This is a genomic window from Nostoc cf. commune SO-36 (genome assembly GCF_023734775.1).
GTDB lineage: Bacteria > Cyanobacteriota > Cyanobacteriia > Cyanobacteriales > Nostocaceae > Nostoc > Nostoc commune_A.
Genome location: NZ_AP025732.1, coordinates 4,921,800 through 5,037,142, shown reverse-complemented (window position 1 = coordinate 5,037,142; position 115,343 = coordinate 4,921,800). Strand labels below are relative to the sequence as shown.

Sequence of the window (115,343 nt, the reverse complement as noted above, 5' to 3'; positions counted from 1 at the left end):
ACAGTGGGAACTAGCACAACTTGATGTGGATGCACTACAACAATTGGATGTAAAACAAGCTTTAATTGAGCGTGCATCTGCCGATTTAAATCCGCCTTTGTCGGAGAGTAGCCGCTACATTCGTGAGGAAATGACTGAAGCTGGTTATCGTCACTTGCTAGCGATCGGCTCTTTTGATGGCTTGGTTGAAGCTAGTCATCTTTCGCGCATTTTGGGTGGTGTTGCTAATGAAGTGCAGTGTACCCTGATGCGAGTACTAATTGAAGAATATGGCAATGGTCGTTTATCTCGCAAGCACTCGACATTTTTTGCTCAAATGTTGGCTGAATTTGGCATGAACACTCAACCAGAGGCATATTTCGATTTAGTACCTTGGGAAGTGTTGGCTTCGACAAATTATAATTTTTTGGTGACTGAGCGCAAACGCTATTTCTTGCGTTACGGCGGCGGTTTGACTTATTTTGAAGTGGCTGGCCCTGCGGTTTACAAAAATTATATGGTGGCAGCGCAACGACTTGCACTCTCAGAAGTAGCGGTGGGTTATTGGGAACTGCACATCAGAGAAGATGAACGCCACGGACGTTGGATGTTAGATGATGTGGCTTTGTCATTAGCAGAACAATATCCCAATGATGCATGGGAATTGCTGCTTGGGTACGACCTGCAAAAACGCATGAGCGATCGCGCAGGGACGGCTGTTGTGCGATCGATACGCGAAGCAGAATAAACCCCTTAACTCGCACGATCAATTCCAAAAATTATCAATAGCAGGTTATTTTTAGCCTTTTAATTTGACATTTATAAGTCATTTTATTGCTCATTGACCTGCAAGTAGATTTCTTTAGTAATCCTTTGCTAAAGGAAGAGTTTTTTATTGCCTAAATACAAGGTAATAAATAACCTCCTCTTACATTGATTATACCTTAAAACTGGAAGTGCAATCAAATGAAAGATATCTTTTTTTGTCCTGAAGAATCTAATTTCTACTCAAATTGTTTAGAAAGCTTCGTTTTCAGAAATTGTCAAAATTCCGAATCTATTGTGGAGTTTGGCTCAGGAGATGGCAGCCCTGTAATTAATTCGTTATTGAGAAACAACTTTGATGGTGTCATCCAGGGATTTGAATTAAATACTTCTGCATGGAAAGCCGCGAATTCAACCATTGATGAATACAATCTCACTAATAAATACATCATTCATAATTCATCTTTGTTTAATTCTTCTCAACTGGATGCCGAGTATCTTGTAGCTAATCCACCTTATCTACCCGCACCAGATAATGATATTTATATGCCACTCTTGTTTGGGGGTGTCGATGGAGCCACAGTTACCAACGATCTTTTATCGTTAGATTATGAAAATGTGTTGGTTTTAATATCTAGCTTTTCTAATCCAATAAATACGTTAGATTTAGCAAAAGAAAATGGTTATTCTGTTCAAAACTTTATGGTGTTACCTTTGCAGTTCGGCTACTATAGCTCCGATCCCAAAGTAAAAAATCATATAGAAGAACTCCGAAAAAATCAGATGGCATTTTATTCTGGGGATTATTATTTTTTAGCTGGCGTTTTATTTAAGAAATCTCATGAGTCTGCAATTGATTTATCTAATCAATTAGCTCAGGTGATGACTAGTTTGTGAAATCCCTTGCCTAAAGTAGAGATATGTCTCGAAGCGTGGTATAGAGACATATCTTCAAAGATTGTTATTAAACAGAATTCAGGAGTCAGGAGTCAGAATTCAGAATGAATTCTGTATGACTGGCGGATAGCGCCGGCGCTATCGTCTGCACGGTGTCTACAATTGGTTGGGGTCTGAATCCCCATCCAATTGATTCTGACTCCTGAATTCTGACTCCTGAATTCTGACTTCTGAATTCTTCTTCAAAAATCCATATTCTCAAGTAATTACTTTATCTGCCTGAAGTTATTGCATTAACTTCTTTGTTGTATGGCTGCACTGCTAGAGTAAAGTTTGCGCTTGAGTGCTGCAAATAAAGTTACAACAACACCGAAAGACAAAATCGAAACGCTTGAAGTTGGTTCAGGTACAGAGACAGATGAGACTGGCGTCAAGAGGAAGGCGCGTAATTCACCATTAACTGCACCACGGCCAGCAATTTGTCCATTATTGTTAATCGCATATGCTGCTGTCAAGGTAAAGCCAGCGTCTGAACCAGGAGCAATCAGATCGTTTAAGTCGTATAGAGTGTTATCACTATAAAGAAAAGCCCGCAAACCATTGCCATCTGGTGCAAAAAAGTTATAGTTAGTGCCAGAAAACCCGACTACTTGACCTAAATTATTAATCCCCCCAGCAAAACTGAACAAATCTGTAGGACGTAACCTACCGAGGTCTTGGAGTCCCGTGCTGGAACTGTACAGAAAAGCACGACCATCATCTATTCCAGTGAGTCCCGAATTACCAACTACTTGTCCTGAGTCATTAATATCAAATGCTGCGCTGTACGCATAATTTGGCAGAGTTCCCAAATTAGTAGTCTGACCGTTTTCGTACAGAAAAGCTGTGCTTGAATTGAGAACACCCACTATTTGTCCCAAGTTATTTAAACTGTAGGCAACACTATCAAGAGATCCTATGCTGGTTACTGCACCATTACTGTATAAAAAAGCGCCAAGTTCGCCTGCTCCCCCTACTATTTGGGTGCGATCGTTAATTGCATAAGGAATAGCATTTTGAATTGGGAGGGGTTGGGTGATGCCATTGCTGTATAGGAAAGGGTTATTTGTAGTAAAGTTATTACTATTAGCCGAATTACCAACTACTTGCCCCAAGTTATTGATACTACTCACTGCAAGTTGATTATCACCAGGCAGGGGACTAATTTCTTGAAGTGAACCATTACTGTATAAAAAAGACCTACTCAAAGAATTAATGGCTACTTCACCTGAGTCATTGATGCCTGTAGCGTAACTGTAAGCTTCTCCTGTAAGACTGCCTAAGTCAGTAACTGAATATAGAGATATTGCCAACGCCGACTTGGATGCGGTAAGACTGATTGCGGTCAAGGTTATTGCTGTTATACAAGATTTCCACTTAAGTAAATGCATGTGACTTTTCCGTGATTTTTTATTCTTCTACTAAATTACCACTTAATAGTAGGGTAGTTGCTGTATCTGGGTAGTCACTAAATACGCCATCAACACCTAAGCTGAAAAATAGTTCATATTCACCTTGGGGATTTCCTTGAAAATCCAGTGGCAAAAAGCAGTCTTCATTGCGGAAAGTCCAGACATGAACCAGCAAACCAGCTGCATGAGCATCTATGACTAAAGATGTAGGCGATATCTGGCGACAAGCCGCTCCTCGTCTACGCAATTTACCATTGCTGTCTCTAGGAACTAGTAAATTTTTATGAATTCCAATCGCTTGTGCATATTTAGCAATTTCTGCTAAACCTGATGGTGTGACTAAATCTGCATAGTTGCGATTGCAGCCATTAACGATAAAATCATAAGGTTTACCAGTGTCATTCAGCAATTGCACCAAAGGTAAATCAGTCTTTGTAGATAAATCTTGTAAATTACCCACTTCAAAAGACTGAATGAAAACAGGTGCGTTAGCTCCCTGATAACCGTTGGCTGTTAAAGTTGCAAGTAGGGGTGGTTCTAGAGCTAACCCAATAGATTGAAAGTAAGTTGGGTGCTTAGTTTCTGGGTAAATGCCAATCTCTCGATTAATTTTGCCACTTTTAACCTTGACTAAATCGATGATTTCTTGCAGCGTGGGAATTTCTAAGAGTCCATCATAAGCGGTATTTTGCGATCGCACTTGGGGAATTCGCTCTTTGGCTCGTAGTGTTTTTATTTCTCTGAGGGTAAAGTCTTCAGTAAACCAGCCAGTTTTTGATTCACCATCAATTATTTTGGTAGTTTGCAGGTGGCTAAACTCTGCATGGCTTGCAACATCAGTAGTTTCAGAAATCTCATTTTCGTGACGAGCAATTAAAACACCGTCTTTGGTAGAGACTAAATCAGGTTCAATATAATCAGCGCCTAGTGCGATTGCTAACTCATAAGCAGCTAAAGTATGTTCTGGACGATAGCCGCTAGCGCCTCGGTGTGCAATGATAATTGGAAATGCATTTTGCATTGTAGTTACATTCACGAGTATCAAAGGTGGATAAACCTAGCTCGAAGACTCGTTAATGAGTATCAAAGGTGGATGAACGGAGATAAAAGACTCGTTAACGAGTATAAAAGGTGGATGAATGGAGCTAAAAGACTCGTTAACGAGTATAAAAGGTGGATGAACGGAGCTAAAAGACTCGTTAATGAGTATAAAAGGTGGATGAATGGAGATAAAAGACTCGTTAATGAGTATAAAAGGTGGATGAATGGAGATAAAAGCCTCATTCACGAGTATTAATTTTTCAAGAGCCGGAAGCTTTTGCAGCTCTGCCTTTACTAATAGCCTTAAAGCGATCGCTCAACAGTTCTGCTACAGTTTTTAAGCCTGGAGTTTTTTTCGCTGCTGTCTTGACGTAATCATAAACTGTCAAACTCCCCAGCATCGCTTCGCTACCGACTGCCAACAGGGTATCATCTATTTGTTCAGTGAGTTGCCGGATTGAGATTAAAAGTTCGCTGAGTGTGGTAGCTAGTTGATAACCCTGGATAAATTTGTCAATATCAAAGCTGGCTGGGAGAATATCACGGTTAGACTGAACAGCGTTGACGCTATTTTTCACAAAAGCTAGGCTTTTATCGCCCATTTTGAATAACTTGCGGCGTTCTTGTGCAGTTAAAGCAATGAGAAAGGGCATCTTTTGTTCAATTATTTGTAGCGCTGCTTTAATTTCTTGGATATCTTCTGGGGAAAGAGCGCCTGTGATATTGCGATCGTCCATCGTATAATTACCTGGGGATGCTAGAGAGTCAGTAGCAAGGATTGCCAAGTATATGATTCCCAAAGTAAATGTGATGTCAACGACGGGCGTAGCTGCGACACATCTTCTGAGAAGATTATCGAACAGATTATGCTGTTGGTTAAACCAACAAACTATAACTTAGGATTATTTGGGTAGATGCCAAAAGAGCGCTTTTTTGGAGTTTTGCTAATTTTTACGACTGTTCTAGTGTTTTTGGCTTGGGTAACAGTTCACCATCTGTATCTGCTCAGGATGATTCATTCAATATATCTAAAAGTTCTTGAGCGATTTTGAGAGATTGCTGTTGTCGCAGATTTGATCAAGGAAATTCGCAAGCTCACCTTGAAGTGTATACTAACGTTTGACGATAGTAACGCAAAGCGATAGGATTGTGATTGTTAGTTTTAAATCTGAAGAGACAAAGCTTATCTTTGACGGCTTTATATCTTCTCAGTATCCGCCCAATATCCAGAAAACTGCTTTACGAAAATTGCTTATTATTGACGCTGCAACATCAATTAACGATTTACGTGTTCCACCGGGTAATCGTTTAGAAAAGCTACTTGGCAATAGGAAAGGGCAGTACAGTATTCGTATTAACGAGCAATGGCGAATCTGCTTTGTGTGGACGGATGAGAACAATGTTTCGGAAGTTGAAATAGTAGATTATCACTGATGCCTGGAAATAATCATGAACAATAACCGTCTGCCAAATATCTACCCTGGAGAAATCCTACAACTAGAATTTTTGGAGCCACTAAATATCACTCCTTATCGATTAAGCAAAGATATAGGTGTAACTCAGACAAGAATCAGTGAAATTTTATCTGGAAAACGTACTATTACAGCAGATACAGCTTTGCGTTTATCTCGCTATTTTGGTAACAGCGCTCAGTTTTGGTTGAATTTACAAACGCAATACGATATACGTCAAGCTCTTGAAGAAAATGCAGAAGTTTATAATCAAATACCTACACTTTCATTTAATGATGTAACCTAATACTTAATTACGTTAGCGAGTCTGCGTACTCATGCAAAGAAGCAAGCTACGCGCAGTGTCTGTCTGCGACACGCTGCGCGAACGTAGAGAGCGTCATTACGAATTACGAAATTATTTTAACGATTTTTCTAGTGTTTTTGGCTCTGGTAGAGGTTGTCCGTCAGCCAAAGATGATTCAATCAGCATTTCTAAAACTTCTTGAGCATTTTTGAAAGCTTCTTCGTAAGTATCTCCGTGAGTATGACAAAACTCTCCCCATTCGGGAAAACTCACAACAAAACACTCATCTTCATCAGACCACTGAATAATTATTGTGTAGTGAGAATTCATTCTTGTTCTTCCTCTTGAGCCTTTTTAATTTCTTTTAGCCTTTGGAGTGCATTATTAACGTCTTTCTCCTGATAAGCTTTAGCATCATTCCCGTCTTTACCTGATATAGTAACTCTTCCAGATAGCAAGGGATGATACCAATTAGTGTGGCTACCTTTCCCACGACGGTATGTAAACCCTGCTTGTAGCAACAAGCTTTTGAGTTCTCTGATTTTCTTGGGCATATACTCAGCCTACATTTACTCTCCCCACTGCTTTAACTTCTGTTGAGCAAAGTTTCGCACTTGTTCATCTGGGTCATTCTCTGCTTTGTCGCGCAACAGTGGTAAAGTCTGGGGATGCTGAGGAAATTGCTTGATAATTACCTCCAGTGCAATGCGCCGAGGGTTGGGGTGCGACCAGGGATCATGGCTACCTTCAAAGGAATCATTGACAGCGCAGTTGTAGTAAATCTCAAACAACTCAGGCTGATTCCTGAAGTGTTTGGCTAATGTTTGGATGGCTGCACGTCGCACATCCCCATCATCATCAGCAGTGGCGCGTTCTTTAAGAAACGAGTGGGTGTCCGGCTCATCTTTGAAATTGCTGGCTAATGTTTGGATGGCTGCACGTCGCACATTCCCAGATTTATCAGCAGTGGCCAGGTCTTTGAGAATTGAGCAGGTGTCCGGCTCATCTTTGAAATTGCTAGCTAATGCTTGGATAGCTGCACGTCGCACATCCCCAGATTTATCAGCAGTGGCCAGGTCTTTGAAAATTGAGCAAATACCCGGCTCATCTTTGAAATTGCTGGCTAATGCTTGGATAGCTGCACGTCGCACATTCCTATCATTATCAATAGTGGCGCAGTCTTTGAGAATTGAGCAGGTGTCCGGCTCATCTTTGAAATTGCTGGCTAATGCTTCGATGGCTGCACATCGCACATCCCTAGATTTATCAGCAGTGGCGCGGTCTTTGAGAATTGAGCAGGTGTCCGGCTCATCTTTGAAATTGCTGGCTAATGCTTCGATGGCTGCACCTCGCACATCTCCAGATTTATCAGTAGTGGCCAGGTCTTTGAGAATCGAGCGGGTGTCTGGCTCATCTTTAAAATTGCTGGCTAATGCTTGGATAGCTGCACATCGCACATTCCTATCATTATCAATAGTGGCCAGGTCTTTGAAAATTGAGCAAATATCCGGCTCATCTTTGAAATTGCTGGCTAATGCTTGGATAGCTGCACATCGCACATTCCTATCATTATCAATAGTGGCGCAGTCTTTGAGAATCGAGCGGGTGTCTGGCTCATCTTTAAAATTACTGGCTAATGCTTGGATGGCTGCACCTCGCACATCCCCAGAATTATCAGCAGTGGCGCGGTTTTTGAGAAACGAGCGGGTGTCAGGGTCATCTTTGAAATTACTGGCTAATGCTTCGATGGCTGCACATCGCACATACCATTGATTATCAGCACTGGCGCGGTCTTTGAGAATCGAGCGGATGTCTGGGTCATCTTTAAAATTGTTGGCTAATGCTTGGATAGCTGCACCTCTCACGCTCCATGAATTATCGGCAGTGAGGCGGTTTTTGAGAAACGAGCAGGTGTCCGATTCATCTGGGAAATTACTGGCTAATGCTTCGATGGCTGCACATCGCACATACCATTGATTATCAGCATTGGCGAGGTCTTTAAGCCAGTGTAACGTATCGCTGTTTTCTTTCCAAATTGCAGCAATTATTGCTACTGCTTGAGTGCAAACTTCGTGAACTAGCTTAATTTCTTCGTTATCAGAGAGGGAGTAATAGTACCAGAGGTCATATTTAGTTAAGTCTTTTAGCTCATTAAGTAATTTATTATCGACTAACGTAATCACCGAGCGATTTCTCACTTCTGCAAAACACTTAGCTGCTAAAAACAAGTTGATAAACTTTTCCTTTTCCCCATCTTGCGCCATCAAGTAATCAAGAATTTCACCAACAAATTTCGCATCAATCATTCCGGCAATTAACAGCAACACCTCATGCCAAGTTTCATCTTGCCAGTGTTTGCCAAATACTTCTGTTTTGAGAAACTCAATTGTAATACTGCGTTCCTTCTCAAACTGCCAGACAAACTCCCAAGCACAGAAATATTCTAAAAAAGTCCGATGCACAAAGGCATAGTAATCTGCGCCCAAGAAACATAAAATAAAGTTGCGATCGCGCAGTTGTTTCATCAACCGTCTGGCTTTATCTCTAGCATCACCCACTGGTATGCTTTGCAGATATTTAGTGAAGATTGCTTCTAAATCATCCGCATAGATAATGTTGCCAGCTAAACCTTTTTCACTGGTTTGCATAAGATAAGCAACTTGACGCAACATTGCCTGTTTATCTTTATAATCAATAATATCCAGACGTTCATCGGGCTTTAAATTGCGTCCGTCGTCCCAATTATGCAACAGAACCTCTGAAGCATCTTTATACAGTTCACTTCTATCTCTGGGTAATTCTCGCTTGAGGTTGAGAATTGCCATCATAGTTAACAGCAGAGGATTTTGTGCGAGTTCTGCAATTGCTTTTGATTCATTAATTACTCTTTGTAGCCGCTCTCGTTTGATATTTTTATCTCTTTCTTCCGCTTGACTAAAAGTTTTATCATGCCAACGCTCAATAAAATCTTTAATTTGTGCTGGTTCTAAATCTTGCAACATAAAGTGGCGAAACTCTGCATCTCGCAATTGTTGCTGCTTATAGCCGATGATCCGAGAAGTGACAATAACCTGCACATCGGGATATTCATTAGTGAAGCGATGAATACAGGTAATTACTTCTTCCCGCTTAGTCGGTTCAAAGATTTCATCCAAACCATCAAACATGACTAAAGCGTTACCAGCCTTTAGCTGCTTATGCAATTTATGCTGATTGAGGTGATAAAAACAATTGGGACTATTATGGTAAAATTGGAGAAAATCATTACAATTACCTGTGTTGCGATCGCGCTGATAATTGCGTAATTCAATCAGCAAAGGGATTGGCAGATTAAAATCATTTTGTTCGAGAGTTTTTTCTACCCAATCCAACGCTAGGTATTGCAACAAAGTAGACTTACCGGAACCAGGATCGCCTAAAATAACTAGATAATTTTTGCGTTGCTTATCTCGAATAACATCTAATACTGAACGGATTGGCTGCTCAAAATAATTGCGTTGATAACGTTCTGTTTCTTCTTGAAGTTTTTCTATTTCAAATTCCGCATCTAATTGCTTACTTTCTTGTAGCCTGCGGAGATGTTCTTTAGGCAGTTCGGGTAAAACCTGATAAACTTGCCGCACATTTTGCGGGATAAACATTTGCCACAAGTTTACCGGATGTTCGCGGGATGTAGTTTCTAAACTATCTAACTTCAGATTGCCGTAGCGTTCACGAATAGTTTCTAAATATTGCGGTAAATTAAAATCCTTGAGAATGTCAGCGTTTTCTTTTAAAGTCTTATCAATACTAGATAATTTATGAAGTTCCAGAATATAGCGTAACTCTTCTGAATCAGAAAGAATATCTTGAACTTGGATGAGATACTGTTCTGTAATTGTTTGCCAGTTAAATTTAGGTGGTAGAGGTTGGAGTTGAAGTCTTTTCCAACTATCTGCGAGTGTTTTAAAATCTAGAGAATCACATTGAATATAAAAAGCCTGACCGAGAATTCTTTAACAGACTTATCACAGGATAAATTTATTGATATCTTCAGCGTAATTTTTAATTTCAGCTTCATCAAGTTTGCAACGAACCTTTAACTGCTGCTGCATCGCTTGCAAAAATTCTAGTCAGCGCCATAATTACAGCTTTCTGAAGCGGTTCTTGCTTAAAGGGCGCAGTTACAGCATTATTAAAGATATTTTTGAAAAAATCTTTAGCGTAGTCCTTGACTAAATCTTTGAAAAATTCTTCGCTGATAATAGTTTTGACAAGAAATCCAACCGTTTTTTGACCTATCCAGAGAGTGAACCACTCAACTATCATACTCACGCCTGCTAAGTGCTTGACTACGAGTATATACACCTGTCAGAGAAAACTTTCCAGATTTCTGGGTTTTTAACTTAAGAGCGATGCTAGCTGAAGATTTGTTAAAAATAACTAATATACTATGCATGGATATTAGGAATAATTTTATGGTTCTACAAGTTAACCCCATCCAAAAAGAACCAATTGTTACTTGGGAAGCACTTCCAGCCGACTTCATTTTACCAGACGATCCAGTGGAAAATATTCAACAACCTGCGATCGCTGCTGCGCTTACCGATGCTTTGGGAAGCACAGCACGCATCCAACCTCAAATGCTGATTGGCTCTAATTTTGGTCTTGTAGCCACAGTCAACAAAAAAATCGTTGTCAAAGCCCCAGACTGGTTTTACGTACCTCAAGTGCAGCCTGTGGGAACAAATGTAGTTCGTCGCAGCTATACCCCCAATTTAGAAGGCGCTGCTGTGGCTGTAGTGATGGAATTTCTCTCAGATACAGAAGGGGGAGAACTATCCGTCCGCTCAACTCCACCCTACGGTAAACTCTATTATTACGAAAAGATTCTCCAAGTTCCCACCTACATCACCTACGACCTCTACGAACCAAGCATAGAACTACGATGCTTGCAAAATGGACAATATAATTTGCAGCAAGCAGATGCCAATGGTCGTTACTGGATTCCTGAGTTAGAGTTATTTCTCGGAATTTGGCAAGGTGAAAGATTATGTCAAACCATGAATTGGCTGCGCTGGTGGGATATAGAAGGAAATTTGCTGTTGTGGAGTAGCGAACAAGCCCAACAAGAACGCCAACGTGCTGAACAAGAACGCCAACGTGCTGATATACTAGCAGCTAAGTTACGTGAGCTAGGTATTGACCCTGATGCATAGGCATAGGGGAGCATCCCATTTTTGTATCCGTCATTGCGAACGCGAGTGCGTCTCGTAGAGAGGAGGAAAGACGAAGCAATCGCAAGGCTGGGATTGCTTCGTCGTTCCTCCTCGCAATGACATATTAAATTTTATTATCTCATCGAATAATAAAAACTGGGATACACACTAGGCGTAGCCCGCAACTCAACTTGGCTCAGTAACCATCGTAGACATCGCATAAACTCAAGGGATGCTGGGAATAATAATTTTGGGACATCTGCACCAAAATTCTATGAAACAGCAAAAAAATCAGTTCAGCCATCTTACTGCGATCGAAAGAAATTATCTATCATTCCCTGCACAGCTTTTATTAAATCAAAACCTTCTCCAAGGTAAAATACTAGACTTTGGTTGTGGCTTTGGTAATGATGTTAAAATACTGCGCCAAAAAGGTTTAGATATTACAGCCTATGACCCCTATTATTTTCCAGAATACCCTGATAATAAATTTGATACAATAATTTGCTTTTATGTTTTAAATGTTTTATTTCCTGAAGGGCAAGCTAATGTTCTTATGGAAATATCCCATTTATTAAAGCCGGGAGGTAAAGCTTATTACGCTGTCAGAAGGGATATCAAAAAAGAAGGTTTTAGAGAGCATTATGTCCATAAAAAACCAACATATCAATGTATCGTCAAACTTCCGTTTCCTTCAATTTGCTTAGATGAGCATCGGGAAATATATGAATATATTCACTATAACTATCAGCGAAATACATCTAATTATTGTATATTCTGTAATCCTCGTAAAAATCTAAAATTATTAACTGAATCAGCAACGGCTTACGCTATCTTTGATGGCTATCCTCTAAGTAAAGGACATATTTTAGTTATTCCTAAACGTCATGTTAGCAATTATTTTGAACTACCATTTAAAGAGCAATCTGCTTGCTGGTTTATGGTGAACAAAGTACAAGAAATTCTCAAAGCAGAATTTGAACCTGATGGTTTTAATATAGGAATGAATATCAATCGAGCCGCAGGTCAAAATATTATGCACTCTAGTATTCATATCATCCCTCGTTACAAAGGTGATACTTTCTCTACTAAAAGTGGAATCAGGAACGTTATTCCTAAAAAACAATAGTTTTTCTGTAAAAATTAATAATTCATAATTTTGCTGTAACTTCTTCTTCGGTAACAGCCGCGCAGGGTGGAATGTAGTCACGACAGGCAATGAGAACGCCGCTCGTAATTTCGGGCTTGAGCATCACCCGGAACATAGCCAACGTTGGAGACTCATTCAATATAAATTACAGCGTAATCATAGCATCTACCTTTCTGATTCTCGCTGTCCGAAAAGTAGAGTCTCTTTATAAAATAAACTTGTTGAGTTCCTGCACTAATAAATGCACCGTTGTTGATGGATTGTCTTTGGCTGGAATGTGAGGATTATATTGTCTAAGAAGATTTTCAGCGTTTTTAATAGCAATAACTTGTTTTTCAAATAGATCATCATAAATTGTTTCGCTATTCTTCTGATATGTTCGACCAAATAAATAAGTTAACTTCTTCAGATAATCACTTCGAGGAATACCAGTATTGAGAAATTCAAAATGGAGAACATACCATAATTCAAACGCTTTATTAGAATAAGCTACTTTAAAACCGTGATCCTTAGCATTTTTAATAGCATTATTAAAATCTTCTATCGTCCAAGAATCACGATCGAAAACACACCAAACCTGATCGTACTCTCCTTGCTTTTTCAGTTCCTTTGCACTTTGCACAAGTTTGCTTGGATTTTCTCCTAAACCCTGCACGTCTATTTGAACGACATTCTTAGGAACACGAAAACTTCTAAAGTAGTTAGGTTCAGTTTTCGCTCCTTCACATACAATTAAGAATCTCTGCTTGACTTCCCTAGTATTAACTTTTCTCGGTGAATATCCACCAGAGTTTGCTTTTGTTCTAGCCATGAGAGTCGATCAGATGATTCAAATTACCAATATATGGAATTGCGCCATATCTACCTTGAATATAATCACTTTCAAATGACGCATCGTCAGGTATCTTGTATTCTGCTAAAGAGTATAAATCTGTTGCACCATATCTATTCTTTTCAGTAAACCAAATCTGATCTCTACGAAAAAATTTATTGTTAAGCAAATTGGTATCGTGAGTCATAAATATTAACTGAGCATTATTTGGATTCGTTTCATTAGAATTAAATAATTCCACAATTGCACGGCTGATTAAAGGATGAATTCTAGCATCGAATTCATCTATGATGAGAGCATTACCATTTTTCAGTGTATCAACAAGAAGGCCTGCTAAAGAAAAGACTTTTTGAGTTCCTTCAGACTCTTGCTCATCTAAATCAAACATCTCTGTAGATACAGGATTTCCTTTGTCATCAAATTTTTGGTGCATAGTTTGAACTGATATTACTTTTCTGCTACCATTTTTTATGATGAAGTTCTTTATTTCATCTGGCAATTCTCTAGGAAAAGAATCAGCCGTAATTTCACTTTCTTCTACTTTTACATCGGCAAATCCCAAATCTAATTTTTTGAGCAACTGAAAAATTTCATCTTTATTTTTATTATTCGTTAAACAATTAACTGTGTATCCTTGATAGCCACTATCATCTAAGCCAGAAACAAGTTTGACTCTGTTTGCCAGCCAATCTAAGATTTTCTCTGCAATCTGGACATTAAATTGAGCAGATACAGACAAAAACAGAGCATTGTGTCTTGTCTTCTGCTGAATACCATCACCTTTATATGTTTTAGAAACACTAATTTTGTCCAGTTTGCGCTCAAAAAGTTTAGTTTCTTTTGATTTAGGGATGTAAAATAACCATTCAGAAACAACTTTATCAATAGTTGCCTCGAACCCATATCTATATCTTTTGCCATTCATTAAAAATACAATTTCAAAAAAAGATGGTTGTTCTTCGGTTTCAGTGCTGAGTTTAAATCGCTCAACACCTATTTTTTCCGTGCTTTGAGTCTCTTTAGAAGAATTAATCATGAACCATCTCATGAAACCTAAAGCTGTAGCCAAATTACTTTTACCACTAGCATTTGCACCGTATATTGCGGCGCTTTTAAGTAGTTTTAATTCTTTATCTATTTCAAAAACGTTGTTTTCGTCGAGCTTTTTGTATTTTGCGATAAGGTTTGCTGCCACCATACTAAAGGTAACTTGCTCTTTAAACGATCTGTAGTTAGCGACACTAAATTCAATAAGCATAGGATGAAGTTTAGGCTTCAGACAGAAAATTGTGAATAAATAGTAATTTACTGCTTTAAGAGTAGCAATAATTAGTTGAAGATGCTAAATTAAAGGATTGTTTTTACCGTGTACAAATGTACTGTTATTAATGTATGCAGCATAATCAAGGCCTGCACCAGACGATAGCGGTTTTGTTGCAAAAGCTGACGCTAGACACTTAGAAGTGAAGTAAAGGTTTAAGTGCAAAAAAATTACTTCAGAGTTCAGCAATTGCTAAAGCTTTTTGGTACAGTATTCTAGAAAATCCATATCACGAGAATAGGCGATCGCGCTAATTGCAATTGCCAGTTTATTGCTCAAAATGTAGAACGCAGTTGCTATGATCAAACGCCTGCTTGTGGTAGAGTCCCCCGGAAAAATCAAAAAACTCAGTCAAATTCTGGGTTCGGATTGGAAAGTTCTCGCTAGTTGTGGTCACATCCGAGAACTCAGCAATGAAGGGGATGATTCCTTGGGCTTTATCATGGATGGTAGTAATGTCCGATGCAATTACGTTCCACGTGACCAACGAGCGAAGGAAACAATTCAGAAACTCAAGTCTGCGGTGAGGCAGGTTGATGAAGTTGTCTTAGCAACTGACCCAGACCGGGAAGGTGAAACAATCGCTTGGCATCTCAAAGAAACGCTGGGTTTAAAGGAACCGAAACGAGTAATTTATACTGAGATTACAGCATCGGCGGTGCAGAGTGCGATCGCAAACCCCAGAAAGCTAGACCAAATTTAATCGGTGCTGGGCTGTGCCGAGATTGCCTAGATAAGTTGGTAGGTTATAAAGGTAGCCCTTTAGTTTGGGCATTAAATAATGGCGCTAAGAGTGTTGGCAGAGTTCAAAGCGCCACGTTGCACTTGATTTGTCAGCGAGAAAACGAAATTCTGGCTTTTTGTCCCCCAAGATTACTGGAGTGTCTGGGTAGATTATGCGGAAGGATTCCGAGCTTTTTACAAAGGGACGGTCGATTCTGCAAAAGATGCAGCAGACCAAGAAACTGAAACTAACGATGATGCAAAGGTCGGTAATAGTCCAGAAACACCGGAATCTAAACGCGTTCTTTCCGAAGCAGAGGCTACACGTTTAGTAGAAGAAGCAAAGCGACATCCTCATCAAGTGATTCATTTTGAAGGAAAAATCGTTAACCGTCAGCCACCGCCACCATTTACAACTTCCAGCCTTCAGCAAGCAGCCGGTTCAAAGCTGAGGTTTGCTCCCGACAAAACCATGATTGTGGCCCAAAAGCTCTATGAGGCAGGGCTGATAACATATATGCGAACAGATTCAGTAATGCTGAGTCCAGAATTTTGTGCCAGCGCCCGTAAATGGTTGGAGCAAAATGATCCGCAGAATGTACCGTCGCAAGTCGCCAAGCATCGCAGTAGCAAATCGGCTCAAGAAGCACATGAAGCGATTCGTCCCACGGATGTATTTCGTCCATCAGTTCAATTGCGTTTAGAACTTCCTGATGATGAGTTTAATCTGTATGTGATGATCTGGAAACGGTCAATTGCCTCTCAGTGTCGTGCTGCCCAATTGCGTAAAACTTTGGTGATTACTCAGTCTGGTTCCTTACTGTGGTCAGCTAGAGGGCAAGTAATAGAATTTTACGGTTATGCCCGGTACTGGAACAATCTCAGCAAAGATAGTATTTTACCTTCATTAGAACAGGGACAAGCATTGAAACTGGAGAATGCTGGACATGAAAAGAAGCAGACTCAGCCACCACCCCGTTATAGTGAACCCAAATTGGTGCAACTAATGGAACGTAAAGGTATTGGTCGCCCAAGTACTTATGCTCCTACTGTTGCTACCTTAAAAAAACGAAATTATGTCGAATTGAAAAAAGATCATCTGCAACCAACAGCGTTAGGGTTAGAAGTTGATGCGTTTTTGCTCAAAGCACTGCCTGATTTACTAGAGGCGGAATTCACAGCAAAAATGGAAGATGCTCTTGATGCCATTTCCGAAGGAAAGAATTCTTGGCAGCATTATTTAACTAGTTGGAATCAGAATTACTTTGTACCAGCGCTCTCCAAAGCTAAAACTGTAGTTGCGAGTTCCCCAACAGGTAAAGCTAATGTGATAACTGAGCGCAAATATGAAACTTCCAGGACGCGATGCCCTGAATGCAAAAATTTTCTCGCCAAAATTCCGAGTAGTAAAGTTAAAAAGAAATATTTCCTCAAATGTACAAAAGGCTGTGAAAATGTCGTGCTGTTTTGGAGCGACTTTAACAAAACTTGGCAGCCACCACAAGCTAAAACAGTCCAAGCTGAAAATCAACAAAAGCCTCCCGTGAAGGTAACGACATATCCCTGCCCTGTATGTAAGAAGCCTTTAGAAGAGTACAGTTACATCAAAGAGGGGCAGAGTAAGACAATGTTGCGGTGTTGTGACCCACAAGCCCGTAAGGATACCAAACATAAAGATGTAGCTTATTTCAATACCCAAAAAGGGTGGTGGAGTCCTAAGTTTGGAGAGTTAAATTGTTAGGTTTCACTATTGATACTTTGACCGCCAATAATAACAAAAAATTATTTAATTTTGTAAGTTGTAAGATGTGTTACCGCGATATAAGGTGTTTGCTTCTTCCTTCGTAAACATAAATAATTGACAAACAAGCACTCAAAGTACTTAAAATCATCAAGAATTAATTACAAATTAATTAGTCCTAACTTTTATCGTTATAAACCTTGTTACGATGTCCAACTTCTACAACATTGACCACTAGAATATCATCGAAAATATCGTATATAATTCGATACTCACCTAGTCTAATCCTATAAACATTTTCTTTACCTTTTAGCTTTTTTACCCCGTTTGGACGGGGTTCTATGGCTAAATCATCAATTTTAACTTGTATGCGTTCTTGAAGTTCTGGCGATAATTTTTTAAGTTGTTTTAATGCTCCCTTTAAGATTTCAACTTTATAACTCACCCAACTTCCTTTTTTATTTCTCGTTTTAGTTCTTTTTTAGCTTCTTCCCATGACACTGAGCCATCAATATCAGCAGATTTTTTTGCAAGCTCATAGGCTTTTAAATCTTCCTCTTCTTCTTCCTCTTCGATTTTTTGAAGTAATGCGTAAATCTCATCTAGAGTACTGTCATAAGCTTGGTTTAGTAGTACGTTGATATCTTTAATTAATTGTTCGCGATCGCGTGCTGATTTCATTTTTAATTATCCGAGGGTGATTTTACTTTTTCTGCCACCATCTCTAATTTTGCCTAAAGTTCGGTCGGTTTTCAACTATTTGACAAGCGATCGCTAAAATCTAAAAAGTGACCAATACTTTACAAAAATTGTATATTAAGAAATCTGGTCGAGCATGAGTGGCTGTGAAATTAACTTTGTGTATATATTTATCAACACGGTTGATTTACCTTAGCCGCAAGTTCTGCGATGTTCATCTGCTCATAGTGTTCAAAGGGTTGATGAATCCAAGGGTTGTCAGGCAGATAATCAACATAATAATTGGGTGCTATAACTGAACAAGCTTTATACCAAAGAACGGCGGTGCGAATTTCCTCAATGGGCAAATCAGTATGTTGCTTCAGCCAAGGTATAGTTTGTTCCAGTGTGATGCCAGAGTCTACTAAGTCATCGACTAAAAGAATGCGCGAACCTAATTTTTCAGCAGTCATTGTCAAATGCTGGGAGACAATTAAATTACTTCTTTCTTGTTGACCAGCGCCACTGTAAGATGAGGTTGCTAAAATTGCCAGTGGTTGCTGGTATATACGAGAGAGAATATCTCCGATTCGTAGTCCTCCTCTGGCAAGACAGATAATCTGGTTAAATTCCCAACCGGATTCATAAATCTGAATAGCCAGTTGTTCAATTTTTTGGTGATAATCTGACCAAGAAACATAAAGGTCTGGCATAAGTCTAACGGGAGTGGTAGATAGCTAGTATTGAAGGCAATCGCAAACTTTTTATTTTAGTATGAGTGCAAGTTATTATGAATAATTCTGGTGCTGATGGCGATGCCCAACAAGATCCTCTCAGTAAAAAACTGGACTTAAAAACAAAATTAGCTTACGGTGCAGGAGATTTAGGGCCAGCAGTTACTGCAAATATATCAGTATTTTATCTGCTAATTTTCTTTACCAATGTCGCTGGTATCCCTGCGGGTTTAGCTGGCACTATTTTGATGATTGGCAAAATCTGGGATGGGGTAAATGATCCGCTTGTCGGGTTCCTGACTGATAAAACGAAATCTCGGCGTTGGGGCCGTCGTCTTCCTTGGATGTTTTATGGAGCAATCCCCTTTGGGATTTTCTTCTTCTTGCAGTGGACTGTACCACAATTTAGTGCAAATCAGAGTGAGAATATTTGGCCGTTGTTTTGGTATTACGTAGCAATTGGGATTATATCTCAGTCGTTTTACACGGTTGTGAATTTGCCTTATACGGCGATGACTCCAGAACTAACTCAAGATTATGACGAACGCACCAGCCTTAACAGCTATCGCTTTACATTTTCTATTGGTGGCAGCATTCTGTCATTGATTTTAGCGCTAATTATTTTTATCAAAATTAGCGATCGCCAACAAGCATATCTACTTTTAGCAGCAGTTTGTACTGTAATTTCCATTTTAGGATTATATTGGTGCGTTTTTGGAGTCCGCGATCGCATCTTGGCTTTTGAGGCTAAACGCATCCAAACCGAGGAACCTGAATCTCTGCCCTTCTTTGAACAGTTAAAAATTGTCTTTAGCAACCGACCTTTTTTATTTGTTATTGGTATATATCTTTTTTCTTGGCTAGGTGTGCAGATTACAGCCAGCATTATTCCCTATTTTGTAGTCAATTGTATGGCTCTTAAAGAATCAGATGTACCCACAGTGCTAATTGCAGTCCAAGCAACTGCCCTGCTGATGCTATTTGTCTGGGGTGAGTTGAGTAAAAAAGTCGGCAAAAAAGTTGTTTATTTTCTGGGAATGAGTTTGTGGATAATAGCCGCCGCCGGACTATTTTTCTTACAGCCTGGTCAAATCGTTTTGATGTATGTGATGGCTGTCATGGCTGGTATTGGTGTCTCCACAGCTTATCTAATTCCCTGGTCGATGATGCCAGATGTGATTGAATTGGATGAACTGCAAACGGGACAACGTAGAGAAGGCATTTTTTATGGCTTCATGGTTTTGTTACAAAAATTTGGTTTAGCTTTCGGGCTGTTTTTGGTGGGAAATACTTTGCAAATATCCGGTTTCAAAGAATCTGTAGCCGGAAGCGCACTACCCATCCAACCTGAATCTGCACTGTTTGCGATTCGCATTGCTGTTGGGCCTATACCTACAGTTTGTTTGCTTTGTGGCTTAGTTTTAACGTATTTTTACCCAATTACCCGCGAGATGCACGCAGAGATCATGCTGAAACTCAAAGAACGGCAAGAGAAGAGGGGGAGTTAAGGGAGTGGGCGAGGCTCAACCATACTCTCTGTCTTAGTTTTTGCGATCGCACTTAATTATACTTTGGCGAGAGTGACAAAAGAGGGTTAAAGCACTCATTACTGTTGCTTGAGGATATTCTGTGGTTTGTTGTTGGATATTGGGTACTGGGGGAGAGTATTATTTCCAGAATTAAATTTAATTGCTCAACAGATTTTTTCAGCGATTTATTAACGGTTAATATTTTCATAGGGGATGTGGGTAAACTGAAGACTCTTACATAAGGCAATCTCTTAAAGCTTTTTCTACTTCATCTAGTCAAACTCTTTACCGATACGATTTTTTCGGCTTCATTTACCCTAATCTGTGCCAACCCAAATTGTTCAATTACGGCTGCATTCGTCGTCAAATGTCTACTCACCTCAGCTACCCGGTAATAACTTTCTTGCGAAGCTAAAGCAGCTGGTAATAATAACTGATCTGCTAAATGTTCATCCACTGCTGCGCCAGTATGATGGAACTCAAGCAGTTGCTGACAAGCAATTTCTGCAACTGTCTCCGCCGACAACCGCAAACGCCCAAATCCACCAAAGCCAGTTAAGCTGTTCTCATACTCAGCAGTTAAAAAAATACCCGCCCCAGGTGCTATACCTCTTTCTCGCAAGGCGTGTATAGCAACTTTCAAATGGGCTTCCCGTAACAAATTTTCCGCCCGATTCGCCATCCGTTGGGGAATGTGGGAAGGCAATTCTGTCACCACTGCTAGCCCCCGCACCTGTTGTAAATCTCCCCGTTCCAACAAGTCGATTCCATTGAGTTTACCACCGCCATGCACCTGTAACTCAACCTCTCCCCCACCTTGGGGAAACCACCCCCAAGCACCTAACTTGACTTGCGCCTCTACACCCATGCGTTGCAATATCGGTAGATAAACTTGCTCAATGTACGTCACTGTTGGGCTAAAGTTTACATGAGTTCCACCTTTTAGCGTTATCTGGGAATTGCCAGATGCTAGTGCCAAAGGTAAGAGAATTGTCTGTAAAACTAGAGCGATCGCACCCGCAGAACCACCAACTTGTGCTTTACTAACATCAAAGGTATAAATTCCAGCTTGCACAGCACTACCTGGGATGAATTCCAGCAGCATTGAACCCAAAGCATCACCTTGCAGTTGGGCATTACAAATCCTCGCCGCAGCCCGAACTGCGGTTAAGTGTTGTGCCGCTAATCCTGGCTTTTTACGTCCAGCGCGAATGCCTGAAATTCGTATGGGTTCGCCAGTGATGGCGGCTAGACTTAAGGAAGTGCGAAGAACTTGTCCGCCTCCCTCTCCGTAGGAACCGTCAATTTCAATCATGGGCGATTTTGGAATGGTGGATTTTGGGTTATCCCCATCGGCTCTTAAAATCAAACCACAAATTATAAACGCCTAACAGCTAGCTTTTTGAAGCGAAGTTACACAAATATACAGAGAAAGTTCTGATATTTGTTTCTGTAGTTCGCTAATTTGGAACTGGGAATTCCAGAACCTTGCTTTTACCGGGATTCATCACCCGCATTTCTCACAAGCTCAAGGCGTTTGATGGAGCAGAAGAGAAGTAATGAGTAATGAGTAATGAGTAAAAACTTCTTACTTACAGCAAATTGCAATCAAACGTGCCACAGATAAAAGTACTGAAAGCACTACTGGGATTTGTTTTAGGATTCATTTTGTGGTGGGTTTGATCGAAAACTGCTGTATTACTTCTCCCCGGCACTTGCACAGGCTTTAAGAGGTGTGGTGATGAGAAATCCGGGATCAACCAATATGGATCAACTATTTCTTTAAATTTTAACTGCTCAGGATCACTTCAGGGCTTGACGAATCTCACAATCAATCGCTTCAATACGCAAATGGCTCGACCCTCCACCGAAGTCAAGCCAATAGATTTGAATTCCCAAGTCCAAATTCTAAATGTCTTCGTCTCGCCTCATTTTCCCCTGCCTCCCTTTGTCCTTAGTATGAATTTCCTGAAACCAGCCATCTTACTGTTGTCGATGAAGAACGTGGTGGGCGAAAAAATCCTTGTTTCTCAAGGTAGGTAAAAACCCCACCCCTTGTGCGTGGCTGAATTAATTGCGAATTGCGAATTGCGAATTGCGAATTGGTTTTATTTGGTAATGATGCTAATGCGATCGCACCCCGTAAAACTCTCCTATCCAGCATGACTCCCACAATTGTTACAGAAAACGGTCATTTCCGCATGGCAGCAGGTGCGCCTGTGGTAGCACCATCATCACCCAGGTTTTGCAACTAATCCTGAATGTGCTGAAATACAACATGGATGTTAGTGCGGCTGTTTCTGTTCCACGCATACATCATCAATGGCTTCCAGATGAGTTGCGGGTGAAATCTTGGGGTTTGGATGCTCTCACTATCCAAGACTTACGCCGTCGGGGGCATAAAATTAAAGAAACTACTCCTTGGGGTAATGGTAACGCGATCGCTGTTACATCTGATGGAACTCTAGAAGGGGCCGCTGATCCTCGCGGTGAAGTTTCCCCCAAAGGTTTGTGAGGGAGTGGGGAAGACGAGAGGAATGAGGGATTATTGATTTTGAATTGTTGACTCTGCGTAGCTGCTGTTACCAAACTCATTTGCCCGTGTGCTAGGAACTAGTGTCCACCCTGCTTTAAGAAGTTTTTGATAAGTTGCCCACCCCTTGGAACCGCCTGGTATTTGATAATCTGGGACTGAAAAATGTCCAAAAGCTGTGTAGGGACGCCAAGGTTGATTGGGTTCTGTCTGCAAATGCAAAATTTTCTCTCCGTCGCCACCAAACTTAGATAACCAGCACATTTGTCGATGCATTGCAAACTCCTTTTTCTTAGTTAATATGCATAGTAGCAAGCTTTTGTCAAGTAATTTATCACCCTTGGGGGTAATTTTTTGTCTAACACTTTAGACAAAATGTAATTAAGTTCTATCCACTACGGGATAATTGCTTAACAACTCATAGCCTGAAAGACAGCTGCTAATGGGACATAAAGATAAACAGCTTTGCCTCACCTTCTTTATTGGGTGAGATTTTTCTAATGTTATCCGCGTTTTTTGCGATCGTGTGTAACAATCACTACTATTTTGACTGGGGTTCGCAATCAAACAATAGGTTAGGATGGCGCTTACTTAAGCTAGATTTAGATCCCCGGCTTTTTCAAGAAGCCAGGGATCTAGGCAGCAAGTTGGGTTATTAGAAGGATGGAGCATACAACTTATCGCCGACAATCTGGCGAATTGTCTCTACTAATTGGGTGTATGCAAAGTTAGATAAAACTGGTTGTGCTGCTTGGAAGTGAATTGGTTGATCTAAATCAATCCATGACTTGCAACCGCCATATTTAGAGTGGTAGGGAATTTCTTGCTCTTGGGAAAGTTTGTAAGTTCGTAAGAGCAGAATGTAAAGCGGCTGGCGTGGTTTCCATTTGAGGCGATCGCTAATAAAATGCTCGTTCCAAATATGGAAAGGAAGCAAGGCATTGACAATCAATTCGTCACTCACTGGCAAAATATCCGTAATTTCAGCCCAACTGCCGATGCGAACTGTTTCAGGATGCCAACCTGATGTTACGGGATAGACGCTATCGGCATACTCAGATTTCAGCATGAAAGCTTGCTGATGTTCATAAGTAGGGTAAAGCAAAACTTGCTTGTGGGCAACTTGGAAATGTCCATTTCGTTCATGGATACCGCCTTTGCGGAGTAGCATAATTGTTTTGCCACTTTCCAAGGCATTTACGGCGACTGCCCATTCTTTGAGAGCATGAGAAGTTGTAATCAATTCCATCAGCATCTACTGTAACTCTGATTTAATTTGAAGTTAAAACCGATAAAGTATGAACCTGTCTAAGGTGATGAATTAGGAAGCAATTATGAGAAAGTGATGTCTACGACGGGCTACGCCTACGCTTGATATTTCTAATGTCAAAATCACACCCATTGCAATGAGAACTTAGCAAGCTGGCAAAAAATGTGGGTAGAAATTGAGTATGCTAACTCGATTAAAAGAATCTGAGCAGCATTTGAAGCTGGTATGACAACAATTGATAGTGCTAAAGTTTATGGTAAAGGACACTCTGAGCGAATTGTCGCTGAAGCTTTATCTAATGTACGCGTAGACGTGTTGCAGTCTTCTCCCTACAGCCCTTCGAGCATCCTACGGCAGGCGCTAGCCTCTCTCTTTGGGAGAAGGGGAGACGCTAAGAGCGAACGAGCGTCTTGCGAACCTCCGAACCCGGAGGGCTGCCAGATATCGCGTGGATTATGCCACAAAAGTTTTCGCTAATCATATTGTACCTTTGCTCAGTTAGCTTTGCATTTGTTGATTGCTCAACTACAAACAAATGCCTAGACTCGTAACAGCTTGTCATCAGACATCCTGAGAGCGCGTTATCCTAAACAAGCACTAGACAAACCTTTCTGCCGTCAAATTGGCAGAAATTAATGCCATTAGACGTATTGTTACTGACTATCTGGATGACAATCAGATTATGTGGAATTGGTGACAATACAGTTTGGTTAGCGATGCTTATCTCTTCAAGATTCCCTCAACTTTCTTAAAAAGAGGCTTGGGGATCAAACTTATAGTTCTAGATTACAAAATCTAACAAAACGTCAACTTTAGTAAACCAAGGGTTGCAACTGACAAACTAAGTGCTAATTTAAATAGTAGGACACCAAAAAAATAAAACCAAACAAAAAGGGTCAATGACTTAGTGTCCCCTTGTCATCAGCCCAAGCGAATTTCAGCATACCAAATATTAGAAAAGTGGCAAAAGACCTGATGTAAAAGGTAAAGCCAAATCCTAAAGCGGAAAAACGCAGTAATGCTGAGTTTGTTAGTTTTTTAGTCCACCTTAGTTATTAATTTTCAACTACGTAATTAGTTTAACAATTTGAAAACTGTGAACTCTATAAAACCTGGTTAACCTTGACCAGGTTTTTGGTATTTTATCAATCAGAATTCAGGAGTCAGGAGTCAGAATTCAGAATGAATTCTGTACGACTGGCGGATAGCATCTTGATTCTGAATTATGAATTCTTGATTCTTCTTCAATGTTATGTAATTATTTTCGGTGTTGGCAGTTAGTACCGCAGTTAACGCTTGAGAAGCTAGTTGTAAGATTAGGATAAACTTAAAATCCTTTAGTTAGGCTAATTCACTTATTTTTTAGCAAAATCAGCCCAGCTATGTTAGCTTGTTTTGTCAAATATCAAATCAAATTAATACCATAGCTAATTTTCCAGCAGGGAATAAAATAAGACAGCAATATATCCTGCGAGGAGAATTTGATGAGAAATTATAATTTTTTAAATAAAATTACTACGGGTATTATTGTAGCAACCCTTTGTTTCTCCTGTAGGTCTTTTGTGAGCAGAAACGCAGAACAGGCAAAAGCAACTGACAAATCGAAGCCACAAGCAAATCTTGTCTATGGCAATTTAATCATTAAGGAACAATCAGATTATCTGATGATTCCTGTTACTCTTGGAGAGCAGAATGAAGATAAAGGAATTGATTTAAAACTTTCCCGTTCTTATGACAGAAATAACCCATTGTATAACATCATCTTTTATCGTAAGCAAGATGGTGAAGCTCATATTTTATTAAAGAAAAAAGCCATTATCACCTCCTTTGATTTATTAGAGGTAAAAGCGGCAGATAAGCCAACCACAAGAGTTTGGTTGTATAGAATCATTGACCAAGACACAAACACAGATAAAAAACTCAACGGCGAAGATGCTACTATTGGCTATCTTTCTGATTTATCAGGTAAGAATCTCCAGCAAATTACTCCAAATAATACTCGAATCATCAGTTGGGTTGTTGTTCCAAGTCAAAATGCACTTTTTCTCAAAATTATCAAAGACTCGGATAATGATAAAAAGTTTACAGAAGAAGACAGAACAAATTTTGTGAGGGTTAACCTCGATAAAATCGGTATGGGAACTGAAATAATTAGTGATCAAATCGAGCAAGAAATTAAATCTTATATTTTTAAATAATTAAAGAAGTGTGTTTTAAACTTGACAAGGCAAATTTTAGTTGATAATCAATGACATCTTCCGAACCAATCGGTTTTGTACTTGGTACAAAAGAAGCTACTCCTTTGGAATTTTGGATAGCAGTGGATGCCAAAAAAGTTTTACGGCTAGATGATGTTGTAGAAGTGCGAACTCAACGTCCAGATGGTGGCGGAATTGTACGTTTTTATGGTGTGTTAGATGATGTCCGCACTCAATACGAACGAGCGCAATTTGATACGGATACTTTTTTAGTTGCTAAAGAAGGTATTTTAATTCTCCGGTTTTAGGTTCTTATAAAGCTAATACAAAAGCGCTGATTTTCAATGTTAAACGTGAGGATTTATTCTTTTTAGACAAACTCAATCAAAGTTATGGCAATTTGGAAAAACAAAAAGATAAAAAACTGCGAGTAGAGACGCGATTGATTGCGTCTCTCAACAGCATTTTCTAATGAGGCATAATATCATTGGGCAAGAGAGAAAACCCAATCGCTTAAAAGTTGGTTTACTTTATCCGGTATTTCATCATGGGGACAATGACCTGCCGTTAAGAAATATTCTGTCAAGTTAGGACAATATTGACGAAACTTTGGAGAACGTTCTCTAGTATTCATCCAAGGATCAGCTTCTCCCCATAACATCAATAAAGGACAAGTTAATTGCTTTAGTAGCACATCAACTTTTTCTCCTTGAGGACTGCTAAAAACTGAAACAAACACATCCAACGCACCGGCATCAAAAGCAGGGCGAGAAATTTCTTCTATCAATTGGTCTGTAACTGCACTTTTATCAAGATATACCTTTTCTAAAGTTTGGCGAATTACCCAACGTTGTCGCACGTATTGAAATAACACAAACTGAGCTAAAGGTTGTTGAAACATCCACTTAACAGAGTTACCCAGTAATTTCTCTAAAGAAGAGGGTTGTTTGGGTGGCTGAATCTCGCTTTGCAAAGCTTCAGGTTCAGACGTAGGCTGACTTTCACTAAAAGGCCCGGCACTATTGAGCAAGACTAAACCAGCCGCACTGTCGGGACGTTGTGCCGCAACACACAAGCAAGCATAGCCACCAAGGGAATTACCTGCTAATACTGCTTTTTGACCAATCACTTCACTAATAAAGTCGTTAAGTTGGTCGCGCCACAAGTCGCCACTGTACTGCAATTTTGGTTTTGCCGATCGCCCGAATCCCAAAAGGTCGATCGCAAATACTTCAAAATCTTGACACAATCCTGTGATATTCTTGCGCCAGTGGTCTGTAGAAGCACCAAATCCATGTACCAAAAGCAAAGGCGGACGTTGGGTTTGTTTCTCTCCCGCACGCACATAGTAAACGTTGTGCCCGCGCCACTGCCAATATTTGCCAGGGATTGGAGTTGTAGAGGAGGCTGTAGTTACCTGCATGATTTAAAGAAATGTTAAGTAGTCTTTTAATAATTGTTATAGGTAGGGAGTGGGGAGTAGGGACAGGAGTATGAGGTATGGTCTATGACAAATAACAAATGACAAATGACAAATAAAATTACAGGCAAAACTAAGCTACTAGGAGTCATTGGACATCCGGTAGAGCATTCACTGTCGCCAGTGATGCATAATGCCGCGTTAGCGCAGCTCGTCGGAGACATCGCTGATTTGGGATTAGATTATGTTTATCTGCCCTTTCCCATAGCACCAGAGAATTTGGAGGTGGCGATCGCAGGTTTCGCGGCTGTTGGTGTTGTCGGCTTTAGTGTGACAATACCTCACAAACAAGCAATCATCCCTCTACTCTCAGAAATTACACCCCTGGCTAAAGCTATCGGCGCAGTAAATACTGTTAGCCGCCAAAAGAACCAATGGGTGGGCACAAATACAGATATAGAAGGATTTATCGCCCCTTTGCAGACAACATATAAACAGGATTGGAGTCAGAAAGTAGCGGTAATTTTAGGCAATGGTGGTGCAGCAAGAGCAGTTGTAGCAGGTTGTATTCAGCTAGGTTTTGCCCAAATTCATGTTGTTGGGCGCAATATGCAGAGATTACAAGAATTTAGCAATAGTTGGAGCAATTCAACCCTAGCTGAAAAATTCCAGGTTCATCAATGGGAAGAATTACCAAAGCTAATTCCTCAAGCAAATCTGCTAGTAAATACAACTCCGATTGGGATGTATCCCAAAGTTGACGAATCGCCATTGAGTGTAGAGGAAATAGCGAATTTACCAACAGGTGCGATCGCTTACGATTTAATCTATATTCCTAAACCAACGCAATTTTTACAGCACGCTCAAAAACAAGGGGCAATTGCGATCGATGGCTTAGAAATGCTAGTTCAACAAGGGGTAGCAGCATTAAAAATCTGGTTGCAGCAGGAAATACCTGTAGAAGTGATGCGTCAAGCTTTACAAAATCACTTGGGTTTGGGGGGATGAGACAGGGGGCAGGAGATTTTGTATGGGCGCAAGGTCTTGCCATTGGTGTCAACTTAACGTGAAACCTACTTGGCGACAACGTTTTGCCCTCACCCCCAGCCCCTCTCCCAACCTGGGAGAGGGGAGGTAAAGGATTAAATTCCCCTTCTCCCAAAATGGGAGAAGGGGTTAGGGGATGAGGGCGATTACTCCCGTCAGCTTTTCGCTTAAGTTGACACAGATGAATGCCTTGCGCCCCTACTGTGGGATGTTTTTTTACTTTTAGTTTCTACCTTTGAAAGAGTCTAGCCATTCTTGAACTTGCTCTCGTGCAATATCGCGCCCTCCAAGACCAAAAGCTAGGGCAATAGCAACTGCGATCGCACCTAATAAAAGTCCAAAGGCTAAATTCACAATATCACTGGCAACTCCAATCTGTTGCAGTGCCATTGCAGAGACTAAGGCAATAATTGCAATCCGCGCTACTTGCCCCAAAATCTGGGCTTGGCGATCGCCGGAACTGGTAATGATGTTAAAAGCCATATTTGCCAAGAATAAGCCAATGGCAAATATTACTAATCCCGCCAAAATCCGCCCAAATATGATGACAATACCAGACACTAATGCTGTCAGGGCTGGAATATTCAAGATATTCACCGCCGCCACCGTTGCAAATAGCATGATACCCACTAAAGCAACAATACCTGCAACTTCCGATGGAGTGCGGTTTGGAGTAAGTTCAACTGTTGGTTCTGTGGAAATTTCGATGCGTCTACTGGGTGTTGTCAGACCCAAAATAGTGAAAATGTTATTAAAGCCTAAATTGGTGAGGATACTTGTAACCAAATCTGCAATAAACCGCCCCAAAAAATAGGCAACAATCAAAATTGCTATGGCTGTAAAGATAGCAGGGAGAGCGTTGAGAACCTGTTGCAGCATTGCGATCGCAGGTACTGATATCGCATCAATTCGTAAAGCATTGAGCGCTGCGATCGCTACAGGAATCAAAATCAAAACATAGACAATTGTGCCGATAATACTCGATAGAGGTTGCACCCCCGCAGCTGAGGATAATCCCAAGCGAGTACCTAAATTGTCTATACCAGTTGTTGCCAGCAAGTTTGTCACAATTCGCCGTACCACGTTAGCTATAAACCAGCCAACTACAGCAATTAATATTGCCGCTAAAATGTTCGGCAGAATTAGCAAAACTTGTGTAATTAGAGCTTGTACTGGTTGTAGAGCCTGCCTGAGTCCGAGAGTATCCAAAACTGGGGCAAGAAACAGTAAAAATATAAACCAATACAGAGCATTGCCAATCGTCTCACTCAGAGATAGTTGATTGAGCCTGGGTGCGCTGTTTTCTGGTTCTGGATTCAAACGCTCATCCAGATTAAATGCCTGTAATGAGCGCACAGTGATAATCTTCACAATGGTCGCTAAAAACCAGGCAGCTGCTAAAAGGATTCCCGCACCAACTAACTTTGGCAAAAAGCCAATCAGTTGCTCGAGAAAATTATTCAGAGGTCGAGAGGCTACCTCCAGATCCAATGTCTGTAAAACAGCTACCGCCGTTAACAGGATAATGCTCCAAAAGACCAAACTGGAGACGATTTTCTCCACCTGGGGAACATCTTGACGACCTGTTACCCCTGCGGCAATGCGGTTATCGATGTTTGTGCGCTTGAGGATTCCTTGCGTTACTGCTGCTGCGATCGCTGCAATTAACCAACCTACTAGCAATATTGCCACTGCCCCTAGTAGACGGGGTGTAAACGCAATCAACTGTTGAACAATACCTTGCACATCAGCGATTCCTTGATTCACTGCTGGTTGCATCGGTTGCAGGCTAGGCGATGATTGTGCCAAAATTGCTGCATCCTTGTGGACAAAGCAACTCCGTAGGCGTAGCCCGTCGTAGACATCACCTCGGTTATTCCTTGCCAAGTTGTGTTCATGGTTTTCGAGAATTATGCTTAAGTATTCGCCGTAAACACTAAGTCAGTGTTTTGCCTATCAATTTACCAGTAAACACATACATATATTTATCGATATCAAGACTAATTATTGACTTTGTTACTCATATTTAAATCTGACTTTTCACGTTATGTAGAAAAGCGACAAGATACCTAACCCCCTAACCCCCTTCCCGATGGGGAAGGGGGAAATTTTAAAATCTCTCTCCTTTTAGGCTACGGTGTACACACAAGTTTCTTGACCTGCACCTTTAATGCATCGACTTGCACCTTTAATGCATTAACTTGCACCTTTAATGCATCGACTTGCACCTTTAATGCATTGACCTGCACCTTTAATGCATTGACCTGCACCTTTAATGCATTGACCTGCACCTTTAATGCATCGACCTGCACCTTTAATGCATTGACTTGCAAAAATTAACCTTCCCTACGTTACGCAACAACTCCAAAAGGCTTCCCCTGCTCCACTCCCTACTTTGCTGAATTTTGCGTTACTCTAATTGCAGCAACAGCACCAAAGATGTAGAATGTCCCAAGTTTTGGAACAATCAATTCAAATTAATGCTACAGCTACGGTGGTAGAGCGCTGTATTAGCGATTTAACTCTCATGCACCGTTGGCTCAACCCCGTACTCCGTTGCGAACCTGTAGGCGAAGCCTGGAGTACTGACATAGGCAGTCAAAGTCGTTTTATTATTCAAATTCCTCTACTAAAACCCACATTGAATAGCGTAGTTGTGGAACGACAACCGGGTTTGGTAATCTGGGAATTTCAGGGATTTTTTCAAGGACGCGATCGCTGGGAATGTCAACCTACAGAAAAGGGAACGCTTCTATTGAACCGCTTTGAGTACGATATCCCTAACCCCTTAGTGAGTTGGGGTTTCAACACCTTTGCTGCATCTTGGACAAAACAAGATATGCAAGCCCAACTGCGCCGCCTCAAACGAGTTGCAGAAGAACAAATTAGTCATTTGTCATTGGTCATTTTGTCATTTGTCATTGGTCATTGTCTTACTAAAACTCTTTCCCAGTCCCCAGTACTTACCCTATCGTTCTTTCCCCAACTCGGTAAGTAGCCGCCGAATCATAGATGCATCTTCGGCATCAGGAATTTTTGTTAAATAATTTTGTAAGTCTTCTACAGCTTGCGGGTAGTAACCGAGTTGATAATAGATTAAACCGCGATCGCGCATTTCTAAAGTTAAACCAGGAAACAGCAACAAAATTCGTTCAACTGCTGCCAGCGTTTTTTCTAACTCTTGCTGTTTGAGGTAAATAAATTTTAAATTTGTCAGCATCCGTGCCAAAAATTGCCGATTGCTGACTACAGCTAAAAATTCTGGTTGCAGCGTTACGGGTTGCTGATAAAGCTGAGACAGCCGTTCTTCGCAATCTTGAGCAAATATTATTTCACCACCATTGAAGGCATCCACAAAAATCTCTATATCTGGAATATCTGGGCGGATTAGGAAATGTCCCGGCATTCCCACACCCACCATCGGAAAATCAATCCGTCGCGCAACCTCTAGGTAAACCAACGCCAAGCTAATAGGAATCCCCAGTCGGCGCTCGATCACATCATTGAAAAAGCTATTGCGCGGGTCGTAATAGTCAATTTTATTACCAGAAAACTTTAAATCTTCGTAGAGATACTGATTAATACTTTGAACTATCCGCAAAGGATATCGTGACTCAGGTAGACGTTCTTGTAACTCACATGCCATTGTATCAAGGGCGTTGAGATATTCCTCTGGGTCTAAGTTGGGATATTCTTCTAGTGCAATATACAAAGCTGCCTTTGCTAAGTCAATTTGCTCGTCAGACTGCTGAATCTCTTGATAAAAATATTGTCGTGCTGACGAGAAATTCATAAGCTGTTGTTCTGTGTAAGTGTGACGATGAATCCGCAGCTACGCCCAAGAAAGGCATCGCGGCTCGGCTAAAAGCAGTTTTTTGTATCTATCTTTATCTTAAACTTTTAGTAAATGCTGTGTTAGTGATGTTTACAACAGGCTGCATCCATGTAAAGCACATGAAGTAATACAAATATGTATTCTCCTATATAAATTACTATAAATTTATACAAGCTTTATATACTTGTTAATTTAGCAACAGATGACAAATCGCTATAAAAGCTTTACATACTGTGACTTTAAGAATTTTTCTATTTTAGAAGAATATAAACTAATATTATAAATTTTTAGTGAATATCAGTAATAATACTTGTTTTTTTAAATCTTTTTACTAATAATGTTCGTAGTTATACGACCTAGCAGAAATCAAGTTAACACTATGCTTCTAGCTTGGTAATTATACAGATGGTGTGTGCGATCGCTCATGCGGCTGTAAAAATTGACACAGAACAATAGCTATACTTAGTGTTTGCCTACGAAGTTGGCAGTATCCCTATTATCAATACATATTTTTGTGGAGAAATGAGTTTTATGGCTACTTCATCTGTGATGAAATTATCAATAGCTACTATCAGCACAGCATTCATAACTCTAGGAACCATCAGTACAGCACAGGCTGCCTTGATTAACTTTGACACAGATGCTAATGGTAATCCGATAAATGCTTCATCTTTGTTCATTGAAAGCACTGCGCTTACTAACTTGTATGCACCCTTGGGCGTAAATTTTAGTGGCCCAGGTCAACTAAGCGGTGGCTCAATATTAGATCAGTTGGGCAATTTTGGAGTTAATGCACTCAGTGGCTCTAATTTTTTGGCGTTCAATCGTGATGCCATCCTATCAAACGGTGGTTTACCAACAGATCCAGAAACAATCAGTTTTGCTGACTCGATAAGTGATTTCTCTATCTTCGCTTCTGCAGGAGAGTCTAGTACTTTCCAGCTACAAGCATTTGATATCAACAACTTGCTACTAGGTACTAACACCATTACTACAGCATTCGGAGAGTGGGGAGAGTTGAGCTTTTCTTCATCTTCAGTTAACATCAGCCAGGTTATCTTGACTGAAATAAGAGGGGAAAATGCATTTGTATATGACAATCTTTCCTTACACCTGCAAGTAAGTCAGTTCCCGAATCTGGATCTGTGTTAGGTTTACTGGCATTAGGTGCTTACAGTGCCACTTCGTTCCTAAAATGTAAACAACAACGTAAAGCCGCATCTCAAGCCTAAAATCGGGTTATACAGGACTAGTTTATGAAGTCCGTGTAAATTGGTACAATGGCGCGACAATTGTGGATAATGTAATATATCACGCTGCTACTGTTCCTGAACCAGTTTGTTTGATTGGCTTGCCTAGTTTAGGTGCTTTTGGTATCACCTCTAAATTAAAACGCAAATAAAATCTTAATTTATCAAGCAAAAGCTAGGTATGAAAATCTAGCTTTTTTGCTGTAATTGCAGATATTTCGATAATTTAACAGAGTGGCATCTTTTGTGACAACGCCTCAGAGACTAGGACGATCGCATTTGAAAAATGAGATTAGGGATAAACTAGAGCCTATCCCGTCAATCTAGTCAGGATGAGGACTACAACCACAGCCGCCAAACTGCTTTTTAAGGAATTACTAAGGGAGTTATGTCCCCGTCCGGTGCTAAAGTGAAAATTGACATTGCTTATTATTATGTCTTCTCCGACCTTATCTGAAATCTAGCTTCAATCATTAGGCGCAGCATGGTCACAACCGCAGAAAAAACAAACATTGGCTACATTACCCAAATCATTGGCCCAGTTGTAGACGTTAAATTTCCCGGCGGGAAATTACCACAAATCTACAACGCTTTGAAAATCAAAGGCACCAACGAAGCTGGGCAGGAAATCAACATCACCGTTGAAGTACAGCAACTGCTGGGCGACAACCAGGTGCGGACTGTTGCGATGAGTTCCACCGAAGGCTTAGTGCGCGGTTTTGAAGTCAGCGATACAGGCGCTTCTATCAGCGTACCAGTTGGTAAAGCCACTTTGGGCCGGATTTTCAACGTCCTTGGCGAACCTGTAGACAACAGGGGGCCTGTAAATGCTGAGACAACTTTACCTATCCACCGCTCTGCTCCCAAATTCACCGACCTGGAAACCAAACCTTCGGTGTTTGAGACTGGGATTAAAGTTGTTGACCTTCTGACTCCCTATCGACGCGGCGGTAAGATTGGTCTGTTCGGCGGTGCTGGTGTTGGTAAGACCGTGATCATGATGGAGTTGATCAACAACATTGCTACTCAGCACGGTGGAGTATCCGTTTTTGCTGGCGTGGGTGAGCGCACCCGTGAAGGCAATGACCTCTACAACGAAATGATTGAATCTGGGGTAATCAATAACGAGAGCCTCAATGATTCTAAAATTGCTCTTGTGTATGGTCAGATGAACGAGCCACCTGGAGCAAGAATGCGGGTTGGTCTGTCAGGATTGACAATCGCGGAATACTTCCGTGACGAAGAAGGCAAGGACGTGCTGCTGTTCGTCGACAACATCTTCCGCTTCACGCAAGCCGGTTCGGAAGTGTCGGCTCTGCTGGGCCGCATCCCCTCGGCCGTGGGCTATCAGCCGACGCTGGCCACCGAGATGGGCAACCTGCAAGAGCGCATCACCTCGACCAAGAAGGGTTCGATCACGTCGGTCCAGGCCATCTACGTGCCCGCCGACGACCTGACCGACCCGGCGCCCGCCGCCTCGTTCGCCCACTTGGACGCAACGACGGTTCTGTCGCGCGGTTTGGCATCGAAGGGAATTTATCCCGCAGTAGACCCACTGAACTCTACTTCCACCATGCTCCAGCCCAACAGTGTGGGTGACGAACACTACAATACTGCTCGGGCGGTGCAATCAACTCTGCAACGTTATAAAGAACTCCAAGACATTATCGCTATTCTTGGTCTAGATGAATTGTCTGAAGATGACCGTCTCATCGTAGCGCGGGCCCGGAAAGTTGAGCGTTTCTTGTCTCAGCCGTTCTTTGTAGCAGAAGTATTCACCGGTTCTCCTGGTAAGTACGTGAAGTTGGAAGATACCATCAAAGGGTTCCAAAAGATTCTGTCTGGTGAGTTGGATGATCTGCCAGAACAGGCTTTCTACTTGGTTGGCGATATTAACGAAGCGATCGCTAAAGCTGCAAAAATCAAAGGTTAGTCATTAGTCATTTGTCATTGGTCATTGGTCATTAGTCATTAGTTCAAGTGCTAATGGCTAGTGGCTAATGGCAAATTGCAAAAGACATAGACTCCCTTTGGGCGGCTTCCCGTAGGGTAGGACAAAGGACAAAGGACGAAGGACAAAAGACAAATGACATTAACCGTTCGTGTAATTTCCCCAGATAAAACAGTCTGGGATGCCCCAGCTGAAGAAGTTGTTTTGCCTAGCACGACTGGTCAACTAGGTATCCTAACTGGACACGCACCACTTTTGACCGCCCTGGATACTGGTGTAATGCGAGTCCGTGCCGCTAAAAATCAGAATTGGGAAGCGATCGCTCTTTTGGGTGGCTTTGCCGAAGTCGAAGAAAATGAAGTGACAATTCTGGTTAACGGCGCTGAACGTGGCGACAAAATTAACCTTGATGAAGCGCGTACTGCTTACAACCAAGCAGAAGCGCGTCTAAGTCAAGTCTCAGCAGACGATCGCCAAGCCCAAATTCAGGCAACTCAAGCCTTCAAACGCGCCCGCACTCGGTTTCAAGCTGCTGGCGGTTCGGTCTAATTTAACTTTGTAGGTTGGGCAATATCCAACCTACACCAAAATATTTATTAATTTAAAAATTAAATTTAAAAATTACGTCAAGTTTAAGAAATTGAACCAAGCCTTGGTGAAGTGTTAACTTAGCTAATTAGTTGCCCATTTGGGCAAAAATTATGAAAAGTTTTTCATCTTTGCTTGGTAAGCGGAAACAAAATAAGGCAGTTCTTTTTGCAGCATCTATCGTCGCAACGTTAGCAATGGCTAGTAGTATTCATTCTGTGGATGCTACTTCTGTAAAAATAACTACTGCAAAAGAAAATTAATTCAGCATCAGTCCAGCTAAATCAAACCACACCAAATATTGCCCAGTTACAAACTGGTAAGACTCAATATCAAACTGCTGGAATCGATCCTGTTGTACTAGTTCCCATTCTACTTGTCGGCGGTTTAGTTATATTCGTCCCCCTATTCTTTGGCGGACTTGTAGTTATTGGGGAACGTGAAGTTGGCATTGTTGTAAGGAAATTTACCCTTTCCGGGCGTGGACTACCTGCCGGCAGTTTGATTGCTCTGAATGGCGAAGCTGGCTTGCAGGCAGATACTTTAGCTCCTGGTTGGCATTGGGGTTACTGGCCTTGGCAGTATTCTGTAAAAAAAGAGTCGGTAATTATCGTTCCCCAAGGGGAAATTGCTTTGGTTGTAGCGGCGGATGGCGCATCCAACCCACCAGAGCGGATTTTGGGTAAAATTGTAAGTTGTGACAACTTCCAAGATGCTCGGAAATTCCTCACCCAAGGCGGGGAAAAAGGGCGGCAAATGAGTTTTCTCACCGCAGGTACTTACCGCATCAACACCGCGCTGTTTAAAGTGATTACAGCTACAAATGCTAGCGCTCATGGCATGAGTCCACAACAGTTGCACATTTATGAAATAGCAGCAGAGAAGGTTGGGATTGTTACTACTTTAGATGGTTCAGCGATCGCAGCAGGTGAAATCGCTGGACGCATCATTAGCGGACATGATAATTTCCAAAATGGTCAAAAATTTATCGACGCTGGGGGACAACGGGGTTTACAAGAACAAGTATTATTATCGGGTTCGTGGAACCTTAACCCTTGGTTAGTAAATATTGAACAAGTCCCGATGACTGAAATCCCTATCGGTTATGTGGGTGTAGTGATTTCTTTCGTAGGCAAAGAACACGAAGATGTGAGCGGAGCATCTTTCACCCACGGAAATTTAGTAAATCAAGGACATAAGGGTGTTTGGGTTGAGCCGTTGTATCCTGGGAAACACCCGCTCAACACCAAGGTGATGAAAATTGAGCTAGTACCAACTACAAATATCGTCTTAAACTTCACTGAAAGGATTAGCGGTAAGCACGGTTATGATACAAACTTGCAGGCGCTAAAACTGCTATCTTTTGATGGTTTTACCTTTGATTTAGAGATATTCCAAATTATCCACATTGGGGCTTCCGATGCGCCGAAAGTGATTTCCCGCTTAGGTTCGATGCAAAACGTCATCGATCAGGTTTTGCGTCCCATTGTGGGGAATTATTTCCGCAACTCGGCTCAAGAGTATACTATCTTGGATTTCTTGACTGCACGAAGCGATCGCCAAGTTGAAGCTTCCGAATACGTTAAATCTGCCTTGCGTGCTTATGATGTGCAAGCGGTGGATTCATTAATTGGTTTGATTACCCCACCAGATGAATTAATGCACACACTGACAGACCGTAAAATTGCTGAAGAAAAACGCAAAACTTACGAAGTTCAGCAGATGGCGCAAACCCAACGGCAACAACTTGTCAGGGAGACAGCACTGGCTGATATCCAAGAAGAAATGGTGCAATCAGAGCAGAGTGTACAGATTGCCGATTTGAAAGCTCAAGCCCAAATTAAACAGGCGAACGGTGAAGCTGAGGGGACAAAACTTCGGGCAATTGCTGAGGCTGAAGGTATTCTGGCCACGGGTAACGCCAAAGCAGAAACTTACCAAGCGGGTGTGGAAGCCTTGGGTTCACAAGGTTATACAGCAATGCAACTGATGCAAATTATAGGCGATCGCAATGTCCGCTTAATACCAGATTGTTTTAGTTAGCGGTAACGGTAGTAATAACGGCTTAGTGGATGGGTTACTATCCCTGATTTTATGGAATCAAGCTGGTAAGGGTGAATTGACATCAACAACTTTGCATCCACAACCAGTAGTTAACAACGGACAACCAACCCCAGAAAACGGTTATCCACCTATAGTTGTGAATTTCCCTGTAGATAAGTCAACTTAACCTTAAAAGGGCGCTTAGAAACCGCGCCTATACAGACAAAACCCACTTCCGTGGGTTTCAAACCCTCAATTTTTCATGATTTCCTCGGAGGCGGACTACCTTGCGGGTTCGCCCTTGGCGTTCTCGAAGAGTAGCCGCAAAGCGTCTATGTTTGTGTAGCCGCGTTCGCGTAGCGTGCCGGAGGCTCTATTCCATTCGCCCTGGCTGCTATGACTCAATACAGTTCAGTTAAGAGCATTTTTTCCTTCTCTCTGTGTTCTCTGCGCCTCTGTGGTAGCCTGCGGCAAGCCAAGCGTCTACGTTAAAAAAATTGATTTCACAAAGGGTTTTAGCCTTAAATGAACCGTATTGTCCTACAACTTTGGCGGAGAAATTTTGCTTTTACAAGAACGTTATCGTTTAATGAAACGGATTGGTAAAGGGGGATTCTGTAAAACCTTCGTCGCTGTAGATGAAGGTCAATTTCCGCCAATTCCTTGCGTCGTTCAAGAATTATCGCTGAAATTTGAAACATCTAAAACTTTTCAGCAAAAGGCGCAAAAGCTAGAAGAATTCGGAAATCATCCGCAAATTCCCGCTTTGTTGGCTTATTTTCAGCAGAACGAGCATTTTTATTTAGTGCAAGAGTTTATTGCAGGCACTAATTTAGCTCAGGTAGTTGAGGAAGAAGGCGCTTTTAATGAAACTCAGATTTGGCAACTTTTAGAAGATTTGTTGCCAGTTTTGCAGTTGATTAGCGATCGCCACATCATCCACCGAGATATCAAACCCCACAATATCATCCGTAGATCCCCAATTACTAAAAACGGGAATTTCGTTATAGTCGATTTTAGCACTGCGAAAATCGTCACAGAAATCGATCGGCTAACATCTGAAACCAGTATTGGCAGTCCAGAATACGCTGCTCCAGAACAAACGAAGGGAAAAGCCGTTTTTGCTAGTGATTTATATAGCTTGGGTGTAACTTGTATTTACTTACTTACCCAGATTCCTCCCTTTGATTTATTTGATATTGCTAACGATTGTTGGGTTTGGCAACAATATCTTACTACCAAGGTTAGCGATGTCTGGCGACAAGACTCAAAAAGTCTACGCTTGGCGCAAATCCTCGACAAGCTGCTGCAAAAGACTGTTAACCACCGCTTTCAATCAGCTGATGAAGTTATGCAAGCAATGGGTATGGAATGTAAAACTCAAAATTTGAAATTACCAAACCCTCCTCAGCCATGCTTGCATACCTTAACTGGGCATTCTGGGACATTGAATAGTGTAAATACCCTTGCTATTAGTCCAGACAGTCAAACTTTAGCCAGTGGTGGTGATGACAAAAACATCAAGTTGTGGGATTTAAATACCAAAAAAGTCCTAGCTAGCTTATCAGGACATTCTCAAGCAATAAAATCAGTCGCCTTCAGTCCTGATGGGAAAATTTTGGCAACTGCTAGCGATGATAAAACGATCAAATTGTGGCAGGTTGAGACATTAAAAGGAATCTGCACCTTATTGGGACACTCACACGCTGTAAAATCAGTTGCTTTTAGTCCAGATGGGCAGATTCTCGCTAGTGGTAGCTGGGATAAGACAATCAAACTCTGGGATGTAAATACTGGCAGAGAAATTTACACCATCGCTGGACACCAATTGCAAGTAAGTTCAGTGGCATTTAGTCCCCAAGGACAGCTTTTAGCCAGTGCTAGCTATGACAGAACAATTCGCCTGTGGCAGATAGAAGGTTCCCAGAGAGAAATTCAAAACCGCCCATGCTATAGCTTGTTAAGCACCCTTTCGGGTCATGCATGGGCGGTTTTGACAGTCGCTTTTAGTCCTGATGGTCAAATTTTGGCGACGGGTAGTGATGATAACACTATTAAATTGTGGGAGGTAAACACTGGTCAGCTAATTTGCACACTTGTAGGCCATTCTTGGTCTGTGGTGGCTGTGGCTTTTACTGCCGATGGCGAAACACTCCTAAGCGCAAGTTGCGACAAAACAGTTAAACTTTGGAGGGTAAGCACAGCAGAAGAGATTGTTACTCTCTCTGGTCATATAGACTCAGTATCTGCTGTAGCTGTGAGCAAAGTTAGACAATTGATTGTAAGTGGCAGCCGGGACAAGACTATCAAACTGTGGCAGCTTGTAGAACAGGACAATAGCTAATATTGTAATATCAGGCGCTACCTGTGAAGGCAACTTCTGGAAATTTCAACTGAGCTTCTGCCATTGGACGGTTTCTGCCTTCCTCTTGCCAGTAGTTAATCACTTCTGTCGCTTTATTAAGCAACTCGACACGATCCACATCAGTAATCCAATGTTTGGACTCTAATTCCTTTTTTAACTCTTCCCAGGCATCATTTCTGGGCCAAAAAAAGTACTTAGTCAAGGGACTTGTGCCTTTGCCGACAATTTGATCGACTGCTAGAGCGACGTTTTCGTCTAACCACAGAATTTTCAAAATAAACTTTGTCAATCACACCTCCGGGAATTTCCGGGCATTACTGAACTAGGATAGCGATCGCTTATTTTAACGCAATACTATATCAAATGACCAAACAGTGATGAGATTGGGCTAGCATAAGGTGTAAGTCGGCGCTAACAAAGATGCTTATGACCGAAACAGACCCATGATACAGAGCAAGTAAATTTGTCTATGGTAATTTTGACTTTTGACTTTTGACTTTTGAATTCGGAGCGAAGCGACGTGACTGCTCAACTGCCCCAATCTCAAACAACATCTGGTTCAGATTTGTACGAGCAAGATTTTTACCTGTGGATTCAAACCACAGCAGAACTACTCAAGCAAGGTCGGCTCACAGAACTGGATTTAGAGAATTTGATTGATGAAATTGAAACGATGGGCAGAAGTGAAAAGAAAGCACTCAGAAACAATTTGGAAGTGGTGCTGATGCATCTATCGAAGTATAAATATCAAGCCGAGAAGCGTGGTAGTTGGCGAGGAACAATTCGGGAGCATCGCAAACGCCTCAGACAAGCTCTAGAAGAAAGTCCTAGCCTCAAACCATATTTTGATGAGGTTTTTGGGCTGTGTTATGACGATGCTAGACTCTTGGCTGCCGATGAAACTGAATTGCATTTGGCTACCTTCCCCGAACAATCTCCCTTCACGCCAGAGCAAGCCCTCGACTCCGATTTTTTACCTGAGCCATGAGCGCATTATGATGATGTAAAACTCTTTTGCTTGCTTACCCCATGACTCAACAAACTTCTGTAAAAGCGATCGCTATTTTCGATATTGATGGCGTTGTGCGCGATGTTAGCGGTTCCTATCGCCGGGCGATCGCAGATACCGTAGAATATTTTACCACCCAAGCATATCGTCCAACACCACTGGATATTGACCAACTAAAGTCTGAAGGTGTATGGAATAACGATTGGGAAGCATCGCAGGAATTAATTTACCGCTACTTTGAAACCCAAGAACAGAGCCGAGAACAACTGCAACTAGATTACACTGCGATCGTTGCTTTTTTCCAATCCCGTTACCGTGGCCCTGACCCAAATAATTTTACTGGGTATATCTGTAATGAACCTTTATTATTACAACCTAGCTATTTAGAGCAACTTACCCAAGCCGGGATTGCTTGGGGATTTTTTAGCGGTGCGACTCGTGCTTCCGCCAACTATGTATTAGAAAAACGCCTCGGTTTGCAATCTCCGGTGTTGATTGCGATGGAAGATGCACCAGGTAAACCAGATCCTACGGGACTTTTCGCTACAGTTCGTGAGTTAGAAAATGGAATTGAGGAAAGATTAGCGATCGTGTATGTGGGAGATACGGTAGCAGATATGTACACCGTTGAGAAAGCGCGGAGTCTAGATTCTACTCGCACTTGGCTTGGTATAGGCGTTTTACCGCCCCATGTGCAGGAAACAGCAGCGCGTAGTGATGCTTATAGTGAGACACTAATAGCAGCAGGAGCAGCAGTAGTTTTGCGTAATGTGCAGGAATTGACTCCAAGACAAATTCAAGAATTGTTGACATCCTCCCACCACTAATTCGGAGTACCGAATATAGTGGGGGATTCCAAAGATCACTCTTTGGGTTTCCTCTTTCCACGAGTTGACTTGCTTGAAAGAGTTGCCTCGCTCAAGTATTGGTCAGTCTCTCCAGAGGCGTTAGTTCCGACGTGACCCGCCGTACTTAGACCTTTTTCTAATATGTTTCGCGCCGCGTTCCAATCCCTATCTTGGGTATGTCCACAATGAGGGCAAATATGGGTTCTAGTGCTAAGAGTCTTTTTGACAACTTGACCACAGTTAGAGCAATTCTGACTGGTGTAGTGGGGTGGAACAGCAACGGTTACAACACCAAACACTTTACCAAAATACTCAACCCATTCACGGAACTGAGTCCATGCCGCATCACTAATCGACTTAGCGAGGTGTCTATTCCTCACCATATTCCGCACCTTCAAATCCTCATACGCCACGAGGTCGTTAGACCTCACCACGCACCTTGCTGTCTTAACAGCAAAGTCTTTACGCTGGCGACTTACTTTGAGATGCTTACGAGCAAGTTTATTTCTAAACTTGACTCTATTGTTAGAACCCTTTTTAGTCTTAGACATCCGGCGTTGCAACCGTTTCAAAGACTTCTCACTTTTACGCAGGTGACGCGGATTGGCAATTGTCTCCCCGTTACTATCGGTATAGAAATGATTCAAGCCAACATCAATACCAATGGTTTTACCCGATGGAACTCGTGTTTCTACTCTGTCTTGGTCAATGCAAAATTGGGCATAATACCCATCGGCACGACGTACAACCCGCACTCTTTTAAACTGTTTGAGTTGGTAGAAATGCAGGTCACGAGTTCCCCAAAGCTTAAAGGTTCCTGCTTTAAATCCATCAGAGAAAGTGATATACCTGCGGTCGTCAGAAAGTTTCCACCCACAGGTTTTGTACTCAACAGAACCGTGGGTTTGTTCCTTCTTGAACTTTGGAAAACCTTTCTTCCCAGGCAAGGCTTTTTTGCAATTATCATTCGCGGAGCGTGTCGTAGACAAGAACCGAGCGATTGCAGACCACGCTCTTTCAGCGCTGGCTTGACGAGCCATCGAATTGAGCTTCCCTGCCCATTCAAATTGTTGAGCAAGAGTCGCGCAGTAGGCAGAAAGCTCATACCTGCCAATACCTTTGTTATCCATCCAGTACCGAAGGCAAGCATTGCGAACGAAACGCGCAGTTCTAATTGCTTCATCAAGCAATTGATACTGCGAGTCTTGTCCATCAAGTTTTGCTTCAAATACCAGCATATTTACGTCACGTGCATTAACGTAAATCATAACAATGGATTTGCGAAAAATGAGGCAGCGCGTTGGGCGGCTCCCCCGACTTGAAGCGACTGCCGTCTCGCCGCCAAATCACAGATTATGGCGGGAGCCTTCTCTCCGAGTTAGGTAAATTCATTTGCTTGATCTGTAGTCTAAGATTAATCAAGCTAGGGGTGCATGAATGGCTGGCTCATAACAATCTTACTTTACTCATTGGGAGATTAATAAAAATGTCTGCACTTAAACTGCCTAACGGCCCTCAAACTCACCCTTGGGTACAGATGTATCAATGGCTTACTAATCCCTTAGAATACATCGAAGACTGTGCCAAACGTTATGGTGATATCTTCACCCTTCAGCTAGGAAAAAATGTTGCTCCTCAAGTTTTTATTAGCAATCCCCAGGCGATTCAACAAATTTTACTACAGATCCAAAACAGTTAGACTCTGGTGAGTCAGCAGGGATTCAAGCGCCTTTATTAGGACGTCAATCACTACTGGCGCTGGAAGGAAAGCCTCATCAGCGACAACGAAAGCTATTGACACCACCATTACATGGGGAACGAATGCTAGCTTATGGTGAATTAATCTGCGATATCACTGAGCAAGTAACTAATCAGTGGCAGGTTGGAGAAAACTTTGCAGTTCTGTCATCAATGCAAGCAATCTCTTTCCAAGTAATTTTGAAGGCTGTATTTGGTCTAGAAGATGGGCCACGTTACGAGAAACTCCATGAATTCCTGATTACAATTCTGAATCCCAAAATCCCTATTTTAAGAACAGTTCTGCTTCTTTTCCCATCACTGCGACAGGATTTAGGAGCGTGGAGTCCTTGGGGGAAATACTTGCGTTTACGGCAGCAAATCGATCAACTTATCTACGCCCAGATTCAAGAACGTAAAGCACAACCCGATCCATCTCGCACTGATATTCTATCTTTGATGATGGCTGCTCGTGATGAGGCGGGAGAGCCGATGACAGACTTGGAATTACGTGATGAACTGATGACTCTATTAGTAGCGGGTCACGAAACTACTGCAACTTCGTTATCATGGGCGCTGTACTGGATTCATCATCAGCCACAGGTGCGGGAAAAACTGCTGCAAGAATTAGATAAGTTAGGTGAACAACCAGATCCAAACGCTATTTTTCGATTGCCTTATTTGAATGCTGTCTGTTCTGAAACGCTACGCCTTTACCCAGTAGCGGTATCGGGACTAAATCGATTGGTCAAATCACCGCTACAAATTGGGGAATACAACTTTGAGCCTGGTACTTTGCTCATTCCCTCTATTTATTTGACCCATCATCGAGAAGATTTATATCCTGAATCGAAGCAATTTAAACCAGAGCGTTTTCTGGAACGGCAATTTTCTCCTTATGAGTATTTACCCTTTGGTGGCGGCAACCGTCGCTGTATTGGAATGGCATTTGCCTTGTTTGAGATGAAACTGGTGTTGGCAACAGTGCTGTCTCGCTGGCAAATGGAATTGTCTAACGGGAAACCTGTAAAGCCAGTGCGTAAAGGTTTGCTATTTAGCCCCGCAGGTGGTGTGCGGATGGTGGTAAAGGGGAAACGTCCTCAAAATCAGTCTGTTTTACAGACAAGTTCTAGTTCAGCTTAAAGATTGACACTGTTCCGCAAAGAGAAAAAATCAAGGTAGATCATGTTCGGTGAATTATTAGGACTGAAGCTGCGTGTTACAAAAAATCCCCATTTTTCCTGTGTAGTAAGCGGCTTTATACCTGATATTTTTGACTAAAGTCAGAACTACGAATTTAAAAGAATAAAGTATACTTCTTTTGAAGTAGTTATCACACAAAAGACAATCTTAAGTATCGTAACCGTGGTAAGCAAAATAAGGTTGTAATTTCTGGCGAATTCGCTCATAATTTCGTTCTACTTCTGGCAATAATTTAAGTTGACGCGCTTGAATCAAAGTGTCATAAGCTAATGTCACTCTCGCCTCTAATCCCAGAAACCCCAAAATCCTGATTATGGTTGCCTCCGGTGCATGGCACAGTTCTTCATAAGTGAGCGAGACATAATCTGTCTTTGGTAAAGCCTCAATATTATTTAAAAAGTAGGTTGTCGATTGTACAGTTTCTTTAGTAACTCGGTGCAATCCCAGGTCGAAGTACGATGAATACAATAACTGGTATAAAAAGCTTTGTACAGGGTTATCGAATATTTGTTTATACTGGTGGGCAATTAGGGCTATGTACTCATTTCTGAATGACAATATTGAGCGTGCAGCTTTTAATTTGGAATTAATTACATGAATTGGATGTCGGTGAATAAAGATAAACTTAGCTTCTGGAAAAGCTGTTTTGACATACACAAAGTGTGGAAAGCACCACGGATTTTTCAGCAGCAGTGGTCTCTCTCGTTTTGACACAAATTGAATCTTTCTACACAACTCTGTAAATTTGAATAGATTATTAGGATTCAAGTAAGAATCGCATCCAGCATTCTTGAGAATAAATCCATACTCTTCTGGTAAATCTGGAGTCACTGCTACGTTGTCAATAACGCGATCCTTCATCCCTAGAGATTTAAATATATCCTCTATTTCTTGGCGTGCTTGTTTCTCAGTGCCATTTACATAGTTAGAAATAAGCTCATCATATTTAACAATGTGATAACTTTTGATAAAGTTAAAACACTCCGTTGCCACCAATGTCTGGTATAATAAAGTCGTACCCGAACGATGGTCTGCCATAATAAAAATGGGACAAAAATCGGCTTTTTCTAGTAAATTTAAGTATGGTTCATCATAAATTTGGTTGATACTAGTAGTTGGCGGTTTCTCGTTTTTTAGCTCTGCCATATTATACTTTTGATTAAATTTGAATAACAAATTTTTAGTGATAGTTCACTGTCCACCAAGCGAATAAAGATATCCGAAATCTGCCAATTTTGCCAAAACCTTACTTGCGCTTTGTTCAACAGTTTCTTTGTCTGTTCTGCATTCTACTTCTGGATTCAGTGGTGGCTCGTATGGATCATCAATACCGGTAAAATATTTAATATCTCCATTTCGCGCTTTTTTGTACAGACCTTTTACATCCCGTTCCTCACAAATCTCCAACGGTGAATTAACGTAAACTTCCACAAAAGTCCCAATGCGTTGCCGTACCTCTTCACGAACTTCGCGATAGGGTGAGATAGCTGAAACAAGAACAATCACATTATTTCTAGTCAAAAGATGAGCCACAAAACCAATGCGGCGGATGTTTTCATCGCGGTCTGCCTTACTGAAGCCTAAACCATTACATAAATTTTGGCGTACTATATCACCATCAAGGACTTCAACCTGATATCCAAGCGATCGCAACTCTCTTTCTACGACTCGGTTAATACTAGTCTTTCCGGCACCACTTAAACCAGTAAACCAAATTGTAAGACCATATTGCTTTAGCTTCACCCAACCTCCAGTGTCGTGCAATGCGATTGATGATGTTAGATATATACCTATGTTTCTGACAATACAGGCTTTCCTGTAGCAACGACCTGTTCCACAATATCAATGGCTCGACTCACACCCCCTGCTTTCTGAATCACCTCTTGTAACCTAACTGCATTTTTTTTATAACAATCTTCCGTTAGCACTTGTTGTATGGCGGTTCGCAACCGGGGAACATTCAATCGACCCAGGGGAATCATTTCACCAGCACCAGCCCAAACTAAACGTGCTGCGACACCTGGTTGATCATTGGTAATTGGTATTGCCACCATCGGCACTCCATTACTCAGAGATTCCAAAGTGGTATTCATACCAGCATGGGTAATGGTGAGAGTAGCTTTTTGCAGCAATTCTAGTTGGGGTGCATAACCAACAACCAAGGGATTTCCGGGTAGCCCTTGTAGAGACTCTGGAGTTGCAGAACCACCTAAAGAAATAACTAATTGAGCATCTAACTCTTTACAAGCTTCGGCAAAAAAATTGAAAATTTTCAATAGGCGATTTTGTACAGTCCCCATCGAAGCGTAAATTAACGGTTGCCCAGTCAACTTTTCAAATGGGAAAGATACAAGTTCCCTAGTAACTGTGTTATGGTATGGCCCTGTGAAATGAAAACTATTGGGTAAATTCTTTCTTGGAAATTCAAATTCAGCAGGCTGTTGGCTGATCTGAGCTAGCTGAGAGTAAGAGTCGTTGGGGCTAAAGTGAGGGGGTAACTTCCATTCTCGGCGATACTCATCTATGACCTCCCTAATTGGTCGCGCAACACGGTTTAACAGCTCATAACCTGCTCTATTGCGTAAAAGTGCCCACCAAGTAGAACTATAGCTCCAAGAGGTGTTAAAAGGTGGAACGCTGACATCCCGATTAATCATCATGGCGTTACACACGGTGACAAACGGGATGCCCAAGAATTCTGCGATTGTTCCTCCTTCAGGTGAAACTTGGTCTACTAGCAGTGCCTCTACCCCAGCTTCTTTAAGCGCTTGTGGAGCTTCCCTAAGAAACATAGCCGCCATTTTCTGTATCCAAGCGATCGTATACCGCAATGCAGCTAATCCACTAAGCTTTCCTAATTGGGCAAACAATTGCGCCATCGATCCACGGGGAAACTCAGACTCGCCAATTGCCCAAAATTCCAATCCAGCAGCTAGTGTCTTAGATTGAGCGTCGAGTATACCGAATAGGGTGACGCGATGGCCACGTTTTTTAAGTTCATATCCCAACGTAGTCATGGGGTTAAGATGACCAGTTGCTGCCGGACAGATCAATCCAAAATGAGTCATAGTTCCTGCTTCTGGTTGATTACAATGATGTATACCAGAAAACAGCTACATAGGCAAAGAAAAGAAATCTTTGTTGAGTTAGAAGTGCCTACTGGATTTTCAAGAACTTATCCAAAGCCGTAACTAGGCTGGGAGGCCAACGCCGAATATTTTTTACCCAGTCGATATCTTTGTAGCGGCTATCAAGTCCATAAGCTGCTACCCAGTTGCTTTCGGCTTCACCTTGTTCTCCATTTACCCAATATGCAGCTGTGAGGGCGGCACGCACATCAGCAAATTTGGAGTATTTACGGGCAATATTTCGCATCTCGCGGATTGCTTGCTCTTTTTGACCAGTTTCATAAAGAGCGAGGGCATAGTTAGCACGGGCGAAGGCAAAATTTGGGGCTATCTCATTAGATTTTTTGTAGTCTACGATCGCATCTTCCCATTTTCCTAAACCTGTTTTGGCATTTCCCCGATTGTTATACGCCATCGCATCTTTAGGATCGAGTTCTAAGACATGATTATAATCTGCGATCGCATCGTCCCATTTTCCTAAACCTTCCAACGCCGCACCCCGATTCAAATATGGATCGGTGACATTTGGTGCTAATTCTATCGCTTTGTTATAATCTGCGATCGCCTCTTGCAACTTGTTCTGACTCACCCGCGAATTTCCCCGATTACTCCACGCCCCCGCATTTGTGGGAAATTGCTCAATAATCTTTGTCCAGTAAGTTTCAGCCGTCGCAAAGTCACCTTGATTCGTCGCTGCAAAGGCTTGATTTGCCCACTCATCACCTTGTTTTAACTGTTCTTGAGTAATAGGCGGTTGAGATTGTGCCATGACTGGAGTACCCCAGCCAAACACAAGTAACAAACTGAGAAAAATACCAATAAGTTTAATCATCTAGGTTTACTTAATTTGTCATTTGTCATTCGTAATTGAGCATGGGGCAGAGGAATGGAGTTCAAAAGCTCTTTAATGAAGTTCAAAGGCTCTTTAATGGAGTTCAAAGGCTCTTTAATGGAGTTCAAAGGCTCTTTAATGGAGTTCAAAGACTCTTTAATGAAGTTCAAAGGCTCTTTAAAGGAGTTCAAAGACTCTTTAATGAAGTTTAAAGGCTCTTTAAAGGAGTTCAAAGACTCTTTAAAGGAGTTCAAAGGCTCATTTACAAATATCAATGCCCAATGCCCCATGCCCAATACCCATAATTACAATAATGACAACTGTTGATTAGGCGGCGTGAATCCCAAATGCTTATATGCTGCCTTAGTCGCCATCCTGCCGCGATGAGTCCGAGTTAAATACCCAATCTGCATGAGGTAAGGTTCATACACCTCTTCAATTGTTTGGGTATCTTCACCCGTTGCTGCTGCCATTGTTTCTAACCCCACTGGGCCGCCGTTAAATTGTTCAATTATTACACTTAGCATCTGGCGATCTGTCCAATCTAAACCGCAAGGATCTACTTGGAATAGTTGCAATGCCTCAGATGCAATGCTTTCATTAATCTCACCAGATACTTTTACTTCCGCATAATCACGGACTCGCTTAAGTAATCTATTAGCAATCCGTGGTGTTCCGCGTGAACGACGGGCAATTTCTGTAGCCCCATCTTCTGTAATCGAGGTTTTGAGTAATTGAGCGGTTCGCAGTACAATTTGAGTTAGTTCGTCAACTTCGTAAAATCGCAGTTTTTGAATTAAACCGAAGCGATCGCGCAGTGGTGAAGTTAAAGCACCCACACGGGTTGTAGCTCCCACTAGAGTAAACTTTGACAGAGGCAAACTTCTAATCCGAGCGCTGGAACCCTTACCAATAGTAATATCTAAGCGATAATCTTCCATCGCCGGGTAGAGAATTTCCTCTGTCATCCGCGAGAGGCGATGAATTTCATCAACAAATAAAATATCTCCTGGTTTCATGTTCACCAGTAGCCCAACAATATCCCGTGGACGTTCTAGGGCTGGCGCACTGGTAATTTTGTAATTTACCCCCATTTCCGATGCTAAAATCATTGCCATTGTGGTTTTGCCCAATCCCGGCGGCCCATACAGCAACAAGTGATCCAGTACCTCACCACGAGACTTGGCCGCTTTGATGGCAATATCTAGCACATCCTTTAAATCTTTTTGCCCAATGTAATCAGCAAATCGGTGTGGCCGAATACCTTCTTCCTGCTGTTCTTGTTCATCAATCGCAGCTTCAGGCTTCAAAATATTTTCTGTGGATGGTGCTTTCGCCGAGTCTCGACGCTGCGTTGGTTCTCCGTTGGGTTCTGGAGGCTGTTTTTTCGAGGAGATTATCGCCATAATTCAGCTATCTACTTTTAAGGGACTAGGGAGTGGGGGAGCAGGGGAGGCAGGAGAGGTAGGGGGAGCAGGGGAGGCAGGGGGAGAAAGAAGAACCAATGCCCCATGCCCCATGCCCCATGCCCAATGCCCAATGCCCATGAAAATTCTAGTTTGAGAATACCCGCGCCAATTTAAAATTTAAATTCGGTCAATTACCCAGAAGTACAAAAGTTATTATGTTATCTAAAAGAATCTTACCGTGCTTAGATGTAAAGGCGGGACGGGTTGTAAAAGGAGTTAACTTTGTTAATCTCCAAGATGCAGGCGATCCGGTAGAGTTGGCCAAGGTTTACAACGAAGCCGGTGCTGATGAGTTAGTATTTCTGGATATTACAGCTACTCATGAAGACCGAGCTACAATTTTAGATGTGGTCTACCGAACTGCTGAACAGGTCTTTATTCCATTGACTGTGGGTGGTGGCATTCAATCCTTAGAAAATGTTAAAGCTTTGTTACGAGCCGGCGCAGATAAGGTTAGTATTAATTCTGCGGCAGTGCGGGAACCAGACTTGATTAATCGGGCCAGCGATCGCTTTGGTAATCAGTGCATAGTTGTTGCTATTGATGCCAGACGCAGAAATAACCCGGAGAATCCAGGTTGGGATGTGTATGTGCGGGGTGGCAGGGAAAATACAGGCTTAGATGCCCTACTTTGGGCACAAGAAGTTGAAAAACGGGGGGCCGGAGAACTGCTAGTAACAAGTATGGATGCTGATGGAACCCAAGCCGGGTATGACATTGAAATAACAAGGGCAATTGCTGATGCTGTGGAAATTCCGGTTATTGCTTCTGGCGGTGCAGGTAATTGTGAACACATCTACACAGCCCTAACCGAAGGCAAAGCTGAAGCAGCATTACTTGCATCTCTGTTACATTACGGACAATTAAGCGTAGCAGAAATTAAAAATTATTTGCGCGATCGCAATGTGCCAGTCAGAACGTTATCTTGATCCACCATTTACGAGTTAATGACATCCATCTTAGGTTAGACACACTTCCCTAAAAGGGTGTTAATATTATTTTACAAGTATTAACAAATATTAAGAAATATGTTGCTTCCTATTTTACTTTTTGATGTAGCTTTAGTGGCGTGGTCGCTGCACTTGATGGAAAGAGCATACGAGAGTAAAGAATTTTCTCTCATGTTGGCTGGAACCTTAGTTGCTCTGGCAGCTGCTGCCATGTTAGTAGTTTACTTTTTGATGGGGCACTGTATGACCTATTTGCTGCAAGTGTCGTTGTGAGTGCTGAGTGCTAAAGCAAATATTTAAAATTTAGTTTCCACAAAAAGCTTGACAAAGTACTAATATTTAAGCGACTATATATAATGGGTTTCAAGGGGTTATAGCGCAGTTGGTAGCGCACCTCAATGGCATTGAGGGGGTCAGCGGTTCGAATCCGCTTAGCTCCATTCTTAAAAGTTATATTAGATAATGTGACACTTGCGACAACAAGCACTAGTTGTCCAAAATGGTCACTTTATGCTTGTTGTTCTCAAAGGACAACTAATGCTTGTCAATTATCGCATAACGGAGAGGAAAGTAAGGAAAAGCCTAGAAGAAATGATTGCTCAGTGGCTCGAAAAAAATTTAAGTTAGCATTTGCCTAATTGGCATTGTATCTCTTGCAATGCTGCACGTACTTCTCTGTATCTTAAGTATCCTGGCATACTCATCTGTTCTGAAACGCGGGCTTCAGACGGATATGCTCCTGATTGTGTAAACTTAGGGCAATTCGTCGAACTTCATCGCAAGACTGCTGGACATTTCTCAGAAGAATCGCTTTTTTCTCGTTGAGGTATTTCGCAGAGATGGCATGACATAAACTCGGAAAATGCCTAAAAATAGTTCTTCTGTCACATTCCAAACGCCTAGCAACCTCTTCCATTGATGGTGATGGGGAATCATTACTCTCAAGCAATGCTTCTAGATTTTGTTGTACTTTGTTAGCATCAAAAGACTTTACGCTTGCCCTAGTCTGGGGTTTTGATTGAAGTGGTAGTAGTCGCACTGCTTGAAAAGAATTTGCAGATTTTACTCCTTGTATTAAGAAATCCAGTAGGGAGATTTTCAGACAGTAACAAATTTGTAAAAGAGCCTTGATTGAAGGTTGATTCTCACCTCTACACCAAACCCATACTGTATTTCTGGGTATCTGAAGCTGGCGAGCAAATGCAGCTACATTTCCCTCAGCAACTTGAGATGCGTAACTGCACAATGCCTTAGCAATGCTATCTTTTAATGGCAAAGGTGTCAAATATGGGGCTTTAGCAAGCAACTCACCTACACTTTGTGCGATCCATATTTCAAACTGTAAATCATGCTCTTCTAAATTTTGGTGAGCGCTTATTTGAGTATCAAATGGCATTCCAAGCCACTTCAAGCATTTAGAGCAATATCCCGGCCGCGATCGCCAAGCCAAAACGTAATTTGTCTGACAGCAATGAGGACACTTTTGACTCAACTTTTGCTGGTGATGCGGGCAAACTTTAACTACATCCAACGACCAAAGTAAATGCTCGAAAACTAATTGACTAGTTGTGCGTCGTTCTTCGTAACAAGTTGGACACCAAGCCCTGATAGAACGAAGCAAATTCCTAGACGGGAGTAGTTCAGACCAAGTTAGCAATGTCAAAAACTGAAGATCATTGCGTAGAGTCAAGATTTGAAGAGCTTGACGCAAGTCAGCAGCCATGACACCCGTGCCATTTAGCGCTCCTGTAAAAGGATATATTTTGTGTAAATTATTACTTCCATATGTCTTATTAAAAACTGAGGTCAGTTCTCTTTTCATCAACACTCCCGGAGGTAAGCAATGAGCCTCAGCCAATCGAGAAACATAGCCTGTCAGGCTTTCTACCAAAGGTGTTCCGATACCGACAGGTTCTACGTGGTACAGATGGCTACGCGGTGGGATCAAAGGTAGCTTCAAATTCCACAACTCGTATTTAGTTAGCACATTTGCTCCTAAACTTTTTCACCTTGAATAAATTACACCTCAGCCACATTGTATTTCAACACATACAGGTTTTATAATGTTGGTAGTTTTCCTATACCTGACTTTTGAGAGTATGCGTAAAAAGTCATGCTGTTTCTTGGCTTTAGGGCTTACCGTGAAAAGTCAGTATTTGTAACTAGTATTTCCCAAAGAATTACCTCATTTTTCCCAGCCGAGTTCGTGCCGTACTTTGCATACTGCTTCAACAACCTCTTTTTGGAGTATCGAACCAGGACTTTTTAAAAAAACTGAAATCCTGCTAGCGGTAGGTTCTACCCCTTCCGAATGAAGCTGAAACGCAACTTTCCAAACTTCCTGACGCAATTTTTCTACTCGTTTTGTTCGGTTTTCTTGGCGATAATTAGCATACTGTGCTGAAATTGTACTGCATAGGTCTGGAAAATGTTTATCTAGGCTATGTACAGATTTTTTACCAAAACGCTTGGCAACCTCCTGCATAGATGGTGGTGGATACTCTTTAGCTGCAAGCAATTCTTCCAATAAACGCTGTAATTTTTCTAGCCTTTGAGCTTTTTCATACTCACTATGTCGCGCCGCTATAATCTTACACAAATCTGAAGAATAATAGTACAAAGTACTAGTTGTTTTATACCCAAACCATTTAGCAATTTCTACTAGGGATGGTGGTGGGCTTTCAGTGAGCGCAGTTTCCAGTGCATATAGTATTTCTGTCGAGGTACTTAATTGGTAATTACTTTCCCTACTTGGTTGATTCTGATTTTGTATGATTATGTTGCTAGAATCTACGTTAATTTCATCTTTAGTAAGGAAATCAAGCAGCGGTATTTCAAGCTGAAAACAAATTTGCAGAAGTGTGTCGATCGCTGGCAAGGTTTTTTCCACACACCATCTATGGGTTTGAGTTCTATTTATCCCTAGCTTTTTTGCAAATGCAGCTATATTGCCATGTGCAAGGACATTGACATAAGCAGAAAGCATTTCGGAAATCTTTTCCTTAGGTGGTGGAGATAAATGTGGTGTAGCGGCTATTAAATTTCCAAGATTATTTGTAACCCATATTTGCCAATTTAGTTCATCTTCTGTCAGTTTTATACTATTTGGTGATTTAACATTTGGAGAAATGCCAAGCCACTCTCTGCATATTGAACAACAACCTGGTCTTGAGTGCCAAGCCAATAGCCTGTTGTCTTTGTGACAGTATGGGCACTCTGTACATAGACGCTGATGATGATGCAGACAAATCGTAACTTCCTTTAGTGACCAAAGGAGTGGTTCATAGACTGTCTGTTCAGTTACACGCCAATTCTCGTAGCAGCTTGGACACCAAGCCCTGATAGAGCGGAGCAAGTTCCTTGGAGGAATTATTTCCACCCAATTGAGCATTGTTAGTGAACGCAAGTCATTACGTAGAGTTAATGATTCAAGGGTTTTAATTAGTTTTAAAGCCCAGCTACCCATTCCATTCAAAGTCTTTGTCTGACTAGTAAAACTTTTGTCTAGCCCTCCATCTTTACTCTTGAAGATGTATCCTTCCTTGAGCAATGGTACAAGCTCGCTCAAGATTAATATTCCTGTAGGTACACAATGCTCTTCAGCTAATCGGACAATGTAGCCTGTTAGGCTTTCTACCTCAGGCGTTCCGATACCAATTGGCTTTAAATTGTAGAGGCGGCTGCGTGGAGGAATAGTTGGTTCTTGTAAATCATATAACTCGATTGCTTGAAGTTCATTGCTGCTCATACTTATTGGCCTCCTAGCCGATCACGTTTAGGATTACGTTGAAATGGTTGTGTATTATTAGATTTAAAATTTCCTTTCTGTTCGATACTTTCCTTATTTGACAATTTATCTTGCTTGTGAGTTTCGGCCTTCTCCAAACCTAAAGTGATACGCAAGTTCTTGCTCCCATCTTCGCTATCTCTAAGCTTTTGTTCACCGTTAATTGCCTCTCTAGCCATCTCACGGCACTCAAAATATTTGTAGGCTGTTTCTTTTAGATGTTCAAGACTTACAGTGTTCGCATTTTCAGAAAGAGCAAGATCATAGGCATCCGTCAGCCAATGGGAGCATCCACTTTTGGAAGATATACAGATTTTAGGAGAAAATAACAGACAGAAAGAAGCGTGAACCAGGAATCATGAACCAGGATAAACAAGAACGGCTCAAAGCGTGCTTACAAGAAGTGGCAACATTGTTGTATGAAGAAGCAGACAAAAGTAAGCTAACAGACCTGGAAGGCATAGAAAAAACAGTTCGCAGTCAAATATTAGAACTAGTTAGCCCAGAAATAGCCCTTTTTTTATCGAACAAAAAACTGGAACAAAAGTAGGTAAAACCAGGAAAATTAAAAGCTTGGTGGGGGAACTGACTCTTAAAGCCAAACAGTTACAGAAACTGGGTTTGAAGCCCAGAAGTCGGTTAAGCCCATTACTTCAAAAGTGTTGTTTGAGGCTGTCAGCTAACGAATCATACCAAAAAGCAGAAATTGAAGTTGAGGCATTGACAGGAGTGAAAGTGGGTCACTCAACGCAACAAAAATTAGTACTGTCACAAGATTTTGAATTACCACTTGCAAAACAAGCAGTTTCAGAAGTCAGTGTAGATGGGGGAAAAGTCCGACTCCGGGGTAAACCGAAAGCCGGGTGTCACTGGCGAGACTATAAAACCGTAAGACTACAAGGAATTTACTATAGTGCGTTTTTTGATGACAACCAATCATTAGTTGATTATGTCAATAGCCAGCGTCTGGTTAACCCATTAGTATGCTTGGGGGATGGTCATGATGGCGTGTGGAATTTAGTCAAAGAGTTTGGTAAAACAGAGCATTTTCAGCGTTGGGAAATATTGGATTGGTATCACCTCAAAGAAAATCTCTACAAAATTGGCGGTTCTTTAAAGCGGCTTAAAGTTGCTGAAACTCTTTTGTGGCAAGGTCAAGTCGAAGAAACTAAAGCTTTATTTCATAATCGTCGAGGCAAACAAGTTAAGAACTTCATCGCTTATCTTGAAAAACATCGCTCTCGCATTGTCAACTACAGCTATTACCAGGCTGAACAACTTTGTTCTATTGGTTCTGGTGCAGTCGAGTCTGCTATTAAACAGATTGGAGCTAGGATGAAAATTTCTGGCGCACAATGGAATGTTGATAGTGTTAATCAAATCCTCTCAGTTCGTTGTGCTTATCTCAATGGTTTACTGGCTATTTGAGTATTTCTGCCAAAACTGGATGCTCCCCAGCCAATCTCTGAGAGTGCCAAAGTTGCCAATACTACGTTCGTAGCAAAACTCCCAGTATTCTTCTTTCAAAAGGGGAGTCTTCAGAAGTGGCATTCGGTATTGGAAATGCTCTAATATCCTTTTGAACTCCTTAATATCTTCATCGGACTCAAGACAATAGCGTGGAAAGTGAATAATTTTGGTACGTCGACTCAATTGTGGACTCAGTTCAAGGAAGTCAAGTAGTTGATAAGTGCCAAACCCAGTCCAAGGAACTTTAGTAATATTTACAGCCGACTTCACACAATCCATATGAGCTTGTAAAAGCTCTACTCCAGCCATCTTGCCAATGTGCTGAAATTCATCTACTGCCAACGTATAAGGTTTACGATGAATTAAAGCATTCTCCATTGCTAAACGGAGTGCATCTTCCGTTGTTCTTCTTGTATTAATGATAAGTTTCCCATCACTATCTCGCCGAATACCATTGTCGTTGTAGCTAATTTTTTGCTGAATTTCGGGTTCATCCACAGCTTTCAAGATAATTTCGTAGAAGCTTTTCCATCTAAAAGTTCCTTTCCCTGGTGCACGTGCTTCAACGCAAACAATAGGAATCCAACCGGGGTTTATTTTCATGTTTGCAATACTCTGTTCAATAATTTTTTTGTAGAGTAAGCGCAGCAGGGTTGACTTCCCAACACCAGAAGGGCCAATCACTAAAATAATTGAGGTTCCCGCAGGTTCAAGAATAATACGGTGAGCTTTGTTAAAGACAGTCAGCAAATTTCGGTGCATAAATGTGACATCAGGGTTTTTGAAAAAGTTCTTCCGCTCCTGGGGTGGTTGGTCAAGTAATTCACGTGGAAATCCATATTGAATAACCATTACCATTCCTCTAAAGGTTTAAAAGTTTCATCCAAATCTACATCATCAACTTCTGGTTTAAAAGTTTCTGTTGCTTGCATTGTTAATGTTTCACTCGCAATAGCAATAGGAGTGTCAATAGTGAGCAAACCATCTTTATCAGACTCAATTAATTGCCCTTCAATCTGTGCATGAACTTGCTTAAGTTCTCTATCCTTCTGCCGCTGAGCTTGTATAGCTTTTTTTGCTTGACGCCACGCTGGAGTAAGGGCAGCCTCTTCCATCTCGATCCGGCTAAAAAACTGAGCCAGCTTTTTGCCCGTAATGTCATTGAACTGCTTATTCTGAAGCTGGTTAAGCTTTTTTAATTCTGCTGCTGCAATCATCAATTCTTTTTCTGAATGACCTTGAAGTTCTCGTAGCACACGCGAATGGCATTTAGTCCACTGACCATTGACATAGGCATAAGCCAGCGTGATGTCAAATGGGTCAAACTTGGCCTCTACTTTAGTGTTTCTAATCCGACTAAAGGAGGGATGCCAGTAGTAGAGGTAGTTAATTTTTATGCCCTCCTGAGTCACTTTTCTGCTGCCTTGTTGATCTTTAGGTGATGGCAGCGCTAAAAGCTTAAACTCCTCTTCTTTTATGAACATATGGTCTCGAATACCGCCACGTGCTATTCCAATATTGAAAGCTTCGCGAGGACTCATCTTCAGAGCTGGGTGGGGGCAAGTGTCATAGACTTCATAACAGTATTCACAGAAGTAGGTATATAGCTTAGTAAGCGTCCAAACGGCATGGTTTTTGGGATTCACCCCTTTTGTGACCTGCCGGACATTTTTCATAATTTGGGTATTACCCATCAGGTTGTGCCAAAACTCCTTATCAGCTACTCCAAAGAAAGACTCAATTACTGAACCATATCTAGGCTTCGCTGCGGGTCTTTGCTTTTTGGTAATGCCGAAGTAAGCAAGGAGAGTTTCAAAGTAAATGCTGTTAAAATCAGCCCCTCTGTCCACCACAATTGTTTGAGGAAGCCGTCCATATTTATGGACACAAATTCTCAAAATCATCATGTCGGAGCGGTAGCTTGGTGGATCAAAGGTTATGTAAATTGCTAATGTTCTTCGGGTATAAGCATCTATTAGCAAAGTCACCCAAGACTTTCCCATATCGGGGATTTGATTGATATAGCTGTAATCAACACCAAGGTTCAACATAATTGAACTGAGGAGTTCAACATCCGCCTCTGTATGGTCTATATGACCAATTTCAAAAGGACGATCGCCGTGGGGAGGTGTTTCTTCTCGATACAGATACCAGTAAAAAGGCTCCTCTTTATAGGCAGCGCGATCGCCCATGCGCTTTTTAATTTGCTCATGAAGAGGACGATTTCTTACTGCTTGGCGATAGGATTCACTACTGGGAGGTTTGTATCCTTTTTCATCACATATTTCTTTGAAAGATTCGTAGGCGTGACGGATGCAGTGCTGCTTGATATTCTCGTAATTTTTTCCAATATGCTCCTCCATCAGCAATCGCACTTCTTCTGGAATACCTTTCCTATACCAGCCCTTATTTTTATGTCTGGGGAATAGTCCAACAAAACCTCTTGTGTATATTTTTTCAGCCTTTCGGTAGCTGGTAAGCCAACGTCTTTGAGTGCGATTAGGTTTTGTAGAGGAACTCCCATTCAAAAATGGCTCAATAGCTTTGTAACGAGTATTGGCTTCTTTGAGGTCTTCTTTACTTGCCTTACTTATTAATTCTTCAACTTCAGAATTGATGGTTGATTCTTCAGATACAAGGAGACCTGTTATCTTTCCTTTATTAACTAATTCCTCAAAAGTTTCATTAAGGAGGTCAATAAACTTTCCATCGTCTTTAAGCAGACCAATGGATTTATCACCTGTGTTAACAATTTGCCAGATAATCCCATCCCAGCAGATAGAGGTTCCAACGGTAATTTTAAGAGTACAAACATTGCTAGCAGACGCTGGAGCAGAAATTTTTGACATCTGCATGTGAGCAAATGCTTCCTCTTGTTCAGGCTGACCTAAGAAAGTAGTATAGAGGTTAACATAGACCCGATCTGTGGCAATTAGGATATTTAAGTCATCAATGCTCGCTTGTTCAATTCGATTAGTTATATTGGCTAAAGTGATTCCTGGCTGGGTTTTTACAAGGGTGAGTACGGCAAAAGTTATTGCTTCATCCACTTCCAGTTGTTTATTTTGGAAATAATCTTCCAGCCAGACAAAATTCCGTACAAATATCGAACTAATTTCAGCCGAGGAACGGACAGCGTAATAAAGACTAAATTGAGAAGCGTACTCTTCACCTGGCGGACAGCGCCATTTGCTCTCATCTTTGCGCTGCCAGCGATTCGGGCTATCTTGTGCTAGTTTTAATAGATCCTTTTCTGTCTTGCACTCTTCCCAGCCCGCAAAGTTTTTTCGGATTACGAAAAAGTCAGGTGTATGACTGTGGTAATTTCGCCGTCCTTTTTTGCTTAGGTAATCCAGAAATATTGGCGGCGGCTGGTCGTAGAATTCAAGTACATCTTCGTCATGCTCCAGTTTGTAAATATGCGCTAACTCATTGCGATGAGACTCAAACTGTATAGTCATTCCCATTTTACGGCTGGGGTAACGACCAGCAACATTCTTTTTTCCTCCACCTACCAGGCGTGAAGGTTCGGATGAGCGAATTTGTTCTATGACCTTTATGGCCGCCTCAGAAAGATTTAGACGACGGCACCAAAGTTCAAACTCATCTTGGGTAAGCATTGAAAACCTTATTAGTTTATTTTTTCAAAATCGTAGTTTTCTTGTCTAGTAAGTTTATATGCATAAACTTACTAACGTATCCACTGGAATTGGGCACATTAAATGAAAAGCCAAAATCCTTGATAAAACTTTGGTAATCATCAGTAAATATGTATTTTCTTCTTGCCAACGCAGGATAAATTATGATTCAAGCTTACCATAGCAAAATTATATATATTTATTTTTAAGAGAAGTTTACATTTAATGTAGTACAAGTGAAATTTTTAAAGGGAGTAATCTATAGAAGAACTGTCAAACTTCTGTAAATAAAAAGCTCTGTGTGTAGTACAGCTTCTCTGTTTTTGTTAAAAGCGACCTATTAATTTGACTTGACATATTTATTTGTGTGGTTATTTATTTTGAATATCCGTTTACGGATATTCAACTTTTATTGATAAAATAATTAGTTTTTAAATATGTGATTATTGAGAGATTAATTTGACTATATCAGCCCAAAATTGTTTGTAAAAATAAATTAATCGCAGAGATGTAGAGAATACAGAGAAAGGAGTCGGAGATTTTCACGACTCATTAAGGATTGCTATATTATTTAAATCCTTAAACAAACAGTAGATAATTTGAACTTCATAAATTTGAAATTACTATATGTACTTATTTAACAATAATTCCGAATTCAGTCTTTTGATACATCGGTTCTGATGTTTACCACCTAAATCCTCAAAAGCCTCAATATATAAGCACTTTCCCATTCCCTTGCCGATTAAATCTAACAACGCCTTTGTCCGTGCTTGGAAAAATCCTTCAAAGTTATCTTGCCGTAGAGTTTCGGGGTCTATGGCATGAGAACGCAATATTTCATCCAGCCTCTGCGGTGATACGCCGGACATCTCAAGCTCTCGGAGATAGACTGAAGGTGGTTTACTACCAATCTTTTTGTTGGTTTTGGCACTTAAAGGGGTGCGGTTAACTAAGCAGTTATATTTTTTGGGGTCGATGCCTTGCTTTCTGCACCAAGCTACGGGAAAGATGTGGTGAGAATCAATTTGTTCTTCAAAGTAAAGTACATCATTGATTTCTTCACCTGTAATGAAATCAATTGCCCCAGAAAGTCGCAGTAGTGCTGATAAGCCTTGATAAACTGCACCATAACGCTTTCTTACGGTCAGCAACCGCTCTGGGAAGAAATTGGCTTCTCGGATTGTGGACGGAAGTGAACCCTCTTGTTGCAGGCACTGTGGTATTTCTAATACGTCTCGTCCTGTACGGGTTTCGTGCCAACCTGTATACATCTCACTGAACAGCCCACACCAAAACCAACGTTCTAGCATTGAACGAGACTTAACGGAACGTGAACGTTCTCCTAAAACAGTCAAAATTGCGGCCAAGGCAACTAGTTGAATCGGATAAGCCAAATCCATTGCGTCAAAAATTTTCTGCCCATGCAGGAATCTGGCTGCTTCCTCAAATCCTGCCGTAACTTTATCAGCCCAACTAGAGTATTCTGGAATGGAAAGTTTTAAAACGTCTCCACGACCGCAGGAGACACCAGGTAGTTTGTCTAAATTGCCGCCTTTGTTTATTGCTTCCATTCTATGCACGTAGCCAGCTACCAAAGTCACCGCTTGTACAAAGTCAGTGTTACGGACTAAACGTAATACTTTAAATTGCTGAAAACGAGCTTCCCGCAGTTTCCAATCATCTCTGAGGCTGAAGTCATTAGCGCAGTAGCTAGAACTCATCAAGTCGAAGTAGTTGAGGTCACAGCCAGAGGTGTTGGTATCCTCAAACACTTGGCAAACTGCTTCCTTGGGTAAGGAGTCCCGTAGTTGGATTACTGGTATTTGATAATGCTCAAATTTTTTGAGTACTTCTAGTTCTAAAGTGTCGATGAGTTCGAGTTTTTGAGCATCATATTGCCAATATTTGGAATATTTACTTCTCCATTCTGAAAAGAAGAAAATTTTTGATAATGGGAATAGTCCTGCTTCATACTCATTTTCTGGGGTGGAACAGTCTATAATTTCTCCACCAAATGTTCGGAGTTGTTTTGATTCCGGGAAAGCGATAATGGCACTGCGGCGGTCGATGTTATGGTCAAGGGATTTGGCAATATCAAGGTAGTACCATTTTTTTATCAGCTTTTGGCTTTTTTGGTCTTTAATGACAACGGGTTGCTCCGACAGCAAAACCATGAATGAAGTGGTTAAGCGTTGCTGACCGTCGAGAATTAACAGGCTGGGATTATCGTACTTTGGCTCTTTGACATTATCGATAAGGCGAGGTTTAAATTGCACTTGCTGGTTACTTTGCTGAAGCATCATCACTGCGCCAATTGGGTATGCAAGTGAGATGCTGGCAAGTAGACGACGCACACGAGCATCATCCCAAACCCAATCTCGTTGAAAATCTGGCAGTTGAATCCGCCCAGTTTTTATATCTTTTAAAATATCGAGTAAAGGATATTTAGTGATGTCAAATGTGCTGATGGAATGCATTTGCTGTTCTGAGGTTATTATTCTTTGCTCACATACTGCTGCTAGCGCAGATAAATTAGATTTTTTTGTGAATTACGAGCAATTTTAGGATGAGATAATGTCACTTGTTTTCACGGTAATGAATACAGATATAAGACACAATAAAGCGCCTCATAACTTGTCAGCAAGAGGTTTTATCGCAAGTTACTCGTAAATCACGAACAGTTAGTTAGTAAGAAAGTTGGGTGGCAAAATTATTTGTTGGCTGATAACTAGTTGTTTAAATTGATTGAGTAAATCAGCCTGTCGCAGCAGGAAAGGAATGTAATGGGGTCGTCTGTCGAAGTTAGTTCCCCAGTCTTTGATGGTGTGAGGACTTAACCCTGTGGCTTGTGCCAGAGCATTGATACAAGCTTTGCGATAACCTCTGGCTGGGTCAATATCTACCCACTTACGACAGTATTCCATTGGCTCCAAAGGCAGCTGACGGATAGCATCAATCCTCTGCTCTTCTGGATTAGGCGAAAGTCTCACAAACATCTGGGGCTGGTAATGGATGGGCAAGTACCAGATGAAGGCTTGAGTAATTTGATTTTGGCTATTGCCTACTGTTAATTTGTTGATTCAAAAGTGAAGGCAACTGCTGTTGTACTCAAGCGGCAGTCTAATACAACAGTCTACAGATTAAGAAATCTCTGCCCACAATACTAGTCTTTTAGTCGGAAAATCCGATTAAATTATTTTTGCGGATAATCAGGGGGTAAGACGATTTTCCTGATCTGGTTCAGCATATCCGCCATTCTGAGGACGTGTAGAACGTGGTCAGGACGCTTTTCAAAATTAGCCCCCAGTCGTTAATCGGGCGTGGACTCAAGGCTGTGGCTTCCGCTAGAGCGGCTACACAGGCTTTCCGATAACCCCGTTCATCAGGTGATACTTCAACCCAACGTTGGCAGTATTCTAAAGGCTCCAAAGGTAGTCTACTGAGTACGTCGATTCTATATTGGGTTGAAAGAGCATCTCTGTCCATGACCTTATATCAGGGGTTATAAATGATTTAGTCGTGATTCACGACTATAATAATTACAGGAATTGCGTTCAAGGGCAACCTTTGTACTATTGATCATTTTGTGGAAGTGCAGCTAGTTTAAACGGTTGAAAAAAAGCAAGGTAAGGTCATAACGATATAGATGATCTCGCTGCCAGCCAGTGATTTCTCAAATAAATCACCGTTCTACAAACTGATCTACTGTTTTGCTGGCTGTAACATAAGCACATTTTGTAAAATAAAATTTGAGTTCGTCTACTATTCCCCTTATCACGCGGTTTAACCCAATCCTGATAAGGTTAGTTGAACGGGTTCGATTTCTTGTTGATTTACTTATTTAAGATGAAAGCGATCGCGTCAAAATTAATTTAGTTTATGGGGCTTGCCGCAAATTGGTTTGTCCTGGGTTCACAATATTCATGATCAATGAAATAAGTCGTTGATCACCCTGCTGGCAATGTGTGTGCAACATTCGGAATACAGCGGCTTTTAAGAACGCGCGATCGCTGATCCCCATTTCCTCATATAAAGTTGCATAACTATTGATCCCATCCAGCAATTCTTGGTCAGAACTAGGCGTTATCTTGGCAGATTTACACCAATGCTTAAAATCATCGAGCCAACTTTTGAATTTCGGGTTTAGCACGTCTCTTTCATATCGTTCTTGGATGTGGAACACCTCGTCCCAAGTGATTACCTCTTCAGTATTCGGCTCAAACTCTATTTGCCATCTTGGTAGTTGACCAGTTTTACCAGCAAAAGGCTGACTTTTGTTGAGAGAGAATCTGATTCCTGTACAGTTGTATGGGTCAAACGACTTGCGACGAGTACCGTTTTTTTGACTGAGAATATCCTCAGCAAGCTTGTAGCGTGAGTTGCATTTATTTCCCATTGGAACGAGGTTACGCAAGTTTGAAGCTGCAAACGGGTATTTACTTTCTGCAAGGTAATGATCTAATGCTTCACGAGGTGCTTCTGGTGCATCAAAGTTCTCACATCCGCAGAAAGGACATGTATGAGATGGAGCCGCATCATAAATAGCCTTGTAGTGCTTATCGCGGATTTCTAGTTTTGTGAGAAGTTCAAACCCAAATTCAAAAAGTTTTTTTACTGGCTCATGAATGGCTTCTGGCAAATCACCGATAGCTTCACAGTTCAATTGGCAAGACAAGAGAAGATCAATCTGATTTTGGTCATGGAATGCTTGAAGAATTCGGTTCTGTTCTGCGGTGGTAAGCTTTTCTAGAGCTGTCTTATAATTATTCAACCTATCTTCCAGCCCTCGGCGTTTTTCCAGCCTTCTTCGGTATCGCGCTGGAATAATTTCAGGCCATGCTGGCAGAGTGGCTGCTGCTTTTAGGCTTGTATGAATTGAACACAGAATCTCGCGTAAGCATTCGTGAAGCCAATTTTCCGCTGTTGCCGAAACGGGATACCCAAACAGCATCCTACACCTCATCCCTATTTGTTAGCTGCAACAGTCGATCAACAAGAAATGCTTTCTCGACAGAATCACCAAGATGCTGCATCCCTGCCCTAATCTCTTCGGGATTTTCACTCTCCATAAGCCTTTTAATCTCATCATGAGGAACTTGTGACATAGGTGGGCGAACGTTAAAGCATTCCTCAATGATTGTGTCGAATGTAGTGCCAAATGTCTCAATATTAGGATTTTGGACTTGAATCTTCCCTTCTTCGTCTTTGCTAAAAATAAAAACTTTGTCTCTATGCATATCTGAGGGGACGAAAGGCGAGTGTGTTGTTAGTAAGCACTCTTGTTCAGTAGCTTTAGCTGATTCTCTGCGATCGCCATGTATAGTCGGCAGATCCAATATGCGTGAAATGAACTTTACCCGCCATAGCGGATTGAAATGCGACTCAGGTTCATCAAGCAAGAAAAGTACGTTAGGAAATGACAACATACAAAACGTTCCAAGAATCTGCCCAAGCTGATGCTCGCCATCGGAAAGCGATACGTAGTCTACCTCTTTACCAGTCCTTTGAGCAGTAAACATAACGCTTTCAAATCGGAAAACTTTATCCTCATCTTGAGGCTCTGGAAGACGTGAAGCAAACCTTCTCGATTTGGTATCTTTCCGAAACCGCTCACGGGTCTTCTTAGGAAGTACCAAGTCGTTTAACATTGCGAACTTGTGGAATGAGGAGTACAGATCAAGCGTGTTGTCCCAAAACAAGCGAAACCCTTCCCTCGTATGGTCATTGATCCAATAGTCAAAGGTATAAGTTTTTGTCCTATCGTCATAACTATAGCAAGTAGCACAGCGCTTGAACTGGTCAAGATAAGTTTTGAGTTCCTCTGTAAGCAGAACTTCTTTTGGCCTGTTATTAGGTTTGCCCTTATTCGTATTCGGATTATTTGGGGCTGCACTGTGTGCAAGTTGGACTACGCAACGAAATGAGTGAAGATTTTGCAGTTTTGCATCCTTTAGCAGAAAATCCCACTGAGAAGCTTCACCCAACAGGAGATTTGCTACAAAAACCTCAAGATGCGTTCCATAGTCAATCAGCATCAGCCGAGTGTCTGGAACGGGTTTTGGCTCCTTTAATGCACTTTCGGTCACATCCTTCGCATACCCACTGCGACTTAAGAGGAAAGGTAAACTGAGCGTTTCATTATCGCCTGATGTGTAGCCAACAATCTTTTGAGGCAAAAGTGTATGGGTCTCAAGAGCGTTCAAGTCACAGTCTATCCAGTCGTATTCATCTTCATCTCTCCGCTCAATTAAAAGTGTTGGACGATTTTTACCACTGGCTTTCTGTGAAATGCGAACACGCACAGGTAGCTGCTCATCTTCTGGGTGAATGAGGTACTCAAGCTCGAATAGCAAGTCGGGATTTCCTTCGACACGTTCTTCATCAGGAATGCACCTGTGAAACACAGACTGAAAAATTTCTGTTAGCACTTGCAAGAATTGAGATTTACCTGCGCCATTTGGCCCAATAAGACATAGAGGAGCAAACCCAGAATAGCCATTAAATGGACTTCGTAACTGTAAGTTCAGTCCATCAAGTAGCCCCCCGCAGGTTTTAGCAGAAATGATGTGAACCCTTAAAAGCTTCATTTGCCTGCCCGAAAAAAACGCATTGCTCGCTCCTCTTGATCAAAAACCTGCGTAAGAATTGGCTCGGCTTCACTGAGGAGTGTAAACAGGATATCCTTTAGGGAGTCATAATCACCAGTGAGGTTTTCACGCAGTTCATCAAATGAAAATTTGTTCTTAGGTAATTGCCGAATTGCTTCCTTCACAGATTCTTTGGTCATTTTGGTCATAATTGGTTTTCTGAGAGCTTGAGTCTTGGGTTTGGAAAGTTTTGCTGCTCGTTCAGTGCGAATCCTCTCCAACAGTACCGATGCTGGTTCATCTTTGGGGTCTTGGGGGACAAGTTCGCCGCACAAAGCTTTAGCCAAGAGTTTGGGTGTTAAAAGCTCAACCTGGGTGTAGGCGGATTGATAGTGAGTTTGGAGGCGATCAGCATAGGCGAAAAGAGCTTCAATACGGCTGACGATTTCGTCCTGTTCGTCTCGTGCGGGAACATCGATTGTTAATGTTCTAAGCCCAGATAATGGTATTGTTAGCTGTGCTGTTCCTGTTGCCACAGATAGGGCTTGCTTCTTTATGTCCTCTGTCTCAAGCGCATAACGAAGGAAGCTGCTAGATATTCGAGACAAATCCGGCTTCAAGATTGCAATATGACGTTGAAATATAAATGGCTCGTTAGTGTCTACAACAGCTGAGATTGCGATTGAGCCTGTTACCGAAAACAAGATATCGTCTATCTCAGGCTTTCGTGAGGCTTTCAGATTCTCAAAGTATACAGATGGAACAAAACGAGTAGCCTTATCTATTCGCAAGCGCCCATCATTGATCGCCGCAATGGTGATAAACGGAATGCCTCGTTCCGTTTGCGGCGGAGCTTGGTGATCGCCATCGGTGATCGAGCGACATATTTCACTTAATGACAACCTTTGCCATTGAGTCGATTCATGAGATGTCCGCCAATCCTCGGTAAGTTGCCCTGATTTTGCAGCAGTAAGAACGGCTTGGCGAAAGCGTTTGAGAATGAAGGGGATAAGATCCAGTTTCTTTCGGCAGGCATCAACCCTTGTAAGCAGGGCATCGAGCTTATCAGCAATGCGTTTTTGTTCATTGAGTGGGGCGAGGGGAAGTTCAATCTCGGCAATATCTTTCTTATTAAATCCATTTTGAGCTGAACGAGAAACTAGACGCAATGGTGCTTGAAATATCTCAGACCTCAATAGATGATATACAAACCGCCTATCTATTGCTTCTGGAATATCTACCTTTGCCATTGCCACATTATAAGCACCAGAAAGCCCTGTTAATATTCGTCCTAAAGATGCGCCATATCTGGCAATGAGAATGTCTTGCTCAGTACATTTTTTTATAGTATGTGTATCGCGAATGTAAGTAGGAACAGGGCGTTCACCAAAGTCCCGAATCTGTAACAGTTGTATGTAACCAGGCTGGGGTTCATATTGGAAGTTACTTTTGGGAGGCTGTGTACCACCCTGAATATCATATACATCCATAAACTTGGTTAGCGTCCAGCCTTCAGGAAGTTCGTTCACGCTTCAACTTCCTCTCCCAACTCTTCCAAAATCCCGCGCAATTCTTCCAGAGCGGCTTCCAGTTCGCCCATTGCTTCTTGTACGAGTTTTGCTGGTTGGAGTAGTGCATTTATGTCACCTTCGTCTTCGTATTTAAGCCAGGAAATATCCAGATTTTCATTGCGCTCACCGATCCAGTCACGAGTAAATTTTCTAAAACGTCCTTGTTCGCCAGTATCTACACGCTTAACAAGACTTACTGAGCTACCAAAAGGGTCATCACCAAAAGCAACTTCAAACTCGGCGAAGTGCTTACGTGTGAGTTGAGTGCGCTTGCCAAATTGCGATATGTTAGCACGCAGATCGTACACCCAAACTTCTTGGGTATTACTCTTTTCTTTTTTACCACGCGTGAAAAACAGCACGTTAGTCTTAACACCGTGAGCGTAAAAAATACCACTTGGTAGACGGAGAATGGTATGTAGATTGCACTTTTCCATTAATTCAGTGCGAATCTGCTTACCCACATTGCTGTCAAACAACACATTGTCTGGAAAAATGGCCGCAGCACGACCACCAGGCTTGAGACCACCATAGATGTGTTGCAGAAAGCAAAATTGTTTGTTGCTGGTAGGAAAAATAAAGTCTTTGCGGGTAGGTAAGCCACCCCCTTTCTTGGAGCCGAAAGGTGGATTTGTAAGGATCAGCGTTGCTTTCGGCAATGCTTCTCCCTCTGGCGAAAGCGTATCGCCGTAGCGGATACCTGCCCCTTGCGGGTCAAACTCTAGCCCATGCAGCATTAGATTCATTAAAGCCAGACGGTGCGTGTCCTGCACATGCTCCATACCGTAGAAGGTATTGCTACGGTACTTGCGTTGCTGTTTTTCTGTCCAGATATCCGGGTCACTGTTTTCGCGTATGTAGCGATTGGCGGCGATTAAAAAACCGCCTGTTCCTGCTGCGGGGTCTTGAATAACGTCCTTCAACGTAGGGCGCATAACATGCACCATACTATCGATCAGCGGACGGGGTGTAAAGTACTGACCAGCACCGGATTTCTTTTCATTGGCATTCTTTTCCAGCAGCCCTTCATACACGTCGCCCAATCCTTCTTGCCGGGCGCTATACCAGTCAAGCTTGTCAATCTCAGTAACTAGTGTAGAAAGTGTATTGGGCTTGTTGATAGAGGAATTGGCGTTGGCAAAAATTTCTTTAACAAGCGTAGAACCGCGACTACCAAGGTGGATCAACAGCAGTTTGTAAAAATCCAGACGTTCATTTGCTGCTTTGCCTTCCAAGTCGTCCCAGCGGTAACCCTCTGGAAGCAGGTTTTCGGTGCGGGTTTCCTTCGCCATCTTCAGAAACAGCAGGTACGTCAGTTCAATGACGTATTGGTGATACGTCACGCCATCATCTTTGAGGACGTTACAAAGATTCCAGAGCTTGGCAATTAGGTCGTAGGTAGTGGTACTCATAAGCGAAAATTTATCTTACCCCAAAGGGGTATCTGCTGCGTCAACTATTTTTCCAGCAGTTTTTGTGATGGCTTTCGATGACACTCAATCTTGGTTACAAATCACTATATTGCCGCTATTTCTCTGAATTTGTAAACAGAGTGAATCTATAATAATTGTTTCTCGTATTACTGATTGACCGTAAATTAGTAGAAAGATTTCGTTGCAAGCCTACCATCCACTGGATACAGAAAGGAAACGTCAAAGCTAACCTCCGCCGCATTGATCTAAGGTAATACTCGACTCGTGCTTGAGCAATAGGAGGGTCACGGCTTTGTCGTTTCGCTTCCACTACAGCAATCATTTCACTGTTAGGCTGATACAAGCAGTAGTCAGTAACCCCATTTCAAGGTTCGGCATCATAGCCATCCACTGGAATTTCAAACCCTACCTGGTTTGGCTCTTTCAGGTTCCATTCTGCTAGTTCTAAAGCTGGGTCTATTAATTCGGTTCTCGTGAAGGCTTCGCTTGAGGACATTACAGTATCTTTTCAGACTGTACTTATCTTAGTGTTCCCAAGTGCGATCGCCAAATGAATAGAGCTATTTAAAAAAACTGGAAGCCTTAGTATTTTTCCTGCTGTATATCTATTCCAGTGCCTTTATTTTTATAGATTTATCTTTCAAACCTTCTTCAACCATCTTTTTGGTCTCTATTGACCACATTTTACCAGACTGGTCTCCCATGAGAGACCAACGAATCCAACCTACAGAAGGTCTCTCAGGGTTGTACCACCCTGGATCGTCCATGTCTGGTTTGAATTTCTCAAAAAAGTCCACCATTGTATTAATATCTTCAAGGGTCAGAGGTTTTTGTTGTGCGATCGCTTCAGCTAAGGTCAAATTTTTACCACCGCCGAACTTTTTATGTAAAGCGACTCCGCGTCGTGCTGCCATACTGACTGCTAGTGGCGGGATGAGTTGAATTTCTTTGACTCCACTTTCGGCGCATAACAAAAATAAATGAAGGAGTGTAGTTTGAGCTTGAAGAAGTAATGTATTCATTTTTACTTACCGAACTTTTGGAGGTTTAAAGGAATAGTTAGATTTTCGGTCTCCAAATTACCAGTGATTATGGAGTATTATTTCATACAGCCACGTTATATTTTAGACTATTGCGATTGGGATGACAATTTTATCAGTCTTTAGAGACGATAGCTGAGGATGTTACTTCTACAAGCCACAAAGAAATAAAGATTACTACTTGTGGTCAACTAATGCCTAGTATTTTCACTCTTGGTCAACTAATGTTTGTGTATAGAACTTTGGCTGCGATCGGATTGATGAAAGAATAAGTATTTCAGAGCGCTTCTTGGACAACTACTGATTGCCACCGTGGTCAACTAATGATTGTTGTCGCATCTGTCATTGAAAGTATGACTTTTGCTTGATTAGAAGTTTATGCTTGCAATTTTTTACACGTGATTTTCCTGCTGTATCAAAGCCTCTTGGGAAAAAGCGGAGACAGCTTTATCATTGAAATTAGATAATGTGACACCCTGCAAGGGTAGATGCAGTAGGGTTATTTAATCTGCGGTTCGACTGAGCGATCGCTAAACCTCTTCCTGTTTACCAACTCCTACCTTCTTCAAATAACTCTTTGCGATATATGTCGTCCATCAAACCCTTGCTTAATCCAACTCAGACATTCATATTCAGACTTGAATAATTTTGGCGCTGCAATATTATTCAATAACTCTGGTGGGTAATGATCGTAAAAATATTTATCAGCTTCTTGGAAGATAATAATCAAATTGTTACGGTAAACATAGCGAGACTTAAAACTATCTCCCCGATGAGCAAACTCTAAATTTTTAGTAATATGTTCTTTAGCGATATCAATGATATTACTAACACAACTTCCATAAATTCCTGCTGGGTTTTCTGCTTTATGAAATTGACTTTTGTGACCAATCTCAGATAGTAATTTATACGAATAAATCTCGTAATTATCCGCCTTGCCAAAAACAAATGGAATGATGAGATATCCTTTATATGAGACTGAGCTTTCATAAATAAGACGACTCATCCAACCTCCTTTGGTGGAACTGCTTTTAAAAAACTAGCTTAAATTACATACCTAATCAAAGTTAATACACTTTTATCCGTTATATTCATGTATCACATATACTCTAATCAAAATTAGTATCAAACTTTAACAGGAAAGTATTACAAAACTAATTATGTACTAAATATGCTCACCATAAACTCAGCTGATTGGGAGGATACTCAAGGTTATTCCAAGGTAGGGGTGGAACTGGTGTACCACTCTGTTCTAATAGCTGTTGCAAGTGACGCGCTGTGCTAGGCGATCGCGCTTCTATTGGACAATGAACAAAGAAATAAATTTGCACTCCCATCTGTAACCACTGCTGAATCTGCTTTACCCACTCTTCCATAAATGGCTGATTCACTGATAAATTTGGATGAGAAATAAACCGAATCAGAGTAAAAGGTGCTGTCAGACTCAATTGCAACGGTAATTTGGGTTTACGCCGTTCCGATTGCAGCTGGGGGTCATCATCTCCAGTATAAATGGGGCGCGAGTCTAACAATACCCGTCCCACACCTAGCCTTTCTAAAAGCGCTGTCAAATTACTAGCATAGGGTTCCCTGAACCAGTCGGGATGTCGGACTTCCAGCGCTAGGGGTGCTTCTGTGAGTGGCCAAGATTCCAAAAAGTTGGTCAAATCATCAAGCAATGTAGGTGCATAACTGGGTGGTAACTGGGCAAATATTGGGCCAAGATGCTTACCTAAAGGGCGCATCCCTTCCAAAAATTTTAAAGCTGCTGGAATATAGGGTTGTAGCAACCCTTGATGGGTAATATCTCGCGGTAACTTCAGGCAAAATTCAAAACCTGCTGGAGTTTCGGCAGCCCAACGGGTTACAGTTTCTTGGTTAGGCACGGCATAAAAAGTGGTGTTACCTTCTACGGTGGTGAAGCGACGACTGTAGAGGTGGAGAAAATCGGCAGTACGAGTGCCTTGGGGATAAAGTTCGCCCACCCAACCTTTATATGCCCAAACAGCACAACCAATAAAAAAGTTCACAGTGCCTAAAAGCCTTGAGGTATCATATTCAATTTTACAGGTAGGTTGTAGGGATCTGGAATACAGATCACTTGTAAGGGCACAGCATTGCTGTGCCACTATCATCTGTTGCATCTAAACAATAACTGCTTGATTGCTTTTTCATAGCGCAACTTCAGCTATTGAAAAATTGAACCATCAGGCATAATTGCCCCTGCTAAGTTAGTACCAACTAGTTTAACTAAAAGGCGCTCACCAGAGCGAATCCGCGCTCCTGTTAAGTCGGCTCCTCGCAAGTCGGCCCCACTGAGATCCGCGCCAATCAAATTAGCGGCGCGTAAATTTGCCTCTCTGAGATCCGCTAAAAGTAGGTTTGCCCGAAATAAATTTGCTTCAGATAAATTCGCTCCTCTAAGGTTGACTTTGTGCATAAAAGTATCGCTGAGATTAGCACCGCTCAAATTGGCATAACTCAGATTTCTGCCAGATAAGTCTTTATTGCTCAAATTTGCCCGACTGTAGTCTTTACCACTCAAGTCTGAGTTTTGCTTTGGTGGTTTTTGGGTTGTTTGAGATGGTTTTTCCTGTTGAGGTGGCGGTGAGTATGGTTTTCCCTGTTGAGGTGGCGGTGAGTGATATGTGGTTTGATGTTTGGTTTTTAGAGAGCGCAACTTTTCACGAGCTTCATTTATGGCTTTCAGCTTGTCTTGTGCTTTCTGCTGTAAACGGAGATTGTCTTTAGGAATGCGATCGGGATGCCAAACAAAGACTAAATCTTTGTAAGCCTGGTTCACTTCGTCAAGTGTTGCTCCAGGCTCTAATTCCAAGACTCTATAGTAGTACTCCAGATCGCTCATACGATATTTTGGTGGACAATCAACTTAATTATCAGTGATGGAGCTATTTATTCGCTGCATCATTTGTTATGGATTATGGGGCATTGCGAAAGAGGGGGCAGGAGGTAGGGGGCAGGAAGTAGAAGTTTTTTATTTTTTATTTTTTATTTTTTAATTGATTTCTCATCTCCCCATCTCCCCGTTTCTCCATCGAGCGATCGCTCTTAAATATGCTGCAACTGGAATCTGATAAATTTCAATCACAATCCAAACAATAATTGATAAATGTGACAAGAAAGTTAATATCGTCCAAATATACGGCGTCCAGGTAATGGGTTCTTTGAGATTAGCAGGAAAATAGTAAGCTACTATGCCAATTAAAGAAGTGGGAAGAATTACAAAAACTGCTGCTGCTAGTCCATAACCCCAACCTAATTCCACACCTTCCAACTGACCTTCAGTCCAACTAAACCCATTCCAACGCCAAATTAAGGGTGGTTGCCTAGAAGGCATCTTGATTTGCTGTAGTTCTGAGTTGACTGTAAAAATCTCTTGACAAAAGTCACAAGCCATAGCTTCCATCATTGGCATGTGAGAAATCTTGCCTATCCGACAGACTGGGCAGGGGTAAACTCCATAATAGTCGAAAGATTGGGCTAAGATTTTGGAACTGGGCATAATCAAACTGAATGATCCTAAAAAGTTGATCTGGTCAATGAGGGCTTGGGTAAGAATAATGGATGGCGATGGTCAATTATCTGCAATAAGCTTTCACAAGGTGAGGTGACAACTCAGGAGAATTATATATTTTAACTTCTGAATCCTGTTTACTAGTCTTGACTCCCACATTTGTACTGAGTCTATCGCTTTTTTCTGGTTTGTGGGGGTCTTGACACCGCTTACTCTTCTTGCTAGTGTTATGCTACATAGGTATAGTTATTAGATTTTCCAGCAAAAACCCCACAAATGCTTAAGACAAATTCCTACTTTTATTTTTGGTTTAGGGTGGTTCACCGGGAGTGAATTGAGTTTCCTAACGGAAACCGCCCGGTGAACCGCAGAGCGAACTCTGCGGTTTTTGTTGTTTTAAGGAGAATTTCATCGTCATGACTTATTTGAATAGCTGGTTTTATGGCTTTTACTTTTGGCCCAGACTAAATTCCGGGTAAGTAGCGTCATGTCGATGAATCAGAACGCGCCCGGAACTCTTCAAAGGTTTCGGGCTTTTTTTTATCGCAAAACAGTGCCCAATACTCAATTTTTAGGAGAACGAAACCATGATTAACGCCAAACTTGCCGCACAATCTCATCCGAACCACCAAACAATCGTTAAAATCTCAAAAAAAGTCGCTTTCGGGGGCAAAGAACTGGTAATTATCGGCGGCCCCTGTACTGTTGAAAGTTTAGAACAAATGGAGATAGTCGCTCAAAAGCTATCTACTGCATCCGTGCAGGGGTTGCGTGGCGGTGTCTACAAACCCCGCACATCTCCCTACGCTTTCCAGGGTATGGGAGAAGAAGGATTGGAAATTTTAGCAAGGGTGCGATCGCATTACAATATGCCGGTTGTCACCGAGGTTATGTCAATTTCTCAAATTGAAGTAGTGGCTGCCCATGCTGATATGCTTCAAGTTGGTAGTCGTAATATGCAAAACTTCGACTTGCTCAAAGCTTTAGGACAAGCTGGTAAACCAATACTGCTCAAACGTGGGTTAGCAGCGACAATTGAAGAATTCGTTATGGCTGCTGAATATATCCTCAGCCACGGGAATCCTGATGTGGTGTTGTGCGAAAGAGGTATCCGCAGTTTTGATGATTACACCCGCAACGTTCTAGATTTAGGGGCAGTGGCAGCACTCAAGCAAATAACTCACTTGCCTGTGATTGTAGATCCTTCCCATGCTGTTGGGAAACGGGAGTTAGTTGCACCTGTGGCTAGGGCTGCGATCGCTTGCGGTGCTGATGGGTTAATTATTGAATGTCATCCAGAACCAGAAAAATCTGTTTCTGATGCCCGTCAAGCGCTTTCTTTAGAAGATATGGTGCATTTAGTCGATAGTTTAAAGCCTGTAGCTACAGCCGTTGGGCGCAGTATATCAGATGTTGGGGCAGGTTTGGAACCTGCCCCGATTTTTTGTGCAGCTTAAATTTCGTCATTAGTCATTAGTCATAGGTACTAAAAATAAGCCTACAGAATTAATTACAGCCATTGCGAGCGTTCGCGGAGCGTCTCGTAGAGAAACGAAGCAATCACAGCCACAAGCGAATTGCTTTATTTCGCTTTGCTGCGATCGCAATGACATTGTGTAATTAATTTTGTTTATCTACTTATTTTCCTGTCAAGACTGTCGTTAGTGACAAAGAAACTTTACTATTCCTCTCTAATCGTTACTTTCTACTCTCCCTTACCCTATTTCTTTTGATTTTTATTTGCTCTAGACTCGACCTTAACGCACCTTTATTAGATCATGAAGAATGCTTAAGAAAAATGAGTATAGACAAACATGATAAAAACGCTAGCTGAAAACTTGATGGGAATTGAGACAAGCTTACAAATTAATTGGGTTTGGCTAAATGCCAGCTTCCAGTTTCTTACTTGGGCACTCTTTTCACTTTTACTCGCCGAGGTCTTGAGAGACAGCTATCATGTTTTGTGTCACCAAGTGAATTGGCTGGCGAAATGGCACAACAAGCACCATAGCGCCTATCGCCGCGATTTATCGATAGTTTCCCTGAAAGTTTACCAAAAATCCCAGTTATATCACGACATTCTAGAGTCGAGTCTACTGCTGGTGGTGTTGGTAGTCATTGCTTTAATTGTCCAGCAAATGGGGTTATGGCTGGGAGCAGCTTATGGTTGCACTTTCTTGTATGGTGCGTCTGTGCGATATTTCCAGGGAAAAATTGATACAGACTACAACCACCGACCCGGCCCTTTAGAGACAATACCATCCCTTTGGTGGGTGAATCGGTCTTACCATTGGCGACATCATTTTGATGATGTCAACGCTTACTACAGTGGTGTCTTTCCCCTAGTGGATAAAATTCTTGGTACAGGACTGTCTCTTAAAGGTAAAACCATCGCTTTAACAGGAGCATCAGGAACTTTGGGACAAGCATTAGCGGCTGAACTTGTAAAGAATAATGCTAAAGTCGTGGCATTAACCACTAATCCAGAAAAATTAGTAGAGCAAGTTGGGGTGAAGGTGGTTCCTTGGCAGTTGGGTAATGAAGCCGAACTGAGAAATAGTTTAGAGAAAGTAGATATTTTAATTATCAACCACGGAATCAATGTCTACGCCAGCCGCACATCGGAGGCTATCAACTCCTCTTATGAAGTGAATACCTTTTCAGCATTGCGGTTGATGGATATATTTTTGACAACTGTAACAGGGCCACAAGCAAAAGCAACCAAGGAAATTTGGGTAAATACTTCTGAGGCTGAGGTTTCTCCAGCGTTGAGTCCGCTTTATGAACTCAGCAAAAGAGCGTTAGGAGATATTGTTACCCTGAAGCGTTTGGACGGGGATTGTGTAATTCGCAAGTTAATTCTTGGCCCGTTTAAGAGTCAACTGAATCCCTATGGTGTGATGTCTGCACAGCAAGTTGCTCGTGCTATCTTATTTTTGGCGCGGCGCGACTTCCGAAATATTATTGTGGCAATAAATCCTCTCATCTATCTGCTGTTTCCCTTAAAGGAAATTAGTACGTCGCTATACTATCGAGTCTTCAGCCGGAAAGCGAAAAGCGAACAGGACTTACGCAAACAATACCCGAAACCCTAATTTTTAGGTAGGGGCAATTCATGAATTGTCCCTACAGGGTGTAGTTTGCGTAGGCGTAGCCCGCCGCAGGCATCGCTCCGAGTAAGTGCTGATTATTTAATGCTAAAAAAAGCATATTCTTATGCACTTTTAAAATGGAAAGGCTATTCTATTCCAGATTTTGAGCAATTAGTAAAGTAATAGCAGTGTCATCTATACCCTAAATCTATTCGCCCGGTTATATTGAGCATTATTATGAAGTTAGAGAACTCCACAGAATAATTGATCCTATGATAAGAGAAAGATAAATTCAGTGTGCAGTCTAGCTCATGTATCCAAAATCTATCATTCAACTCACCGCGCACCTAAAATCTCTGTACATCAAAACAGCGAAAAAACTCAAGGGAAGTGACCGAAGACAATTCATGGCAGAAGTAGTCAAAGGTTTGGGAATAGGTGGACAAACTGTGGCGGAAAGGGAGTTGGGATGGAATAGGCGCACTATCCGTAAAGGGATGCAGGAGTTAGAGAGTGGTCAGCCTTTATTGATGGTTTCAGGCGTAGTGGACGCAAGCGGGCTGAAGCAAAATTATCAAACTTGTTGAGGGATATAAAATCGTTAGTAGACCCACAAAGTCAAACTGACCCCAGTTTTAAAAGTATACGTTTGTATACACGCATGACGGCAAGCGAAGTCCGTCGTCAACTAATTGAACAATTTGGTTACACAGAGGAAGAACTACCTTCATCAGAAACAATTCGACGAAAATTGAATGATTTAGGCTATACCTTAAAAAGAGTTCTGAAAACCAAGCCTATCAAGAAAATTCCCGAAACAGAAGCGATTTTTGAACAAGTTGAACAAATTAATAGTGAAGCTGACAATGACCCTCATACTCTGCGAATTTCCATTGATGCTAAGGTAGCAGTTAAGATTGGAGAATTTGACCGTGGGGGTAAAAATCGAATGCCAACCATCTCAGTAGACCACGACTTCCCGACGGAGATAACTCTGATTCCCTACGGCATTTTTATACCTGAATACAACGAGTTATTTTTATTCTTTGTTTCTTCCAAATTAACCGCTGATTGTATTGTTGATTTGCTTGAAAGCTGGTGGCAAACTGTCAAACACAGATTTGCTCATATTCAAAAACTGGTGATTAATCAGGATAATGGACCTGAAAATAATTCTCGCCGCACTCAATTTATGAAGCGGATTGTAGATTTTGGTACATCATCTCAACTGACGTTACAACTTACTTATTATCCGCCTTATCATAGCAAATATAACCCGATAGAACGTTGTTTTGGCTGGTTAGAACAGCATTGGAATGGTAGTTTACTTGACACTGTTGAGACTGTACTGAATTTCGCCCAAACTCTCACATTTAAGGGTAAAAATCCGGTGGTCACATTGGTAGAAACAGTTTATTCTACAGGAGTTAAACTTACTACCTCCGCTATGGCAGAAATTGAAACACAGATTCACCGCCTCCCCAATCTCAGAAAATGGTTTGTAGAAATTTTTGCTAACCCACATAGCTATTGGATCATTTTTTTTGTGGAGTTCTCTTATCAATATTTTTGAACTCGCGCAAAGACGCAAAAAAGCCTGATGATTTATAATCGCTTGGCGATACTCTTGACATCTAAAGTAGAATCTTAGTACGATATCATATCAATTAGATACTTGAAAGTAACTTCAATGCATTAGGATTAATAAAATGACAAGTCACCAAAATGATATTTTAGAACTCTACCAAATTTGTCTTAGAGAATTCATTAAACAAGATAACCTCGAATTAAGAAAACACATAGAAAATTTTATTGAAAATTTACTAAAAACATCAGTTATTAATTCTTATCAATATAAACACGCAATGATGCAACTAGAAAATCAAATAAATTATATCAATCAGTCAGAAAATATTGAAAAGCTCATATCCAGTAAACACAACCAAATAATATCTAGTAAAAAATTTCTAGATAAATTAGACAGCTTATAATTTATTTTGGATATGGAGATAATATTACGATTGCATTATTTTAAATGTGGGTTGTGTTTTTTTAAGTTTTCTTTAATTTCTTGTAATTTATCTTCCCTATCTTCTGTTTCAATAAATATTCTAAGTAAAAAAACATATTTGTCTTTATAATCTGGATGAGTTCCTTTCGAGCATATTACATTCTTACGTCCTGTAACCTTGCATTTAAGGGAATAAAGTTTATCCCAAACTTCCCAATGAACCCATACTTCTTTACCTACTTGTAAATCTGGAGGTTCAAAATCATATTTGGCTACGGTTATATAATCTGCCTCTGAGTTTTCAGGCAGAACATTAATTAAAAGTTCTATTTGACACTGAAACATAGATAGACTAACTCATTTCTGATTGTATAAATTATACTATTTTTGTTACCAATTACTTAAACATATAATTTAATATTTTTATAGCATCTTCTGTAAAAACTGTTTTATCAAAGTATTGCCATAGTAGCTTTAAACTGCCGCCCTGACATTTTAGCTCACAAATCTTATAAGCAGTATCACAATCAATTCCTACTGCCTCAAAAAGCTCAAATAGAGGATAGTTAAAATGCCAGGCTAATCGTTTCACCACAGCAAAGTCTTCCTCTGAAACAGGATAGTATGTTCTGTTAAATGATTGTAAAATATACTCATAAGATTCTCCACAAGCTATCAACTGTCCAAAATCACCAATTAACCCATCAGGTAAGTTTGTTCTTTCTAAAGTTATACGTATGTAATCGTTAAAATCAGACATGAAGTTTTTTGTTAAATTAATTAATCTAAACAGATGCAAAACCAGTAAACTGCCGGACATAAGGTGATCTAAAACCTAAAACAATATCTGTTGTCGGCACACCTAATTCTACTAATTGATTAGCTATTCCTTCTTCAGTAAAATCGCGCTGAATCCAAATTTTTTCATCTTTAATACTAAGATGAATTGGGCATCCATACACTCGTTCTTCATCATTCCATCCCACATATAATAATAAATAGCGATCGCGTTCTGTATCAAAAACAATTTCAGTATTTTCTAAATCTTCTTTTGGTTGTTCATTTACATATTTATAGATGATTTTTTTCACTAATTCCTGATAATTTAAGTTTTCCATAATACTACCTCCTGTTTTTGGACATGAAAAACTAATAACTTGATTTCATATCGTTCTAATACACTTTGAATAAAAGCATCCAGAAAAAATTCTTGGTAGATATCTTTAGCTATTGCCAAGTATAATACTCGCTCAGAGTCTTTTTGCTCCAAGGCTACTCTGTAGTTCAAAAATTGACCGACAGCTGTATGAAATTCTGAGATTGCTGATATCCCAATAAAACTTTTTACCTCCACTGCTATTTTTTGCTCATCTTTCTCAGCTGAAATTAACTTTTGCGCTCCCATGTCTATTTTAATTCTAATTTGTTCAGTGAGTTGAAAGAACAAGGGATCGTGTGTAATTTTCCAGCCATCTTTTTCTAAGGCTACTTTCACAGTCTTATGAAAAATAATAATCTAAGTTCTAATATTACCTAATCCTTAAGTAAGCTATTGCACTTTGTGTCTACTTTACGGGAATACTTTCAGGGAATGTGGGAACATAAAAAAGGGATAAGCCCAAAAGCCTATCCCTCAAAAAATCAACTAATCAATGTATCAAGTTCCACTTGTCCAAGAATTGATGTACTCAATTTGATCTGCTGTCAAACTATCAATGGTGATACCAATAGCTTGCAACTTCAATCGAGCAATTTCTTGATCGACTTCAACAGGAATTGAGTGCAAACCAGGGGCTAACTTACCCTTATTCTTCACCAGGAATTCACAAGCCAAAGCTTGGTTTGCAAAACTCATATCCATTACTGCGCTGGGGTGTCCTTCAGCCGCAGCTAGGTTAATCAAGCGTCCTTGTCCGAGAACGACAACTGATTTACCATTTTTCAACTTATATTCTTCGGTGAAAGGACGAACTTCTTTGACTTCCTTAGCTTGTGCGGCCAAGTATTTCAAATCAAGTTCTAAGTCAAAGTGACCGGAGTTACAAACGATCGCACCGTCTTTCATGACATCGAAGTGTTCACCACGAATGACGTGCTTGTTACCAGTCACAGTGATAAAGATATCACCTTCAGGTGCAGCTTTAGCCATTGGCAGGACACGGAAGCCATCCATTACGGCTTCAATTGCTTTGATGGGGTCGATTTCGGTGACGATGACGTTAGCACCCATCCCACGGGCGCGGAGGGCTGTACCTTTACCACACCAGCCATAACCGACGACGACAACGTTCTTCCCAGCCAACAAAATATTTGTGGCGCGGATAATGCCATCTAGGGTTGATTGCCCAGTACCATAGCGATTATCAAAGAAGTGCTTGGTATCAGCGTCATTGACGTTGACTGCGGGGAAGGTGAGAACGCCTTCTCTAAACATGGCGCGTAAACGCACGATGCCGGTGGTGGTTTCTTCGGTGCTACCAATCAAATCAGCGATTTGGTGTTGGCGTTCTTGTATCAGAGTTGCAACCACATCGCTACCGTCATCAACAATAATGTTGGGGCGATGATCTAAAGCTATTTGAACGTGGCGGTTATAGGTTTCGTTATCTTCGCCTTTTTGAGCAAAGACGGGAATTTCATGATCGAGGACGAGGCTAGCGGCTACGTCATCTTGAGTTGATAAGGGATTGCTAGCAATTAAAAGCGCATCTGCACCACCGGCTTTCAGAGCGATCGCTAAGTGTGCTGTTTCTGTTGTAATGTGGGCACAAGCTACAAGGCGTAAACCAGCGAATGGCTTTTCGATCGCAAAGCGATCGCGGATTTGCTTCAAAACTGGCATTTCGCGTCCAGCCCATTCAATGCGCTGTCTACCCAAGGCAGCTAGGCCGAGGTCTTTAACCTCGTGCTTTAATCGGGGAGAAGTTGCGGTCATCAAAAGTTACCTCAAAAAATTAAGAAAGCTACGTAAATTTTACGCACTCTACTAGGTTATTCTACTACTGGCGATTTTTGCTTGTAAAAAAGCAAATCACTAGTCAATAGTCCTCAAAACTAGCTTGACGTTTGATCAGCATAATGTCAACTTCATCCCCGGTTCTTTCTTTTTGTTTTATCTTTGGAAAAAGTCAGACCTTTTAATCTTTACCTGCTGACTTTAAGTACATCGTCATCTATCTAAAGATATAAAGCAAATAAAAAAACATCAAAATTTTATCATCTCAAAGCAAAACCTCAACTTTAGATAGGTACATCTACCCAAAGTAATTACGCAGCATAGTTAAAGTAATGATTAATAGATTTTACTCAAGGAGGTGTTTTATAGTGCGCTTTAAATTTTTGGCGTTGGCTTTGCCCGCCGTAGGCATCGCTAGTTCAATGGCCATAACTGTTGTATCTGTGCCAAAAGCCACAGCCCAAATTCCTTTGTTACCGCAGCTGCTACCATCTCCCAGCAGTGTGAATAATGATGCAAATAATCGACTTGTTACAGGCTGGATTTATTTAGATGGTCGTCAGTTATTTCAGATAGCGGCATCAAGAAGCAACTTCCCTGAGCGTTCAGAAGATATCCAAAAGAAGTTGGAGAAAATTGCCCAAAATTACTTTCAATTACCAGCAAAAACAGCAGTCAAGGTAGAAGTTCGCAAAGTAAACGACTTACCAGTAATTTATATCAACGGTCAATACCTGATGACCATTACTTCTGATGATGCTGGATTGCGAGAAGTAGATATGTTCACATCAGCAAATCAAATCGCCGAATCGTTGCAAGAAGACTTGCAAGAAGCAAAGCAAGAAAGACAAACTCAGTTTTTAATCGACCAAGGTAAAATTGCTGCTGGCATCGGACTAGCAATGATTGTGATGAGTTGGGGGGTATATGGCTGGCAAAGGCGTTCCAAAAACCATGCATTATACTCCCTTGCCTCCCAATCCCCCACAGGGCCATTAAACTCACCAATTTCACCAACAGCAGCTCAACCAATTACAAGCCAACTGAATCAACAGCAACATCGAAATATCCAAGAAGTCAAAAGACGATTGTTTCAGCTAACTCAAGCCGGAATTTGGGGAGGTGGAAGTTTCTTTATCTTGGGTCTATTTCCTTACACACGACCATTTCAGGTAATTATTCTCACAGCTGCCCAATTTCCTTTGCGATTAGGTGTTGTGTTCCTAGTAACTTACGTAGCCATCCGTCTCATCTACGCCCTCATTGACCGCTTTACCACCACTTTGATTAGCAGTGGTGCTTTATTGACTCCAGAAAGTTCTGAACGTCTAAGACTGCGAGTTTCTACATTTTCTGGTGTGACTAAAAGCATCGCTACTGGTATCTGCATAGGAGTAGGCTTTTTGCTAGCGCTAGTGTCATTGGGGATAGATATCGTTCCCTTGCTAGCGGGTGCGAGTTTAGTTGGCGTTGCAGTGTCTCTGGCCTCGCAAAACTTAATTAAAGATGCGATTAATGGTTTCTTGATCATTCTAGAAGACCAGTATGCTTTAGGCGATGTGATTACTGTGGGAGACGTGGGAGGCTTAGTAGAAAATCTGAATCTGCGGATGACCCAACTGCGGGATTCGGAAGGACGCTTGATCACGATTCCTAATAGTGAAATTAAAGTTGTTGCCAATCTTTCTAGCCGTTGGTCACGAGCCGATTTAACGATTCCCATTGCCTACCAAGCTGATATTGAAAAGGCTTTGACGTTGATTGAAAGTATTGGCTTTGAGATGGATAAAGATCCGCAATGGGAGCGTCAAATTTTGGAAGTACCGCAAGTTTTGGGAATAGATCAATTTGGCGATCGCGGTTTGATTATTCGTGTATGGATTAAAACACAGCCCCTGAAACAATGGGATGTAGCACGAGAGTTTCGCCGTCGTCTGAAAGTTGCCCTAGACCAAGCCGGAATTTCCATCTCTGTGCCTCAACAAGCAATTTGGGTCAATGATGAGCAATTGTTAAATTTCCAGAGTAATGGCAGTAATGGCAAAGCTAATTAGAAATTTGGATTCATTACCGCTTTTTTCAGTTGATTAGGGACTTGCAAAAAATAAATCGCAAGGCCTTCGTTGGTGACAACTTAAGGTAAAACTCCTTTCAAATCTCGTTTCCAGCCGTAGGCTGGAAATGCTCATCATAGCGACTCTTATGATTACCCAACAAACTATTGACACAAATAGACTTATGTGTATAAAAGGCTGATATCCACAACATCCTCTAAACTCTGATACCATTTTGTGTAATTTCCTGCTTGCTAAAAAAATTAGTTGAATAGAAATTAAGTACTTAGATAAAGTTTAGAAAAGGAAGAGTGAAATGGGACTGAGCGACGGACTTTTGAATCCGACCAAAAAGGCTATGGTCATAGAGGACTGTTGCAACATGATTGAAGTACAGCTTGCATCGAAGTCAGGCATGAGTGGTATTGCTTTGAAAACTGCCTTCGCCGCCCTGAAAGGGGTGAAGCCAGGGTATATCCCGTATGTAGTTGAGCAGATTTTGCCGCAGTGCTTCACAGCACTTGATCCCATGTGGAGTGAAGGCATGGAGAAAGGCGACCCAATTGGATACCTAAGTGCAAATCGCTCTCATACGGCAGACGCGCTACTGGGCGTTACCGATGCGAGAGTCAAGAACGCAAAGCGCTAAATCGTGCGAGGAACCTATGAAAAACTTCGCGGTTCAGCCAAAAAGCACGTAGAAGAGGCAGTGCCAGATTTAGCCAAAGTAATCAATAATTACACTAAGGCTTGAGCCAGAAGAGAAGAATCACAATAAACGTATGCCACCGTTCGATGCGTCGGTGGCTGGCATACGGGGCAGATATTAAATTGGGGAAAGTGCGTGGACGCAAAGCGTCTTGTCGCTAGACATCGCCTCAAAACTTCACCAACTCCAAATCAAGTCCCGCCGATCAGATAGCTCCTTCTTTTAACTGTTCTCTGAGATTGATTAATTTACGAGAAACCCATATTTTTTGAGTATAGTTTTGGCTTGACTGCCAGATAAAAACTGGACAAATTCTTTAGCAGCAGAAGCATTTTTACTACTCTTGAGTACAGCCACTGGATAAACAATCGGTGAGTGAAACTTATCATCAGCAGCGACTACAATTTTTACCTTGTTAGAAATTTTGGCATCAGTGGCATAAACTAAACCCGCTTCGGCGTTACCACTTTCTACAGCTGCCAAAACTTGACGCACATTGTTAGCAAAGACCAATTTTGATTTGACTCGATCATAAAGCTTCAATTTCTTTAAAACTTGCTCCCCATATTGACCAGCAGGTACACTTCTGGGTTCACCGATCGCAATTTTTTTAATCTTACTATCTGTTAAATTGTAGAAGCTAGTGATGCCAACAACATCCTGAGCCACAATCAAGACTAGACGGTTATTTGCTAGGTTAGTACGGCTACCTGGTAGCAACAGTCCTTTTTCTTGCAAAGCATCCACTTGTTTTTTGCCAGCAGAAATAAAGATATCCGCTGGCGCACCTTGTTCAATCTGTTGCTGCAAGGCACCGGAAGCCCCAAAGTTATAATTAATATTGATATCTGATTTACTTTGTTGGTACAAAGGCTTAATTTCTTCCAGCGCTTCTTTTAAGCTGGCAGCTGCGGACACGAGTATGCTGGTGTTTGACTGTGCTATTACACGAGAAGGAGTCACTAACGGTAAACCAATTGTTAGCAGCAAGCCAACAACCGCTATACCCAGGAAGCCTAAAATTTGTCTTCTTTTCATAGAAAAGGCGTTTGAAAGGTTTCTTCCATAAAATTGATGCTAGGTAAAATAGTACCAAAGATACCAACATATAACCAACTATATCGGTAGAGGAGTTGGATTTATCTGAGGGAAAAGAAGCTTATGCCGTTATCAAGTCCAACGATATAGTTATTGTCAGGGAATAGACTGTGGCGATATTCCTAAACAATTGCTTTGGCGATCGCTACGCAAAATAAATTTATCGAACAGAATTCAGGAGTCAGGAGTCAGAATTCAGAATGAATTCTGTATGACTGGCGGATAGCGCAGCGTATACCCTTCGGGATGCTTCGCTTAGAGCGAGTACTCGATAGCGTAGCGTTAGCGAGTATTTTCGAGTCGCGTCTGAATAATCGGAGTTTTTGCACCCCCACCAAATTGAAAATTTGGTGGTGCAACAATTCAGTCGCGGGTCTGAATCCCCGACTGATTTATTCTGATTCCTGAATTCTGACTTCTGAATTCTTCTTCAAATTGCTACTAATAGGGACGCAAAGTTGTGCGCCCCTACAAATTTACAAATAATTTGGGATAATTTTTTGTGGAAGTCCCTTACAAGCGGTGTTCGCACTCGTCGGTTTACTCTGGTATATTGCTTTTACTCAAATGGCTACATACCAAAGGAAGCGATCGCACGGCAAATAAATCTGTAGACATATAAAAAAGTTGTACAATTTCAGCGTCTACAAGTATTATTGTATCGTTAGGCACTTAGGCTTTTTGAAAAAATAAAGTTGTACAATTTCATCATGCTATTATCTAAAAACAAATAAAAAAGTTGTATAATTTTGCAAACGTTTTCCTTGTAAGGATTTGGAAATATTTGCTCCAAGATTTAATGGCGATGCCTACGGCGGGCTGCGCCTACGAATTCCAAGTACAAAGCTAAATCAACAGCTTGAGTTTCGAGGGATGCGATCGCACTCTATTTCACTTTACTTGTAGCCATTAGCATGGAGCGATCGCTTAAATCATCTCTCAACTAAGCAACGCCATTTTCTAAGCAACATCAAGCTACCACAGCCAAAAACAGTAAATATACTAGCTACTAACCAGCCTAGTGTCTCTTATGGTCATAAGAAGCAATGTCCGGTCAAAAAACACTACATTGCTACTGACATCTGCCAAAAGGGAAAACACCGCAATATGGTTAGACTTGAGGATTTGACAAAAGGCACGCAAGTACAAGGTATCCTGCCAAACAGTATTGTCGCCATCGTTGATGCTCAGTGGCATGGCTCTGATGTTGTGGAATTAACATACAAAGATGCTAGCGGCACGCTAGGGAATGAGTTAGTCTTTCGAGATAGAGAACCGACTCTGGAAATAATCACCTCTGGTGGTGCTTGGAGTTTTACTGCTGATGGGGCTAATTTTCGTCTGGCATCAGAAGCGCACCGCATCCGTCTAGCTTATCTGTTCGACCCCTTGCTAGCTGTTCACACCTCTCTAGTCGAACCCTTACCCCACCAAATTACCGCCGTTTACGGGGAAATGTTGACTCGTCAACCTCTGCGTTTTCTCTTAGCAGATGATCCAGGTGCAGGTAAAACTATTATGGCGGGGTTGCTGATGCGGGAATTGCTCATCCGAGGTGATTTGCATCGTTGCCTTGTGATTTGTCCCGGCAGTTTAGCCCCACAGTGGCAAGATGAATTGTCGCAAAAGTTTCATTTACGCTTTGAAATTCTCACCAACGATCGCATTGAATCAGCAGTGACTGGAAATGCTTTTGCTGAAATGCCGTTGGTGATTGTGCGACTAGACAAACTCAGCCGTAATCAAGATTTACAAGCAAAGCTAGCGCAGACAGACTGGGATTTGGTTGTTTGTGACGAAGCTCATAAAATGTCAGCTTCATTTTTTGGTGGTGAAATTAAAGAGACGAAACGCTACAAACTTGGTAAGTTACTCTCAACTTTAACTAGGCATTTTTTATTAATGTCAGCAACGCCACATAACGGCAAAGAGGAAGACTTCCAGTTGTTTATGGCGTTATTGGATGGAGACAGATTTGAAGGACGCTTCCGCGATGGTGTTCATGTAGCAGATACTTCTGACTTAATGCGGCGATTGGTTAAAGAAGATTTGCTGAAATTTGATGGAAAACCGCTATTTCCAGAACGCCAAGCTAGCACTATAGAATATGAACTATCGGATTTAGAAGCGGTACTTTATAAGCGAGTCACTGAGTACGTCCGCGAGGAATTTAATCGTGCCGATGCTTTAGAAAATGAAGGACGCAAAGGTAATGTTGGCTTTGCTTTGACTATTTTGCAACGTCGGCTTGCTTCTTCCCCAGAAGCTATCTATCAATCGCTGCTACGCCGTCGAGAAAGGTTGCAAAAACGGCTGAGGCAAGAAGAAGTTTTGAGGCGGGGAAGTAATGCAACCATCATTGAATTTAAGCAAGTTCTGGATCTGGAAGACTTAGAAGATGATTTAGAGGATATTCCTGGTGAAGAACGAGAAGCAACAGAACAGGAAGTAGTTGACCTAGCTACAGCATCACGGACGATCGCAGAATTACAAACAGAAATTAAGCTTTTAGAAGAATTAGAGCAACTGGCACTACGAGTGCGACGTAGTGGTAAAGATAAAAAATGGGAAGAACTCTCGAATCTGTTGCAAAATGATGCCGAAATGTTCAACGCCCAAGGACATCGGCGCAAGCTCGTGATTTTTACCGAGTACCGGGACACATTAAATTATTTGACAGATCGGATTCGGACGCTACTTGGACGTAATGAAGCTGTAGTAAATATACATGGCGCAATGGGACGCGAAGAACGCCGCAAAGCGCAGGAGGCGTTTACCCAAGATATTGAAGTACAAGTCTTAATAGCTACGGATGCTGCGGGTGAAGGGATTAACTTGCAAAGGGCGCACCTTATGGTTAATTACGATTTGCCTTGGAATCCTAACCGCCTAGAACAGCGTTTTGGGCGAATTCACCGGATTGGGCAGACGGAGGTATGTCACTTATGGAATTAGTGGCAAAAGGCACTCGTGAAGGCGATGTCTATTTGGCGTTATTGAAAAAGATAGAGGCAGAGCAAAAGGCACTGGGGGGTCAAGTATTTGATGTATTGGGAAAAAGCGATCGCAGGGACGGAATTACGAGAATTATTAATTGAAGCAATTCGCTATGGCGATCAACCAGAGGTGCGAGACAGACTCAACCAAGTCGTACATGATAAACTCGACCAACAGCGACTACGCGAACTTTTAGAAGAACGAGCTTTGGCACGAGATTCGATGGATATCGCCAAAGTGCAGCAAATTCGAGAAGAAATGGAAAGGGCAGAGGCGCGACGGTTGCAACCTCATTTTATTGCTTCTTTCTTCCTCGAAGCATTTACCCAATTAGGTGGAACATTGCGTCAACGAGAACCCCAGCGTTACGAAATCAGTCATGTTCCAGCAGTTATTCGCAATCGAGGGCGGCAAATTGGTGTAGGAGAACCGTTGCTGCTACGTTACGAACGTGTCTGCTTTGAAAAAGATTTAATCAGCATTTCTGGTAAACCCTTAGCTGCTTTCATCTGTTCTGGACATTCTCTACTGGATGCCACAATTGATCTGACTTTGGAACGACACCGGGATTTGTTGAAACAAGGCACTATTTTAGTTGATGAAAATGATTCCAGCGAAGGAACCCGCGCCTTAGTTTATCTAGAACACTCCATACAAGATGCGCGGACAAATCTAAATGGCTCTAGGCGTTTAGTATCGCGGCGGATGCAATATGTAGAAATCAATGCAGAAGGCAATACCTGCAATGCAGGTTACGCGCCTTACCTGAATTACCGTCCGCTAACAGACGAGGAAAAGGGTGTTGTGGAAAAAGTTTTAGAAGAATCTTGGTTGCGAGAAGATTTAGAAGCAAAAGCTAAGAGTTATGCGATCGCTCACCTTGTTCCCCAACATCTTCAAGAACTCAAGCAACGGAAAGAGGAACTAATTGCTAAGACGATGACGGCAGTAAAAGATAGATTAAGCAAGGAGATTAATTACTGGGATCATCGGGCAGAAGAACTGAAAATCCAAGAGGAAGCTGGCAAGCCTAATGCCAAAATTAACTCAGGTAAAGCACGTCAACGAGCTGATGATTTGCAAGCACGGTTAATGCAACGTTTGGAGGAATTAGAGCAAGAACGTAGATTATCGCCATTACCGCCTGTGGTGGTTGGGGGTGCGTTGGTAGTTTCAGTAGGCTTGCTGCAACGAATGCAAGGCAAACAACAGGTAACAACGGCGATGTTTGCCAAGGAGACGGAACGAGTAGAAAAGGCAGCAATGACGGCTGTGATCGAAGTAGAACGCAATTTAGGGTATGAACCCACGGATGTGAGTTATCAGAAGTGCGGCTATGATATTGAGTCGCGTATTCCAGAAACGGGACAGTTGCGATTTATTGAAGTGAAAGGGAGAATTACAGGTGCTAAAACTGTGACAGTGACAAAGAATGAAATTATTACCGCTCTAAACAAGCCAGACAATTTTATTTTGGCATTAGTGCAAGTGCCTTTAGCAGAAGATATGGAAGGTAATTGTTCTATTCACTACTTACACCGTCCGTTCCATAAAGAGCCAGATTTTGCCGTGACAAGTGTTAATTATGATTGGCTGGAGTTGTGGCAACAGGGAACTGAGCCAAATTAAAATAATTATATTGCTGGTAATCAATAGAGCATAAGCAAAATGTCACCAAAAACTTTTGATATTGCTGACTTATCTGATAATTTAGCTGATTTATTGTTAGATATCCAAAATCATGTTGAAGTTACCCTAACTCATCAGGGTGTCCCTTTGGCAAAAGTTTTGCCTTTGACTCAACCTGAGCCTACAGTTACTAAAGCTGATTTAAATGATGCCTTAAAGCCAAGAATTGCGGGTTTTTGGCAGGGACAAGTTAAAATTGCTGATGATTTTGATGAGACTTCAGAAGAAGTAATTGCAGCATTTTATGGGGATGAGTAGTGAGCTTTTTATTAGATACTCATATTTTGTTGTGGTTTTTAGAAAATGATTCTAAATTGTCAGATCGGGTACCAGAGGTAATTATTAATCCTGAAAATTTAATTTTCGTCAGTGTGATTAGTGCTTGGGAAATTTCAATTAAACAGTCTTTAGGAAAGTTAATTGCTCCTGGGAATTTGGAAGAGGCTTTGCGCTTCAGTCGGTTTGAGATTTTGTCTATGACATTGGCACATGGAATAAAGGTTGCTGATTTGCCTCTACACCATAAAGATCCTTTTGATAGGATGTTAATTGCTCAAGCTTTGGTAGAAGGTTTAACAATAATTACAGTAGACCAAAAGTTTAAATTTTATGATGTGCCATTATTCTCTGATGATTTTGGGTAGCTCAAATATGCCAAAATTTCAGAACTCTAGCTTTCTCTAGAATAAATGCTACAGGGTTAATTCATTTGCTGATCGTTTTTTGGTGCGATCGCTTTCCTTTGGGTGCTACAAAGCGAATCTTGACATCGTAACCTGCACCCCTAGCGAGTTTTGCTAGGGTTTCAATTTTAGGAACCTGTTTCCCAGATTCAATCCGAGCCAGTTGTGGCTGTTTAATGCCAACCAACTTAGCAAAATCCCGTTGATTTAAGCTGCTAGCCTTCCTTAAAGCAATAACTTGTTTTGCATACTGGAATTCTGACTCCAAGGCATCGTATTCAGCCTTTACCTCTGAATCTGCTAAAACCTCATCACGGATAGAATCCCAAGAAATTGTGTTAGAATTCATCGTTTTTTACCCTTCTTGGATTTATTACCTTCTGGAGAAGAAGCTTTCTCGTAAAGATAATGTGCAATTGTTCAATTATTAAAACTATATATTTTTAGGCATTTTTAAGTAATTTTACTCGACTTAGACTGTATCACAATGACTATAATTGCCAGACGAAGCTCTGTAACTAAGTTAAGTAAGCAGTAATCAACAAAGGCTAATTGCCCACTAAATTATTTGATGCAATGATTCCGTTAGCCCACTCATTCGGAATGTTTTGCGCTGCTTGCTGGTAGAAATACAGACTTCGATTATACCAGTCTGGCCAAATGAATGACCTACCGCAAGAAGCTAATCGAAGTCGCGTTACCACTAGAAGCAATTAACAAAGAATCTGCCAGAGAAAAATCAATTAGGCATGGACACCCTTCGACGCTACATTTATGGTGGGCGCGGCGGCCGCTAGCAACTTGTCGGGCAGTTTTGTTTTCGTCTTTGGTAGATGACCCCTCAAGTCATCCTGATAAATTTCCTACAAAAGAGGCGCAGGATACAGAGAGAAAACGCCTGTTTGAAATTATTGAGCAATTAGTGAAGTGGGAAAATATCAATAATCAGGAAGTTTTAGACGCAGCTAAAGCAGAAATTCTCAAATCAACAAATAACAATCCGCCGCCTGTCCTAGACCCATTTTGCGGTGGGGGTTCGATACCTTTGGAAGCGCAAAGATTGGGTTTGGAGGCACATGGTAGTGATATTAATCCGGTGGCGGTTTTGATTACCAAAGCTTTGATTGAAATTCCGCCAAAGTTTGCAAATCAGCCTCCGGTTAACCCTGATTCTCACAAAAACTCTTTAGCTACTAAAAAATGGTTTGGGGCGCAGGGATTAGCTGAAGATGTTCGCTATTACGGGCAATGGATGCGAGATGAAGCTTTTAAGCAAATTGGGCATCTTTACCCAAAAGTGAATGTACCGCAGGAGTATGGTGGTGGTGAGGCAACGGTTATTGCTTGGTTGTGGGCAAGAACAGTGAAATGTCCTAACCCTGCTTGTGGCGCAAAAATACCGTTGGTGCGTTCTTTTGTGCTTTCGACAAAGAAGGGAAAAGAAGCTTGGGTAGAACCAATTGTTGATAGGGAACAGCAACCGCCTGTTGTGTCTTTTCAAGTCAAGACTGGCAAAGGGAAAGTACCAGAACCTCCAAAGATTGGACGCGGTGCAAAGTTTTGTTGTTTAGTATGTAATCAAATAGCCAGTGAAGAAAAGATTCGGGCAGAGTTTCGTGCTAAACGCAATGATGCTCAACTAATGGTAATTGTTGCAGAAGGAAATAAAGGACGTATTTATTTACCTCCTAATGAACAGCATATATCTGTAGCCCTTATGTAGTCTAGTTACCTGGAAGCCAAGTATGGATCAAGCAATCCATGCATTCACTAAACAAGCACTTCCAATGGTATGGGATTATGCAGAATCCAATATATTTAATAGTGCAGCAGGCGATTACAATACTACAATTAACACAATAGTTCGTGCGCTTAAAAATTTAGTTGCTGAAGGGGTTGGCAACGTTAAACAAATAGATGCGACTACAACAGATATTTTAAGCTATGCAAAATCAATTGTTGTCTGTACAGACCCACCTTACTATGACAATATTAGCTATGCTGACCTATCGGATTTTTTCTATGTCTGGCTACGTCGTTCTTTAAGCTCTATTTATCCTGATCTTTTTCATACTATTGCTGTTCCAAAAGAAAAAGAACTAGTTGCTACTCCCTATCGCTTTGGTGGCAATAAAGAAAAAGCTAAAAAGTTTTTTGAAGAGGGATTAAATAAAGCTTTTACACTAATGCGTGAGGCAGTACATCCTGATTATCCATTTTCAGTTTTTTACGCATTTAAACAAACAGAGTCAGAAGATACTGATGAAGGAGGAGTAAATTCTGCTGTCGCTTCAACTGGATGGGAAACCATGCTAGAAGGTTTAATACAAGCAGGTTTTAGCATCACTGCTACTATGCCTATGCGTACAGAATTAAGCAATCGTACAGTAGCTAGCGGCACTAATGCTCTCGCCTCATCCATCGTACTTGTCTGCCGCCCTCGCCCACAAACCGCTCCATTTAGTACCCGCCGCCAATTCGTCAATACCCTCAAACGCGAACTCCCTGACGCACTACAAAAACTCCAACAAGGAAACATCGCTCCGGTAGACTTGGCACAAGCTAGCATTGGCCCTGGGATGGCAATTTACTCCCGCTACAACAAAGTCTTGGAATCAGATGGCACACCAATGCCTGTTCGCACTGCCCTACAATTGATTAACCAAACCCTAGACGAATTCCTGGTCGAACAAGAAGGAGAATTTGATGCAGAAACCCGTTTTGCGTTGATTTGGTATGAACAGCACACCTTTACTGAAGGGTTATTTGGCGATGCCGAAACCCTATCCAAAGCTAAGAATACAGCAGTACAAGGCTTAGTAGACGCTGGCATCCTCACTGCCAAAGCAGGTAAAGTGCGACTATTGCGCCGCGACGAATTAGCCAAAAATTGGAATCCCCAAACCGATAATCGCCTCACCGTCTGGGAAGCAACACAACACATGATTCGGGAATTGCAAGACGGTGCTGGAAATCAAGGTGCTGCAAATTTGCTATCTCAACTGGGAACCATAGGAGAAGCAGCAAGGGAATTAGCTTATCGGCTGTATAACATTTGCGACAGAAAAGGCTGGGCTGCTGAAGGTGTCGCTTACAACAGCTTAGTGATTTCCTGGCCAGAAATATCTCGCCTCGCTGCTGAAACCGAAGAATCGACTCCCTTGCAAATGGCTTTACTTTAATTACTTTCGACTTTCGTTATTAGCTTCAGCCCATTAATACATTCTGGGTGGCTCTAACGCCCAGAGTAGATGTAGCTATTGTGAGGCAGCAGCCCTGAGTTAAAAGAAAAACTAGTATAAAAAATCTATGTCCGTAAGTAACCGCGAACGAGTTGGCAGGGTGCTAGACCTTTTGAGAGACGGCTTATATCCTTTTGTGGAAAGGGAAATGCGTTCCGTTTATGGCGATAAGTGGGTAGTTGCCGCTACACCTTTTGTTCCAGAAGACCACAGCTTAAGACGTAATGTTCAGCAAATTCTCAAGCAGGACGAATCAGCACTGCTGAAACTCATGTCTAATCAGTGGCGTGAGGTGTTCAAAAAGACTCTGGGCAATGCTGAAAGAAGCTTGGTTGTCGAATTAATTGACACGCGCAACTCTTGGGCGCACAACAAGCCACTCTCTACAGATGATGCCTATCGCGCTCTTGATAGCGTATCGCGGTTACTTTCTGCCTTTTCCGCACCAGAAGCAGATGAAGTTGATAAACAAAAACAAGAACTTTTGCGGTTGCGCTTTACAGAACAAGCCCGTCGTGAAACTCGTCGTGCTACTCTCCAACCTCTAGAAGGCAATCCTGTAGGCGGTTTAAAACCTTGGCGGGAAATTGTCACGCCTCACCCAGATGTTGCCTCTGGTAGCTACCAACAAGCAGAATTTGCTGCTGACCTTTGGCAAGTTTATTTAGATGAAGGTTCCGACGAATACCGCATACCTACAGAGTTTTTTAGTCGTACTTTTCTCACCGAAGGGCTAAAGCAACTGCTCACAAATGCCTTGTTACGTCTTTCTAGCAATCAAGGCGACCCCGTTATCGAACTCCAAACTAACTTTGGTGGCGGCAAAACCCACGCGATGCTGGCACTATACCACCTGTTCATGGGAGTTCCAGCATCCAAGTTACCCGGATTGGAACCAGTGCTGGAAGCGGCAAATGTTTTACCTCCGCCAAAAGTTAACACAGCAGTGCTGGTAGGAAATAAAATTTCTCCCGGTCAGCCTCAACCTAAAAAAGATGGCACAGTTGTCCGCACACTCTGGGGCGAATTAGCTTGGCAACTGGGCGGTAGGGAAGCCTACGATATGATTCGAGAAGCAGATGAAACTTCAACGAACCCTGGCGATACCCTCCGGCTGCTGTTTAACCGCTATGCACCCTGCCTGATTTTAATTGATGAATGGGTAGCTTATGCGCGACAGCTTCACGAAGTAAACGACCTTCCGGGGGGCAGCTTTGACACTCACTTTACCTTTGCCCAGACTTTGAGTGAGTCGGCAAAAAACGCTAACCAAACTCTGTTGGTCGTGAGTATTCCTGCATCTGATAATGAAATTGGAGGCGATCGCGGTAAAGCAGCCTTAAGTAGACTCAAAAATGCTATTGGCAGAGTTGAATCTCCTTGGCGACCAGCAAGTGCCGATGAAAGCTTTGAAATTGTGCGGCGGCGGCTGTTTCAACCCATCACGGAAGAAAATGGCTTTATTGCCCGTGATGCCATCATCCGTGCCTTTGCAGAAATGTACCAAAATCAATCTCAGGAATTTCCTAGTGAATGCCGAGAAGCTAGTTATAAACGGCGGCTAGAAAATGCCTATCCTATCCATCCAGAACTGTTTGACCGGCTTTATAATGACTGGTCAACTCTCGACAAATTCCAACGCACGCGGGGTGTGCTGCGACTGATGGCAAAGGTGATTCATTCACTTTGGGAAGGACAGGACAAGAGTTTGTTAATCATGCCTGCGAGCGTCCCAATGGATGACGGACAGGTACAAACAGAATTGACTCGCTACCTGGAAGATAACTGGGTGCCAGTTATTGAAAAAGATGTAGATGGATATAATTCTCTCCCATTGGCGTGCGATCGCCAAAATCCGAACTTAGGACGTTACTCTGCCTGTCGCCGCGTCGCTCGGACGATTTACCTTGGTTCTGCTCCCACTCTGAGAGCAGCCAATCGCGGTGTAGAAGATCATCGGATCAAGTTGGGGTGTGTTCAACCAGGGGAAAGTGCAGCAACTTTTGGCGATGCTTTGCGCCGACTTACCGACCAGTCCACACATCTTTATGTCGATAACACTCGTTACTGGTTCTCAACTCAGCCTAGTGTCACCAGACTTGCGCAAGACCGAGCCGAGCAAATCCAACAGGATCAGGATAAAGTTTGGGATGAAATCATTCTCCGCTTAAAGGCTGACAAGCAGCGCGGCGAGTTTGCTGGAGTACATATTGCTCCCGGCTCCTCGGCAGATGTTCCTGATGAAATGGCTGTAAGGCTGGTTGTCATGGGGCCACAGCACCCCCATAAAAATAAGGAAAGCGAAACCCAAGCCCGCACCAGAGCCGAAGAAATACTGAACCAAAAAGGAGCCAGTCCTCGGTATTGCAAAAATATGTTGCTGTTCCTGGCACCAGATAAGGCAAAACTGGAGCTATTAGAACAATCTGTTTGCCAGTACCTCGCCTGGAATTCGATTATTCGGGATAAAGAAGCTTTAAACTTAGATGTTTTTCAAAGCAATCAGGCGACGACCAAACAACAGCAAACCGACAAAGATGTAAAAAGTTTAATTCAGGAAGCTTACATCTGGCTGTTAGTGCCGATGCAACCCGACCCCCAAGGAGAGATTGAATGGCAAGAAATTCGATTGCAAAAGCAAGACTCTCCTATTGTGCAAGCAAGTCGCAAAGCAGTTCATGAAGAACATTTGATTTCTAACTATGCCGCTAGTCGTCTGCGTCTAGAAGCCCTCGACCCATACCTTTGGCGCGATGTAAACCACCTCGACCTTAAGAAGTTGTGGGAGTACTTAGCATACTACCTTTACCTGCCACGCATCAAAAATCAACAAGTGCTATTAGAAGCGATCGCAGAAGGAGTTGCAGCATTACTGTGGAATGAAAACTTTGCTTATGCCACAGGCTGGGATGAATCCAAAGGACGTTATCTTGGTTTGAAAGCAGCTGAACACATTACTGTAACCCTTAGCAGTCAAAATCTGATAGTTAAGCCAGAAGTAGCGCAACGCCAGTTTGAGGCAGATGCTGCTGCTAAACCTGTAACTCCAACAGCAGTTAAAGAAAAAACAGGAAGCTATAACACTGACAAGGAAAAAACTATTGACACTGTAGTAACAGAAAATGGCTCCTCTGATAGCCAAGTAATTGTCATAGTTCCACCAAAACGTTTCTATGGTTCAGTCAAATTGGACGCATTGCGGCTAAGACGTGACATAGGACAGATAGCAGACGAGGTTATTCAACACCTTAGTAGTTTGGTAGATGCTGAAGTAGAAATTACCTTGGAACTTCAGGTCACTGTCCCAGAAGGAGTCCCAGAGAACGTGATTCGCACAGTCAGCGAGAATTGTCGGGTTCTCAAATTTAGTAATCAGGGATTTGAACAAGAATAAAGTTGAGGTACATAAACTCGTCCTCTGTCCAAAGATTGCGATCGCCTTTTGTTAAAGTACCAACTCGAATTACTGGGATTCCTACAGTATTGTCCTCAGTTTAAAATTTTTTCCACAATTTCCTGGCATTTTGTGACATTTCTGAAGATATTTGCCGGATAGCAAGTTGGAAATAGGTTGCTACTTTCACTCATAATACTTCCCAAAAACTTTGAGGTCATAGATTGAATATCATCAGTCTGTACTGGCGTTAAATTAGATGATATGCTAAAAAAATTATCTGGTAAGGCTTTGTAAACCAAGTGTAGTATGAGACGATTACTGTGAGTAGCAAATAACTTTTCTCTTCCATCTCGTTATTTTTGTACTTCTGATAATTTATTCTCTACCACTCTAGGACTTACGCACTGTACAAATTAATCATGGTATGAATTCACGAAAATAGGTCGTTTCCGGCTTTGATTAATTATTCTTTGATGGTACATAAACCCCCGCTATGCAGGGCACAGCAGTGCTGTGCCCCTACGACAGCTCTGGTTTTTCAAAAATGCATATTTTGTATTTTGTGTCAAAGCGTAAGTCCTACACTCTTAAGATTTAAACTAATTTCCAAAGGTTAGAACCATTTACTGATCTATTAAAGAGAGTTTTGTATGGAGGTTTTTCTATATCTTCCCATAAAACACCAATTTTATCTTTAACTCGCGTGGCGAAAGAAACCTCATTCTGTTTGCACGCTCGACTAATCGTAGCTTCATTTAAATCAAAACCTTTTTCTCCATCTGGGATTGATTCACCTGACTTATAAGTATAAATAATTCCTTCTAAGTGAAGTTCATTTTTTATTCTTTGTTGCTCTGGATCGAGAGCTACAAATTCTCGACGATCAATTCGGTTCTGAGTATTGTTGAATCGAGTAATTTCTGTAGCAAATTATTCAGGACAATTTTCTAAGGAGATAAAACGAATAAGAACTCTTGCCTTTTCAACTTGCTCAGGAGAATTTTGATATGCTCTTGCTATCGATCCAACAGTCTGAGCGCCATTAACTACTTTGACATCTTTACATTCAAATATGCCCGTGTCTCTTCCACTACCGCCAAGCGGTTTTTTTCCAATACTAGAACACAAAGCTGTTATGCCATTGTTATAATACCAAAATTTTTCCGGTTCTTTTTTTAGTGTATTGATAATACCTTCATTAACTTCACTATCTTTTACAAAAAGCCTAATATTTGAAGAGAACAATTTAGGAGAATGTTTAGTCCACCAATCAGCTACTTCCCTAGCAGACACTTGCCCATAATATGATTGATAGGGTTCTTTTGTTTGTCCCCACTCAAACAGGCAAACATCTAAATTTATAGGATTGCCAGATGCTCCTTGAGATATAATATTATATATATTTGCCTGGTTAAAAACTCTCATACTAACAATATCTGATGAATCGTTCATCTCACCTAATAGATCATCCAATTCTCTTTTTGGTTCATCTGCTAAGGGAGTTTGACCTGAATAGACAAGAATTATTTCAAATCTTGTTCCTGCGTCATTCAGCGCTTCTTCAATATCTTGAGTTTTATTATTAAATTTTGAGTTAAATCTGTCATATCTAGCATTTACCAAGTCTTTAAAACCTCTAGTAAATTTCATTACCTCATCTGTTTTAACACTACCTTTACTGTCTTGTTTCCATTTCGACTGTAATACATACATTATTTTTTCTCGCCTGTCAAAATAAAGCGAATCTATTCCATTATCCTGTCCACCATCAACTATCGATTTTGATGCTTCTTGAGGTGAGATATCAGCTAAAACCATCAAAGTAAATGCAGCTAGACTTCTTGTTAAGAAAATTAACTCTCTGTCTGTTTCAGATTTATTTTGATAATCTGACAAGTCAATCAAATTATTAAATGTTTTTTGAAGGTATGACTTTATTTGACGTAAGTGGATTTCACTCATAATGTTGGTAGATGTAATTAACTTGAATCTTATCGGCTCACATTCTTACAGGTTTGTCTGTAGTATAAAGACGTTGTAAAAATATACATTCGACTTTTTGCGATCGCATTTGGATAATTTCACCCTTTACTGCAAATCCAGCGAATACTTACTTAAGTATTAATAAATATATTATACTTGTAATCATTGCCATAAAAATGGCTTCTGCAAGCGATAGAACTTCTTCAGAAGCCATTATACTTTAAGTTTGAGTATAAAATTATACTATTCTACAGTGACACTTTTAGCCAGATTGCGAGGCTGATCGACATCCAAACCGCGACGGGCGGCAATATGATAAGCCAATAATTGCAAAGGAACTACTGTCAAAATCGGAGAAAGTAATTCTTCTACATGAGAGACGGGAAGAAGATCGTTAAAGATTTCCGCAGCTTCGCCATCCTTGACGGGAGTAACACCAATTAACCGAGAATCTCTAGCTTTGGCTTCTTGAGCATTAGAAATAACTTTTTCGTACACACTACCAGGTATTGCGATCGCAACTACTGGTACTTTCGCATCTAAAAGTGCGATCGGGCCATGTTTCATCTCTCCAGCCGGATACCCTTCGGCGTGAATGTAGCTGATTTCTTTTAATTTCAAAGCCCCTTCCAAAGCAATAGGAAAGTTAATTCCCCTTCCCACAAAAATGAAATCTTTGGTTTCAGCAAATTCATGGGCTAGCTGTTCGGTTAAACGTTCCTGAGTTTCTAAAGTTGCCTCAATTTCTTTGGGAATCTGCCGCAACCCATTAATAATTTTCTCCAATGTGTCTTTTGAAACTGTCTGACGACGAGCCGCTAAATCCAATGCCAAAGCATAAAACGCCATCAGTTGGGCGGTAAAAGTTTTTGTCGCCGCCACCCCAATTTCAATTCCTGCTAGGGTACTGATGACATGCGGTACCATATCACCAAGGCTACTTTCGGGGCGATTGGTAATGCCCAGTAGTCGCCCTTGATATTGGGGTTCTTTCCCCTGGCGACGTTCTTTTTCCATTGCCAAAGCTGCTAGAGTATCAGCCGTTTCACCTGATTGGGTAACGCCAATGATCAATGTGTTAGCTGTCACAGGTGATGGTGCATAGCGATATTCAGAAGCATAATGTACCTGAGTTGAAATTCCTGCTAGTTGTTCGATTAAATATTTTCCGATTAATGCTGCGTGCCAACTCGTACCACAGGCGACGATCTGAATTTGTTCTAAATTGTTGTATAAATCCGCAGGTAAACCAAGATTGATCGGCGATTCGCTAGATTCTCCAAAATTATTAAAGTAAGCGTCTAAACTAGCTCTTACTACCCCTGGTTGCTCATGGATTTCTTTGAGCATGAAGTGTTTGAATCCCTGCTTTTCTACCATTGCAGGATTGAAGTTGAGCAGCCGGGGTTGTTTTTTCAACCTGTCGCCAGCAAAATTGTAAATCTCAACGCCCAAAGGTGTAAGGCGGGCAATTTCGCCATTTTCTAAAGGTAGCACTGCACGGGTGTAAGCAACGATCGCAGGCGTGTCAGATGCACAAAAGAACTCCCCTTGTCCAAAACCAATTACCAAAGGTGCTTGTTGACGAACAACAATCAATTCATCGGGGTAGTCAGCAGAAATAACTGCGATCGCAAATGCTCCTCTTAGGTGGTTAACAGCTTGGCGAATCGCTTCTAAAAAGGGAGATGAGGAAGATGAGGGAGGAATCTTTAAAAATTCGGCTATTAAATGGGGAATGACTTCAGTATCGGTTTCAGAAAGAAACTCGTGTCCTTTTCCTTTGAGTTCCTCGCGTAACTCGCGGTAGTTTTCGATAATGCCATTTTGCACCACCGCCACTCGCTTTGCCGTATCCAAATGGGGATGGGCGTTGTACTCTTCTGGTTTACCATGAGTTGCCCAGCGTGTATGACCAATACCAATTTGGGCAGGAGATTCTATCTGTTCTAGTTTAGAACGCAGGTTATGGAGTTTTCCCTTTGCCCGCACACAATTTACTTCACCTTCCCAAATAGTGGCGATTCCAGCAGAATCATAGCCCCTGTACTCTAGTTTTTCCAGCCCAGCCAGTAAAATGTCTGTCGCTGCTTGAGTGCCTATATATCCGACAATTCCGCACATTGTTCACACCACTTTTTTTCAGGATGATTAAATCCAGTATAGTGTTTAGCACAAACTCGACGTTTTGCAAAGAAAAAAGGGAGTAATTTACTCCCTCTACCACTAGTATTGTTATAGATTTTAAGGTTTTACAGGAGATTCCCCGTCAGGTCAAAAGCTGACGGTACAAATACAGCTTCTAGGATTTAGATACCCAGAGTTTATATCCCCAATCTAAAATTACGATTTCGTAAAGCGGGCATTGCCCACTTTTAGGATGCTAAAGGTGCTTGCTATTAAGACACTTAAAAGTCTTGAGTGCCGAGTTCCGAGTTCTGAGTGAAGAATCAAGAAATTGTTTTTTTGATTTACTTCTTTCTATCTCAGCACTCAGTACTCGGCAAGAAGTTTGAGTAGCGGCAGCCGCCAATCAAATCTTCAATGACTCGGCACGAGCCTTTTAATAAGCTAGACCCATACTGCGAGTTGTTTCAGCGCCCAGGTAAACCCGGATGCTCAAAAAGTCGGTGGGACAAGCGGTTTCGCAACGCTTACAGCCCACGCAGTCTTCTGTACGGGGTGAAGAGGCAATTTGAGCAGCTTTACAGCCATCCCAAGGAACCATCTCAAGTACATCAGTAGGGCAAGCGCGGACGCATTGGGTGCAGCCAATGCAGGTGTCGTAGATTTTTACGGTATGAGACATTGAAAAAACGGCTCCTTTCGAGTGTTCTTCTCTGCGAAAGAATCATAATCAACGCATAGTCTACCGCAGTGATTGATAGGCCGTAATCAAAAGGCTACATAACTTCAAACAATGTAATAAGGACTCTCGATATTTCCTTTTACGAGATTATCCCATTGACTTATTAATCAGCAACATCAGATAAGCGTATTTACCTCAGCGATATAGCATAACAGGGCTGAATCGTAAAGCTAAATGAAACAAAAATCAATCTATAAATTAAACATAGAAGTTATCTATGGTACTTATTGATTGACAACTAGGTAGCGTCAAATAAAGCCAATTTATAACGAAATGTTAACAGTTAATCCAAAATGCCAAATTAATTTTATAGGTAATAATCTGATTGTGCGATCGCCCCTTCACCGTGTAAAGAAAAAAAATTGGCTATCTAGGTTACATAAAACAATGTTGCTATTACTGACAACCATTGCTTTTGCTACGTAACTAATTTAGAGACTGCGATCGCTCATCAATAACTTGTATATTAGATTGTTTAAGCTTGGCAATCTCATAATTTATACTCCTCACTATCAGAGTATTTCAGAAATTGCAAACTCATCGTTTATAGGATCAATTTCTAGTTGAATCTTTGGCTCACTAGGCATTAGTTCTAGTTGTTCTTTTGGATTCTTGGCATCAGCGAGGTTATCTTTTATATACTCATTTTCTCGGATTTGTCGAACAATACTTTCTAGTAGCCAAAGTTGTTCTTCTACAGACAAGGCACGGACGGAGCGCTCAATTTCTAGTAAATTCGGTGATATCATTTTGCTTCTGATTCCAAGTGGGGCGTAATTTTTCAAAGATATTATATTCAGTCTATCTGCTTAAGCTAGAGCATCGCAAATTCCCCATCATTTTCCCCAAGTTTATCTTTTCACAAATCATCAGAGATTGCTGTAAATAACCAAAAGCCAGTTTTATGATTTTTTAACAAACTTTGGGGGTTTAAGTCCCCAGCAAGACAGGCAGCCCGTTTTGTGTCGGGGTCTAAATCCCCGTCACAAAACGTAATTGCGAATGGGCGAAAAAGCGAATTGCGAATTGTTTTAATTAGGTATTCCTGCTGAAGCAAAATGTACGCTAAACTGGCTACATGAATTACGAAACAGCCCGGAAACTCCTCATAGATCAGACAATCACAACCGAGGAAAACCCAGATGCGCTGTTAACGCGTATGAAACAGGGGAAACCGCCGGTGCCCGGTCAGATCACTTCCATTTTGTTAGCATTGAAAGTGGTGTTTGAAGCCCTTAAAGATGCAAAAAGCCTAGACCGAGAACTAGTTTTGTCCCTTTATCAGTTAAGCATCAAAGCGCAACAACTATTTGGCGCAGGGCGTAAAGCCGGGGTTGATTGGCCACCACTGTTGAAAGAAGATTTACTACGAATTTCCTTAGCATCTGAAAGTATCTTTTCAGGTACATGGCAAACCCTTGCTCCTATGGAGTTAGGTAAGTTTTAGAACACTGATTCAGCAATCTTTGAACGAGAAGAGATCAGGAAGATAACGGGGACAAGGGGAATAATTAATGCCCAATGCCCCATGCCCATTACCGAATTTGCAGTTCACTTTCTAATTTATCTAGGTCAGTTTTGAGCAAAATCGTCATTTGACCAGTAAAAGCTTTGCCAGTCCTAGGTTGAGCAATTTCCACCCAATATACATAGCGATCGCCCACTCGTAATTCTCCCTTTAAGGCTTCCCGAATCGGAGTTTTGGCCAGACGCGCCGAATTAACTGCTTTCTGATTAGGATACTGGTACACGACTTGGGCGCGATCGTAGTCTTGATAAATCTCCAAGCCATAAATTACCCGCAAGGATTCCTGGAGACGGTCAAATGTCATGCCGTTAATAGCATCATACATAGCAATGCGCTCAGTCCGAATTGTGCCCCGGTCTTTGGAAAACTGCACCCTACCCGGAGGCAATACCGACGCTTGAAAAGTAAATCTTTGGGCAGCAGTATCAGTTTTTTGCACAAATAATTGCTCCCCTCTCCTGGGACGGAGTGTGGGATGTGCTTTAATCCAAGTGCCTACTTCCTCTGTACTTTGACCTGGTAAAGCATTAGCTTGAGAATCAAAAAGCGTTCCCACGCACAGCCAGGATACTAGAGAAACAGGCAAAATTAAAAAGTTAAGCAGAGATTTTTTGGGCATTTTGCTGTTCAGGATTTTTATGGAAATTTCCCTATTAGGGAATAACCATAGTCTTCCCGTTTTTCAGCAAGATTATTTCAATGGGTTGCAGCAATAGCGCTGCGAAGCCGAATCTTCTCCTTTTGTGAAAACTAGGGTGTACACATAAACTAAAACCGCAAGAACTACAAATGTGCTTTGCAGAAAACTAAAATCTTTCCACACCCTCAAATTGTTTAATAGCCGATGCATTTGCTGCTTCTCCACAAGTCCGAGGTGTGGGAAATATCTTTTCAGGATTTGCTAACCCTTTAGGATTAAAAACTTGCCGTACCCATTGCATAGTTTCTAAATCAACTTGGCTAAACATCTGTGGCATATAGCACCTTTTCTCTGCACCGATGCCATGTTCGCCAGAAATACTACCACCGACTTGGACACAAAGTTTAAGAATTTTTCCACCCATCTCTTCTACTTGCTCTAACGCACCAGACACAGAATTATCATAAAGAATTAGCGGATGAAGATTGCCATCGCCAGCATGAAATACATTAGCAACACGATAACCGTATTGTTTACTTAATGCCTCAATTTCATGTAAAACATAAGGCAACTGAGTCCGGGGAATTACACCATCTTGTACATAATAATCTGGGCTTAAATGTCCAGCAGCAGCAAAAGCAGCTTTACGTCCTTTCCATAATTTCAATCTGGTTTCTGGATCAGTAGCAGAAGTGACATTCCGCGCCCCATTCTTTTTACAAATTTCGATAACTCGCTGCTTATTGCCTGCAACTTCCACTTCTAAACCGTCAATTTCAATTAGCAAAATAGCAGTAGCATCGCGGGGATAACAATTAGTTGCGACAACATCTTCAACTGCATTGATGCTGAAGTTATCCATCATTTCCATACCACCAGGAATAATTCCGGCGCTGATAATGTCAGAAACAGTTGCTCCGGCAGCTTCAATGCTAGTAAAATCTGCCAACAGCACACAAATTGATTCTGCACTTTTGAGAATTCGCAAAGTAATCTCTGTAGCAATTCCTAAAGTACCTTCAGAACCAACAAAAACACCTGTTAAATCATAACCAGGCATTTCTGGTATTTGTCCGCCTAAATCGATAATATCCCCTTCCGGCGTGACAATTTTTAATCCCAAAACGTGGTTGGTAGTAACACCGTATTTAAGACAATGTACGCCACCAGAATTTTCGGCAATATTGCCTCCAATAGAGCAGATAATTTGACTGGAGGGGTCAGGAGCGTAGTAAAAACCAGCACCACTAACAGCTTGTGTTACCCAACTGTTAATCACTCCTGGTTGTACAACTGTTCGTTGATTTTCCAAATCAATGCTGAGGATTTGCCGCATTAATGAGGTAACAATTAAAACGGAATCTTCTATTGGTAAAGCACCGCCAGATAAACCAGTGCCAGAGCCGCGTGCTATGAAGGGTATAGAATATTGGTTGCATATTTTCACCACTTGGGCAACTTGTTCTGTAGTTCTGGGTAACACCACCACAGCCGGACGTTGACGATAACCAGTTAAACCATCGCATTCATAGGTAATGAGTTCTTCGCGGCGTTGCACCACACCATTTTTCCCAAGGACAGCCTCGAATGCTTTGAGAATGGGTTTCCAGTTGCGTTGTTTTTTATCTAGGGTAAGCATAGTTTTTTAAAGTTCAAGGTAGATGTTGCAGGCTGGTTAGTATAGCTGTAATTACTATTGTTGCAAGAATAGCAGTCAAAGGTGAGTAAAAGCGATCGCATAATTACTGTTATTAGACTTTGTAGTAATGATTAATCAATAAAATTTCCAGTCTTATCAATACAGTAATCCTGTCCAGCAATCTCTACCCAGATTTTGTAGTGTTGCCGTAGTGTTCTTCCAATCATTGCGCTGATTCTACAAACTTTTATCTTTAGATTTTGACACAACCTACCCAGTTATTGCGGGTCAAAGACTACGCACCCTCGCATCCCCAATCAATTAACCTAGAAATAACGCTCTCAAATACTGGATAAAGTCATGGTTCAAGAAGTTCTAATCAATAATGATGATTACTATGTGCCAGATGCCAACCAGCTAGTCACTGAAGATGATACACCTGTGGACAATTTCGCATCTGCCAAACAACAACGGTTTTTAGTCGGATCTCTTTACAGTTCTCTACAAAACCAAACTTTTTTAGCTGAAGCTAATGTAGGTATTTACTACACAGACCTTCAGCCCCCCATTGTGCCTGATATTTTTCTCAGCTTGGATGTGGAAGTACCTCAAAATTGGTGGGAGAAACAAAATCGTTGCTATATGGTTTGGCGTTTTGGCAAACCTCCAGAAGTTGTCCTCGAAATTGTTTCTAATAAAGAAGGTGATGAACTTGGCAAAAAGCTTAAAACTTATGAACAAATGCGAGCTAGTTACTACATCGTATATGGACCAAAATCAGCAATTAGGAGAAAAAGTGTTGCGCGTTTATGAACTAAGGGGAACACGCTACTTTGAAACTTCAGAAAATTGGTTAGAACAAGTTGGTTTAGGTGTAATTTTGTGGGAAGGTAAATTTGAAGATAGACAAGATACTTGGTTACGCTGGTGCTACCAAGATGGTACTGTTTTATCGACTGGAGATGAACGTGCCGAACAGGAACGACAACGTGCCGAACAAGCAGAACAACGCACCCAATTGCTAGCAGATAGACTACGGGCTATGGGCGTAGATCCCGACAATCTGTAGAACACTCACTGTAAAGGCGCAACAGTTTTTTGCGTCTTTGCATGAGTTTATAATTCTCACGAGCTTGTGCAACTTATAAACTCATTTATCCTCTGCCAAACCTTCTCTAATAAATCAGGATCATCGGCATCAAACCATTCAATTTTGGGATATGCTCGGAACCAAGTGCGTTGTCGTTTAGCAAATTGTCGTGTATGCAAAACTGTTAATTCTTTTGCTTCACTTAAGGAAATATCCCCAGCCAAATATTGCTTAATTTCTTGATAGCCCAACGTATTCAACAAAGACAAATCAGCGCCATATTTTTGACAAAGTTTTTCCACCTCCGCAACCAAACCATTTGCTATCATTTGCTCAGTACGCTGTTTAATCCGATTCCCTAACTTTTCGACATCGCAATCTAAACCAATTTGCAAAATCGGATAATTCGGCGGATTCTCCCCTTGCTGTTCGGAAATGGGAAATCCGGTAACATAATATACTTCTAATGCTCTTAAAGTTCGCACTAAATCATTGCTATGAATTTTTTGTGCTGCAACGGGGTCAACTTGTTGTAACATTGCGTAGAGTTGTTGTTGTCCCAAAGATTCAAGCTGCGATCGCAATTCTGTTTGCGGTGCAACTCTCGGAATTTTCATACCTTGGACAATAGATCGAATGTATAAACCAGTACCACCAACTAACAACGGTGGTATAACACCAAGAGAAGCAATTAAAGCTTGTGTTTGTTCCTGATAGTCTGCTACTGTCATCATGTCTGTTGGATCGCAGATATCTATTAAATAGTGCGACACCAATTTTTGTTCCGCCACAGTTGGTTTTGCTGTCCCAATATCAAACTCACGGTAAACTTGACGAGAATCAGCACTGAGAATTACAGAACCCAACCGCATCGCCAAAGCCAAAGCCAAACTCGATTTACCCGTCGCCGTTGCCCCACAAATCACAATTAATTTAGTCATTTGTCATTAGTTATTAAGCTATTCTCCCCCTGCCTCCCTTGCTCCCACTGCTCCCCTGCTGCCCTTTGCCCCTCTTCCACGGTAGTGCAACCCTAGTATAAACTTCTCTTGAAAATGCCCTACAGACGCTAGCAGGGCTTTTGTGTTACAATTTTGGAGTGTTTTTGCTTTTATTTATTTTTAGGCGAGTTTAACCCCACGCATCAGGAGAGTTTACATGACGAGCAGTTACAGTGCCGATCAGATTCAAGTTCTGGAAGGTCTGGAAGCCGTCCGCAAAAGACCAGGAATGTACATCGGTACCACTGGGCCGCGAGGGCTCCACCATTTAGTTTACGAGGTGGTGGACAATTCAATCGATGAGGCTTTGGCGGGTCATTGCACTCATATAGAAGTGGATATCAACGCTGATGGTTCTGTGACTGTAACAGATGATGGTCGCGGTATTCCTGTCGATACTCATTCGCGCACTGGGAAATCAGCTTTAGAAACCGTGATGACGGTACTACACGCTGGTGGTAAGTTTGGCGGCGGTGGCTACAAGGTTTCTGGAGGATTGCACGGGGTTGGTATCTCTGTTGTTAATGCCCTATCTGAAGTTGTAGAAGTTACAGTTTGGCGAGATAAAAAAGTTCATCTTCAACGCTATGAACGCGGCATCCCAGTTACTGAACTACAAACCAAGCCTTACAAAGAAGAGAGAACTGGAACTTCTGTCACTTTCAAGCCAGATACCCAAATCTTTACAACTAGCATTGAGTTTGATTACATCACTTTATCAGGTCGCCTACGGGAATTGGCGTATCTGAATGCAGGTGTCAAAATTACCTTTACTGACAACCGTCTAGAACTATTAAAAAGCGATACACCGAAAGTAGAATCCTACAATTACAAGGGTGGCATCAAAGAGTACATTGCGTACATGAACCGTGAGAAGCAACCGTTGCATGAAGAAATTATCTATGTGCAGGGGGAACGCAACAACGTACAAGTAGAAGTTTCTTTACAATGGTGTACTGATGCCTATACGGATAATGTGTTAGGTTTTGCCAACAATATTCGCACCGTTGATGGTGGTACGCACTTAGAAGGGTTAAAGGCGGTTCTAACTCGGACATTAAATGCGATCGCACGCAAGCGCAATAAAATTAAAGAGAATGAAACTAATCTCAGTGGCGAACACGTCCGCGAAGGTTTGACTGCGGTAATTTCTGTTAAAGTCCCAGATCCAGAATTTGAAGGACAAACCAAAACCAAACTCGGTAATACCGAAGTTCGAGGAATTGTTGATTCTTTGGTGGGAGAAGTCCTCACTGAGTATCTAGAATTTCATCCGGCGATCGCAGACTCAATTTTAGATAAAGCTATTCAAGCCTTCAAAGCCGCAGAAGCAGCCCGTCATGCGCGGGAATTAGTTCGGCGCAAATCGGTGCTGGAATCTTCGCCATTACCTGGTAAATTGGCAGATTGTAGTTCTCGTGATCCCAGCGAATCGGAAATCTTCATCGTGGAAGGGGACTCAGCCGGTGGAAGTGCCAAACAAGGACGCGATCGCCGCACTCAAGCGATCTTGCCTTTACGTGGTAAAATCCTCAACATTGAAAAAACCGACGACGCTAAAATCTATAAAAATAACGAGTTCAATCGTTAATTACAGCACTTGGTTTAGGTGTTAAAGGTGATGAATTCGATTCTACCCAACTGCGCTATCACCGCATAGTCATCATGACTGACGCTGACGTCGATGGAGCGCACATTCGGACTTTGCTGTTAACATTTTTCTATCGATATCAGCGAGCGCTCATCGAACAGGGCTTTATTTATATTGCTTGTCCCCCGTTATTTAAAGTAGAACGGGGACGTAATCATGAGTACTGCTATAGCGATCGCGAAAAAAATCAAGCGATCGCCAAGTTTCCTGCGAATGCCAACTACACCATCCAACGCTTCAAAGGTTTGGGTGAAATGATGCCACAACAACTCTGGGACACCACCATGAACCCAGAAACCCGCAAAATGAAGCAAGTTGAAATTGAGGACGCTGCCGAAGCCGATCGCATCTTCACAATTTTAATGGGCGATCGCGTCGCACCCAGACGAGAATTCATCGAAACCTATGGTTCTAAGCTCAACTTCACTGATCTAGATATCTAATACCAGCAGTTTTAAATCATTTGTAAAAAACAAGATCCCCGATTTCTCAAAGAAATCGGGGATCTTTGGCTTTTAAATCTTGATTGACATTCCCAGAACAAACCTTTACTAACGCGATGTGCGACTTATTCTTAAAACCCCTCTCCAAACCTCTCCCCGAAACGGAGAGAGGCTTTGATTATTGCTCCCCTTCCCTTGTAGGGAAGGGGTTGGGGGTTAGGTTTGAGAGAAAGTTGCACACGGCGTTTTACTAAAGATTTTATATACAAAATACTATAAAAACTACCTCTTTTGGCTGATGACAAACCATGAAATATATAAATCTTTTATATTAATAATTTTTCATACTACAAACTATGTCGTTAGAGGAGTGACTATATTTAAAAATTCATTAACTATTGTTAATGATCCCCTATTTAACAGGATTCTACACAAAGCTATGAAAGCGAGCAAAGGCATAGTAGAAAAAGCATTGTTCAATATTATTGGCATAGGCAGCTTGGTTGCTCTGTCTGCCTGCGCTCAACCTGTCACAGAAACTCCCACTGCAACTGTCCCTCCCGTTGCCCAAACCCCCATAACAAATGTTCCTCCCGTTACAACAACTCCTACTGCCAACCAAATTTAGCAGAACTGGCAACATCCGCAGCTAGTCAAGGACAGTTTAAAACTCTCATCCAAGCAGTGCAAGCTGCCGGCTTAACTGAACAATTGTCTACACCAGGCCCTTACACAATATTTGCACCGACTGACGCCGCTTTCTCTGCTTTACCGAAAGCTACTCTAGACCAACTCTTACAGCCAGCAAACAAACAACAATTAGTCAGGCTTCTGGCCTACCATGTCGTCCCTGGGGGAACTACCTCTCAGCAATTGACATCTGGAGAAGTTAAAACAGTTGAGGGTAATACCGTGAAAGTAACGGTTGATCGTGCCAGCAACTCAATTACAGTCAATAACGCTAAAGTGACTCAGCCAGATATCCCAGCTAGTAACGGCATTGTTCATGTAGTTGACCAGGTACTTTTGCCACCTAATTTTGCTGCAAGTCTAAACACTACCGCCACACCATAGTAATTCAAACATTGCTCATAGTTTCCAGTTTTCGTTAGGAGTAGGTTTGAAAGCCATCCTGATTTTCAACTAGAGGCCAATAATCAATTAAAAATTTAGGTTGACTTGTCACACAAGTGGTAAGTCAGCACTAAATAATAACAAAAATTCTAAATTTCTCAATTATTCTAAAACCATATAATTTGCTTCTTGTCAATATTTTCCAAATAATCACTGTTCGAGTGTGAGCAAAACTACCAATTTTATTGGAAACTTAGCCAAGATAATACTCTTTGCTCTAACTCCCCGATTAATTTCGCCCACCAGCTAGAAACACATTTGTTATCCTTTAAGAAAATAACTGAATATCATCTGTCGAACTGCAATTAATAAGTATTTTGAGGATTTATCACCATAAGATGACAGAAACTCACTGAAATAAAAGTATTTAAATTTACAATTAAGTTACGCAAAACGACATTGTAACTAAATTATCAGGCAATCTTCTGGGTTCTCTGTGTTCGAGTTGATGGCTAGTGGAAGCACACACCATAAAGCTGAAAACTTGTTAATATCTTCATGTGGTGCTGTGGCGATCGCTATTGTATCGTATGTATCTAATGTACTTTTGCCTAAGATAAGACTATATTGGCGAGTTCACAAGACAAATTATTTTTGGATTGATTAAAATATCCTTGTATACAATAAGAAAAGTTTGTCAAGTTTCATAGGGCTGAAATCGCCACAGTGCGCTAACGTGTGAATAAGACCAAATTAGTTAAACCTAAATTGATCTGCTATCAGGTCGATTCTGCCACCGCCTCAACTCCTCAGTTAAGGTAGTTAGTACGCAGAAGGTTAACTGCTTTAAGGCAAACACCACCACGGTTGTTGTATTTACCCAAAGTCAAGAACCGCTTTAGTCTACAGAATGCTTAGTTTATGAAGGAAATGTAAAAATGGGTAGGTTAAGACTTCTTGTCTGAGTTAACATAAAATGCACCTCTTTCTCAGTAATTAATGTTGTGTAAAATACATGAAACTCGGCAAAAGCAAACGTACTTACTTTGTAATGTAATAACAACGTCACTGCAATCCCGAAAAGTGGAGAAAAATTTTCCGGGTATAAATCCCGTTTTCAATGTCTTTTTGGTGAAAGTAGCTAAAAGTTACTTAATGAGTTCATGATTAATACACAAAAAGAGTGCAATTTCTGTGAAACAGGCTACAATCGGAAGAGTCTTTATAGGAAAATCTGCCAATAGTCTGAACTGATTAGTGTAGAGTGGCAAATTTTTTGATAAAGGCAAGTCTTTTTTTTGAACAGTTAGTTGAAAGCAGTGTGTGATAGCAACACACATAGCATTTACTAAGATGAGCAAGTCACTTTTAGTAATCGCTTAAACTAATTTTAAAACCTCCGACCGGAGGTGTAAAACGTCCGAAAATATCTCTGGCAAATCTGCCACAAAACTTATTTTCGGTTGAAAACTGGCTCGTTTAAAAGAGCAGTAAACACATCTTGAGTAATTGATTCTGCAAGGAGCATGAGGAACGCGGCATGAACCAGGCTAACAACGTACTCGAAAGCATATATCAGCCTGACCTAGAAATAATAAATCAGCCTGAGCTCGAGTTAGAAGAACTCTTAATAGACGATGAAGAGGACTTGCTGATCATCGATGAAGGTGACGAGGAATTTTTAGAGCCTCAGTCTGATGAGGACGACGCAAAGTCTGGAAAAGCCGCTAAATCGCGTCGTCGGACACAAAGCAAGAAAAAGCACTATACCGAAGATTCAATTCGGCTTTACTTGCAAGAAATTGGTAGAATTCGGCTGTTGCGGGCAGACGAAGAAATTGAATTGGCGCGGAAAATAGCCGATTTGCTGGAATTAGAGAGAGTCCGCGAAAGACTCTCGGAGCAATTAGATCGCGATCCTCGAGATAGTGAATGGGCAGAAGCAGTACAACTGCCACTACCAGCCTTTCGTTATCGCCTCCATGTTGGTCGTCGGGCGAAAGACAAGATGGTGCAATCTAACCTCCGTCTTGTAGTTTCAATTGCTAAGAAATACATGAATCGTGGTTTGTCGTTCCAGGACTTAATTCAGGAAGGCAGTCTCGGTTTGATTCGTGCCGCTGAAAAGTTTGACCACGAAAAAGGTTATAAGTTCTCCACTTATGCTACATGGTGGATTCGTCAAGCAATTACCCGCGCGATCGCAGATCAATCCCGCACAATTCGTCTTCCAGTTCACCTTTACGAAACCATTTCTCGGATTAAGAAAACTACCAAGTTGCTATCTCAAGAAATGGGTCGCAAACCCACTGAAGAAGAAATCGCCACTCGTATGGAAATGACCATTGAGAAGTTGCGGTTCATTGCTAAATCTGCCCAGTTACCTATCTCACTAGAAACGCCTATTGGTAAAGAAGAAGATTCTCGATTGGGCGATTTTATTGAATCCGATGGTGAGACGCCAGAAGACCAAGTTTCCAAAAATCTTCTGCGCGAAGACCTTGAAAAAGTCCTCGACAGTCTCAGCCCACGCGAACGCGATGTTCTCAGACTGCGTTACGGCTTGGATGATGGTCGAATGAAAACCCTTGAGGAAATCGGACAGATTTTCAACGTTACCCGCGAACGGATTCGTCAAATTGAGGCGAAAGCACTTCGCAAGTTGCGCCATCCAAATCGCAACAGCGTTCTTAAGGAATATATTCGGTAGTCAATTAGTTAACAGTCATTAGTCATTGGTCATTAGTAAATAAATCAAAGGACAACTGACTAATTACAAAAAAATAAAAAACCTGGTAGTGAATTAGCACTCCAGGTTTTTTTATTTATACGTCATCTATAGGTCATCTTAGATATTAAAACTTATAGGATGCCCCAAAAATGTAGAAAGCCTTGACCAGAAAAAAGCTCAACCAAAACGGCTGCTGAAAAACCAATCATTGCCAAGCGACCGTTCCATATTT

Annotated in this window: 96 protein-coding genes, 1 tRNA gene and 13 pseudogenes (2 of these 110 cut by a window edge); 48 read left to right on the top strand and 62 right to left on the bottom strand. The window is 41.5% G+C overall.

The genetic code is table 11. The annotated features are described in order from the left end of the window. Both ANSO36C_RS22835 and ANSO36C_RS22830 read left to right on the top strand, forming a co-directional pair. Positions 1 to 727: the 3' portion of an iron-containing redox enzyme family protein gene (locus ANSO36C_RS22835; protein ID WP_251960417.1), read on the top strand. It extends 371 nt beyond the left edge of the window; 727 of the gene's 1,098 nt are visible here — the last part of the coding sequence; its start codon lies beyond the left edge, outside the window; it ends in the stop codon at positions 725 to 727. Between the two features lie 218 nt (positions 728 to 945). Further along, positions 946 to 1,641 (top strand): class I SAM-dependent methyltransferase, encoded by a 696-nt coding sequence (locus tag ANSO36C_RS22830; RefSeq protein WP_251956362.1) that lies wholly within the window; start codon positions 946 to 948, stop codon positions 1,639 to 1,641. Between the two features lie 293 nt (positions 1,642 to 1,934). On the opposite strand, the gene ANSO36C_RS22825 is transcribed toward ANSO36C_RS22830, so the two are convergent. The 3 genes from ANSO36C_RS22825 to ANSO36C_RS22815 all read right to left on the bottom strand — a co-directional run bounded on the left by ANSO36C_RS22825 (position 1,935) and on the right by ANSO36C_RS22815 (position 4,870). Continuing rightward, a complete protein-coding gene (locus tag ANSO36C_RS22825) occupies positions 1,935 to 3,029 on the bottom strand; it encodes a DUF3466 family protein (protein WP_251956361.1) in 1,095 nt (364 codons plus the stop codon). 61 nt (positions 3,030 to 3,090) lie between these two features. Further along, complete coding sequence (locus ANSO36C_RS22820) at positions 3,091 to 4,113, bottom strand: glycerophosphodiester phosphodiesterase (RefSeq protein WP_251956360.1); 1,023 nt, start codon at positions 4,111 to 4,113, stop codon at positions 3,091 to 3,093. Between the two features lie 280 nt (positions 4,114 to 4,393). After that, the gene (locus ANSO36C_RS22815; RefSeq protein ID WP_251960416.1) at positions 4,394 to 4,870 is read right to left on the bottom strand and encodes a hypothetical protein; all 477 of its coding nucleotides are present in this window, start codon (positions 4,868 to 4,870) and stop codon (positions 4,394 to 4,396) included. Positions 4,871 to 5,252: 382 nt separating this feature from the next. On the opposite strand from ANSO36C_RS22815, the gene ANSO36C_RS22810 reads away from it, so the two are divergent. Next, a complete protein-coding gene (locus ANSO36C_RS22810) occupies positions 5,253 to 5,567 on the top strand; it encodes a type II toxin-antitoxin system RelE/ParE family toxin (RefSeq protein WP_323374479.1) in 315 nt (104 codons plus the stop codon). 15 nt (positions 5,568 to 5,582) lie between these two features. Continuing rightward, positions 5,583 to 5,891, top strand: coding sequence for a HigA family addiction module antitoxin (locus ANSO36C_RS22805; RefSeq protein WP_100897287.1), 309 nt, complete (start codon positions 5,583 to 5,585; stop codon positions 5,889 to 5,891). Between the two features lie 111 nt (positions 5,892 to 6,002). Here the strand turns inward: ANSO36C_RS22805 and ANSO36C_RS22800 are convergent, their stop codons facing one another. From ANSO36C_RS22800 to ANSO36C_RS22785, 5 genes and pseudogenes are all read right to left on the bottom strand, one after another. Beyond that, positions 6,003 to 6,221 carry a type II toxin-antitoxin system HicB family antitoxin gene (locus ANSO36C_RS22800; protein WP_251956359.1) on the bottom strand — a complete coding sequence of 73 codons (219 nt, stop codon included), beginning with the start codon at positions 6,219 to 6,221 and terminating at the stop codon, positions 6,003 to 6,005. Next, a complete protein-coding gene (locus ANSO36C_RS22795) occupies positions 6,218 to 6,445 on the bottom strand; it encodes a type II toxin-antitoxin system HicA family toxin (protein ID WP_251956358.1) in 228 nt (75 codons plus the stop codon). The genes ANSO36C_RS22800 and ANSO36C_RS22795 overlap by 4 nt, the downstream gene beginning before the upstream one ends. Before the next feature lie 15 nt (positions 6,446 to 6,460). Continuing rightward, on the bottom strand, positions 6,461 to 9,532 hold the full coding sequence (locus ANSO36C_RS22790) for a HEAT repeat domain-containing protein (RefSeq protein WP_251956357.1): 3,072 nt from the start codon (positions 9,530 to 9,532) through the stop codon (positions 6,461 to 6,463). Positions 9,533 to 9,625: 93 nt separating this feature from the next. After that, positions 9,626 to 9,862, bottom strand: a pseudogene (locus ANSO36C_RS35025) (hypothetical protein); the annotation flags it as partial. A gap of 88 nt (positions 9,863 to 9,950) precedes the next feature. Beyond that, the gene (locus ANSO36C_RS22785) at positions 9,951 to 10,199 is read right to left on the bottom strand and encodes a hypothetical protein (RefSeq protein ID WP_251956356.1); all 249 of its coding nucleotides are present in this window, start codon (positions 10,197 to 10,199) and stop codon (positions 9,951 to 9,953) included. 149 nt (positions 10,200 to 10,348) lie between these two features. Between ANSO36C_RS22785 and ANSO36C_RS22780 the strand changes: the two genes are divergently transcribed. Beyond that, positions 10,349 to 11,089 carry a Uma2 family endonuclease gene (locus tag ANSO36C_RS22780; RefSeq protein WP_251956355.1) on the top strand — a complete coding sequence of 247 codons (741 nt, stop codon included), beginning with the start codon at positions 10,349 to 10,351 and terminating at the stop codon, positions 11,087 to 11,089. A gap of 274 nt (positions 11,090 to 11,363) precedes the next feature. Next, a complete protein-coding gene (locus ANSO36C_RS22775; protein WP_251956354.1) occupies positions 11,364 to 12,218 on the top strand; it encodes an HIT family protein in 855 nt (284 codons plus the stop codon). Positions 12,219 to 12,240: 22 nt separating this feature from the next. Here the strand turns inward: ANSO36C_RS22775 and ANSO36C_RS22770 are convergent, their stop codons facing one another. The 3 genes from ANSO36C_RS22770 to ANSO36C_RS22760 form a co-directional block, all read right to left on the bottom strand. Continuing rightward, on the bottom strand, positions 12,241 to 12,378 hold the full coding sequence (locus ANSO36C_RS22770) for a hypothetical protein (protein WP_251956353.1): 138 nt from the start codon (positions 12,376 to 12,378) through the stop codon (positions 12,241 to 12,243). A 66-nt stretch (positions 12,379 to 12,444) separates the two neighbouring features. Beyond that, positions 12,445 to 13,050, bottom strand: coding sequence for an RloB family protein (locus ANSO36C_RS22765; protein ID WP_251956352.1), 606 nt, complete (start codon positions 13,048 to 13,050; stop codon positions 12,445 to 12,447). After that, the gene (locus tag ANSO36C_RS22760) at positions 13,043 to 14,329 is read right to left on the bottom strand and encodes an AAA family ATPase (protein ID WP_251956351.1); all 1,287 of its coding nucleotides are present in this window, start codon (positions 14,327 to 14,329) and stop codon (positions 13,043 to 13,045) included. Before ANSO36C_RS22760 ends, ANSO36C_RS22765 begins: the two co-directional genes overlap by 8 nt. Positions 14,330 to 14,690: 361 nt before the next feature. Between ANSO36C_RS22760 and topA the strand changes: the two are divergent. Then, positions 14,691 to 16,856 (top strand): annotated as a pseudogene (gene topA, locus ANSO36C_RS22755) (type I DNA topoisomerase). A 178-nt stretch (positions 16,857 to 17,034) separates the two neighbouring features. On the opposite strand, the gene ANSO36C_RS22750 reads toward topA, so the two are convergent. The 3 genes from ANSO36C_RS22750 to ANSO36C_RS22740 all read right to left on the bottom strand — a co-directional run bounded on the left by ANSO36C_RS22750 (position 17,035) and on the right by ANSO36C_RS22740 (position 18,247). Next, positions 17,035 to 17,301: a type II toxin-antitoxin system RelE family toxin gene (locus ANSO36C_RS22750; RefSeq protein ID WP_251956350.1), complete on the bottom strand. Its 267-nt coding sequence runs from the start codon at positions 17,299 to 17,301 to the stop codon at positions 17,035 to 17,037. After that, the gene (locus tag ANSO36C_RS22745; RefSeq protein ID WP_251956349.1) at positions 17,298 to 17,537 is read right to left on the bottom strand and encodes a hypothetical protein; all 240 of its coding nucleotides are present in this window, start codon (positions 17,535 to 17,537) and stop codon (positions 17,298 to 17,300) included. The genes ANSO36C_RS22750 and ANSO36C_RS22745 overlap by 4 nt, the downstream gene beginning before the upstream one ends. A gap of 191 nt (positions 17,538 to 17,728) precedes the next feature. Continuing rightward, the gene (locus ANSO36C_RS22740; protein ID WP_251956348.1) at positions 17,729 to 18,247 is read right to left on the bottom strand and encodes a phosphoribosyltransferase; all 519 of its coding nucleotides are present in this window, start codon (positions 18,245 to 18,247) and stop codon (positions 17,729 to 17,731) included. Between the two features lie 77 nt (positions 18,248 to 18,324). Between ANSO36C_RS22740 and ANSO36C_RS22735 the strand changes: the two genes are divergently transcribed. Continuing rightward, positions 18,325 to 19,776, top strand: coding sequence for an MFS transporter (locus ANSO36C_RS22735; RefSeq protein ID WP_251956347.1), 1,452 nt, complete (start codon positions 18,325 to 18,327; stop codon positions 19,774 to 19,776). Positions 19,777 to 20,065: 289 nt separating this feature from the next. On the opposite strand, the gene rtcA is transcribed toward ANSO36C_RS22735, so the two are convergent. Beyond that, positions 20,066 to 21,112, bottom strand: coding sequence for an RNA 3'-terminal phosphate cyclase (gene rtcA, locus ANSO36C_RS22730; RefSeq protein ID WP_251956346.1), 1,047 nt, complete (start codon positions 21,110 to 21,112; stop codon positions 20,066 to 20,068). Positions 21,113 to 21,648: 536 nt separating this feature from the next. Between rtcA and ANSO36C_RS22725 the strand changes: the two genes are divergently transcribed. Together ANSO36C_RS22725 and ANSO36C_RS22720 are read left to right on the top strand one after the other, a co-directional pair. Further along, positions 21,649 to 21,840, top strand: a complete 192-nt coding sequence (locus ANSO36C_RS22725; protein WP_251956345.1) for a hypothetical protein — start codon at positions 21,649 to 21,651, stop codon at positions 21,838 to 21,840. 65 nt (positions 21,841 to 21,905) lie between these two features. Further along, a pseudogene (locus ANSO36C_RS22720) lies at positions 21,906 to 22,312 on the top strand (gamma-glutamyltransferase); the annotation flags it as partial. Between the two features lie 30 nt (positions 22,313 to 22,342). On the opposite strand, the gene ANSO36C_RS22715 reads toward ANSO36C_RS22720, so the two are convergent. Both ANSO36C_RS22715 and ANSO36C_RS22710 read right to left on the bottom strand, forming a co-directional pair. Then, complete coding sequence (locus tag ANSO36C_RS22715; RefSeq protein WP_251956344.1) at positions 22,343 to 22,606, bottom strand: hypothetical protein; 264 nt, start codon at positions 22,604 to 22,606, stop codon at positions 22,343 to 22,345. Positions 22,607 to 22,985: 379 nt separating this feature from the next. Beyond that, positions 22,986 to 23,585 (bottom strand): DUF1802 family protein, encoded by a 600-nt coding sequence (locus tag ANSO36C_RS22710; protein ID WP_251956343.1) that lies wholly within the window; start codon positions 23,583 to 23,585, stop codon positions 22,986 to 22,988. A 240-nt stretch (positions 23,586 to 23,825) separates the two neighbouring features. Here ANSO36C_RS22710 and ANSO36C_RS35020 point away from each other — a divergent pair, with 240 nt between their 5' ends. The 3 genes from ANSO36C_RS35020 to ANSO36C_RS22695 all read left to right on the top strand — a co-directional run bounded on the left by ANSO36C_RS35020 (position 23,826) and on the right by ANSO36C_RS22695 (position 26,106). Beyond that, positions 23,826 to 24,077: a hypothetical protein gene (locus tag ANSO36C_RS35020; protein WP_410174629.1), complete on the top strand. Its 252-nt coding sequence runs from the start codon at positions 23,826 to 23,828 to the stop codon at positions 24,075 to 24,077. Positions 24,078 to 25,084: 1,007 nt separating this feature from the next. Beyond that, on the top strand, positions 25,085 to 25,798 hold the full coding sequence (locus ANSO36C_RS22700) for a hypothetical protein (protein WP_251956342.1): 714 nt from the start codon (positions 25,085 to 25,087) through the stop codon (positions 25,796 to 25,798). 50 nt (positions 25,799 to 25,848) lie between these two features. Next, positions 25,849 to 26,106, top strand: coding sequence for a hypothetical protein (locus ANSO36C_RS22695; protein WP_251956341.1), 258 nt, complete (start codon positions 25,849 to 25,851; stop codon positions 26,104 to 26,106). A gap of 176 nt (positions 26,107 to 26,282) precedes the next feature. On the opposite strand, the gene ANSO36C_RS22690 is transcribed toward ANSO36C_RS22695, so the two are convergent. Beyond that, a complete protein-coding gene (locus ANSO36C_RS22690; protein WP_251956340.1) occupies positions 26,283 to 27,221 on the bottom strand; it encodes an alpha/beta fold hydrolase in 939 nt (312 codons plus the stop codon). A gap of 105 nt (positions 27,222 to 27,326) precedes the next feature. On the opposite strand from ANSO36C_RS22690, the gene ANSO36C_RS22685 reads away from it, so the two are divergent. Then, positions 27,327 to 28,226, top strand: coding sequence for a shikimate dehydrogenase (locus tag ANSO36C_RS22685; protein ID WP_251956339.1), 900 nt, complete (start codon positions 27,327 to 27,329; stop codon positions 28,224 to 28,226). 261 nt (positions 28,227 to 28,487) lie between these two features. Here ANSO36C_RS22685 and ANSO36C_RS22680 read toward each other — a convergent pair. Beyond that, a pseudogene (locus ANSO36C_RS22680) lies at positions 28,488 to 30,163 on the bottom strand (mechanosensitive ion channel). A 234-nt stretch (positions 30,164 to 30,397) separates the two neighbouring features. Continuing rightward, positions 30,398 to 30,598, bottom strand: coding sequence for a hypothetical protein (locus tag ANSO36C_RS22675; protein WP_251956338.1), 201 nt, complete (start codon positions 30,596 to 30,598; stop codon positions 30,398 to 30,400). 113 nt (positions 30,599 to 30,711) lie between these two features. Between ANSO36C_RS22675 and ANSO36C_RS22670 the strand changes: the two are divergent. Further along, positions 30,712 to 31,149, top strand: a pseudogene (locus ANSO36C_RS22670) (SRPBCC family protein); the annotation flags it as partial. Positions 31,150 to 31,233: 84 nt separating this feature from the next. Here the strand turns inward: ANSO36C_RS22670 and ANSO36C_RS22665 are convergent. After that, on the bottom strand, positions 31,234 to 32,058 hold the full coding sequence (locus ANSO36C_RS22665) for a SirB1 family protein (protein ID WP_251956337.1): 825 nt from the start codon (positions 32,056 to 32,058) through the stop codon (positions 31,234 to 31,236). Between the two features lie 573 nt (positions 32,059 to 32,631). On the opposite strand from ANSO36C_RS22665, the gene ANSO36C_RS22660 reads away from it, so the two are divergent. From ANSO36C_RS22660 to ANSO36C_RS22640, 6 genes and pseudogenes are all read left to right on the top strand, one after another. Beyond that, positions 32,632 to 33,252 (top strand): hypothetical protein, encoded by a 621-nt coding sequence (locus tag ANSO36C_RS22660; protein ID WP_251956336.1) that lies wholly within the window; start codon positions 32,632 to 32,634, stop codon positions 33,250 to 33,252. Continuing rightward, positions 33,246 to 33,332 (top strand): hypothetical protein, encoded by an 87-nt coding sequence (locus ANSO36C_RS35015; RefSeq protein WP_410174722.1) that lies wholly within the window; start codon positions 33,246 to 33,248, stop codon positions 33,330 to 33,332. The genes ANSO36C_RS22660 and ANSO36C_RS35015 overlap by 7 nt, the downstream gene beginning before the upstream one ends. A 502-nt stretch (positions 33,333 to 33,834) precedes the next feature. Next, positions 33,835 to 35,283 carry a F0F1 ATP synthase subunit beta gene (atpD, locus tag ANSO36C_RS22655; protein ID WP_251956335.1) on the top strand — a complete coding sequence of 483 codons (1,449 nt, stop codon included), beginning with the start codon at positions 33,835 to 33,837 and terminating at the stop codon, positions 35,281 to 35,283. A 153-nt stretch (positions 35,284 to 35,436) separates the two neighbouring features. Continuing rightward, positions 35,437 to 35,850, top strand: coding sequence for an ATP synthase F1 subunit epsilon (atpC, locus tag ANSO36C_RS22650; protein WP_251956334.1), 414 nt, complete (start codon positions 35,437 to 35,439; stop codon positions 35,848 to 35,850). Between the two features lie 152 nt (positions 35,851 to 36,002). Further along, a pseudogene (locus ANSO36C_RS22645) lies at positions 36,003 to 38,119 on the top strand (SPFH domain-containing protein). 402 nt (positions 38,120 to 38,521) lie between these two features. Further along, on the top strand, positions 38,522 to 40,276 hold the full coding sequence (locus ANSO36C_RS22640; protein WP_251960414.1) for a serine/threonine-protein kinase: 1,755 nt from the start codon (positions 38,522 to 38,524) through the stop codon (positions 40,274 to 40,276). A 10-nt stretch (positions 40,277 to 40,286) separates the two neighbouring features. Here the strand turns inward: ANSO36C_RS22640 and ANSO36C_RS22635 are convergent, their stop codons facing one another. Further along, on the bottom strand, positions 40,287 to 40,586 hold the full coding sequence (locus tag ANSO36C_RS22635; RefSeq protein ID WP_069071048.1) for a 30S ribosomal protein PSRP-3: 300 nt from the start codon (positions 40,584 to 40,586) through the stop codon (positions 40,287 to 40,289). A 231-nt stretch (positions 40,587 to 40,817) separates the two neighbouring features. On the opposite strand from ANSO36C_RS22635, the gene ANSO36C_RS22630 reads away from it, so the two are divergent. Beyond that, positions 40,818 to 41,285 (top strand): DUF29 domain-containing protein, encoded by a 468-nt coding sequence (locus tag ANSO36C_RS22630; protein WP_251956333.1) that lies wholly within the window; start codon positions 40,818 to 40,820, stop codon positions 41,283 to 41,285. Between the two features lie 41 nt (positions 41,286 to 41,326). Further along, entirely contained in the window at positions 41,327 to 42,133 is an 807-nt protein-coding gene (locus tag ANSO36C_RS22625) for a TIGR01548 family HAD-type hydrolase (protein WP_251956332.1), read from the top strand. 35 nt (positions 42,134 to 42,168) lie between these two features. On the opposite strand, the gene ANSO36C_RS22620 is transcribed toward ANSO36C_RS22625, so the two are convergent. After that, the gene (locus ANSO36C_RS22620) at positions 42,169 to 43,392 is read right to left on the bottom strand and encodes an RNA-guided endonuclease InsQ/TnpB family protein (RefSeq protein WP_251960413.1); all 1,224 of its coding nucleotides are present in this window, start codon (positions 43,390 to 43,392) and stop codon (positions 42,169 to 42,171) included. Positions 43,393 to 43,640: 248 nt separating this feature from the next. Here ANSO36C_RS22620 and ANSO36C_RS22615 point away from each other — a divergent pair. Next, positions 43,641 to 45,034: pseudogene (locus tag ANSO36C_RS22615) on the top strand (cytochrome P450). Between the two features lie 207 nt (positions 45,035 to 45,241). Here ANSO36C_RS22615 and ANSO36C_RS22610 read toward each other — a convergent pair. The 6 genes from ANSO36C_RS22610 to ruvB all read right to left on the bottom strand — a co-directional run bounded on the left by ANSO36C_RS22610 (position 45,242) and on the right by ruvB (position 50,460). After that, positions 45,242 to 46,240, bottom strand: a complete 999-nt coding sequence (locus ANSO36C_RS22610; RefSeq protein WP_251956331.1) for a sulfotransferase family protein — start codon at positions 46,238 to 46,240, stop codon at positions 45,242 to 45,244. A 45-nt stretch (positions 46,241 to 46,285) separates the two neighbouring features. Next, complete coding sequence (cysC, locus tag ANSO36C_RS22605) at positions 46,286 to 46,858, bottom strand: adenylyl-sulfate kinase (protein ID WP_251956330.1); 573 nt, start codon at positions 46,856 to 46,858, stop codon at positions 46,286 to 46,288. Positions 46,859 to 46,884: 26 nt separating this feature from the next. Continuing rightward, positions 46,885 to 48,162, bottom strand: coding sequence for a glycosyltransferase (locus tag ANSO36C_RS22600; protein WP_251956329.1), 1,278 nt, complete (start codon positions 48,160 to 48,162; stop codon positions 46,885 to 46,887). 88 nt (positions 48,163 to 48,250) lie between these two features. Next, positions 48,251 to 49,054: a tetratricopeptide repeat protein gene (locus ANSO36C_RS22595; protein ID WP_251956328.1), complete on the bottom strand. Its 804-nt coding sequence runs from the start codon at positions 49,052 to 49,054 to the stop codon at positions 48,251 to 48,253. Next, the gene (locus ANSO36C_RS22590; RefSeq protein ID WP_251956327.1) at positions 49,051 to 49,344 is read right to left on the bottom strand and encodes a hypothetical protein; all 294 of its coding nucleotides are present in this window, start codon (positions 49,342 to 49,344) and stop codon (positions 49,051 to 49,053) included. The genes ANSO36C_RS22595 and ANSO36C_RS22590 overlap by 4 nt, the downstream gene beginning before the upstream one ends. A 15-nt stretch (positions 49,345 to 49,359) precedes the next feature. Then, positions 49,360 to 50,460 carry a Holliday junction branch migration DNA helicase RuvB gene (gene ruvB / locus ANSO36C_RS22585; RefSeq protein ID WP_251956326.1) on the bottom strand — a complete coding sequence of 367 codons (1,101 nt, stop codon included), beginning with the start codon at positions 50,458 to 50,460 and terminating at the stop codon, positions 49,360 to 49,362. Between the two features lie 218 nt (positions 50,461 to 50,678). Between ruvB and hisF the strand changes: the two genes are divergently transcribed. From hisF to ANSO36C_RS22570, 3 genes are all read left to right on the top strand, one after another. Beyond that, complete coding sequence (gene hisF / locus ANSO36C_RS22580; RefSeq protein ID WP_251956325.1) at positions 50,679 to 51,452, top strand: imidazole glycerol phosphate synthase subunit HisF; 774 nt, start codon at positions 50,679 to 50,681, stop codon at positions 51,450 to 51,452. A 99-nt stretch (positions 51,453 to 51,551) separates the two neighbouring features. Further along, on the top strand, positions 51,552 to 51,746 hold the full coding sequence (locus tag ANSO36C_RS22575) for a hypothetical protein (RefSeq protein WP_100901219.1): 195 nt from the start codon (positions 51,552 to 51,554) through the stop codon (positions 51,744 to 51,746). A gap of 94 nt (positions 51,747 to 51,840) precedes the next feature. After that, positions 51,841 to 51,913: transfer RNA gene (locus ANSO36C_RS22570), tRNA-Ala, on the top strand. 260 nt (positions 51,914 to 52,173) lie between these two features. On the opposite strand, the gene ANSO36C_RS22565 is transcribed toward ANSO36C_RS22570, so the two are convergent. The 3 genes from ANSO36C_RS22565 to ANSO36C_RS22555 form a co-directional block, all read right to left on the bottom strand. Then, positions 52,174 to 53,460, bottom strand: coding sequence for a TniQ family protein (locus ANSO36C_RS22565; protein ID WP_251956324.1), 1,287 nt, complete (start codon positions 53,458 to 53,460; stop codon positions 52,174 to 52,176). 198 nt (positions 53,461 to 53,658) lie between these two features. Then, complete coding sequence (locus ANSO36C_RS22560) at positions 53,659 to 55,221, bottom strand: TniQ family protein (RefSeq protein ID WP_251956323.1); 1,563 nt, start codon at positions 55,219 to 55,221, stop codon at positions 53,659 to 53,661. A 2-nt stretch (positions 55,222 to 55,223) separates the two neighbouring features. After that, a complete protein-coding gene (locus ANSO36C_RS22555) occupies positions 55,224 to 55,439 on the bottom strand; it encodes a hypothetical protein (protein WP_251956322.1) in 216 nt (71 codons plus the stop codon). A gap of 179 nt (positions 55,440 to 55,618) precedes the next feature. On the opposite strand from ANSO36C_RS22555, the gene ANSO36C_RS22550 reads away from it, so the two are divergent. Further along, positions 55,619 to 56,688 (top strand): ISKra4 family transposase gene (locus ANSO36C_RS22550; protein WP_251955560.1). Its coding sequence is split into 2 segments (ribosomal slippage): positions 55,619 to 55,775 and positions 55,775 to 56,688, totalling 1,071 coding nucleotides; the frame shifts between segments, so codons are not numbered across the junction. Here ANSO36C_RS22550 and ANSO36C_RS22545 read toward each other — a convergent pair. The 15 genes from ANSO36C_RS22545 to ANSO36C_RS22480 form a co-directional block, all read right to left on the bottom strand. After that, the gene (locus tag ANSO36C_RS22545) at positions 56,674 to 57,582 is read right to left on the bottom strand and encodes an ATP-binding protein (RefSeq protein ID WP_251956321.1); all 909 of its coding nucleotides are present in this window, start codon (positions 57,580 to 57,582) and stop codon (positions 56,674 to 56,676) included. The genes ANSO36C_RS22550 and ANSO36C_RS22545 overlap by 15 nt on opposite strands. Next, on the bottom strand, positions 57,582 to 60,350 hold the full coding sequence (locus ANSO36C_RS22540) for a Mu transposase C-terminal domain-containing protein (RefSeq protein ID WP_251956320.1): 2,769 nt from the start codon (positions 60,348 to 60,350) through the stop codon (positions 57,582 to 57,584). Before ANSO36C_RS22540 ends, ANSO36C_RS22545 begins: the two co-directional genes overlap by 1 nt. A gap of 641 nt (positions 60,351 to 60,991) precedes the next feature. Further along, positions 60,992 to 62,845 carry a GmrSD restriction endonuclease domain-containing protein gene (locus ANSO36C_RS22535; protein WP_251956319.1) on the bottom strand — a complete coding sequence of 618 codons (1,854 nt, stop codon included), beginning with the start codon at positions 62,843 to 62,845 and terminating at the stop codon, positions 60,992 to 60,994. Between the two features lie 204 nt (positions 62,846 to 63,049). Next, a complete protein-coding gene (locus ANSO36C_RS22530; protein WP_114081968.1) occupies positions 63,050 to 63,364 on the bottom strand; it encodes a hypothetical protein in 315 nt (104 codons plus the stop codon). A gap of 244 nt (positions 63,365 to 63,608) precedes the next feature. After that, the gene (locus ANSO36C_RS22525; protein ID WP_323374478.1) at positions 63,609 to 63,854 is read right to left on the bottom strand and encodes a hypothetical protein; all 246 of its coding nucleotides are present in this window, start codon (positions 63,852 to 63,854) and stop codon (positions 63,609 to 63,611) included. A 391-nt stretch (positions 63,855 to 64,245) separates the two neighbouring features. Further along, positions 64,246 to 65,319: a hypothetical protein gene (locus tag ANSO36C_RS22520; protein ID WP_251956318.1), complete on the bottom strand. Its 1,074-nt coding sequence runs from the start codon at positions 65,317 to 65,319 to the stop codon at positions 64,246 to 64,248. Position 65,320: 1 nt separating this feature from the next. Then, the gene (locus ANSO36C_RS22515) at positions 65,321 to 66,955 is read right to left on the bottom strand and encodes a restriction system-associated AAA family ATPase (RefSeq protein WP_251956317.1); all 1,635 of its coding nucleotides are present in this window, start codon (positions 66,953 to 66,955) and stop codon (positions 65,321 to 65,323) included. After that, complete coding sequence (locus ANSO36C_RS22510) at positions 66,952 to 68,484, bottom strand: restriction endonuclease subunit S (RefSeq protein ID WP_251956316.1); 1,533 nt, start codon at positions 68,482 to 68,484, stop codon at positions 66,952 to 66,954. The genes ANSO36C_RS22515 and ANSO36C_RS22510 overlap by 4 nt, the downstream gene beginning before the upstream one ends. Then, positions 68,481 to 69,938 carry a class I SAM-dependent DNA methyltransferase gene (locus tag ANSO36C_RS22505; protein WP_251956315.1) on the bottom strand — a complete coding sequence of 486 codons (1,458 nt, stop codon included), beginning with the start codon at positions 69,936 to 69,938 and terminating at the stop codon, positions 68,481 to 68,483. The genes ANSO36C_RS22510 and ANSO36C_RS22505 overlap by 4 nt, the downstream gene beginning before the upstream one ends. Before the next feature lie 385 nt (positions 69,939 to 70,323). Continuing rightward, on the bottom strand, positions 70,324 to 70,455 hold the full coding sequence (locus ANSO36C_RS33960) for a hypothetical protein (RefSeq protein WP_267145332.1): 132 nt from the start codon (positions 70,453 to 70,455) through the stop codon (positions 70,324 to 70,326). Between the two features lie 109 nt (positions 70,456 to 70,564). Then, complete coding sequence (locus tag ANSO36C_RS22500) at positions 70,565 to 70,981, bottom strand: hypothetical protein (protein WP_251956314.1); 417 nt, start codon at positions 70,979 to 70,981, stop codon at positions 70,565 to 70,567. 583 nt (positions 70,982 to 71,564) lie between these two features. Continuing rightward, on the bottom strand, positions 71,565 to 72,005 hold the full coding sequence (locus ANSO36C_RS22495; RefSeq protein WP_251956313.1) for a hypothetical protein: 441 nt from the start codon (positions 72,003 to 72,005) through the stop codon (positions 71,565 to 71,567). Positions 72,006 to 72,174: 169 nt separating this feature from the next. Next, positions 72,175 to 73,029 (bottom strand): DUF72 domain-containing protein, encoded by an 855-nt coding sequence (locus ANSO36C_RS22490; protein WP_251956312.1) that lies wholly within the window; start codon positions 73,027 to 73,029, stop codon positions 72,175 to 72,177. Between the two features lie 158 nt (positions 73,030 to 73,187). Continuing rightward, positions 73,188 to 73,865, bottom strand: coding sequence for a pentapeptide repeat-containing protein (locus tag ANSO36C_RS22485; protein WP_251956311.1), 678 nt, complete (start codon positions 73,863 to 73,865; stop codon positions 73,188 to 73,190). 162 nt (positions 73,866 to 74,027) lie between these two features. Then, positions 74,028 to 74,522: a hypothetical protein gene (locus tag ANSO36C_RS22480; RefSeq protein WP_251956310.1), complete on the bottom strand. Its 495-nt coding sequence runs from the start codon at positions 74,520 to 74,522 to the stop codon at positions 74,028 to 74,030. Between the two features lie 599 nt (positions 74,523 to 75,121). On the opposite strand from ANSO36C_RS22480, the gene aroF reads away from it, so the two are divergent. The 4 genes from aroF to ANSO36C_RS22460 all read left to right on the top strand — a co-directional run bounded on the left by aroF (position 75,122) and on the right by ANSO36C_RS22460 (position 79,617). After that, entirely contained in the window at positions 75,122 to 75,991 is an 870-nt protein-coding gene (gene aroF / locus ANSO36C_RS22475) for a 3-deoxy-7-phosphoheptulonate synthase (RefSeq protein ID WP_251956309.1), read from the top strand. Positions 75,992 to 76,348: 357 nt separating this feature from the next. After that, complete coding sequence (locus ANSO36C_RS22470) at positions 76,349 to 77,629, top strand: bifunctional sterol desaturase/short chain dehydrogenase (protein WP_251956308.1); 1,281 nt, start codon at positions 76,349 to 76,351, stop codon at positions 77,627 to 77,629. A gap of 326 nt (positions 77,630 to 77,955) precedes the next feature. Then, positions 77,956 to 79,199 (top strand): ISAzo13 family transposase gene (locus ANSO36C_RS22465; RefSeq protein WP_251960412.1). Its coding sequence is split into 2 segments (ribosomal slippage): positions 77,956 to 78,145 and positions 78,145 to 79,199, totalling 1,245 coding nucleotides; the frame shifts between segments, so codons are not numbered across the junction. 136 nt (positions 79,200 to 79,335) lie between these two features. Next, on the top strand, positions 79,336 to 79,617 hold the full coding sequence (locus ANSO36C_RS22460; protein ID WP_251956307.1) for a hypothetical protein: 282 nt from the start codon (positions 79,336 to 79,338) through the stop codon (positions 79,615 to 79,617). Positions 79,618 to 79,652: 35 nt separating this feature from the next. Here the strand turns inward: ANSO36C_RS22460 and ANSO36C_RS22455 are convergent, their stop codons facing one another. The 5 genes from ANSO36C_RS22455 to ahcY all read right to left on the bottom strand — a co-directional run bounded on the left by ANSO36C_RS22455 (position 79,653) and on the right by ahcY (position 82,572). Further along, positions 79,653 to 79,982, bottom strand: a complete 330-nt coding sequence (locus ANSO36C_RS22455; RefSeq protein ID WP_251956306.1) for a hypothetical protein — start codon at positions 79,980 to 79,982, stop codon at positions 79,653 to 79,655. A gap of 52 nt (positions 79,983 to 80,034) precedes the next feature. Then, on the bottom strand, positions 80,035 to 80,397 hold the full coding sequence (locus tag ANSO36C_RS22450; protein ID WP_251956305.1) for a hypothetical protein: 363 nt from the start codon (positions 80,395 to 80,397) through the stop codon (positions 80,035 to 80,037). Between the two features lie 25 nt (positions 80,398 to 80,422). Further along, complete coding sequence (locus ANSO36C_RS22445) at positions 80,423 to 80,755, bottom strand: XisI protein (protein WP_251956304.1); 333 nt, start codon at positions 80,753 to 80,755, stop codon at positions 80,423 to 80,425. Further along, positions 80,743 to 81,132 carry a XisH family protein gene (locus ANSO36C_RS22440; protein WP_251956303.1) on the bottom strand — a complete coding sequence of 130 codons (390 nt, stop codon included), beginning with the start codon at positions 81,130 to 81,132 and terminating at the stop codon, positions 80,743 to 80,745. Before ANSO36C_RS22440 ends, ANSO36C_RS22445 begins: the two co-directional genes overlap by 13 nt. Positions 81,133 to 81,294: 162 nt before the next feature. Continuing rightward, on the bottom strand, positions 81,295 to 82,572 hold the full coding sequence (ahcY, locus tag ANSO36C_RS22435; protein ID WP_251956302.1) for an adenosylhomocysteinase: 1,278 nt from the start codon (positions 82,570 to 82,572) through the stop codon (positions 81,295 to 81,297). 443 nt (positions 82,573 to 83,015) lie between these two features. Here ahcY and ANSO36C_RS22430 point away from each other — a divergent pair, with 443 nt between their 5' ends. Then, on the top strand, positions 83,016 to 84,647 hold the full coding sequence (locus ANSO36C_RS22430) for a mechanosensitive ion channel family protein (RefSeq protein WP_251960411.1): 1,632 nt from the start codon (positions 83,016 to 83,018) through the stop codon (positions 84,645 to 84,647). 316 nt (positions 84,648 to 84,963) lie between these two features. Beyond that, positions 84,964 to 85,401: pseudogene (locus ANSO36C_RS22425) on the top strand (DUF6918 family protein). Between the two features lie 198 nt (positions 85,402 to 85,599). Here the strand turns inward: ANSO36C_RS22425 and modA are convergent. Beyond that, the gene (gene modA / locus ANSO36C_RS22420; protein ID WP_251956301.1) at positions 85,600 to 86,394 is read right to left on the bottom strand and encodes a molybdate ABC transporter substrate-binding protein; all 795 of its coding nucleotides are present in this window, start codon (positions 86,392 to 86,394) and stop codon (positions 85,600 to 85,602) included. A gap of 80 nt (positions 86,395 to 86,474) precedes the next feature. Between modA and ANSO36C_RS22415 the strand changes: the two are divergent. The 6 genes and pseudogenes from ANSO36C_RS22415 to ANSO36C_RS22390 form a co-directional block, all read left to right on the top strand. Further along, positions 86,475 to 86,561, top strand: a pseudogene (locus tag ANSO36C_RS22415) (TOBE domain-containing protein); the annotation flags it as partial. 1,000 nt (positions 86,562 to 87,561) lie between these two features. Next, positions 87,562 to 89,409: a DEAD/DEAH box helicase gene (locus ANSO36C_RS22410; protein ID WP_251956300.1), complete on the top strand. Its 1,848-nt coding sequence runs from the start codon at positions 87,562 to 87,564 to the stop codon at positions 89,407 to 89,409. After that, positions 89,400 to 89,552 carry a hypothetical protein gene (locus tag ANSO36C_RS22405; protein WP_251956299.1) on the top strand — a complete coding sequence of 51 codons (153 nt, stop codon included), beginning with the start codon at positions 89,400 to 89,402 and terminating at the stop codon, positions 89,550 to 89,552. The genes ANSO36C_RS22410 and ANSO36C_RS22405 overlap by 10 nt, the downstream gene beginning before the upstream one ends. After that, positions 89,500 to 91,080 carry a protein NO VEIN domain-containing protein gene (locus tag ANSO36C_RS22400; protein WP_251956298.1) on the top strand — a complete coding sequence of 527 codons (1,581 nt, stop codon included), beginning with the start codon at positions 89,500 to 89,502 and terminating at the stop codon, positions 91,078 to 91,080. Before ANSO36C_RS22405 ends, ANSO36C_RS22400 begins: the two co-directional genes overlap by 53 nt. Before the next feature lie 39 nt (positions 91,081 to 91,119). Continuing rightward, the gene (locus ANSO36C_RS22395) at positions 91,120 to 91,398 is read left to right on the top strand and encodes a hypothetical protein (protein ID WP_251956297.1); all 279 of its coding nucleotides are present in this window, start codon (positions 91,120 to 91,122) and stop codon (positions 91,396 to 91,398) included. Further along, entirely contained in the window at positions 91,398 to 91,784 is a 387-nt protein-coding gene (locus tag ANSO36C_RS22390) for a type II toxin-antitoxin system VapC family toxin (RefSeq protein WP_251956296.1), read from the top strand. Before ANSO36C_RS22395 ends, ANSO36C_RS22390 begins: the two co-directional genes overlap by 1 nt. Before the next feature lie 61 nt (positions 91,785 to 91,845). Here the strand turns inward: ANSO36C_RS22390 and ANSO36C_RS22385 are convergent, their stop codons facing one another. Then, positions 91,846 to 92,172 carry a helix-turn-helix domain-containing protein gene (locus ANSO36C_RS22385; protein WP_251956295.1) on the bottom strand — a complete coding sequence of 109 codons (327 nt, stop codon included), beginning with the start codon at positions 92,170 to 92,172 and terminating at the stop codon, positions 91,846 to 91,848. A 315-nt stretch (positions 92,173 to 92,487) separates the two neighbouring features. On the opposite strand from ANSO36C_RS22385, the gene ANSO36C_RS22380 reads away from it, so the two are divergent. The 3 genes from ANSO36C_RS22380 to ANSO36C_RS22370 all read left to right on the top strand — a co-directional run bounded on the left by ANSO36C_RS22380 (position 92,488) and on the right by ANSO36C_RS22370 (position 98,459). Then, the gene (locus ANSO36C_RS22380) at positions 92,488 to 93,546 is read left to right on the top strand and encodes a DUF1156 domain-containing protein (RefSeq protein ID WP_251956294.1); all 1,059 of its coding nucleotides are present in this window, start codon (positions 92,488 to 92,490) and stop codon (positions 93,544 to 93,546) included. Positions 93,547 to 93,568: 22 nt separating this feature from the next. Continuing rightward, positions 93,569 to 95,005 (top strand): DUF1156 domain-containing protein, encoded by a 1,437-nt coding sequence (locus ANSO36C_RS22375; protein ID WP_251956293.1) that lies wholly within the window; start codon positions 93,569 to 93,571, stop codon positions 95,003 to 95,005. Positions 95,006 to 95,132: 127 nt separating this feature from the next. Then, positions 95,133 to 98,459, top strand: a complete 3,327-nt coding sequence (locus ANSO36C_RS22370) for a Swt1 family HEPN domain-containing protein (protein WP_251956292.1) — start codon at positions 95,133 to 95,135, stop codon at positions 98,457 to 98,459. A gap of 597 nt (positions 98,460 to 99,056) precedes the next feature. Here ANSO36C_RS22370 and ANSO36C_RS22365 read toward each other — a convergent pair. The 4 genes and pseudogenes from ANSO36C_RS22365 to ANSO36C_RS22350 all read right to left on the bottom strand — a co-directional run bounded on the left by ANSO36C_RS22365 (position 99,057) and on the right by ANSO36C_RS22350 (position 104,063). Next, positions 99,057 to 100,112: pseudogene (locus ANSO36C_RS22365) on the bottom strand (AIPR family protein). A 576-nt stretch (positions 100,113 to 100,688) separates the two neighbouring features. Beyond that, positions 100,689 to 102,569: a glutamine--fructose-6-phosphate transaminase (isomerizing) gene (glmS, locus tag ANSO36C_RS22360; RefSeq protein WP_251956291.1), complete on the bottom strand. Its 1,881-nt coding sequence runs from the start codon at positions 102,567 to 102,569 to the stop codon at positions 100,689 to 100,691. 439 nt (positions 102,570 to 103,008) lie between these two features. Beyond that, positions 103,009 to 103,254 carry a photosystem I iron-sulfur center protein PsaC gene (psaC, locus tag ANSO36C_RS22355; RefSeq protein ID WP_012411495.1) on the bottom strand — a complete coding sequence of 82 codons (246 nt, stop codon included), beginning with the start codon at positions 103,252 to 103,254 and terminating at the stop codon, positions 103,009 to 103,011. Positions 103,255 to 103,826: 572 nt separating this feature from the next. Next, positions 103,827 to 104,063, bottom strand: coding sequence for a hypothetical protein (locus ANSO36C_RS22350; protein ID WP_251956290.1), 237 nt, complete (start codon positions 104,061 to 104,063; stop codon positions 103,827 to 103,829). 329 nt (positions 104,064 to 104,392) lie between these two features. Between ANSO36C_RS22350 and ANSO36C_RS22345 the strand changes: the two genes are divergently transcribed. Then, a complete protein-coding gene (locus ANSO36C_RS22345) occupies positions 104,393 to 104,761 on the top strand; it encodes a Dethiobiotin synthetase (RefSeq protein WP_251956289.1) in 369 nt (122 codons plus the stop codon). An 88-nt stretch (positions 104,762 to 104,849) separates the two neighbouring features. Here ANSO36C_RS22345 and ANSO36C_RS22340 read toward each other — a convergent pair whose 3' ends face one another. After that, on the bottom strand, positions 104,850 to 105,461 hold the full coding sequence (locus ANSO36C_RS22340) for a hypothetical protein (protein WP_251956288.1): 612 nt from the start codon (positions 105,459 to 105,461) through the stop codon (positions 104,850 to 104,852). 187 nt (positions 105,462 to 105,648) lie between these two features. Then, positions 105,649 to 107,121, bottom strand: coding sequence for a glycolate oxidase subunit GlcD (gene glcD, locus ANSO36C_RS22335; protein WP_251956287.1), 1,473 nt, complete (start codon positions 107,119 to 107,121; stop codon positions 105,649 to 105,651). A 360-nt stretch (positions 107,122 to 107,481) separates the two neighbouring features. Between glcD and ANSO36C_RS22330 the strand changes: the two are divergent. Then, positions 107,482 to 108,190, top strand: a pseudogene (locus ANSO36C_RS22330) (Uma2 family endonuclease). 56 nt (positions 108,191 to 108,246) lie between these two features. Here ANSO36C_RS22330 and miaA read toward each other — a convergent pair. Then, complete coding sequence (gene miaA / locus ANSO36C_RS22325; RefSeq protein WP_251956286.1) at positions 108,247 to 109,152, bottom strand: tRNA (adenosine(37)-N6)-dimethylallyltransferase MiaA; 906 nt, start codon at positions 109,150 to 109,152, stop codon at positions 108,247 to 108,249. 217 nt (positions 109,153 to 109,369) lie between these two features. On the opposite strand from miaA, the pseudogene gyrB reads away from it, so the two are divergent. The 3 genes and pseudogenes from gyrB (at position 109,370) to rpoD (ending at position 115,090) form a co-directional block, all read left to right on the top strand. Continuing rightward, positions 109,370 to 111,306, top strand: a pseudogene (gene gyrB, locus ANSO36C_RS22320) (DNA topoisomerase (ATP-hydrolyzing) subunit B). Positions 111,307 to 111,745: 439 nt separating this feature from the next. Beyond that, positions 111,746 to 112,380 (top strand): annotated as a pseudogene (locus tag ANSO36C_RS22315) (fasciclin domain-containing protein). 1,540 nt (positions 112,381 to 113,920) lie between these two features. Then, positions 113,921 to 115,090 (top strand): RNA polymerase sigma factor RpoD, encoded by a 1,170-nt coding sequence (gene rpoD, locus ANSO36C_RS22310; protein ID WP_100898539.1) that lies wholly within the window; start codon positions 113,921 to 113,923, stop codon positions 115,088 to 115,090. A gap of 152 nt (positions 115,091 to 115,242) precedes the next feature. On the opposite strand, the gene ANSO36C_RS22305 is transcribed toward rpoD, so the two are convergent. Beyond that, positions 115,243 to 115,343, bottom strand: the 3' portion of a protein-coding gene (locus ANSO36C_RS22305) for a chlorophyll a/b-binding protein (RefSeq protein ID WP_012412586.1). Its footprint extends 85 nt past the window's final position; only the last 101 of its 186 coding nucleotides appear in the window; the start codon falls outside the window, past its right edge; the stop codon is at positions 115,243 to 115,245.

Bases quoted from the DNA above. Each gene is read 5' to 3' on its own strand.
- ANSO36C_RS22805 (WP_100897287.1), top strand. From the start codon at position 5,583: ATGAACAATAACCGTCTGCCAAATATCTACCCTGGAGAAATCCTACAA.
- ANSO36C_RS22710 (WP_251956343.1), bottom strand. From the start codon at position 23,585: ATGCTGATGGAATTGATTACAACTTCTCATGCTCTCAAAGAATGGGCA.
- ANSO36C_RS22530 (WP_114081968.1), bottom strand. From the start codon at position 63,364: ATGTTTGTGAGACTTTCGCCTAATCCAGAAGAGCAGAGGATTGATGCT.
- ANSO36C_RS22665 (WP_251956337.1), bottom strand. From the start codon at position 32,058: ATGAATTTCTCGTCAGCACGACAATATTTTTATCAAGAGATTCAGCAG.
- atpD (WP_251956335.1), top strand. From the start codon at position 33,835: ATGGTCACAACCGCAGAAAAAACAAACATTGGCTACATTACCCAAATC.
- ANSO36C_RS22790 (WP_251956357.1), bottom strand. From the start codon at position 9,532: ATGTTTATCCCGCAAAATGTGCGGCAAGTTTATCAGGTTTTACCCGAA.
- ANSO36C_RS22500 (WP_251956314.1), bottom strand. From the start codon at position 70,981: ATGAATACATTACTTCTTCAAGCTCAAACTACACTCCTTCATTTATTT.
- ANSO36C_RS22380 (WP_251956294.1), top strand. From the start codon at position 92,488: ATGACCTACCGCAAGAAGCTAATCGAAGTCGCGTTACCACTAGAAGCA.
- hisF (WP_251956325.1), top strand. From the start codon at position 50,679: ATGTTATCTAAAAGAATCTTACCGTGCTTAGATGTAAAGGCGGGACGG.
- aroF (WP_251956309.1), top strand. From the start codon at position 75,122: ATGATTAACGCCAAACTTGCCGCACAATCTCATCCGAACCACCAAACA.
- ANSO36C_RS22395 (WP_251956297.1), top strand. From the start codon at position 91,120: ATGTCACCAAAAACTTTTGATATTGCTGACTTATCTGATAATTTAGCT.
- ANSO36C_RS22350 (WP_251956290.1), bottom strand. From the start codon at position 104,063: ATGATATCACCGAATTTACTAGAAATTGAGCGCTCCGTCCGTGCCTTG.
- ANSO36C_RS22400 (WP_251956298.1), top strand. From the start codon at position 89,500: ATGTATTGGGAAAAAGCGATCGCAGGGACGGAATTACGAGAATTATTA.
- ANSO36C_RS22485 (WP_251956311.1), bottom strand. From the start codon at position 73,865: ATGAGCGATCTGGAGTACTACTATAGAGTCTTGGAATTAGAGCCTGGA.
- ANSO36C_RS22495 (WP_251956313.1), bottom strand. From the start codon at position 72,005: ATGAGTCGTCTTATTTATGAAAGCTCAGTCTCATATAAAGGATATCTC.
- ANSO36C_RS22470 (WP_251956308.1), top strand. From the start codon at position 76,349: ATGATAAAAACGCTAGCTGAAAACTTGATGGGAATTGAGACAAGCTTA.
- ANSO36C_RS22740 (WP_251956348.1), bottom strand. From the start codon at position 18,247: ATGCCAGACCTTTATGTTTCTTGGTCAGATTATCACCAAAAAATTGAA.
- ANSO36C_RS22505 (WP_251956315.1), bottom strand. From the start codon at position 69,938: ATGAGTACCACTACCTACGACCTAATTGCCAAGCTCTGGAATCTTTGT.
- ANSO36C_RS22830 (WP_251956362.1), top strand. From the start codon at position 946: ATGAAAGATATCTTTTTTTGTCCTGAAGAATCTAATTTCTACTCAAAT.
- ANSO36C_RS22480 (WP_251956310.1), bottom strand. From the start codon at position 74,522: ATGCCCAGTTCCAAAATCTTAGCCCAATCTTTCGACTATTATGGAGTT.
- ANSO36C_RS22430 (WP_251960411.1), top strand. From the start codon at position 83,016: ATGGCCATAACTGTTGTATCTGTGCCAAAAGCCACAGCCCAAATTCCT.
- ANSO36C_RS22620 (WP_251960413.1), bottom strand. From the start codon at position 43,392: ATGCTGGTATTTGAAGCAAAACTTGATGGACAAGACTCGCAGTATCAA.
- ANSO36C_RS22590 (WP_251956327.1), bottom strand. From the start codon at position 49,344: ATGGGGCATTGGGCATTGATATTTGTAAATGAGCCTTTGAACTCCTTT.
- ANSO36C_RS22640 (WP_251960414.1), top strand. From the start codon at position 38,522: ATGAAACGGATTGGTAAAGGGGGATTCTGTAAAACCTTCGTCGCTGTA.
- ANSO36C_RS22765 (WP_251956352.1), bottom strand. From the start codon at position 13,050: ATGGCTAGAACAAAAGCAAACTCTGGTGGATATTCACCGAGAAAAGTT.
- ahcY (WP_251956302.1), bottom strand. From the start codon at position 82,572: ATGACCGCAACTTCTCCCCGATTAAAGCACGAGGTTAAAGACCTCGGC.
- ANSO36C_RS22460 (WP_251956307.1), top strand. From the start codon at position 79,336: ATGACAAGTCACCAAAATGATATTTTAGAACTCTACCAAATTTGTCTT.
- rtcA (WP_251956346.1), bottom strand. From the start codon at position 21,112: ATGATTGAAATTGACGGTTCCTACGGAGAGGGAGGCGGACAAGTTCTT.
- ANSO36C_RS22745 (WP_251956349.1), bottom strand. From the start codon at position 17,537: ATGAAATCAGCACGCGATCGCGAACAATTAATTAAAGATATCAACGTA.
- ruvB (WP_251956326.1), bottom strand. From the start codon at position 50,460: ATGGCGATAATCTCCTCGAAAAAACAGCCTCCAGAACCCAACGGAGAA.
- ANSO36C_RS22455 (WP_251956306.1), bottom strand. From the start codon at position 79,982: ATGTTTCAGTGTCAAATAGAACTTTTAATTAATGTTCTGCCTGAAAAC.
- ANSO36C_RS22545 (WP_251956321.1), bottom strand. From the start codon at position 57,582: ATGGTTATTCAATATGGATTTCCACGTGAATTACTTGACCAACCACCC.
- ANSO36C_RS22735 (WP_251956347.1), top strand. From the start codon at position 18,325: ATGAATAATTCTGGTGCTGATGGCGATGCCCAACAAGATCCTCTCAGT.
- ANSO36C_RS22450 (WP_251956305.1), bottom strand. From the start codon at position 80,397: ATGTCTGATTTTAACGATTACATACGTATAACTTTAGAAAGAACAAAC.
- ANSO36C_RS22610 (WP_251956331.1), bottom strand. From the start codon at position 46,240: ATGGCAGAGCTAAAAAACGAGAAACCGCCAACTACTAGTATCAACCAA.
- ANSO36C_RS22370 (WP_251956292.1), top strand. From the start codon at position 95,133: ATGTCCGTAAGTAACCGCGAACGAGTTGGCAGGGTGCTAGACCTTTTG.
- ANSO36C_RS22685 (WP_251956339.1), top strand. From the start codon at position 27,327: ATGACAAATAAAATTACAGGCAAAACTAAGCTACTAGGAGTCATTGGA.
- ANSO36C_RS22785 (WP_251956356.1), bottom strand. From the start codon at position 10,199: ATGATAGTTGAGTGGTTCACTCTCTGGATAGGTCAAAAAACGGTTGGA.
- miaA (WP_251956286.1), bottom strand. From the start codon at position 109,152: ATGACTAAATTAATTGTGATTTGTGGGGCAACGGCGACGGGTAAATCG.
- ANSO36C_RS22575 (WP_100901219.1), top strand. From the start codon at position 51,552: ATGTTGCTTCCTATTTTACTTTTTGATGTAGCTTTAGTGGCGTGGTCG.
- modA (WP_251956301.1), bottom strand. From the start codon at position 86,394: ATGAAAAGAAGACAAATTTTAGGCTTCCTGGGTATAGCGGTTGTTGGC.
- ANSO36C_RS22715 (WP_251956344.1), bottom strand. From the start codon at position 22,606: ATGCATCGACAAATGTGCTGGTTATCTAAGTTTGGTGGCGACGGAGAG.
- ANSO36C_RS22340 (WP_251956288.1), bottom strand. From the start codon at position 105,461: ATGCCCAAAAAATCTCTGCTTAACTTTTTAATTTTGCCTGTTTCTCTA.
- ANSO36C_RS22725 (WP_251956345.1), top strand. From the start codon at position 21,649: ATGGCTCGACCCTCCACCGAAGTCAAGCCAATAGATTTGAATTCCCAA.
- psaC (WP_012411495.1), bottom strand. From the start codon at position 103,254: ATGTCTCATACCGTAAAAATCTACGACACCTGCATTGGCTGCACCCAA.
- glcD (WP_251956287.1), bottom strand. From the start codon at position 107,121: ATGCTTACCCTAGATAAAAAACAACGCAACTGGAAACCCATTCTCAAA.
- ANSO36C_RS22780 (WP_251956355.1), top strand. From the start codon at position 10,349: ATGGTTCTACAAGTTAACCCCATCCAAAAAGAACCAATTGTTACTTGG.
- ANSO36C_RS22625 (WP_251956332.1), top strand. From the start codon at position 41,327: ATGACTCAACAAACTTCTGTAAAAGCGATCGCTATTTTCGATATTGAT.
- ANSO36C_RS22700 (WP_251956342.1), top strand. From the start codon at position 25,085: ATGAGAAATTATAATTTTTTAAATAAAATTACTACGGGTATTATTGTA.
- ANSO36C_RS22405 (WP_251956299.1), top strand. From the start codon at position 89,400: ATGGAATTAGTGGCAAAAGGCACTCGTGAAGGCGATGTCTATTTGGCG.
- ANSO36C_RS22345 (WP_251956289.1), top strand. From the start codon at position 104,393: ATGAATTACGAAACAGCCCGGAAACTCCTCATAGATCAGACAATCACA.
- ANSO36C_RS22385 (WP_251956295.1), bottom strand. From the start codon at position 92,172: ATGAATTCTAACACAATTTCTTGGGATTCTATCCGTGATGAGGTTTTA.
- glmS (WP_251956291.1), bottom strand. From the start codon at position 102,569: ATGTGCGGAATTGTCGGATATATAGGCACTCAAGCAGCGACAGACATT.
- ANSO36C_RS22695 (WP_251956341.1), top strand. From the start codon at position 25,849: ATGACATCTTCCGAACCAATCGGTTTTGTACTTGGTACAAAAGAAGCT.
- ANSO36C_RS22815 (WP_251960416.1), bottom strand. From the start codon at position 4,870: ATGGACGATCGCAATATCACAGGCGCTCTTTCCCCAGAAGATATCCAA.
- ANSO36C_RS22560 (WP_251956323.1), bottom strand. From the start codon at position 55,221: ATGAGCAGCAATGAACTTCAAGCAATCGAGTTATATGATTTACAAGAA.
- ANSO36C_RS22795 (WP_251956358.1), bottom strand. From the start codon at position 6,445: ATGCCCAAGAAAATCAGAGAACTCAAAAGCTTGTTGCTACAAGCAGGG.
- atpC (WP_251956334.1), top strand. From the start codon at position 35,437: ATGACATTAACCGTTCGTGTAATTTCCCCAGATAAAACAGTCTGGGAT.
- ANSO36C_RS35020 (WP_410174629.1), top strand. From the start codon at position 23,826: ATGACAACAATTGATAGTGCTAAAGTTTATGGTAAAGGACACTCTGAG.
- ANSO36C_RS22820 (WP_251956360.1), bottom strand. From the start codon at position 4,113: ATGCAAAATGCATTTCCAATTATCATTGCACACCGAGGCGCTAGCGGC.
- ANSO36C_RS22660 (WP_251956336.1), top strand. From the start codon at position 32,632: ATGGCTACTTCATCTGTGATGAAATTATCAATAGCTACTATCAGCACA.
- rpoD (WP_100898539.1), top strand. From the start codon at position 113,921: ATGAACCAGGCTAACAACGTACTCGAAAGCATATATCAGCCTGACCTA.
- ANSO36C_RS22690 (WP_251956340.1), bottom strand. From the start codon at position 27,221: ATGCAGGTAACTACAGCCTCCTCTACAACTCCAATCCCTGGCAAATAT.
- ANSO36C_RS22800 (WP_251956359.1), bottom strand. From the start codon at position 6,221: ATGAATTCTCACTACACAATAATTATTCAGTGGTCTGATGAAGATGAG.
- ANSO36C_RS22515 (WP_251956317.1), bottom strand. From the start codon at position 66,955: ATGAAGCTTTTAAGGGTTCACATCATTTCTGCTAAAACCTGCGGGGGG.
- ANSO36C_RS22760 (WP_251956351.1), bottom strand. From the start codon at position 14,329: ATGCTTATTGAATTTAGTGTCGCTAACTACAGATCGTTTAAAGAGCAA.
- ANSO36C_RS22600 (WP_251956329.1), bottom strand. From the start codon at position 48,162: ATGACTCATTTTGGATTGATCTGTCCGGCAGCAACTGGTCATCTTAAC.
- ANSO36C_RS22445 (WP_251956304.1), bottom strand. From the start codon at position 80,755: ATGGAAAACTTAAATTATCAGGAATTAGTGAAAAAAATCATCTATAAA.
- ANSO36C_RS22375 (WP_251956293.1), top strand. From the start codon at position 93,569: ATGGATCAAGCAATCCATGCATTCACTAAACAAGCACTTCCAATGGTA.
- ANSO36C_RS22525 (WP_323374478.1), bottom strand. From the start codon at position 63,854: ATGGACAGAGATGCTCTTTCAACCCAATATAGAATCGACGTACTCAGT.
- ANSO36C_RS22555 (WP_251956322.1), bottom strand. From the start codon at position 55,439: ATGGCTAGAGAGGCAATTAACGGTGAACAAAAGCTTAGAGATAGCGAA.
- ANSO36C_RS22775 (WP_251956354.1), top strand. From the start codon at position 11,364: ATGAAACAGCAAAAAAATCAGTTCAGCCATCTTACTGCGATCGAAAGA.
- ANSO36C_RS22520 (WP_251956318.1), bottom strand. From the start codon at position 65,319: ATGCTGTTTGGGTATCCCGTTTCGGCAACAGCGGAAAATTGGCTTCAC.
- ANSO36C_RS33960 (WP_267145332.1), bottom strand. From the start codon at position 70,455: ATGTCCTCAAGCGAAGCCTTCACGAGAACCGAATTAATAGACCCAGCT.
- ANSO36C_RS22595 (WP_251956328.1), bottom strand. From the start codon at position 49,054: ATGATTAAACTTATTGGTATTTTTCTCAGTTTGTTACTTGTGTTTGGC.
- ANSO36C_RS22540 (WP_251956320.1), bottom strand. From the start codon at position 60,350: ATGCTTACCCAAGATGAGTTTGAACTTTGGTGCCGTCGTCTAAATCTT.
- ANSO36C_RS22535 (WP_251956319.1), bottom strand. From the start codon at position 62,845: ATGCATTCCATCAGCACATTTGACATCACTAAATATCCTTTACTCGAT.
- ANSO36C_RS22410 (WP_251956300.1), top strand. From the start codon at position 87,562: ATGGTTAGACTTGAGGATTTGACAAAAGGCACGCAAGTACAAGGTATC.